Source organism: Sphingomonas paucimobilis NBRC 13935 (genome assembly GCF_000739895.2).
Classification (GTDB): Bacteria; Pseudomonadota; Alphaproteobacteria; order Sphingomonadales; family Sphingomonadaceae; genus Sphingomonas; species Sphingomonas paucimobilis.
Genome location: NZ_BBJS01000007.1, coordinates 1 through 112,500, shown reverse-complemented (window position 1 = coordinate 112,500; position 112,500 = coordinate 1). Strand labels below are relative to the sequence as shown.

The window sequence follows — 112,500 nt, the reverse complement described above, 5'->3', positions numbered from 1 at the left end:
GCGCGTCTTGGCATGGTGCAGATTGTGCACGCCCTCATACATGAAGGCCGGCGTCAACAACGGCACGCCGACCAACGCGTTCCAGCCGGTGCGAAAGCCCGGCAGCGCCGAATGCTTCATATGGCTGACTTCATGAATGAACAGCAGCGCGCGGTAGAGCGCCAGCACCGACACGACCGAGGCCGCGACGATCACGCCGGTCGATCCCGCCGTGACCGCGACGGCCAGCGCGGCATAACCGACCAGCGCACTGCTCACCATATCCGCCCAATAGAGGCGCGGACGCGGCGCGATCAGGTCGCGGGTCATCTCGGCGGCGGCACGCAGCATCGCCTTGTCGTCCGCGATCGGGACACGCGTCACGGGGGCCGCGGCGCCGGCGGACGTGCTGGTTCGGAAAGAAAGCGTCGATTCCATAAGGCTATCCTTTGCCCCTACATAGTGGCGACACGGTGGCATTCCCACGCCCGGGGATGACGGAATCCTCACTCGCTATGATCGACCAAGCCGGTTAGGACATGGCCCGATATTCCTGTCCGGACCCGATCGAGCCATGGCCATTTCCATCCGCCCCGTCGCCACCAAGCGCGACCGCAAGACCTTTGTCGACTTTCCCTTCGGCCTCTATGCGGACGATCCCCATTGGGTGCCGCCGCTAAAGGGCGAGGCGCTGGGGCTGATCACGCCGGAGAAGAATGGCTGGTACAGCCATGCCAAGGCGCAGCTTTTCCTCGCCGAAGAAAATGGCAAGGTGGTCGGGCGTATCTCCGCGCATCTCGACACGCTGGCGCTGGAGATGGACGCTTCCAAGGGTTTCGGGCCCGGCACCGGTTTCTGGGGCCTGATGGATGCCGTGAGCGAGGATGTGTTCCGCGCGTTACTCGCTAAGGCGGAGGGCTGGCTACGCGAACAGGGGATGACCCGCGCCGTCGGCCCGGTCTCGCAATCGATCTGGGAGGAACCGGGCCTGCTGGTCCAGGGGTTCGATCAGGACCCGACGATCATGATGGGCCATGCCCGCCCCGAATATCAGGGCTGGATCGAGGCCGTCGGCTATACGACGATCAAGCAGCTCTTCACCTATGAGCTCGACATCACCCAGGAATTCCCGCCGATCGTTCAGCGCATCATCAAGTCGGGCGAGAAGAACGAACGCATCCGCGTGCGCGAGGTGAACAAGGCCAAGTTCGAGGAAGAGGCCGCGATCATCCTGAGCATTCTCAACGATGCATGGTCCGATAACTGGGGCTTCATCCCGCTGACCCCACCGGAAATCAAAGACGTCGGCGTCAAGCTGAAGCCGATCGTGTTCAACGACCTGATCCGCATCGCCGAACTGGATGGCAAGCCCGTCGCCTTCATGATCACCCTCCCCGACCTGAACGAGGCGATGAAGCCTTTGAAGGGCAGCCTGCTCCCCTTTGGCTGGGCCAAGCTGCTGCTATGGCTGCGCGCGCCCAAGGTGCGGACGATGCGCGTGCCGCTGATGGGCGTGGTAAAGGAATTGCAGTCGTCGCGTATGGCCAGCCAGTTGGCCTTCATGATGATCGAATATATCCGCCGCGCCTCGATCACCAAATATGGCGCGTCGCGCGGCGAGATCGGCTGGATCCTCGACGATAATCAGGGGATGCGCTCGATCGCCGAGACGATCAACAGCCGGGTCAACAAGACCTACAACGTCTATGCGCGTGATCTGACCTGATCATCCTCGCACGGCCGGGGCCGCCATGGCGCGGCCCCGGCCCTGTCGGCCCTCACTTCTTCTTCTGATTGATATAGTCGAGCGGGTCGATATTGCGCCACAGCCACTGGGCGCGCGTGCGGCAGACCTTGCCCCGCAGGATGCGGTCCTCCTCGACATCGTTGAAGCAATAGCGGACCGGCTTGGCCTTGGCCGGTGCAGCCGCCGCGACCGCGTTCGTCGCGGCGAGCGTGGCCTCCTCGTCACGCGGCAAGGCAACCGGCTGGCTGATGGCGGCGAGCATGGCGAAGAACATCATGGCGTGTCTCCTCGGTCCTGGGGCTTAGCGGCGCTTGATCTTACCAGTCGGGACGGCGCCGTCGCGCGCGATCCACTCATCGGCGGTGTGGCAGACCTTGACCGGAATATTGGAGCCGGTCACCCGATCGACGACGCAGATCCGCGTGGTCGGTGGCAGGCTCGCGATGACACTCGCGGAGTCGGTGAGTTGATTGGCCTGGGGCTGTGGGGCAGCCGGCTTGCCAGCCGTAGGGTCCGGCGCCGTCATCGACAGAGTGGAGGCGATCAGCAGCGAAATCAGCATGGTGGTAACTCCCTTTTTGAGCCGGACCGCGTCCGGCAAGTGAGTTACTGCATTAGTCATGCCATACAGTTAAGCTGTTGAAAATCAATGGCTTTTTAATGTTGCCACTTGGCTTACATCGCCAAAATCTGGGTTATCGCGCCAATATTAGGAAAACGCGCCGCCCCTAAATCCTGACCTGCCACATCTTCTCAACAAGGATCGTTGCAAAATCCGCCATGCCATTCCGGCGAAGGCCGGGATCCAGTTGGGGGCCATGGGCAAGCTCCTCCAGCCATTTCGCAACTGGACCCCGGCCTTCGCCGGGGTGGAGTATAAGGAAAACGCAAGGTCCATTGCCGCAACGATCCCCTTACCGGGGGGATCGGACCTCAGTCGCGAAGCCGCACCCAGGTCGGGGCGTGGTCGCTGGCCTTTTCCCGGCCGCGATAGCTCTTGTCGACGCCGGCATCGACCAGCCGGTCCGCCGCCTGGGGGCTGAGCAGCAGATGATCAATCCGGAACCCGGCATCGCGCTGCCAGGACCCGGCCTGATAATCCCAGAAGGTCCACACCCCACCCTTGGGCGCTCGGGTGCGCACCGAGTCCGTCCAGCCCTGTGTCAGCAAGCGGCGATAGGCCTGCCGACTCTCGGGCTGCATCAGCGCGTCGCTGGCCATGGCGGGCACGGAAAATGTGTCGTCGTCATTGGGGATTACATTGTAATCGCCCGCCAGCACCGCCGGCACTTCTTCCGCCAGCAATTCGCGCGCGCGCGCGGCCAGCCGTTCCATCCACCGCAGCTTGTAATCGAACTTCGGGCCCGGCTGTGGATTGCCGTTGGGAAGGTAGAGCGAGGCCACGACCAGACCGTTCACCTCGCATTCGAGATAGCGGCTATGCTCGTCCTCATCCTCGCCGGCCAACCCACGCTGCCGCTCGACCGGCTGAGCCCCACGCGCCAGCACCGCGACGCCGTTCCAGCTCTTCTGGCCATGCCAGACCGCGCCGTAACCGGCCGCCTCGATATCGGCTACGGGGAAGGTCTCGTCACTCGCCTTCAATTCCTGGAGGCAGACGATATCGGCATCGGCCTCTGCCAGATATTCGAGCAAGCGCGGCAGACGGGCCTTGATCCCGTTGACGTTGTACGTGGTAATCTTCACGTCAGACCGCGAAGCTGGTGCCGCAACCGCAACCCGAGGCCGCGTTGGGATTGGTCACGCGGAACGCAGCGCCGCCCAGTGACTCGACATAATCGACCTGCGCGCCCCGGACCAAGTCCAGGCTGATGCTGTCAACGACTAGGCGGACGCCATCGGTCTCGGCGATCGCATCGTCATCGGCGGGCCCATCGGCCAATCCGAATTTATACTGGAAACCCGAACAGCCACCGCCCTCCACCGAGAGACGCAGGATAGCGGGCTTGTTCTGCCGCTCGGCGATCGCTGCGACGCGGGCCGCAGCGGCCGGGGTCAGCGCGATTTCGGAAATGCTCGTGGCCATGAGGCTCAGATAAGCGCGGTGGCCCCGGGCGGCAATCCCACGCGCCTGTCGTTCATCGCGCCGGACGATCAGTCCTGCGCGGCAGGACCGTCGGTGGACACCGGAATCTGGTGGATGCTGTGGTCCTGCGACGCCATCAGATAGTCGCCGGTGGTCAGGAACGGGACCGGGTTGACGGCATGGCCGTCCATACGGACTTCATAATGAAGGTGCGAGCCGGTCGAACGGCCGGTGGAGCCCATCAGCGCGATCAACTGGCCGCGCGTCACGCGCGCGCCGTCCGCGACCAGAACCTTGGACAGGTGGCCATAGCGGGTCGCAATGCCCTTGCCATGGTTGATCTCGACCAAGTTGCCATAGCCACCCTGCCAACCGGCATGATCGACGATACCATCGGCGGTGGCGTAAATGGGGGTGCCGACGGGGCCGGGAATATCGACGCCGGCATGCATCGCCGCAGTGCCGCGGAACGGATCGGAGCGAATGCCGAAATTGCTGGTGAACTGAAGCTTCTCGACCGGCTGGACCGAGGGAATGGCGATCACGCCCTTCTGCACCCCATCCATCTTCTTCCAGCTTTGGAACAGCGTGCGAAACTGCTGGTCGGCGCGCAGATCGGCCGAAGCCTCGGTGCTACTGGCCGGGATGAACTCACCGCCGACCGCCGGGCCGTGATGCGGCGCCTTGGGCGCAGGCGCTGGCGCTGGACCGGAGGCAGCGAGGGCACCCTGCCCGCTCAGGCCGATGATCGCGGCAGTGAGACAAAGGGTGCGGACGTGCGAGGCAATCGATTTACCCGAAATCACAAGCTGCTTCATCGAACCCCGACACCTTGTTGCCAAGCGACCCCACAGTCGGGATTGCCGGCTTTCGTCCATCCAATGCTGTTTCGCAGCCCCACCGCGTTACAGACGGTCAGCTTGTGCCTGTTCCGGTTCCATGTCGGCAAGAGGCGCATAGAAGTCTCGCGTCAAACCGGCTGTCGCGCGCGCCGAGTCGTTGAACGGTGGCTTAACGACCCCCCGAAAATGGCGCCGGACCAGCATTCGCCAGTGCGATGCGGGGTCGATATCCTGCCCCGCCGCCAGATAGCCGAACCATTTGGCGCCGAATCCGACATGGCGAATCTCGTCGGTATAGATGCGGTGGAGGATGCGGGCCGACGCCTCGTCACCCCCTGCGCGAAAGCGGGCCACCGTCTCCGGCGTTACGTCCAGCCCGCGTGCCTCCAGCACCATCGGCACCACGGCCAGCCGCGCCATGGCGTCATGCGCGGTCACCTCCGCCGCCTCCCACAGCCCGGCATGGGCGGGCAGCTCGCCATAGCCCGAGCCCAGCGTGCGCAACCGGCGATGGAGCACGGCGAAATGCATCGCCTCGTCCGCGCCGACTGAAATCCAGTCGTCGACATAGGACCTCGGAAACTGCGCCCCGAACCGGCCGGCGGCATCGAAGGCCAGGTCGATCGCCGCGAATTCGATATGCGCCAGCGCATGGAGCAGCGCGATCCGCCCCTTTTCCGATCCGCCGCGCCCGCGCTTGGGCATACGGTTGGGCGGCAGCAATTCGGGGCGGTCCGGTCGCCCCGGCGCGTCGGGCATCGCGGCGTCGAACTCGTGCGCCAACCCACCCCGCCGCCAGGCACGCGCGACCGCCCTCGCCCGCCGGACCTTCGCCAGCGGATCGCTTTCGCGCAGAACATCGGCGCAGGCTTGGGCGATCGTCGTCAAAGCGCGCGCGCCGCCTCCAGCACCGCCTGCGCATGGCCCGGCACCTTCACCTTGCGCCAGCTCGTCGCCAGCCGGCCCTCACCGTCGAACAGGAAGGTCGCGCGCTCGATGCCCATATAGGTCTTGCCATAGAGCTTCTTCTCGCTCCAGACGCCGAACGCCTCGCACGCCGTACCATCCTCGTCGCTCGCGAGCTCGACCGTCAGATCATATTTCGCCGCGAATTTCTGATGCTTGGCGGGGCTATCCTTGGAAATGCCGATGACGCGCACGCCCGCCGCACGGAAATCCGCCGCCAGTGCGGTGAAGTCCTGCGCCTCGCGCGTGCAGCCGCTGGTGTCGTCCTTGGGATAGAAATAGACTACCAATGGCCCCTTCAACTCCCCCAGCGCCAGCGCGCCGCCCTCGGGCGTCGTGACCGTCACGGCCGGGATCGCATCCCCCTGTTCCATCGCCTCAACCTCCTTGCCAGACCTGGGACACCTCCTGCCGCGTCGCCTCCAGCGTGGCAACCACCGCGTCCCAATCGGCCAGCCCCATGGCGCGTGCGATCAGCGGGCGGGTCGCGGCCGCCGGCTCCTGCCCGTCGGGGACCAGCAGACGAAAGGCGACCAGCGCGCGGGTCAGCACGTCATGCGCCGTGGCCATAGCGGCGGGCATCAGCCCCTGCTCCGCCAGCAATGCGATGGCCCGACCGAGATCGGGGTCGAAACCGGTGCGCCCAATCAACTGCGCCCGGTGCACGGCGAATTCCAGATCGACGAGCCCGCCGGGCAGCAGCTTGACGTCGAGCGGCCCCTGCGGCGGCTTGTGTCGCGCCATCTCGGCGCGCATTTCGCCTGCTTCGGTGGCGATGTCGCGGGGCGGCCGATTGCCGTTCAGCACATCGGTGATGATCGCGGCAACCGAGGCCCGGGCCGCCTCCGATCCGAAGACCGGGCGTGCGCGGGTGAGCGCCATATGCTCCCAGGTCCAGGCGTCCTCGCGCTGATAGCGCGCGAAACTCTCGACCGAGACGACCAGTGGCCCCTGCGTCCCCGACGGGCGCAACCGTGTATCAACCGGATAGAGCGGCCCCGCCTGGGTCGGTACCGACAAGGCCGCGCTCACTCGCTGCGCGAGGCGATTATAATAGAGCGTCGCGCCCAGCGGCTTGGGCCCATCGGACTCAGCGGCGAAATCACCGGTGAACAGATAGACGAGGTCGAGGTCGGAGGCGTGGGTCAGCGCCGCCCCGCCCATCCGGCCCAGCGCCAGGATAACCAGCTCGCTGTCCGGCACGCGGCCATGGGCGAGCATAAATTCCTCGACCGTCGCGCGTGCGAGCACACCGATCGCCGCCTCGGCCACCCGCGCATAGCCGCCCGCCACTTCCAGCGGATCGGCGCGTCCGGCAACGATCTGCGCTCCCAGTGCGAAGCGGAGCTCACCCACCACCCGGCGGACATGATCGAGGCGATCCTGATAATCCTGCCCCGCCTCCCCACCACGCATCGCCCGTTCGAGGAAGCGGACCGCCGGCAAAGGCTCGAAGGCCGAGGCATCGATCAACCCGTCGAGCAGGGCCGGGCGCCGCGCCAGTTCGGCGGCGAGCGGCGCGGCATGGCTGAGGATCGCGACCGTCAGATGCGCCAGCGCGGGCCGCGCCTCCAGCAGGCGGAAGATGTTGATCGCGCTCGTCATCCGCTCGAACAGCGAATCGAGCTTCAGCAGCGCGGCGTCGGGATCGGGCGCCTCGCCCAGCGCCTCGACCAGGGTCGGCAATACCGCATCGAGCGCCTCGCGCGCTGCCGGGCTACGCAGTGCCGGATAATCGCCGCCGCGCCACGCCGCGATTCGCCGCGCTGCAGCCTCGATATCCTGCAGCCCTGCCGCGGCGAGCCGTTCGTTCAGCAACACCGGGTCATGCGGCAAGCGCGGACGCTCATCGGCGTCGAGCGCGTCATAGAGCCGACCGACCTGCTCCGTTACCGGCGCCAGCATCGCCACGAGATTTGCGCCGTCGGACAGACCATGAAGCTGCGCGACCCGATCCAGTCCCTCACCCTTGGGCAGTTGATGGGTCTGGCGATCGTCGATCATCTGCACGCGGTGTTCGATGGTGCGCAGCGTCTCATAGGCCTGGGAAAGCGCCGTCGCGTTCTGGACATCGATCCGCCCCGCCTCGGCCAGCCGCGCCAGCGCATCGCGGGTCGCGGGCGCGCGAAGGGCGGGGTCGCGCCCGCCATGGATCAGTTGGTGGATTTGTGCGAAGAACTCGATCTCACGAATCCCGCCGCGCCCGCGTTTCAAGTCATAGCCGGGGCCGAGGGCCTGGCCTTGTGCATGGTGATCGCGGATGCGTCGCGTCAAGTCCCGGATCTCGCCCACTGCACCGAAATCCAGCGCGCGCCGCCAGACAAAGGGGCGGATCGCGTCGAGGAAACGCTGCCCCAGCGCCAGATCGCCTGCCGCCGCGCGCGCCCGGATAAAGGCCGCCCGTTCCCAGGTCAGCGCCTGGCTTTCATAATAGGCGATCGCCCCCTCGACCGGGATGGCGATCGGCGTCGCCTCGGGCGAAGGGCGTAGCCGCAGGTCGACGCGCAGCACATAGCCTTCGCCATCACGCGCCTGGAGCAGCTCGACCACCCGCTTGCCGATCCGCACGGCCGCCTCTTCGGGCTCCTCGCGCGGACGCCGGGGCAAAGTCTGGGGATCGAACAACAGGATCGGGTCGATATCCGACGAATAATTGAGTTCGCGACTGCCCTGTTTGCCGAGTGCGATCGCAGCGAAGCCCACCGGTTCGGCATCGGGCGTACGCTCCAGAATGGCCGCCCGAATCGCTCGCTCCAGCGCCGCATCGGCGAAATCGGTCAAACGCCGCGTCACCCCCGTCAGGTCATACAGCCCCGACAAATCCCCCAGCGCCACCGTCAGCGCGAGCGCCCGTCGCTCGCGCCGCAGTGCCACTCCGGTCGGCAAGTCAGGATCGAACATCGGCAGGTCGGCCAGCCGCCCGTCCAAGGCCGCCGCCTCAATATCCGGTTCGCGATCCAGCAGCATCGCCAGAAAGGGGGAATGAGCGCGGGCGCGGGCGACCGCGTCGATCAAATCGGGGGAATGGGTAGCGATCATCGCCTAGTCCTAACGGTCACCTGCGCAGGCGACAAAGGGTTTAGGAAAGGTTAATATTCCTGCTTCAGAAAATTAGAAACTTGTCAAGCCCTCATCAGTTATAACAACATGATGAGCAGCGATCCCTGGACCAGCGATATCCGCATCGTCCCCGCGCCCCGGCGTGTCGACGATATCGGGTGCACGCTGCGCTCGGCTTTTTCGGAGCCGATGCGGCTGCCGGATGCTTGGGTAAAGCTGCTATCGCGACTGGATGGGCGAACCAATCGTAAATGAGGCATGAAGGGCCTTACCGAGCTACGGCATCATAATAGTAATTGCCGCCCTCATCTTCATAACCACCAACCCTTTGAAGACCGGCCTCGATTAGAAGGTGGTCATACTCCTCCTCTCCCAGCGACAAGGATGATCGCCCTGTCAGACTGTCCGTCCACGCGCACCGCTGGGTCGGCGCTGTAAACAGAAATCGGCCGCCCGCTCGCAACGCATGACCGACGCGTCTGATCACCATACGCTGACGATCCCCTGCCAAGAGGAATAGCAGCCCGATCGCCACCACGCCGTCAAATCGCCTGTCGAAAAAGCGGCTGCTCTCGACCGGTTCGCACGCGGCCCGGGCATCGGGAATGTTTCGGCGGAAGGCTTCGAGAAGCGTCGGCGAGGCATCAATGCCGTAGAGCTCGAACCCCTGCTCCGTAAGAGTCCTGGCGATCGGCACCCCTGTCCCGCACCCTATATCCAGGATCGCTCCGCCGGCCGGCAAATGAACGGACCAGCGCCGCACAATGTCCGATCCGACGGAGGAGCGGATCGCCGCAAATTGTCCCGCGACGGCCTCCCAGCCGGCTGATGGATCATCCGTCATGCGACATCATCGTCCGCCACACGCATCATGCGCCAGCATAACAGCGCCCGCGCTTGGTCAGAAGACAGTCCATAATAAAACGACCGCCCCGGCCAGCGCCGAGACGGTCGCGAATTTCCAGGAAACGGCGTTTTACCGCCCGCCGCTCAATTGATCGACATCGCCCATGATGCTGTCGAGCGCGGTCTTGCTGCTGTCGGTCTCATGCTCCCGGCGCGAAGGCAGTGAGCCGTCGGTCAGGATCGCTTCCAATGCCACGCGGCCACGCGCGACGCGGCTCTTAATCGTGCCGACCGCGACGTTGCAGATTTCCGCCGCTTCCTCATAGGCAAAGCCGCCGGCGCCGACGAGAATCAACGCTTCCCTCTGTGGCTGCGGCAGATGCATCAGCGCGCGCTGCATATCCCCCAGTTCGACATGGCGATCCTGGCTGGCGGGCGCCGCCAGGATGCGATCGGCCACCAGATCGTCCCACTCGCCCTTGAAGCGCGCACGCCGCATCTGCGACAGATAGAGATTGCGCAGGATGATGAAGGTCCAGGCGCGCATATTCGTGCCGGCCTGGAAACGCTTGCGTGCGGCCCAAGCCTTGAGCAGCGTTTCCTGCACCAGATCGTCGGCCAGATCGCGGCTGCCCGACAGCGACCGGCCAAAGGCGCGAAGATGGGGGATCACACGCGCCAGCTCGGACTTGAATTCAGAATCAGGCAGGGCGACGTGCTCGACGGGTGCGTCGGCCTCTGTTTCGTCCCGCGTCAGTGGCTGCGTCATGAAAATCCGATCGTCGTAGCCGACCGTTCCAGCGGTCGACTCAAAATGTAAGACGGCTGCATGGCATTGGCCAGCCAAGTCCAAGAAATATTCGAGGCTTCTTGGCTCAGCGCAACACCAGAAATGCAAAGATCACGATCACCAGCACCAGCGATATGGGCAGGATGTAACGCGTCATATGCGGCGTCGATCCTGCCCGAGCGTCTTCCTTGCTAACATGGATGGGTTTCTGGGGATCAACCATGTCAGCCTAACGCCTCCAAACCGTTTTGGGTCCGTAACCGAAATTCTTTTCCCGACGCGGTTACTCCGCCGGAACCGTGCTCTGGTCAAAGAACAGCGCCTGACTGATCGCCGCCTTCACCGTCGAACGCTGGAAGGGCTTGGTGATCAGGAAGGTCGGCTCGGGCCGTTCGCCGGTCAGCAGCCGCTCGGGGAAGGCGGTGATGAAGATCACCGGCACCTCGAACTCGGCCAGGATGTCCTTGACCGCATCGATGCCCGAGCTGTCATCGGCCAGTTGGATATCGGCGAGGACCAGACCCGGCCGATCTTCCATCGCCAGCGCGACGGCTTCGTCACGGGTCACGGCGACGCCGGTCACTTCATGGCCCAGGTCGCGCACGATCGTCTCGATATCCATTGCGATGATCGGCTCGTCCTCGATGATCAGGACACGCGCCCGGGTCTGCTTCTCGATCTCGGCCAGCGCCTCGGACACGAGATTCTCAACCTCGCTCGGCTCGACATCGATCAGATAGGCCGCGTCCTCGGGCGTAAAGCCTTCCATCGCGGTCAGCAACAGTGCCTGGCGCGACAGCGGGGTCATCCGGGCAAGACGAGCGCGAGCCAGACCTTCATTGCCGTCGGCATCGACACCGTCATTGTCCAATTCATCATAATTGGCCGAAGACCAGATGCCCTGGAACATGCGGTACAGGCCCAGACGGGGATCGACGTCGCGCGGAAACTGATCGGGAGCCGCCACGATCGCCTCCAGCGTCGCGCGAACATATTTGTCGCCGTGCACCTGGCTGCCGGTCAGGGCCCGGCCATAGCGCCGCAAAAAGGGAAGATGGGGCGCAAGCTGCTGTCCAAGCGACATGGGTAATAATCACTCCCTGAGGTAATCGCGGGTACTCATGTGCTGGCCCCCGCGGCCGTTTTCAATGCCGTTTCCGGAAATCCCACAGGGCGCGCCGCGGACGAACGCCCCCGATGGAATTTTCGTATCGCAGCGGGAACCAACAAGATCGAATTTGGTTTCATCGCCACATCAACTATGGCTTTGGCGTTTCGCCGACTGGCGGCATCCAAGCCTGCCATTGCGTCGGTTGCCCCGCTAGTGGGTCATGCAGGGGGATATTTTGAGTTTGGGCAACAAGACGAAGAAGACGCCTTCCTCGACGCCGGTCAAGGGTGTGGAGAAAGATGCCGGCTCGGCTCTTCGCCAAGCCTATCAGAAGACCGTCGACGAAAAAATTCCAGACGAGATGCTTGACCTTCTCAGCAAGCTGGACTGACGTCCGGCTGCATGGCCAGCACTCCCCCCCAAGCCGCTGAACTCGAAGCGACCGAGCGCGTCCGCCCGCCTTCCCCGCGCCTGACCACCGGTGCGCGGCTGGTTTTGGTGCTGGGCAGCACGCTGCTGGTCCTTGCCGCCATCGCGGTGTTCGCCACGCTGCAGACGACCCGGCTGGCCGATAGCGAGGCCAGCGGCCGGTTGCGCATCGCCGCCAACGAGGATGCCCGCGCGATCGCCGTCGAGCTGATGGGCGACATGACCGCGCTGCGCGTCGCGGTGCGCGCACTGGGCCAGGACCCGCTCGACGCGCCGAGTTGCGCCCGTGCGCAAGGCGTCTTTGCCCAGCAATCGCTGACCGGCGCACGCTTTCTGATTACCGATCGTGCCGGGCGGACACTGTGCGGCGATCCCCTTCCCGCCGCGCTGCCCACTCCGTCCGATGGTTCGCCGATCGCGGCCGACCTGCTGCCCGGTCAGGGTCTGGTGCTTTCCGTCGCCAGCCATGATGGCCGCGCTCAGGCACGCGCTTTCTTCCCCCTCGCCTTTCTTCGCTCGCTGATCGATCAGAACAGCCATAGCACGCCGATCGAAAGCGTTCTGGAACTGGACGGGGAGTCGCTGGCGATCGAGCGGATCGCGAGCCAGGGCCCGTTGGAGCGCATGAAGACGATGCGCACCGAACTTGGCATTGCCGGGCTCGTCCTGCGCACCTCGGCACCCAGCGCGCCGATCACCTCCTCGCTGATCGTCGCCCTCGCACTGCCACTGCTCATGTGGCTGGCGGCGGTGCTGATCGGCTGGGTCGTGGTCGACCGGTTGCTGATCCGCCCGCTGCGCCAGTTGCGCGGCATCGTCGCCGCCTATCGCCCCGGAGAGACGCTGGACATCTCGCAGGTCGAAGCCGCACCGGCGCAGGAAATCCGCGATCTCGCCGAAACCTTCGAGGCGATCACCCAGACCGTGGCGACCCATGAGGCCGGGCTGGCCGAGGGCCTGGTCCGCCAGACCAAGCTAACGCGCGAAGTCCATCACCGGGTGAAGAACAATCTTCAGGTCATTTCCAGCCTGATCAACTTCCATGCGCGCGGCGCGACCGGGCCGGAGGCGATGGCGGCCTATGCCTCGATCCAGCGACGCGTCGATGCGCTGGCGGTCGTCCACCGCCATCATTTCGCCGAGCTTGAGGATAATCGCGGGCTGAACCTGCGCACGATGATCGGCGAGCTGGCCGCCAATATCCGCGCCACGGCCCCCGAGGGCGCGTCCGGCATCGGCATCTCGCTCGACGTCGCGCCGCTGCTCGTGAACCAGGATGTCGCGGTCGCGGTCGCCTTCCTGGTCACCGAGATGCTGGAACTGGCGATGAATTGCGATTCCGCCGCGCAGATCCGCGTCGCGATCAAGCCAACCGAGGATGAAGGCCGGGCGGTGGTTCGCGTCGTATCGCGGGCGCTGGTGGAGACCGACCGCCTGCGCGAACTGATCGGCAAACGCTATGGCCGGGTGATGGAGGGATTGGCGCGCCAGCTTCGCGCGCCGCTGCATCACGACCCGCTGACCGGCGCCTATGAGATCGCCATTCCGATCGTCGGCCGGGATTAACTTCTTCCCCGAAAAAGATTCGCAGGTCTGCAAATTTCGGGGAACCCATGGCCCGGCAGTGGGTTTTGATCTTCGGATAGCGAACTTATGCCCCCCCGCTCTCGCTGTCCAAGACATAGGCCTGGAAGCGTCCACCCTCCCCCCCCCCGGTGACGCTTCCAGGCCTTAATCATTTTTCCGCCCATCGCCGAACTTGTCCGTGACAGAGCCGGAACGAAAAGGTTTGCCGCGCATTGGGCCGGAACGGGTTTTGTCAAAAGGAGACACGGAATGCGCAAGCTCATGGGTCTGGCCATCGTCGCCGGCGCGCTGTTGGTCAGCGCTTGCAACACGGTTGAAGGCGTCGGCCGCGATGTCAGCTCGGCTGGCAATACGGTGGCCAAGACGGCTGACGACGCCAAGTAAGCCTCTCACCCGGCTGAACGCATGAAAGGGCTCCGGCGGTATCCGCCGGGGCCCTTTTCCTTTTGGGGATAGCGTTTCCCTTGGCCTTCGACTTACTCAAGCCCAACGGAAGTACGTCTAGAGTCTGGAGTCCGCCCCCCCCCCCCGACCTCCGTTCAGCCTGAGCGAAGTCGAGGGCCACGCCTCACCATAAAAAAAGGCCCCGACTTTCGCCGGGGCCCCTCATCCGCCATCTCGACCGCATCAGGCGACCGCGTCGGCATCCGTCTCTTCGGCATCGCTCTGCCTGGCCCGGCTGCGCTCGGTGAACCAGATGCCGATGATCGCCAGTTCGTAGAGGATGATCAGCGGCACTGCGAGCAGGATCTGCGACATCAGATCGGGCGGAGTCAGCACCGCCGCAATGGCCGTCGCCGCGACAATGGCATAGCGCCGCGCACCGATGAGCTGCTTGCGGGTCACGATCCCGGCCCGCTCCAGCAGCATCAGCAAGACCGGCAGCAAGAAGGCCAGGCCGAAAGCGAACAGGAACTGCATCACGAAAGACAGGTAATTGCCGATCGCCGGCAGCGCCTCGCGCTTCACGCCGCCGACCATGCCGTCAAAGCCCAGCAGGAAGTGCAGCGCCATCGGGATGGCGATGTAATAGGCCATTGCCGCGCCCATCAGGAACAGCACCGGCGTCGCCAGGAGGAAAGGTAGCAGCGCCTTCTTTTCCTTGCGGTACAGGCCCGGCGCGACGAACTGCCACAGCTGGTTGGCGATCACCGGAAAGGCAATCATCATCGCGGCGAAGAAGGCGACCTTCACCTGAACGAAAAACGCCTCGAAAATCTCGGTATAGATGACGGTGCCCTGCCCGGCCGCGAGCAGCGGCCTGGCGAGGAAGCCGAAGATTGCTTCCGAGAAATACATCGACACGCCAAAGGCGATGCCGATCGCGACGATGCAGTAGAGCAGACGGCGGCGTAGCTCGATCAGATGCTCGAGCAACGGCGCGCGGCTGGCGTCGATCTCGTCATGTTCACTCACGACGACGCCCCTTCATTGGCGCGCGGCGCATGGGGTTCGACAGGCGCGGGGCCGACGACGGGCTTTTCCACCATCACCGGGCGGTCGCTATGATCGCCATGGTCCGTGCCGGCTTCACCCGCCGCATGAGGATCAGGCAGCGCCGGGATGGCCGGATGTGCATGGTCGACGGACGTAGCGGGAACCGCGTCGCTCACCGCCGGGGGCGTATCGGCGGCATGCTCGCGCATGATCCGCTCATTCTCCGCCGCCCAGCGCTTTTCCATCTCCTCCAGCTCGGCCTCGCGCACCATGTTGTCGAAGCCCTGGCGGAACTGGCGGGACACGCCACGCGCCTTGCCCACCCAATAGCCGACGACCCGCATCGCCTTGGGCAGGTCCTTGGGACCAATGACGACCAGCGCCACGATGGCGACGAGCAGGAACTCGCTCGAGTCGATGTTGAACATGGAGATCCGGTATTATCTGGTGGACCGGATCAACGATCGTCGCGCACGCGCTCGCCGTCACGATCGAAGGCGGGCTCGGCCGACTTCTGCGCCTCGATCCGTGCCGAGGGCTTGGCCGGCTTTTCGTCTTCCTCCGCCATGCCCTTCTTGAAATTCTTCACACCCTTGGCGACGTCGCCCATCAGGTTCGAGAAACGACCGCCGCCGAGCAGAAGAATGGCAACGATGGCAAGGACAAGAAGGTGGATCGGGCTAAAGCTGCCCATGGCACGTCTCCTGGAAATCTATGGTCTATCTAGGTCTTGGCATCGCCAGCGGCAATGGTCGAGGGATGCGGGACAAGCCCCGATCAGGGATGCGGAGCCGTGCCTGCGCATTGTGACGTAGCGGTGACGCAAAAGAAAGCTCATTCGCCATCCGGCGGGGCCATCGCCTCGGCTTCGTCCTCCAACCTTTCGAGCGCGAGATCGACGGGATCGAGCAGCCCGGCGGCGCGCAGATCCTCGATCCCCGGCAGGTCGCGGCGGCTGGTCAGCCCGAAATGCTGCAGAAAGGCCGGCGTCGTCGCATAGATGAGCGGCCGCCCCGGCACCTCGCGCCGGCCGGCGGGGCGCACCCATCCCGCCTCCATCAATACGTCGAGCGTACCCTTGGAGATGGCGACGCCGCGGATCGCCTCGATCTCGGCGCGGCTGACGGGCTCGTGATAGGCGATGATCGCCAGCGTCTCGATGCCTGCGCGCGACAGGCGACGTGCCTCTTCGCGATCGCGGCGAAGCAGGTGGGCGAGATCGGGAGCGGTCTGGAAATGCCAGCGATCGCCGCGGCGAACCAGCGCGATACCCCGGCCGCGATATTGCGCCTCCAGCGTCTCCAGCGCGACGCGAATGGCCGCATTGTCGGTCCCGGCGACATAGGCGCGGATCGAATCGATGCCCATCGGTTCGGTCGAGGCGAACAACACCGCTTCCACGGCGCGCACCGTCGGGTCGAGGTCGCTCATGCCGGCTGACGGATCAACAGCGGCGCAAAGGGTTCGGCCTGGCGCAACTCCACCTTGCCCTGGCGTGCGAGTTCGAGGACCGCCAGGAAGCTCGAGGCCAGCGCCGATCGGCGCAGCCGCTCGCTGCCCTCGGGCAGGAAGGTTTCGATCGCCGACCAGTCGACACGAGCCCCCACCAGCATCGACACGCGCTCCAGCGCGGCCTCCAGCGTCATCACCTGCCGATCGGCGACGACATGCATCACCGGCCGGGTTCGGGCATTGATCCGGCCATAGGCGGAGATCAGGTCGTAGAGTTCGGCCTGCCATAGCGCTTTGCGCTGCACCGCCAACCCTTCCGGCGCGCCCCGCGCGAAGACATCGCGCCCCAATCGGTCGCGCGCCATCAGCCGTGCGCCCGCCTCGCGCATTGCCGCCAGTCGTTCGAGCCGGAGTTGCAACCGCAGCGCCAATTCTTCCGGATCGGGCTCCTCCTCGGGCTGGCGGGGGAGCAGCAGCGCGGATTTAAGATAGGCCAGCCACGCCGCCATGACGAGATAATCGGCCGCCAGCTCCAACTGCATCCGCCCCGCCCGGTCGACGAAGCGCAGATATTGCTCGACCAGCGCGAGGATCGAAATCTGGCGCAGATCAACCTTTTGCGAACGGGCCAGCGACAGCAACAGGTCGAGCGGACCTTCCCACCCGTCCAGATCGAGCGTCAGCTGTTCCCCCGTCATCGTGCGGTCACCTTATCCCGCCGCGCCCCGGTTGGCGAGGGCCCTATGATCGGGTCGCCATCAAAATAAAAATCGGTTATCATTCATAGATCAGACTCGGGAGAGGATGGATGTTCATTCGTTACGGAATGTTGCTGATCGCGGCGGCAAGTCTTCCAGCCCAAGCAAAGCCTTCCCGCACGGAGACATGGGGCAAGCCTCAAGTGTCGTTCGAACAATATCGACGCGATGCCGTCGAATGCGCGACGATCGGTTATTTCCGCGACGTCTCGCAGGACGAACCCGCCAAAAAATTCATTCGCGGTTTCCAGACTTATGACAATGGCCTCAACATGCCGGTGTGGAACGGTGCTGGAGGACCGCCCATGGCGATGACCAGCACGCGCGATTCCGTGCTGATGATGAATCCCGATCAGCGATTGAAGGAGGTTCAGGCCGTTCAAGTCGGCGATGTCGAACGCTGCCTGACCGAGCGGGGCTATGCCAAATTCACGCTGACCGACAGGCAGGATCGCGAACTCAAACGCTATCCCAAAGGTAGCGATGCACGGCGGCAATTCCTGTATCGGCTGGCGTCGGCGGCTCGCTGATCGACAGGGTGATCATTCCCCACCTGCAAGGAGATCGTCCCAAAATTTTTCACACCATCCCGGCGAAGGCCGGGATCTAGTTAGGGAAGCGTCGGTACGTCATTCCAATGGTGCTGTAACTGGACCCCGGCCTTCGCCGGGGTGGAACGTGAGGGAAGATGGGCTTTCGCCACGATCCCCCACACAGGCAAGCAGGCCGGGCTGCCCGACAGGTGGCCTCTTGGGCCTAACCGGCCAAGGACAATAGGGCATCCCGCCGCGCGATCAGCTCGGCAAAGTCCCCCTCGCCCGGCCCCACACTCGCCATGGCCCGATCGAGCCGAGTACGCGCCGCCTCAGTGATCGACGGCACCCGGCCGGCGATCTCGACCATCTCGTCCATCCGGGCCCAGCAATCGAGGACTAGGTCGCACCCCGCCGCCAGCGCCCCCGCCGCCTTTTCGCCGGCGGTGCCGCTCAGCGCCTTCATGTCGATATCGTCGGTCATCAACAGCCCGTCGAACCCGATACGCTGGCGGATGATCCGGTCGATGACGATCGGAGACAGCGTCGCGGGGCGATCGGCATCCCAGGCCTCGAACACGATATGGCTGGTCATGCCCATCGGTGCGGCAGCCAGCGTGCGGAAGGGTTCGAGGTCGACCGCCAGCTCCGCCTCGCTCGCGGTGACGGTGGGCAACAGGTGATGCGAGTCGACCAGCGCGCGCCCATGCCCCGGCATATGCTTGACCACGCCGACGATGCCGGCCGCCGCCAGCCCCTCCAGCATCGCCCGGCCGAGCGCCGCGACCTGCATCGGCTCGGCGCCATAGGCCCGGCTGGCGATCGCCTCGGTGGTGTCGGCTTGCGCGACGTCGAGCAGCGGTGCGCAGTCGACGGTGATGCCCACTTCGCGCAGCATCAGGCCCAGCGCCTGGCCATTGGCACGCATCGCCTGAATCGCCGACATCGGCGCGATGTCATAGAGTTTGGCGAAGGCCGGACCAGCGGGAAAGGCCAGCCATTCGGGCGGACCCATCCGCGCGACGCGGCCGCCCTCCTGGTCGATCAGGATCGCCAGATCGTCCCGCCCCGCCAACGCCCGCAGATCGTCGGTAAGCGCACGGACCTGCGCGCGATCGACGATATTACGCTTGAACAGAATATAGCCCGCCGGCTCGACCGAGGCGAACAACGCCCGCTCATCGGGGGTCAGCACCGGGCCCGACAGGCCGAAAATCACGGGGATCATGACAGGCTCCAGCCCCCGACCCTAAATGGGCCAGGGGCATGATCGATCAACTGGCGACGAAGCAGCTTTCGCCGGCGACGCGCAGGCGGCCACAGATATCGGCGGCCTGGTTGGCGCCGCCAGCGTTCACGCGCAGACGATACAGCGTCTTGCCGTTCGCGGCGACCGGCTGCACGACCTTGCCCAGCGCCGCGACATAGGAGAAGCGCTTCGAGAAGCGGTCCCAGGCGGCATTGGCCGAAGCCTCGCTGGGATAGGCGCCGAGCTGCACCATCGAGCCGCTGCCCGACGACGTGGTCGGAGCCGGCCGCGCGGCGGTGACCGGTGCCGGCGCGACGAGCTTGCCGCCCGATTCGGGTACCTGCGCCACGGCGTTGCGACCGCCATTGGGCTCGCTCGGCTTCTGCACGACGCGGGTGCCATTCATCGGCGCCTCAGGGACCGCGCGCAGGTCGATCGCCCCGGTGCCACCGGCCTTGCCCGCGCTGGTGGCGATCGCGGTATCGCCCTCGCCCTTGACCTTCAGGCCGCCGGGATCGGACGGACGAACCTTATAATCCCCCTCGGGCGCGGCGATCAGCGCACCGTCGCCGTCACTGGCGGCCCGATGCGCCTGCCATTTGTAGAAGCCGAAGCCGATCGCAGCCAGGATGGCGAGCCCGATGATGACCAGCGCCACGACCTTGCCGATGCCGACGCCCTCGGGCTCGTCGGGCTCGACCGTCTCCAACCAGGGGAGCCGATCCTCCTCCGGCCGGTCATATCCGCGCAGATCCATCTCTTCCGCCATCACTTCATCTCCGACACAGCCTCAACGCCCATTAGCGCCAGACCGTTACGAATGACTTGCCCGATCCCCTCGCTGAGGAAAAGACGCGCGCGCGTCACGGCGGCGTCCTCCGCGATCAGGAAGCGGCGATCGGGGCGATCATTGCCGACATTCCAGGCCGCGTGGAAGGCCGCCGCCAGATCATAGAGATAGAATGCGATACGATGCGGCTCCCGCGCGACCGCCGCCGTCTCGACGATGCGCGGGAATTGCGCGGCCAGCTTCACCAGCGCGATATCCTCGGCATCGAGCAGCGACAGATCGGCATCGCCCCCTTCGATGCCCGCCTCGGCCGCGCGGCGCTTGAGCGAGGCGATGCGGGCATGGGCGTATTGCACGTAGAAGACCGGATTGTCCTTCGATGCCTCGACCACCTTGGCGAAGTCGAAATCCATCTGCGCGTCCGACCGCCGGGTCAGCATGGTGAAGCGCACCACGTCCTTGCCGACTTCGCGTACCACATCGGCCAGCGTCACGAAATTGCCCGCGCGCTTGGACATCTTCACCGGCTCGCCGCCGCGCAGCAGGCGGACCATCTGGACGAGCTTCACGTCGAACTTGGTCTTGCCGCCGGTCAGCGCCTCAACCGCCGCGACGATCCGCTTGACGGTGCCCGCATGGTCGGCACCCCAGATGTCGATCAGCTGATCGGCGGTCTGCGCCTTCTGATAGTGATAGGCGAGGTCGGCGCCGAAATAGGTCCAGGCGCCATTCGACTTCTTGATCGGGCGATCCTGATCGTCGCCGAACTGGCTGGAGCGGAACAGCGGCAGCTCGACCGGCTCCCAATCCTCGGGCGTCTCGCCCTTGGGCGCTTCCAGCACGCCGTCATAGACCAGACCGCGCGAACGGAGTTCCGCCTCGGCCGCCTCGGGCTTGCCTGCCGCCTGCAACTCGGCTTCCGAGGAAAACAGGTCGTGATGAATGCCGAGCAGCGCGAGGTCTTCGCGGATCATCGCCATCATCGCCGCGACCGCACGGGTGCGGAACAGGACCAGCCATTCGCTCTCGGGCGCGTCGACATAAGCGTTACCGAACTCGGCAGCGAGCGCCTCGCCCACCGGCTTCAGATATTCGCCCGGATACAGGCCTTCCGGAATCTCGATCGTCTCGCCGAGCGCCTCGCGGTAGCGGAGGTGTGCCGAGCGGGCGAGGACATCCACCTGGCCGCCGGCATCATTGACATAATATTCGCGGATGACCTTGTGGCCCGCAAACTCCAAGAGCGTGGCGAGCGCGTCGCCCACCACGGCGCCCCGGCAATGGCCCATATGCATCGGCCCCGTCGGATTGGCCGAGACATATTCGATATTGACCGTCACGCCCTCCCCGCGCGCCGAACGGCCGTAATCACCGCCCGCCTGCGGGATCGCGGCCAGTTCGTCGCGCCATGCCGCCTTGGTCAGCCGCATGTTCAGGAAGCCCGGCCCCGCGACCGAGACGCTCTCCACCTCGTCCAGCTTGCCCAGCTCGACCGCGATCGCCTCCGCCAGTGCGCGCGGATTGGTGCCCGCAGGCTTGGCCAGCACCATCGCGGCGTTGGTGGCGAGGTCGCCGTGGCTCGCATCACGCGGCGGCTCGACCGTGACGTTGCGGCGATCCAGCCCGCCGGGCAACGTGCCGGCGGCAACCAGCGTGTCCAGCGCCGCATCGATATGCGCGGCAAAGCGGGTGTAAAGCGTCATCACATCGTCCGATCGGGGTAGCAAAGCGTTGCGCTCTAGCGAAATCGGACGCCCGCTTCAAATCATGGCGTACGCCCCGCCGGAACGATTGCAGCAAGTGCAATCACGCGGAATGCCTTTGAAGTTGCCGCCCATGCTGCGCTGCAATATTCGGTATACGAAAGTTAAAGCGCGGAAAACGCGCGAGAGGACCTGATCCGGCTCAACGCACATGCGGGAGTGTCGATCATGCGCAAGACCATTCTGATCCTGGCCGCGGCCGTTGCCGCCATTCCGACCATCGGCGCCGTGGCGGCCGAAGGCGAGCAGCGTTTCGTTCACGAAGGCCAGACCTATGTCTACACTCGCTCGGTCGAGAGCGGCCATCCGGTAATCGAGGGCCACCGCTATCCCGGCGGCGAGCCGTTCCGCTTCATCGTGCGCGGCCACCGTGTGACCGGCTATACCGGCACCACACCGGTATCGTTCAGCACCGACGAAGCCAAGGGCGCGCTGGGCGCGGGCATCGAGACCAGCGCTCGCTGATCCCCCCCTTGTTTGCAAAGGATTGGCCCATCCCAATTTGGGGTGGGCCAATCCGTAAGGGCTTTCGCCGAGCCGGTTCACCAGCGTGGTTTGACCGCACTCCATTCCAAGAAGGCCGGGTCAGGTGCTGACGATACATAGGCCATCAGGATTTCCCGCGCCTCTTCGAACGTGAATACGTCGTGCTTTAGCGCCCGTTGAATCGTTTCGGTGTCCTTATGCACGGCGTATAAGCGACCATGCTCAGGGGCTTCGGCTTTTCCGATAGCATAGTCGCCATCCCGAAAGACGATATAAAGATAGCCACTGGTCTTGGTCTCAACTTTGAGCGAGCTCCCGGGGGCAACGCCGATCAACAGATCGTGAAGCAGATCGGACGTCACGGCGCGGTTTAGCTTTTCATCGCCTACAGACAAGACGAGACCCGGCATGACCGTCACCGCACGTGATTTCGCTCGAAGCGATTGCCCCGATCCACCTACAGCATCGCTCAAATAGCGCACGAGCGGGTCCGCCTGACGGCGGTCACGATGGGCCATCCACCATAAAAAAGGCACACCGCCAAACACGATCGCAGCAAGCAGCAGCGGATCGCCAAAACCCGTATCTTCCTTGCGGATCGCCCCCAGCAGAGCGGAGATGCCCATAAACGCCCACAGTGTTATAAAGGCGATGCCATTAAGGTCGGAACCAGCCCGGCCGCGCAGCCGCGTTTGATCGCCTTCCTGCGAGATGATGCCGAACACCATCGGCCCAGATCGATTGACCATCGAGAACCAAAGGCAAAACAGAGGCCCCACCACCCAACCCCGCGCGCCGTTCCGGGGTTCGAATAACGGCTTCAGGCCGGCCCTGATACGCCCTTGAGTCTCCGCCATAGAATAGGGTGCCAATAGATCGACGCGATAGCCAAACGGCTCGAACGGCATAATTCATTGCCCTTATCCGTGGCTTGCCACGATTTGCCATATTCGGCCACCGGCGCTTCAGAAGACCCAACAGGTCAATAGGCTTTTTACAACTGCAGCCATCAAAACCCTTCGGGCAGATCGATCGCTCCTACTACGTCCTGGTAACACCGCACCGCATAGCGATCGGTCATCCCGGCGATGAAGTCCGCGATATGGCGGCTGCGCTCGGGCTCGGCCTCGGGCAGGCGTTCGCGCCATTCCTCGGGCAGTTGCGCAGGGTCGGCGCGGTATGCCGCGAACAGGCCCTTCACGATGCCATGCGCCGCATCCGCCGCCGCCAGCTGGCGCGGGTGGTGGTAGAGATTGGCGTACATGAAGCGCTTCAGATCGCGCTCCTCGACCCGCATGGCTTCCGAAAAGCCGACCAGCGCGCGGCCGGCGGCACGCACATCAGTGACGTCGCCCACCCCGCTTTCAGTGATCCGGGCGCGGGTCTCGGCGACGAGGTCGTTGACCATCACGCCGATCTGCGAGCGGATCAGCTCGCTCGCCAGCCTTTTGGGCGCGACATCGGGAAACTTGGCGCGCGCCGTGTCCCAGCCGCGCGCGACCAGCGGCACCGCAAGCAACTGGTCGAGCGTCAACAGCCCGGCGCGCAGGCCATCGTCGATATCGTGATTGTCATAGGCGATGTCGTCGGCCAGCGCGGCCACCTGCGCCTCCAACGAGGCATGGCTATCCAGATCGAGCGGAAAACCCGCATCGGCCTCACGTAGCGCCCAGCCGGGATGGCGGACCGGCCCGTTATGCTTGGCCAGCCCCTCCAGCGTCTCCCAGGTCAGGTTCAGCCCATCCCAGCGCGGATAAGGCCGCTCGATCTCGGTCAGCGTACGCAGTGTGTGGCCGTTATGGTCGAACCCGCCCTGCTCGTCGAGCGCAGCCTTCAGCGCATCCTCGCCCGCATGGCCGAAAGGCGGATGGCCGATGTCGTGCGCCAGGCACAGCGCCTCGGTCAGGTCCTCGTTCAGCCCCAGCGTCCGCGCGATCGTGCGGCCGATCTGCGCGACCTCCAGGCTATGGGTCAGGCGGACGCGGAAATGGTCGCCATCGGGGGCCATGAAGACCTGGGTCTTGTGGCGCAGCCGGCGAAAGCTGATCGAATGGATGATGCGGTCGCGATCGCGCTGAAACGCGTCGCGCGGGCCCCGCTCGAGGCCCTTGGTCTCGTCATGGCGGCGGCCCCGGCTTTCGTCGGGGAAGGATGCCCAGGGGGCAAAAAGGGTCATCTGCTTATTTCGCGTCGAGCCGCGTGACCGCCTGCCCCGCCTCGCTGTTGACCGGGAAGGCCGAAACACCCTTCTTGGCCAGCTTGTTGACAAAGGCGCGCGCTTCCTCATCGGTCTTGAAGGGACCGGTCAGCACGCGGTGGGTGGCGCGCAACGGCGTCTTGTACCCCTGATGACCGGCGAACAGCTCGGGCGCCTTGGCCTTGGCGGCGGTCCACGCCTTGGGCAGATCCGACTCGTTCGCGCCGCCCGCGACCTGGACCCAGATGCGCGCGGGATTGGCGCGGGCCTTGCGCTTCTCTTCGGCGGCTTCCTTGTCGGCCAAAGCCTTTTTCTCGGCCTCCGCCTTCTTCGCAGCAAGGGCCTTCTTGTCGGCGGCGGCCTTGGCGAGCTTCGCCTTGCGTTCGGCGGCGATTTCCTTGGGATCGCGCGCCGGCGGCTCGACCACTTCGGCGGCCTTTTCACGTGCCGCCTCGTCGCGCTCGGCCTTGGCCCGCGCCTCGGCCAGCACACGCTGCGAGGTAGTGCTCACCGGCGTGGCGGCGGCGACCACGGTCGGGCGCTCGGGCCCCTCGACGCCCAGTTCGGAGGCGGGGATCGACAGATTGGCGACGATCCGGGCCAGCACCGAATCCTCCCGCACCGCGCGCGCGGCCGCCAACGAAGGGCGACGCGCCGTCGAGACCGGCGGCTTGGGCGTCGGTGTTGGTTCTTCGGTTCGCGGGGGCAGCGGCTGGATCATTGCGGTCGCGACGGGAGCGGGTGTCGGCGTGACCGGCGCCACTTGAACGGGCGGGTTGGCCAGGGTCGGCGAAGCGGGCGCAGCCTGCGCAACCTGGGCCGGCGGCGTGGCGGACGGCAGCGGCTGAACTTGCGCCACCTGCGCTGGCGGGTTCGCGGCCGGAAGTGGCTGGATCATCGGCCGGGCAGGCTCGGCGGACGCGACGGCGGTCGCCGGCGCCGATGAGGTGGCCGTCGGCAGGGACGAGGTGAAGCCGGGCAGTGGCTGCACCATCTGCATCGGGGCGGCGGCCGGGGTAGCCCGTTGTTCGGTTGCCGGACGGACCGGATTGGCCGAGGCCATCTGCACCGGCGCGGGGGTTTCGGTGCGTACGGGTGCGGTACGGGCCGGGCCCGGAACGGCCGCAGCGAGGGCCGTGCCACGATTGTTGCGGTTCGCGTTGCGGCCGTTGCGCCGGGTGTCACCGCGTGACGCGACAGGCGCCGCCACCGGGGTGGACGACGCCAGCGCGACCGGCGCGGTCGGGGCCAGGGCCGGCAACACCGGTGCCAGTCGCGCATCCGCCAGACGCTCGGGCGTGGCACGCGTCTCACCGAAATGCACCGCAAAGGCGCGATCGACGGCGGGCAAGGTCGGCAGTCGCTGGAAGAAAGGTTGCAGCCCCTGCGCCAGTTGCGGCGGCATCATCGTGCTGGCGATCCGTGTCGCTTCGGGCAGATCGCCGCCCATCGCCAGAATGAAGGCGCGCGCGCGCCAGGCCGCCCGATCGGCCTTGCGCAGCAGGGGGTCTAGCTGTTCGAGCGCCTGTTCGCGCTGCCCCGAAATACCGAGCGACAGGGCATAGCGACGGATGAGCTCGTCGCTCGGATCCTTGGCCAAGGCCAGCCGGTAATCGCGCTGCGCCCGGGGCTGGTCGCCGACCAGATCATAGGCCAGGCCCCGATCCGCCGCGAACTGTGCCGCTGGCAGTCCCGCTGCCTCGGCCTGCGCGAAGTAACGCAGGGCCTCGCCGGGCCGTTCGGAGCGGACCAGGATCGACGCCATCCCCGCCTTGATCCGCGGATCGCGGACATCGACCTTTTCGGCGCGGGCGAGCAGCGAGGCCGCACCCGACAGATCGTCGAGATGGATCGACAGTTGCGCGGCTTCGATCAGGGCGTTCACGTCGCGCGGGTTCTGCGCCACGCGCCGCATCACATCCCCCAGGCGATCGGCATCGGTTGTGCCGGGAAGCGGCTGAACCACCTCCTGGGCCAGAAGCGGGGACGGAGCGGTCGCCAGCATCAGGGCGAGCGCCAGCGAAGCGCGGGAAAGGAAAGTCGGCGTCATGGGACTATGTCCCATAAAGCGCGTTTCGCGCCACCGGGCAATGGGCATCGCACACCGGCGCGCCCGGTCGCTCTGAACGGTCGACCAACAGGTGTGGCATCATGGCCGGCGCGGGATGGCAGCCCGTCGTCACAAACTGCCGGCCACTCGTCTTCAATAGCCTTCATTCTGGTCGGAATAGCGGGTCGGTTCGGTCCAGTGGCGCTTCTTGATCGCACGACGTTTGAAGACGAACCAGATCCACCCCGCTTCCAGCAGAAACCCGGCCAGCCCAGCGAGGTCCGCCAGCGTCGATGGCCGATCGACCAAAAACAGGAGCGTGACAAAGGGTAACAGAGCCCAAGCAGCCAAGGACCGCAAATCCGTCGACCAGAATCGATGATCGTCCACGCTGATCTGCGAGTCGACAAAATCGACAAATTCCCGCCAGAGCGAAGCCATCAGGCAGAGTAGCGGTCGATAGTGACGGCAGGCAAGCGGGACAGCCCAAGCTTTCCCAAGGTCGCTCGATATTCGTCGGATTGCCCTTGGAGGCTTATTCCCCGCAGGGACCACTCGAGGCGCGATGCCAGGGGAGGATCACTAAAAAAGCCGATTTTGACCAGCAGCGCCCCCCTTTCCGGAAGGAAAGGTTGAATCTCGATTTACCGCCAAAATCAAAAAGGCCCACCCGATCGCTCGGGCAGGCCCTTTTGTGACATTCCCGCCAGCGGCGCTGACGGACCAGGATTACTGGTTGTTCTGGCGGTGCAGGAAACGCGGGATGTCGAGCGACGAGTCGCTGGTACCCTGCGCATTATCGTCGCGCTGCGCACCGCGCGCCGCATTCGACATACGCTCGAACAACGTACCGCCCAGCTTCACGCGCGGGGCCGGCTGAGCCGGGACATCGCCGGCTTCACTGCCCGGGGCCAGCCAGCGGCGGCGCGCCTCTTCCGAACCGGGGGCCGGTTCGGCGGGAGCGGCAGGTGCCGAAGCCTGGGGCTGGGGCGGCGCGTTGGGGACGATCGTGTCGGCACCCAGAACCAGCTCATCCTCCTGGGCCGGCTGCGGCGCGGCGGGGGCCGCCACCGGGGCCGGCGGCGTCACGACCGAAGCGGCCGGGGTCACGCTCGGCGACGGCGCGGCCGGCTGCGGAGCCGATGCGGGGGCCGGCGTCGGAGCAGCGGCCTGCGTCGCGGGCGCCGCTGGTTCGCTCGGGCGATAGCTCGGCGTATCGTCGGTCTTGCGCGCCATGCCGCCCATGCTGAAGCTGCTGCGCTGCGCCTCGACCGGCGCGGCGGCACCCGGCTTCACATCGGCGTCGATGCCGGTGGCGACCACCGACACGCGGATGCGGCCTTCGAGTTCGGGATTGAACGCCGAACCCCAGATGATGTTGGCTTCGGGATCGACCAGCTCGCGAATGTGATTCGCCGCCTCGTCCACCTCGAGCAGGCGCATATCGTCGCCGCCCGTGATCGAGATGATGACGCCCTTGGCCCCCTGCATCGACACACCGTCGAGCAGCGGGTTAGCGATGGCCTTCTGCGCCGCCTCGATCGCGCGATTGTCGCCGGTGGCTTCACCGGTGCCCATCATCGCCTTGCCCATCTCCTGCATCACCGAACGGACGTCGGCGAAGTCGAGGTTGATGAGGCCCGGCATGACCATCAGGTCGGTGATGCCGCGCACGCCCTGCTGCAGCACCTCGTCCGCCATCGCGAACGCTTCCTTGAAGGTGGTGTTGGCGTTGGCGATCAGGAACAGATTCTGATTGGGGATGACGATCAGCGTATCGACGTACTTCTGCAGTTCCTCGATGCCGCCATCGGCCGACTTGGCGCGACGATTGCCCTCGAAGGCGAAGGGCTTGGTCACGACGCCGACCGTCAGGATGCCCATGTCACGCGCCGCCTTGGCGATGACGGGCGCCGCACCCGTGCCGGTACCGCCGCCCATGCCGGCGGCGATGAAGCACATATGGCTGCCCTCGAGCAGCTTCGACAGATCCTCGATCGTCTCCTCGGCCGCCGCACGGCCGATTTCCGGGCGGCTGCCCGCACCCAGACCCTGTGTGATCTTGGCACCCAGTTGGATACGCTGCGGCGCGATCGACTGCTTCAATGCCTGCGCGTCGGTATTGGCGACGAGGAAATCCACGCCCTGTACCTCGGCGCGCATCATGTTCGCGATCGCGTTGCCGCCGGCACCGCCGACACCGATCACCGCAATGCGCGGCGTCAGTTCGTCGACCTCGGGTGCGATGAATTCGATGCTCATCCCAATTTTACTCCGCCGTTCCCGATCGATACGCTAAGACCGGGCCCCTGAATAACTGTTAGTGCACCAGCGACCGGCCCGGTGCCAACCCAAAACTGCCTAGTCTCGGGCAGATTTGCTTAATAATTCGCCTTCGCCGCCTGAATCAGCCGCCGGAACAGCCCCATGCCGCTCGGCCGGTGGACCGTCTGGTTCGTCGGCGCGATGCTGCGCAGGTCGATCGGGTCGGTCGCGGCATAGAAAGCCAGACCGGCGAGCGTCGCGAAAGCCGGGCCGCCATGCGCATCGGGCAGACCGGTCAGCCCGCGCGGTCGCCCGATCCGGACCGAGCGACCCAGCGCCTGCTGCGCATAATCGGCGATGCCCTTCAATTCCGCGCCGCCGCCGGTCAGCACGACCTGACGCCCGACCGGCCCCTCGAACTTCAACTGCTGGAGCGCCTTGCGGATTTCGCCCATCTGATGCTCCAGCCGCTGACGGATCACGCCGATCAGCTGCGCCTTGGTGATCTGCATCGTGTCGCCACCATCCTCGGCGGAAATGGGCGTCACCTGGATCATGTCGTGATTGTCGCGCGGGCTCGCATTGGCCGAGCCGTGGAAGCACTTCATCCGCTCGGCCATCTGCCGCCGCGTGCCGAAGGCCGAGGCAACGTCATCGGTAATATCGGCCGCGCCCATCGGCAGCGAGCACAGCCCGACCAGCATTCCGCCCGCAAACAGCGAGACATTGGTGATCCCCGCCCCCATCTCGACCAGCGCGACGCCGAGCTCACGCTCTTCGTCGGATAGGCAGGCGAGACCCGTCGCCACCGGCGCGGCGATGATCGACTTCACCTCCAGATGCGCCGAACGGACACATAGGTCGAGATTGCGCACCGGCGATCCGTCAGCGGCGACGACATGGATATGCACGCCCAATCGGTCGGCATGGAGCCCTAGCGGCTTCTTCACCCCCGTCAGCCCGTCGAGCGTGTAAAGCGCGGGCTGCGCGTGCAGCACCATCCGTCCCTGCGGATCGATCGAGTTGCGCCCGGCCGCCAGCAGCGCGTCGATATCGCCCTGTTCCACCCGGTGCCCGCCCAGTTCGAATTCGACCTCGGCCACGTCGGACACCAGGCCACCGGCCGAAAAGCCGACCCAGACATTCTCGATATTGATGCCGGCGATCCGTTCGGCCTGTTCGACCGCCTCGCGCACCGCCGCCTCGGTCGCGCCCATATCGGCGATATAGCCGCGCTTGACGCCCCGGCTTTCGCGCTGGCCGGTGCCCAGCACGATCAGTTCGCCGCCATCGCCCTTGCGCGCGATCAGCGCGGAGACCTTGGACGAGCCGATGTCCAGCGCGGTGATCAGCCCCTCGGGTGCAATCTTTGCCATGACCTTGCTACCCCTGTGATGCCCCTTCGGCCGTCGTTTCGTCCGCACCATTACCCGGTGCGGTTTCGCCGGCCGTGCCCCCGGCCTTGGCCGGATCGGCCAGTGCGTGATTCTGATTCAAACCGGGCTTGCGCGCAACCAGCTTCGTCGGGTCGCGCATATCAAAGCGCAACCAGCCGCGCCCGAGCAACGGCCGCGAGCCGTCCATCGCCGCAAACTTCATCAACGCCGCCCCCGCCCCGTCCTCGGGCAAGGCCAGCGTCTCGCCGCTGTCGAAGGTCAGGTCCCAGCGGCGATTGCCGATCCACGTCGCCGCCTTTACCCGCGGCTTCAGCGCCGGCGCGGCGGACAGCAGCGCCTGATAGGCGGGTTCCTGCAAATTGGCACCAGGCCCGATGATCAGCGGCAGGTCGGGCATCGCCTCCGCCCGTACCGGTTCCAAGAGTACCCCGCCCGCATCGATCAGGGTCAGCTGGCCATTGTCCTGCCACACCGCCGCCGGGTTCCGCTCCTCGATATCGACGAGCAGAGTATCGGGCAGCCGCCTGGAGACATGCGCATCCTTGATCCAGCCGTAACGCAGCAGCTTGGCACGGACGTCCTCCAGATTGACCAGCGGCATCGCCCGGCTCTGCTGGTCGAGCGCGACGGCATAGACGGTCATCCGGTCCATGCGCTTCAGGCCGGTCACCTCGATCTGCTGAACCTTGAAACCGGCATGGCCCGCCTGCTCGGCGATCGCTGTGCCGATCATGCCGGGTACGCCGACATAGGTCGCGACCGCCAGCGCCGCCGCGCCAGCGCCGCCCAAGATGGTCCAGGTGACCGCTTTCTTGACCGTCTCTTCGCTGACCGGAACCTTGGCCAGCAGCCGCTCGGTCAGCGTGACGCGCTTGACCGGCTGGCGGCGGCGCGGCGCCGGGCGGCGCGGCGGGGGGCCGCGCTTGATCGTCCGGCTCATCCCGCCTGATCCTTGTACCAGGCGATCGCCTCATCGACGATCGCCTGGACCAGCGTGTCGTAATCCATGCCGACATGGCGGCCCTGTTCGGGAACCAGGCTGAGCGGGGTCATACCCGGCTGGGTGTTGACCTCCAGCAGGAACAGGCCGTCGACACCGCGCTCGTCATCCCAGCGGAAGTCGGAGCGCGAGGCACCGCGACAGCCCAGGATGCGGTGTGCCTCGAGCGCCAGCGACTTGCACGCCTCGGCGATCTCGTCGGGAATCTGCGCCGGGCAGACATGCTCGGTCAGGCCGTCGGTATATTTGGCGTCGAAATCATACCAGCCGTTCTTGGGCTTGAGTTCGGTCACGCCCAGCGCGCGGTTGCCGAGCACGGCGGTCGTCAGCTCGCGACCCCGGATATAGGGTTCGGCGAGCAGTTCCTCGAATTCGGCCCAAGGACCCGCGACATCCCGCGCGATCGGATTGCCGTGGTTGCTGGTGTCGGTGACGATCGCGACGCCGACCGACGACCCCTCATTGACCGGCTTCAGCACATAGGGGCGCGGCAGCGGATCACCGGCGAACAGCTCCTCCGACTTGACGATACGGCCACCCGGCATGGGGATACCGTGCGGCACGAGCGCCTGCTTGGTCAGCACCTTGTCGATCGCGATGACCGAGGTGGCGAGGCCCGAATGGGTGTATGCTATGCCCATCAGATCGAGCATGCCCTGCACCGTGCCGTCTTCGCCGGGAGAGCCGTGCAGCGCATTGAAGACGAGATCGGGCTGGGCTTCGACCAGCCTGGCCGCGACGTCGCGGCCCATGTCGATCCGGGTGACGCGGTGGCCGGCCCGCTCCAGCGCATCGGCGACGCCCGCGCCGGACATCAGCGACACTGGCCGCTCCGCCGACCAACCGCCCATCAGAACCGCGATATGGATAGGATTGGTCACTTCGCGATTCCCACTCGTTGTATTTCCCATTCGAGCGTGACGCCCGATTGGGCTTTCACCTTGGCCCGGACCTCCTCGCCCAGCGCCTCGATCTCCGCCGCCGTGGCGTTGCCGAGGTTGAGTAGGAAGTTGCAATGCTTCTCCGACACCTGCGCATCGCCCAGCGTCAGCCCCCGGCACCCCGCCGCATCGACCAGCGCCCAGGCCTTGTGGCCCTCTGGGTTCTTGAAGGTCGAGCCGCCGGTCTTGGAACGCAGCGGCTGCGATGCTTCGCGGGCGGCGGCGATTCGGTCCATCTCGGCCTGGATGATCTCGGGTTCAGCAGCCTGGCCTTGGAAGGTCGCCTCGACCACCACGGTACCATCGGTCAGGTTGGAGTGGCGATAGGTGTATTCGAGGTCCGCGACGCCCAGCGTCTCGACCGTGCCGTCGCGCCGCACCACCGTGGCGGAGACGAGCACATCGGCCACCTCACGGCCATAGGCCCCGCCGTTCATCCGCACGAAGCCGCCGACCGTGCCGGGGATCGAGCGCAGGAACTCCAGCCCGCCGATCCCCGCATCGCGCGCATTGGACGAAACGAGAATGCCCGAAGTCCCACCGCCGCAGGTGATAAGGTGCTCTTCCCCGGCTCGCGCATAGCTGAACGGCTTGCCCAGCCGCACCACCACGCCCGGCACCCCGCCGTCGCGCACGATCAGGTTGGAGCCGAGACCCAGCGCCATGACCGGTACCTCGCCCCCGAGCGCCTTCAGGAACGCCGACAGGTCATCGACGTCCTTGGGCTCGAGCAGATATTCGGCCGGTCCGCCCGCCTTGAACCACACGAGCGGCGCCAGCGGCGCTGCCGGGGTCAGTCGGCCAGCGGTGTCGGGTAGGTTCATCGGCGCGCCTCGATGGCGTCCGCCAGACCCGCCGCCCATTTGGTGATGTCGCCCGCGCCCAGGCAGACGATCATGTCATCCGCGCGGATCGAGCCCGACAAGTCCTCGGCCAGTGCATCAGCATCCGCCACCGTCGCAGTCGAACGATGCCCGCGCCGCTTCAGCCCCTCGACCAGCGCGGAGGCGTCCACGCCCTCGATCGGCTGCTCGCCCGCCGCATAAACCGGCGTCACCAGCACGCGGTCGGCATCGTTGAAGGCGGTCTGGAACTCCTCCATCAGATTGCCGAGCCGGGTGAAGCGGTGCGGCTGCACCACCGCGATCACACGACCGCGCGCGCCTTCGCGGGCGGCGGCCAGCACCGCGCGGATCTCGACCGGGTGATGGCCGTAATCGTCGATGACGGTCGCGACGCCGCCGTCCACCGCGATCTCGCCGACCTTGGTGAAGCGGCGCTTCACGCCGCCGAACTGGCCGAAGCCCTGCTGGATCGTCGCGTCGTCGATGCCCAGCTCCAGCGCCACGCCGATCGCGGCCAGCGCGTTCTGGACATTGTGACGGCCGGGCATGGGCAGCTCGATGCCCTCGATCGAACGGCTGGAGCCGTCACGGTGGCGGATGATCGCCTCGAACCGATTGCCGCCGGGAATCGGCGTGACGTTGACGCCGCGCACGTCCGCCTGCGCCGAGAAGCCATAGGTCACGACGCGGCGGTCCCGGACGCGCGGCAGGATGTTCTGCACCTCCGGGTGATCGAGGCAGAGCAGCGCCGCGCCGTAGAAGGGGACGTTCTCGACGAACTCGACGAACGCATCCTTCACCCGGTCGAACGAGCCATAATGGTCGAGATGCTCGGGGTCGATATTGGTGACGACCGCGATCGTGCCGTCCAGGCGCAGGAAGCTGCCGTCGCTCTCGTCCGCCTCGACCACCATCCAATCGGAGGCGCCCAGACGCGCGTTCGAGCCATAGCTATTGATAATGCCGCCATTGATGACGGTCGGGTCCACGCCCCCGGCATCGAGCAGCGCCGCGACCATCGAGGTCGTCGTGGTCTTGCCATGCGTGCCCGCCACCGCGACGGTGGACTTCAGCCGCATCAGCTCGGCCAGCATCTCGGCGCGGCGCACCACGGGGATGCGACGTTCGAGCGCGGCTTCGACTTCGGGGTTCGAGCGGGTGATCGCGGTCGAGGTCACGACGACGGCCGCATCGCCCAGATTGTCGGCACCGTGGCCGATCGCGACCGCGATGCCCTTCTCGCGCAGGCCCTGCACGACATAGCCCTCGGCCACGTCGGAACCCTGCACGCGGTAGCCGAGATTCTTCATCACCTCGGCAATGCCCGACATGCCAATGCCGCCGATGCCGACGAAGTGGATCGTGCCGATATCCGTGGCGACGCCCTTCATGCGCCTGCTCCCGCCAAATTCCGTGTTCCTTGTGATTTGCCCACCGGCAAGACCATGCGCGGTGCGTCGAGGCTTTCGACCAGATCGGCGAGGTCGCTCGCCGCTTCCGGCCGTCCGCAGGCGCGTGCGCGTCCCGCCGCATTCTCCAGCGCTGCCGGGTCGAGGCCCAGCTTCTGCATCTGCTTGGCCAGTTCGACCGGCGTGAAATCCCCCTGCGCTATGGTGCGCGCACCGCCCGCCTTGGTCATCTCACGTGCGTTGACTGTCTGGTGATCGTCGGTCGCACTCGGCAGCGGCACCAGGATCGCGGGGCGCCCCGCGACCGTCAGCTCGGCCAGCGTCGAGGCCCCGGCCCGCGCGATCACCAGATGCGCCCAGGCGAGTTGCTCGGGCAGGTCGGGCAGATAGGTGGCGAGCTCGGCCGGAATTTCATGCTCGGCGTATTTGGCGCGCACTGCATCGATATCCTCGATCCGCGCCTGATGCGTAACCTGCAACCGCCGGCGGAAGGTGACCGGCAGCATGGCGAGCCCATCGGGCACGACTTGGCTAAGGATGCTCGCCCCCTGGCTGCCCCCGGTTACGAGGACCCGGAAGATGCCGTCCTCCTCCAGCAGCGGATAGGGACGCGACCGCAGTGCCAGCACCTGATCGCGCACCGGGTTGCCGACCAGCCGCGTCTTGGCCGCATGCTTGGTGCTCAACCGCTGGGTGTCCTCATAGGACAAGGCGATCGCATCGACCTTGCCCGCGACCAGCCGGTTGACCCGACCCAGCACCGCATTCTGCTCGTGGATCGCGGTCGGAATGCCTTCCGCGAAGGCCGCCAGCAGCGCGGGCATCGCCGGATAGCCGCCAAAGCCGATCACCGCCGCCGGGCGGAAGGTGCTATACAACTCACGCGCCATCGCCCGGCCACGCCACATCTCGCGCAGCGCCTTGGCCCAGCCGACCGGCCCGCCCGCAAAGCGCCCGGCGGGCAGGACATGCGTCTGGATATCCTCGAACAGCCCCGGAAAGCGCACGCCGCGCGCGTCCGACACCAGCGCCACGCGATGACCGCGCCGAGTCAGCTCGGCCGCGAGAGCCGCAGCAGGAACCATGTGACCACCGGTTCCCCCGGCGGCGAGGACGAAGTGACGGCTCATTGCCCGCTCCACCTGACTACATAGGGGCTGCGCGTCAGGAACGGATTGCGCCGCGTGAACGCCAGCAACAACCCCATCCCGATCGACAGCGCGATCATCGACGAGCCGCCATAGCTGATGAACGGCAGGGTCATCCCCTTGGACGGGGCCAGCCCCGTATTCACCGCCATCGAGATCAGCGCCTGCGCGCCGAACTGCACCGCCAGCCCGGAGGCGGCGTAGAGCTTGAACTCATCCTGTTCGTCAAGCAGCTTCACGAAGACCCGTACCACGATCGCCAGGAAGACGAGCGCGATGATGGCGCAGGCGATCAGTCCGAACTCCTCGCCGATCACCGAATAGATATAATCGGTATGCGCCTCGGGCAGACCGAACTTGGCCGCACCGCCGCCGGGGCCCGTGCCGGTCCAGCCCCCGGCGGTCAGCGTGTTGTGCGCGGCGTTCACCTGGAAATGGTCGGCCGCGCCCTCGCCATCGACATCGGGGAACAGGAACGCGTTGATGCGATTGCGCGCCACGCCATAGAACATATAGGCCATGACCAGCCCGATCGGCGCCAGCGATCCGATTGCCAGCATCACGCGCATCGGCGTGCCCGAAATCATCAGCAGCGCGATCCAGACCAGGCAAAAAACGATCGTCTGTCCGAAATCGGGTTGCAGCATCAGCAGCCCGGCGACCAGTCCGGTCATGCCCATGGTGATCAGCGTCGCGGGCAGATCGCGCTCCTTGGCCTTCAGCGACAACAGCCAGGCGGTCGTCACGATGAACATCGGCTTGAGGAACTCGGACGGCTGGAACTGCGCGATGCCAAAGCCGATCCAGCGCCGCGCGCCGTTGATCTCGACGCCGATAAAGGGCGTGACCGCCAGGATCGCGATCAGGATGCCGGTGCCCAGCACCGCCATGCGCCTTGCAGTGACGACCGGCAGCATCGACACGCCGAACAGCACGGGCAGCGAGACGCCGACCCACATCACCTGTCGCCAGAAATAATAGAGCGGCGCGAACTTCCGATGCTCGCCCGAATAGCGCATCGCGGTCGCGGGGCTTGCGGCAGCGACCGCGATCAGGCCGATCGCGATCAGGAACAGGGTGAGCAGCAGCAGCACCCGGTCGATATCCCAGAACCAGGTGCCCAGCGGGGAACGGTCACCGCGCCCGCCGCGTCCCTTGATCGATCCGATCAGGCCGGGGCGCGCGGTCGTCTTTGGCGCGCGATCCTTCATGCCAGGGCCTCCACCGCCGCGCGAAAGGCATCACCCCGCGCTTCATAATCGCGAAACTGGTCGAAGCTGGCGCAAGCTGGGGACAGCAGCACCGTATCACCCGGCCGCGCCGCCGCCGCCGCATGGACGACCGCCGCCTCCAGCGTGCCCGATTGCTCGACCACCGGCACCTTGTCCTTCAACAGATCGAAGAACAGCGGCGCCGCCTCGCCGATCGTATAGGCCGCGACGACATGATCCAGATGCGCGGCGCAGGCGTCGAGGTCGTCGCCCTTGCGCTTGCCGCCGACGATCCAGTGGACTCGCGGAAAGGCGGCCAGCGCGGGGGCGGTGGATTCGGGATTGGTCGCCTTGGAATCATTGACGAACGCCACGCCGTTCCGGGTCGCGACATGCTGCATCCTGTGCGGCAGGCTGGCATAGCTGGCAAGGCCGGCCTCGATCGCGGCCTCGTCGATCCCTAGCGCCCGCGTCACCGCAATCGCGGCTTGCGCGTTCTGGGCGTTGTGCGGCCCATGCAGCGCTGGCCAGCGGCGCTGGTCGATTACCGTGTCCGGCGCGATCGTCACGAGGTCGTCGGTGCGTCCCGCCAGCCCTTGCGCGATATTCGCCGACGCTTCGTCGCCAGTGCCAACCACCGCGACATGGCCCGCCGTCTGCATCGCGAACAGCCGTGCCTTGGAGGCGGCATAGCCCGCAAAGCCGTCATAGCGATCGAGATGATCCGGCGTGATGTTGAGCAATACCGCCACGTCGCAATCGAGGCTCTGCGTCAGGTCGATCTGATAGCTGGACAGTTCCAGCACATAGACCCCGCCCTCGGGCAGCGGCGCCTGCCCCAGGATCGGCAGGCCGATATTGCCGCCCATCAGCGTCGGGACGCCCGCCGTCTTCAGAATGTGGTGGACGAGCGCGGTGGTGGTCGACTTGCCGTTGGTGCCGGTGATGCCGACGACCTTGTGCGGCGGCAGGTTTTTGCGCGCCTGAGCGAAGAGTTCGATGTCGCCGATCACCGGCACCCCCGCCGCGCGCGCGGCTGCGGCCAGCGGGTGGGTGTTGAGCGGCACGCCCGGCGACACGACCAGTGCGTCGAAGCCCGACATATCATCGAGCGGCGCGATGCTCAGCCCGTCATGCGCGGCGAAGGCCTCCCGCTTGGCCGGTTCCGAGTCCCAAGCCACCACCCTCCCCCCGCCCGCGAACAACGCCGAAACGGTCGCGGCGCCGGAGCGCGCCAGCCCCAGCACCGCGAAAGTCTTGCCCGCCCAGTCGCTTGCGACGATCATCGCAGCTTCAACGTCGACAGGCCCGCCAGCATCAGCACCAAGGCGATGATCCAGAAGCGGATCACCACCGTCGGCTCCGACCAGCCGAGCTGTTCGAAATGATGGTGGATCGGTGCCATGCGAAACACGCGCTTGCCGGTCCGCTTGTAGAAGAAGACCTGGATGATCACCGACAGCGCCTCGACCACGAACAGGCCGCCGATGATGCCCAGCACGATCTCGTGATGGGCGACGACCGCGATCGTGCCGAGCGCGCCGCCCAATGCCAGGCTGCCCGTATCGCCCATGAACACCGCCGCCGGGGGCGCGTTGAACCAAAGGAAGGCGAGCCCCGCGCCGATCACCGCGCCGCAGAAGATGGCGAGTTCACCGGCACGCGGGACATGCGGGATGCCCAGATAGTCGGCGAACTTCACGTTGCCGACCAGATAGACGATGACCAGGAACGCCACGCTGGCGATGATGACCGGCATGGTCGCGAGGCCGTCGAGGCCGTCGGTCAGGTTCACCGCATTGCCGAACGCCACGATCGTGAAGGCGGCGAAGACGGGGTAGAAGATGCCCAGATCGATATACATGCGCGTGGTGAAGGGCAGATAGAGCGGCGTGCCGTTCTGCCCCATGATGATCCACGCCGCGATCCCCGCGATCAGGAATTCCAGCAACAACCGCGTCCGGCCCGATACGCCGGCGGTCGAGGCTTTGCGGACCTTGTCATAATCGTCGAGGAACCCGATAGCGCCGAAGCCCAGCGTGACGAACAGACAGGCCCAGACGAAGGGATTGCTCAAGTCCATCCACAGCAGGATCGACAGCGCCATGCTGGTCAGGATCATCAGCCCGCCCATGGTCGGCGTGCCGCGCTTGGCGAGGTGCGTCTGTGGCCCGTCGGCGCGGATCGGCTGCCCCTTGCCCTGGCGGACGCGCAGCCAGCCGATGAAGCGCGGCCCGATGATCAGGCCGATGAGCAGCGCGGTCGCGATCGCCGCGCCCGAGCGGAAGGACAGATAGCGGATGAGGTTGAGTAGGCCCGGAAATCCGAGATGCTCCGCGATCCAGTACAACATTATCCTTGCGCCCCGCCCCGTCGAGATTCCTGGCCCAGACCGGCGACGACACGCGCCAGCCCGACCCCGTTGGACCCCTTGATCAGCACCACGTCATTGGGCGCGATGATCGAGGCCAGCGCGGCTTGCGCGGCCTTTGCGTCGGTCACATGAACGAAATCGACCCGCCCCTCAAGCGCGGCGGCCAGCGGCGCCATCGATTCGCCGACCAGCAGCACCTTTTCGACGTGGGCGGCAAGGATCGGTTCGGCGAGACCGGCGTGATAGTCGGCCGAGTCGTCGCCCAGTTCGCGCATCTCGCCCAGCACGGCGACATGCCGCCCCGGCTCCTCGGCCAGCACCGCCAGCGTGGCGCGCATCGAAGCGGGGTTGGCATTGTAGCTTTCGTCGATGATCAGTGCGCCATTGGCGGCCCGAAAGCGTGCGCCACGCCCGGCCAACCCGCCCAGTTCGGCGAGCGCCAGACCGGCCAGCCCTAGATCGCCACCCGCCGCATCGACCGCCGCCAACACGGCCAGCGCATTGGACACCCAATGCTGCCCCGGCTGCGACAAGGTGAAATTCAACTCGCGATCGCCCAGCCGCGCGGTCACGAAGCTGCCGCCATTGGGGCCGCGCATCGCCTCCATCGCATGGACATCGGCGGCGGGATCGAAGCCGAAGGTCACGATCCGCGCGGCATAGGGCTTGGCCGCCGCGATCAACCTATCGCGATGCGGGCTGTCATAGGGGATGATCGCGGTGCCGCCGGGCTCTAGCCCCTGGAAGATTTCGCCCTTGGCGTCGGCGATGGCGGATTCGTCGGGGAAGAATTCGGTATGGGCGGGCGCGATGGCGGTGACGATCGCGATGTGCGGGCGCACCATCGCGGTCAGTGCGGACAGTTCGCCCGCATGGTTCATCCCCATCTCGAACACGCCCGCGCGAACGTCACGCGGCATCCGCGCCAAGCTCAGGGGCACGCCGGTATGGTTGTTGTAGCTCTTGACCGAACGGTGCACGCGTCCGTGCCAGCCGCGTTCGAGCGCTGCGTAGAGCGCCTCCTTGGCGCTGGTCTTGCCGACCGATCCGGTGACGCCGATGATCGTCGCCTGCGTCCGCGCCCGCGACGCACGGCCCAAATCTTCCAGCGCGCGGAAGCTGTCGGCGACCTTTACATGAGGGTGCGGCGTATCGGCGCTGACCAAAGCGCCCGCAGCCCCTTGCGCAAAGGCCTGGTCGAGGAAGCGATGACCATCGGTCGCCTCGCCCAGCATCGCGACGAACAGGTCGCCGGGTCCGACTTCGCGACTGTCGAACGCGACGCCCGACACTGCGAATGCGCCTGACGCCTGTCCCCCGGTCGCGGTGGCGATCTCGTCGGCGGTCCACAGGGTCACGGCTTTTCTCCATGTGGCGCACCGTAATGCAGCGACAATTTGCGCCGGGGCCGCTCGGTCGGTTCGGTTGAGGCCGGTGGCGGTGCGGCCGCGCCGTCATTGCTCGCCGTGGGCGTGGGCTCGACGTCCTCGGGACGTGGCGCGTTGGCGGCGGTCATGCGGCGCACTCGCGCGCCACGGCGACATCGTCGAAGGGCAGGACGAGATCGCCGACGATCTGACCCTGCTCATGCCCCTTGCCCGCGATCAGGACGATATCCTGCCCCCCCGCCTCGGCAATGGCGGCAGCGATGGCCTCGCGGCGGTCGCCGATCTCGATCGCGCCGGTTGCGCCGCGCATCACCTGCGTACGGATCGCGGCGGGGTCCTCGGTACGTGGGTTGTCGTCAGTGACGATCACCCGGTCCGCCTGCATCGAAGCGACCTGCCCCATCGCCTCGCGCTTGCCGGGATCGCGGTCGCCCCCCGCCCCGAACACCACGATCAGCCGCCCGCCCGCATGGGGTTTGAGCGCTGCGATCGCGGCCTCCAGCGCATCCGGGGTATGGGCATAGTCGACATAGACGGGCGCACCGCTACGGGCGATGGCGGCCCGCTCCAGCCGGCCACGCACCGGCTGCAACCGGCTGAGATTGGCCAGCGTCGTCGTGACATCGCCGCCCGTCGCCAGCACCAGTCCGGCCGAGACGAGCGCGTTGGCCGCCTGATAGGCACCGATCAGCGGCAACTGGACCTTATGGATCGTGCCGTGCTCGTCCTCGATCACCAAGCCTTGACCGAGCAGGGTCGGATGCCGCTCGACCAGTTTCAGGGTCGATCCACGCGTGCCGACGGTCATCAGCCGGTTGCCGCGTGCGCGCGCCAGATCGATCACCCGGCCGCTCTGAACGTCATCGGCCCAGACCACCGCCGTGCCTGTCGGCGACAGCACTTCGGAGAACAGGCGCATCTTGGCGGCCAGATAGGCGCCCATGTCGCCATGATAGTCGAGATGATCGCGCGACAAATTGGTGAAGGCCGCCGCCGACACCTCCAGGCCCTCGGTCCGATACTGGGTCAGGCCGTGGCTCGATGCCTCGAACGCCAAATGGGTGACGCCCTCGCGCGCCAGTCCGGCGACGTTGGACAGGAAGGTCACGACATCGGGCGTGGTCAGCCCGGTATAGGTCCGCTCGTCCGCCGTGGTGACGCCCAGCGTGCCGATCGAGGCGGCGTGATGCCCGGCCATGCGCCACAGCTGCCGCGTCATCTCGACGGTCGAGGTCTTGCCGTTGGTGCCGGTCACCGCCACCGCCGTGGCCGGGAACGGCGCGAAGAAGGCGGCGGCTGATTGCGCAAAGGCGGCGCGGGGCTCGTCCGAGGCGATATGCACCGCGCCCTCGACCGTCACGCCGGGCCGCGTCACCACCGCGATCGCGCCGCTGCGCACCGCATCGGCGATGAAATCCTCGCCATTGACGCGCGCACCCTGAAACGCGCCGAAGATGGTGCCGGGGGCTACCTTGCGGTGGTCGATCGCGAAACCGGTGACGAGGGCGTCGCCGCCCTCGCCCGTGATGCTCTGGTCCAGTTGGTTCAGCTTCATGCCGCCACCCTTACCGGCCATCGACCGGCGGCGCGGTCGGGTCCTGCCACAGGGTCGGCAGAATATCGGAAACGTCGATATCCTTGTTGGCATCCGGCACGACGCCCAGCATCGCGCCCACCCGCGTGATCGTCCGGCCGACGACCGGCGCGGCGTTCCAGGCTGCGGTCTTCCACCCGAACGTCTCCTTCGTACCCTGTGGCGAGTCGAGCATCGCCAGCACCACATAGCGCGGCTGGTCCATCGGGAAAGCCGCGGCAAAGGTGGCGACGTTGCGCGACCGGTCATAGCCGCCCGCCACCGCCGCCTCGGCCGTGCCCGTCTTGCCACCGACGCGGTAGCCCGGCGCGTCGCCCTTGCGGCCCGTGCCGCGCATCACGATCAGACGCAACATCTGACGCATCTTGTAGCTGGTCGCCTCGCTGATCACGCGGCGGCCCTGCGGCGCATGGCCCGGCGCGACCTTCAGCAGCGTGGCGGGGCGCCAGATGCCGCCATTGACCAAGGTCGCATAGGCCGAGGCCAGATGCAGCGGCGTCACCGCGATGCCATGGCCATAGGCGGTCGTCATCGTCGTCGTCCGCGCCCAATAGGTGGGCAGCAGCGGCCGGCCCTTTTCGCGCAACTCGATATCGGGCTTGGTGTCGAAACCCAGCTTCTTGAACATCGCCTGCATCCGCTGTGGGCCGATCTCGTCGGCGATGCGGGCAGTGGCGATGTTGGACGAATAGATCAGCGTCTCGGCCATGTTCAGCCAGCGCTTGGGATCGCCGCGCTCGTCATGGATGGTATAGCCGCCGACCTTGAGCGGATGGGTCGCATCGAAGCGCCGCTGCATCGAGGTGACAACGCCATTCTCGATCGCGGTCGCCATGGTGATCGGCTTGAAGGTCGAACCCAGCTCGAACACGCTCTGCGTCGTGATGTTGCGCAGTTCCTCGGTGCCCGCCATGCCGACCCGGTTGGGGTTGAAGGTCGGCATCGAGACCATGGCGACGACCTCGCCGGTGTTCACGTCCAGCACGATGCCGCCACCCGCGCGGGCGTGGAAGGTGTTCATCGCGCGGCCGAGCTCGCTCTCCATCGCTGCCTGGACACGGGTGTCGATCGAGAGCGCAACGGGCTGGCCGGCCTGGGCAGGGTTCAGCAGGCGCTCGTCGAGCACGCGCTCCATGCCGCTCATGCCGTGGCCATCGGTCGACAGGAAGCCCAGCGCATGCGCGGCCAGCGTCGATTGCGGATAGAGGCGCTGCGTCTCGCGGTCGAAGACGATTCCCGGCTCACCGATCGCATTGACCTGCTCGACCAGCGTCGGGCTGGCGCGGCGTTGCAGATAGACGAAATTGGCCTTGCGGGTCAGTTGGTTATAGAACCAGGCCTGATCGCCGCGATCGGGCATCAGCGCGGCCAGGCGCGCGGCGATCTCCATCGGGTCGCCGATCAGCTTCTTGGGATGGACCGCGATCGTCCAGCTGTCGATGGTGCGCGCCAGCGGCGATCCGTTGCGATCGACGATGTCACCGCGCGCGGCCAGCGTCGCGGTACGCTCCGCCGCATCGGCGGGGCCGGCGAAGATGGCGAGCATGGTCAGCCGCCCGATCACGACCAGCACGGCCGCCCCGAACAGCATCATCAGCATCATCAGCCGCATATGCGTCGTCGCGACCAGCGCATGGCGCTGGCCGGCGGTACGCTGGCTGGTGGAAGGACGCGCGACGAGAACGCTCAACGCGACCGCCGCGATTCGGTCTTGGCCCCCTTCAGAATGTCACCCAGCGTGGTGTCCGACAGCAGCTGGCGATCGAGCATCGCCACCGCCTGCGGCCGGACCTTGGCGACGGCGGCGGCGGTGCGCACCGTGGCGATCGGCGCGGGCTTGCCGACCTTGGTGGTGACGACGCGCTCGGACACGGCCTTGACCACCTGCGGCTTGGGCAGGTCGACCTTGGCCAGCCGGACGACGGGCGCGGGGGCGATCGTCTGCACATTGGGCTGGGCGGCGGGGGTGGGCAGCGGTTCGACCGGCTGGGGCTGCGAGGGGACGAGCAGCGCGGCGGTCTGGATGGCGCCGGTCACCGGGCCACGCGTCACGTCCAGCGAGGCGAGCTGCGCCTCGTTGCCGACGAACTGGCCCGCGATCGGCGCGGTCAGGGCCAGCGTGTCGCCGTTCCACTTCTCCAGCTGCGCCAAGTTGGCGCGCGTGTCGAACTCGGTTTCCAGCGCGCGGATGTCGCGCTCGGCGGTTCGGATGCGCGTGTTGACGTCGTCGAGCTTCTTGCGCTCCGCCGCGACCTGGAGCGAGACCAGGTAAAAGCCCAGGACCACTGCCACGCAGCTCCCGAACCACCCTATCCCCTTCAACCGATACGCCGCCGTCATACGCCCAACTCCTGAGTCAACTCGCCCCCCGGCGCCCACCCCTGCCCCGCCGACCAGGCGGGGGATTCCGTTCGCGTCGCAAAACGCAGCGTGGCCGAGCGCGCGCGCGGATTGCGCGCCAGTTCGGCCGCGCCTGCCCGCACGGCCTTGCCGACCGCGGTGAAACTGGGCGCCTGCGCCGCCACCTGCTGCGGCAGATGGCGCGAGCCTCCCGGCAACTGACCGGCGCGCTCGCGAAAGAAGCGCTTCACCATCCGGTCTTCCAGGCTGTGAAAGGTCACAATCGCCAAGCGGCCACCCGGCTTCAACGCACGCTCGGCCGCCGCCAGCCCCTCGGCTAGTTCCTCCAGTTCGCGGTTCACATGAATGCGAATCGCCTGGAAGGTGCGGGTCGCCGGATCCTTCTTGTCATGCGGGCGATAGCCCAGCGCCCGGCGGACCACGGCGGCGAGCTCGCCAGTGCGCATCAATGGCCGCGCGGCGACGATCGCCTGCGCCACCCGGCGCGAGCGTGGTTCCTCGCCATAGTGATAGAGCACGTCGGCGATCGCGGCTTCGTCGGCCGTGTTGAGGAAATCGGCCGCCGACTCGCCCGCCTGCGCCATGCGCATGTCGAGCGGCCCGTCGCCCTGGAAGGAAAAGCCGCGCTCGGCCTGGTCGAGCTGCATCGACGACACGCCGATGTCGAGCACGACGCCGTCCACCTGCGCCTCCAGCGCCTGATCCAGCCCGGAAAATTCGCGGTGGACCAGCGCCAACCCCGGCTCGGCCTGGATCAGCGCCTGGCCATTGGCGATCGCATCGGGATCGCGGTCGAAGGCGATGACCTTCGCGCCCCGGCCCAGCATCGCGCGGGTATAGCCGCCCGCACCGAACGTGCCGTCGACATGGGTCTCGCCGGGCAGGATGGCGAGCGCGTCGAGGACTTCGTCGAGCAGGACGGGGATGTGCGGGGCGTCGTTGACGGCGGGGCTCACAGCGCGATCCCCTTTTCCTGGCAATGGAAACGCGCCGCCGAGATCATCTTGGCCGGCAGGCCCGGCGTCTCGACCAGCGTCTTGGGATCCCAGATTTCGATATAGTCGAACGTGCCCCAGAAAAAGGCGTGCGCGGTGATGCCGGCGTGGAAGCGGGGAAAGCCCGGCATGATGAAACGGCCCGAACCGTCAAAGGGCACGGCTTCACCATTCGCCAGATCGCGCTTGATATTGTAATCGATCCGGCCATCGGGGCCGCGCGACATTTCGGTTCGCGCGTCCAATTCCTTTTTCAGCACCGTGACATAACCCGGGTCATAGGCGATCAGACAACGTTCGGTTTCATGGACGGCGATGATGATGGTTCCGCCATCCTTTCCGTCGGGGCGCGGCGCGTTCTGGGCCAGGGTGGAGCGAAGGGCGTTAGGGATGGCAACGCGGCCCTTGTCGTCGACAAGGCCAATGCCACTTCCCTGATACAAACCCCTTTCGGACACGCCAACCTCGCACATGGCGCGCACGGCCTCACTGCCTCGAACCACGACCCTCGCCGCGATCCGACCATCTTACGACAACAGTGAGCCTGCCCCTCTGTTGGAATAAGATTTACCTATAGGGACAGCGGGAAGCAACGGGATTTTTGGGGATAAGCGGGGAAACCGCCCCTATCGCGGCATATATGCGACGAACGACGGGGCGGGAGACGGGAAATGTCGCAAAGGCCCAAGATCATAAAAGCCCGGAAATCCGGGCTTACGGTGCGCTTTCCCCGATTTTCCCCGACGAATTGACGCGGCAGATCAGCCCGCGTCGCGCGCGAAAAAATTTATGCGCAAGCATCCGCCGTCGCGCCAACGCCGTAATCGTTCCCGATTCGGTCCTGTATGAAGGGAGCACGCCGCCTTCGCCGGGCGGCGCGACGCCTATCGAGGCTCGACCGATTCCGCAGACGCCTGGGTGTTGACCGGCGCCGGCGCGACACCGAGTTCGGCGAGCGGCTCGTTGCTGGGGGCCGTGGTGTTGGTCGCGGCCATGTCGGCGACGACATTGGACTGGGCCGAACCCGCGACCGTCGCGGGTGGCTCGTCGCGGTTCAACGAGCCGAGGATCGTGCTGGCGAGGGCAATCAGCAATATCACGGCGGCCAGGCCGATCATGCCGACTTTCACGCGCTGCATGATATGATGGTGGTCGTGTGACTTCATGGAATTCTGTATCACTATCGTGCGCCTGCGCTTCTGTCGACCGCCGGACGCAAATAGGCCCGGCGCTTACAGTCCCTTCTCAGCCCGCCACGCCGGGTTATGGAGCGTGGAGAGGTAGCGAAACCCGGTATCGCACAAAATGGTTGCGATCCGCTTATCCGGCCCCAGCGAGCGAGCGAGCGCCACCGCGCCCGCCACATTGATGCCGGAGGACAGGCCCAGACACAGCCCTTCCTCGCTCAGCAACCGCTGAACCCAGTACCATCCGTCGGCGTCGGAGATGCGGAACTGCGCATCGACCGGCGCACCGTCCAGATTGGCGGTGATCCGCCCCTGCCCGATGCCCTCGGCGACCGACGACCCTTCGGATTTCAGCTCGCCATGCGCATAATAATTATAGAGCGCCGCGCCGTGCGGATCGCTGAGCGCGATCACCACCTTCTCGTCATGCGCCTTTAGCCCCATGCCGACGCCGGCAAAGGTCCCACCCGTCCCCGCCGCACAGGTAAAGCCGTCGATCCGGCCATGCATCTGGTTCCAGATCTCCTCGGCCGTCCCCACGATATGCGCGCGGCGATTGGCGATATTGTCGAACTGGTTGGCCCAGATCGCATTCTCCGTCTCCTCGGCGATCCGGCGCGAGGTATGGACGAAGTGACAGGGGCTCGAATAGGGCGCGGCCGGCACCAGCACCAGTTCAGCGCCCAGCGCGCGTAGCGTGTCCATCTTCTCGCGACTCTGCGTCTCGGGCATCACGATGATCGTGCGATAGCCCTTGGCATTGGCGACCAGCGCCAGACCGATGCCGGTATTGCCCGCCGTCCCCTCGACGATCGTGCCGCCGGGGCGCAGCGCACCGCGCGCCTCCGCATCCTCGACGATGAACAGCGCGGCACGGTCCTTCACGCTGGCACCCGGATTGGCGAATTCGCACTTGCCGAAGATATCGCATCCGGTGGCCTCGCTCGGCCCTTTCAAGCGGACGAGCGGGGTATTGCCGATCAGGGCCAGGGTATTGGGGGTCGCATCCATGATCGCTAGATGGCCCCTGCCCCGAGCCACGGCAAGCAAAGCCTTGCTTGGCCGCTACAAAGCCCGGTCATTGACCAACTTCATGACATTCCGGTGAGCGCTACCCCATCTATCGGCTTGACGCGTGGTTGCCGCATTTGCGAAGCACCGCCCCGCTATGAAGAGCCTCCTCCCCCTCATCGTCGCCGCACCGCTGCTCGCCCTGGCAGCGTGCAATTCCCAGCCCAGCCAGCCCGAGGTCGTCGACACCAATCCCGACCCCATGGCCAATATCCTCGCCAACCGTGCGCCGGTCGAACTGCCGCCGGCGATCAAGTCGGATAAGACCTTCCGTTGCAAGGACCAGAGCCTGGCCTTCGTCACCTTCTTCCAGGGCGACAAGCAGGTCAATGTCCGCCTGAAGCAGGGCGACACCCCGGTGAAGCTGACCGCGCCTGCGGCCGGCGAGCCGCTGACCGCCGAGGGCGGCTGGAAGATGACGGGTGACGAGAAGAACATCACCCTGACCACCCCGAAGAAGGCCGCTCAGACCTGCCACATCTGAGCGTCTGACGGCCCCGTCGTCCGAATATCGGGCGATAGGGACTTGATCGAAAACCGGCCGGCGGGGATATCTCCGCTGGCCTTTTTCTTGTGAGGTGAAGCCGGGAGGTCGAAGAACCACGTGGCCGCGATCGCGATCTACAGTCTGAAGGGGGGCGTGGGAAAGACCAGCATGGCGGTCAACCTCGCCTGGTGCGCGGCAAGTCTTTGTGCGCGCCGCACTTTATTATGGGATCTCGACCCCCAGGCCGCCTCGACCTGGTTGCTGGGCGGCTCGGCACGCGGGGATCAGGCGCAGGCGATCTTCTCCCGCGACATCGCGGTCGACCGGCTGGTGCGCACCACCAACATTCCCCGCCTGTCGCTGATCGGCGCGGATGATTCGCTGCGCGGTCTCGATTTCCTGTTCCATGCGCTCGACAAGAAGAAGCGGCTAGGCAAGCTGATCGACGGGCTCGACGATTATGACCGGATCATCCTCGACTGCCCGCCGGGGCTGACCGAGACGACCGAGCAGGTGCTGCGCGCCGCCGATTTGATCGTGGTGCCCGTCATCCCCTCCGCGCTGGCGACCCGCGCGCTGGAGGTCGTCGACGCCCATGTCCGCGGCCGGGTGCCGCTGCTGCCCGTCCATGTCATGGTCGACCGCCGCCGCAAACTCCATGCCGAGGCGGTCGCCGCGCATCCCGACTGGCCCGTCATCCCGATGGCAAGCGTGGTCGAGGCGATGGGCCAGCATCGCGCGCCCGTCGGCGCCTTTTCCCCGCGCAGCGCGGCGGCGCAGGCCTATGGCACCCTGTGGCGGACCGTCGAACGGCGGCTGGCCGACAGATGAGCACGGGTGCCATCGAACGCCTGACCCCGCATCTCGTCCTAGGGGCCTATGCGGTCGGCGTGTTTCCGATGGCCGATACGCGCGATACCGACCATGTCTATTGGGTCGAGCCGCGCAAGCGCGCCGTGCTGCCGCTCGAAGGGTTCCACCTCTCGCGTTCGCTGCGCAAGACGGTGGCGGCCGACCGGTTCCGCGTCACCGCCGACACCGCTTTCGAGTCCATCATCCGGCTTTGTGCGGAGAGCGTTCCCGACCGGCCCGAGACTTGGATCAACTATGCCATCGAGCGGGCGTTCATCGACCTGTTCGACATGGGCTTTGCCCATTCGATCGAATGCTGGGACGGCGACGAACTGGTCGGGGGCCTTTACGGCCTGAGCCTGGGCCGCGCCTTTTTCGGCGAATCCATGGTCAGCCGGCGGACCGACGCGTCCAAGGTCGCGCTGGTCTGGCTGGTCGCGCGGCTACGCGCCGGCGGCTACAGCCTGCTCGATTGCCAGTTCCAGACGCCGCACCTCGCCACGATGGGCGCAGTCGAGATCGGACGCGACGATTATGTCGCGCTGCTCTCCGACGCATTGGCCGGGGTCGTGGGACCCGGCGCATCGGTCTCCGGTGCCTCAGTGCCCGGCGACTTCGGCGCGCTCGACCGCTTGGGGGCAGCCCCCGGGGTCGCCGCCGGCACCGTGTCCGGCCCAGTTTCGGGCCAGGACATCGTGCAGCTCTTGGCCCAAACGTCATAGACCGGATGCTGGACGACGTTCAGCGCCGGCCGTTCCTTGAACACCCATCCCGAAAAGGCACGCCGCCACCGCTGATCGGTGCCGCGAACGTCGAGCTGGACAAAGGCGCCGGTCAGTTGCTCCGCCTCCCACGAGGCCGTCTTCTCACAGGCCCGCAAGCGCACGATCGCGTCGCCGACACGCACCGCCTGGCCGGGTTTCAGCGTCAGTTCGCGTGAAACGCCATTGCGCTTGTTGAGCAGGCCGACCACCGCGACTCGCTCCGCCATCGGCGTGCCGCCAGTGGGCAGGCCCGCCTGTCCCGCATCGACCGATTCGATTCCCGATCCGCCGCCGAGGCGATCGGGCAGGATCTGGCTGACCGCCGATTCGTCGCCACGCGCCGCGCGATCATCGGTCAGCGCCTGATAGCCGAACCAGCCCCCGACACCGAGCGCGGCCGCCAGCACAGCGCCGGCCAGCCAGCGAGTCTTGTTCACCCCTCGGGCGTCCAGGCTTCATAGTCGCCGGTCGCGGCGGCCCGCTGGCCTCCCTTTTCCAACGCGCCGGGCGGGCGATAGGCGAGCGCGGTGCCCGTCAAATTGGGCAGCGCCGGCTTCTGCCACGCACGACGCGGCGGCAGCGAGCGGTCAGGCACGTCCTCGACCTGATGATGCAGCCAGCTGAACCATTCCGACGGCACGCGGCTGGCATCGTTGGAGCCCTTGTAGATGACCCAGCGGCGCGGACGGCCGGCGGTATCGCGACCGCCCTCATAATAGACGTTGCCGTGCGCGTCCTCGCCCACCTGCGCCTTGCCGCGCAGACCGAACCAGGTGCCGATGGTGGCGCCGTTCCACCAGGTGAAGGGATTGAGGTTGATGCCCATGACGCGCCGTGTAGCCCGGCTCTCGCCAGCCTTCAACCGCGTTCCGCGTCGCGCGGCCAGGAGACGGTGTCGCCTTCCGAGATACCAAGCTCGGCGGAACGCCCACCGACCAGCTCCAGGACCGCCGCGATCGGCTCGCCCGAGGGGACCTGCGCCTCGCTGAACGGCACGGTATTCTCCGCGATCCGCGCGATCGTGCCGTCGGCACGGATGAAGAGGATGTCGAGCGAGGTCGGTGTGTTCTTCATCCAGAAGGAGGCCGGGCGCGGTCCCGTGCCATCTGGGGGATAGGGCGCGAACAACATGCCGCCATCGGGCTTCAGGTCGGTGCGGTACATCAACCCCTGCTCCTGCTCGGCCGCGGTCCTGGCCTGTTCGACCTGGAAGACATGCGATCCTTGCGCGGTGCGGACCGTGACGGGAATGGTCTTCGCCTTGCGCGTTTCCGCCCGCTCGGCATCCTTCGTCGCCGCGCCGGAACACCCCGACAGGGCGACGCCCGCCAGTACCAAAGCAGTAGCCGGCGCCATCCATGCACGCCGCCGCATCATGCCGCCCCGCGCGGGGTCACGGCGACCGCCAGCGGCCCCTTGGGCCCGTCGACGATGCGCGCCATCAAGGGCTGGCCAGGCTCGACCTCGACGATACCGCCCCGCCGCAACGTTTCCATATGGACGAAGATATCAGCCCCATCGCTGTCCCGCAGCAGGAAGCCATAGCCCTTCAGCCGGTTGAACCATTTGACCGCCACCCCCTCGGCCTCACCCGCCTGGCCGATCAGCGCGGCAGGATCGATTCGGTCGGACGAGCGCGGCCGCTTGGGCTGCTCGGGCACGGCATGGGTCAGATCGATCGAGACCACTTCGCGCGCCTGATAGCCGCGCCCGCGCTCGACCGCGATCATCTCCACCCGCGCGCCCTCGGGCAGGCTGCGCCGACCATGCGACTGGAGAACGGTGAAGTGCAGCAGCACATCCCCATAAGTCAGGTCGTCCGCGACGGCGAAGCCGAAGCCCCGCGTCACGTCGAACCATTTGACGACCCCCGCCAGCCTTACGGCGTTGTCCGCCGTCTCGCCATCGAAGCCGCCCCCTTCATTCGGCGTTTCTTCCAGCATTCAAAGCACCCTTGAACGCTATTGCTAGCATCATTGCTCGCACTCGCAACGTAACGCGGCGCATTTTTCATGGTCCGAACTGGGACCAATGCCCAAAATCCGCGTGTTTTCGCGTCAGAAGTCGCCATCGTCCAGCATTTCGCCGGGCGGCGCCGACACGATGCGGCGGGCCAACGCCATGTCATGGCCGGCGCGCATCATTGCCGCGAACTGTCTTTCGCGGACCCCATGGTCGGCCTCACCATCGCCGAACGGCCCGATTCGCCGCCGCCGGGCAAAAGCGAGCGCGGCATCGCGCGCGGCCTCGGCGACTTGCGGCGCCACCGCCTCGCTATCCTCCGCGCCGATCCGGGCCGCGTGCAGCGCCTGCCGCACGCGCCGCGCGCCCATGCCCCGCCGGGCCAGCGAGGCCGCCTTCGCCTCGGCATAGGCGCGATCGTCGATATAGCGGAGCGATACCATCTTCGCGGCCAGCCCCTCGGGATCGGGCATCCCCTCCCCCGCCCAGCCGCGTTCGCGCAACTTTCGGCGCAGATAGTCGATCAGCTTGCCCTCGGTCGTCGCAAACCGCTCGACATAGCGCAGCGCCAGGCGCTCCAGGAGGGCGGGATCAAGCGGCTTGGGCGGGCGACGTTCGGCAGACACGCCTTCTTTGTGCCACACTGACCTTGGATTTAGAACGCGGGAAGCCGCCAATTGTCGGCGCATATGGAATCAATCGCCTCCACCGACATGCGGTACGGGGCGCAAAAGCATAAGGAACGAAGGCAAGGCCATGACGATCGAGCACCATCAGGACGACGCGCGCGCCATCATCGCGACGCCGACCGAAGATGCGCTGCCGCGCCGCTTCGCCGACTTCGCGACGTTGGGCGAAGCGTTGGACTATGCCGCCTCGGGCTCGCGCGGACTGAACTTCCATGACGCGCGCGGCACCCTGACCCGCCCATATCCCTTCCGCGAACTGCGCGAGGACGCGCTGGCCTGCGCCCGCCGCCTGATCGCCAGCGGCGTGAAGCCCGAGGAGCGAATCGCACTTGTTGCCGAGACCGGGCCCGAATTCGCCGCCCTGTTCTTCGGCGTGGTCTATGCCGGTGCCTGGCCGGTTCCGCTGCCGCTGCCGACCTCGTTCGGCGGGCGCGATTCCTATATCGAACAGCTTCGCGTCCAGCTCGCTAGCTGCGATCCCAAGATGCTGATCTTCCCGCCCGAACTGGCGCAGATGGCCGGGACCGCCGCCGAGGCCGCAGGCGTCGAGGGCATCGACTGGGACAGCTTCGCCCAGCGTGCGGCGCCCGAGGCTCCGCTTCCCGAAGCTAAGTCGGACGCGATCGCCTATCTGCAATATTCCAGCGGTTCGACCCGTTTCCCGCATGGCGTGGCGATCACCCATCATGCGCTGCTTAACAATCTGGCCGCGCACAGCCATGGGATGAAGATCCAGGAGAGCGACCGCTGCATCTCGTGGCTGCCCTGGTATCACGACATGGGTCTGGTCGGCTGCTTCCTGTCGCCGATCGCCAACCAGGTCTCGACCGATTACCTCAAGACCGAGGATTTCGCGCGTCGTCCGCTCGCTTGGCTCGACATGATCAGCCGCAATCCGGGCACCTCCGTCAGCTATTCGCCGACCTTCGGCTATGACATCTGCGCGCGTCGCATCTCGTCGCAGACCAAGGCGTCGGACCGGTTCGACCTGTCGCGCTGGCGGATCGCGGGCAATGGCGCGGACATGATCCGCCCGGACGTGATGCAGAGCTTCGTCGACGCCTTTGCCGATGCGGGCTTCCCTGCCACCGCCTTCCTGCCCTCCTATGGCCTGGCCGAGGCGACGCTGGCGGTCTCGATCATGCCGCCGGGCGAGGGCATCCGCGTCGAACTGGTCGAGGAAACGCAACTGTCGGGTGGTGCGCAAGGCACCGACCGGCCGCAGCGCTTCCGCGCCATCGTCAATTGCGGCAAGCCGGTGCGCGACATGGTCGTCGAGATCCGCGAGGAAGACGGCACGCCGCTCCCCGACGGGGCGATCGGCAAGGTGTGGTGCAAGGGCCCGTCGGTCATGGTCGGCTATTTCCGCGACGATGCCGCGACCGAGGCCTGTATGGCCGATGGCTGGCTCGACACCGGCGACATGGGCTATATGTCGAAGGGCTATATCTACATCGTCGGCCGCGCCAAGGACATGATCATCGTCAACGGCCGCAACCACTGGCCGCAGGACATCGAATGGGCAGTCGAGCAGCTTCCTGGCTTCAAGGCGGGCGACATCGCCGCCTTCGCGATCACCACACCGGGCGGTGAGGAAACCCCCGCCGTGCTGGTCCAGTGCCGCAGCTCGGACGATGAGGAACGCGCCCGCTTGCGCGACGAGATTCGCGAGCGTGTACGCGCGGTGACGGGCATGAACTGCGTCATCGAACTGATCCCGCCGCGCACCCTGCCCCGCACCAGCTCGGGCAAGCTGAGCCGCGCCAAGGCCCGCAACCTGTATCTGGCGGGTGAGATCAAGCCGTACGACGTCGCGGCCTGATTTCGGACTGACGTTTTAGAAAGGGGCTCGGTCGAAAGGCCGGGCCCTTTTTGTGTCCAGCACGCCACCTCCCCATTCAGCCTGAGCGAAGTCGAAGGCCACGCCCCGGCTCTCTCCATAATCCCCACCCCGGCGAAGGCCGGGGTCCAGTTGGGGGTGAGCGATCGAGCGCGCCATAGGCCTGATGGCTACTGGCCCCCGACCTCCACCGGGGTGGCAAGGCATCTGATTCAGCCCTGCGTCCGTAGCCTTCGACTTCGCTCAGGCTGAACGGAGCGTGGGGGGAGTGGCCCTCCTCAATCCTTCAACGGGTCATGCCCCCAGTTCATCAGCGAGTAGCGCCATGGCGAATGCTCGACATCCTTGTCCGGCCCGCCCTGCTTCAGATGCCGGTGCACATAGCCGACCACCTTCTTCATATGCGCATAGTCGTCATCGGTCAGGTCGGCCTTCTTCTTGTGCTTGATCGCCACGATCTTTCGCCCTGAATCATGGCCGACACTCTCGTCGGAGCCGCTCTTCTTCTGTCCGACCTCCTTCGACTCGTCGGTGTCGAGGAACTTCTCCAGCTCGGCGGGGGCCATGTTCACGGCCTCCTTGAAATCGACGTAAATCTGCTCGTGATCCTCGGCCATCATGGGCTCCTTTCGGCGGGATCAACGCCGACAGGCGAAATTCGGGCTCAGCCGAGCATGCCCTGATAGCTTTGCGGCGGAATGGGCAGCATGGCGCGCGTGGCTATTCCGACGATCAGCACGACGACCAGCACCGCCACCGTCACCCCGACGATCCGCCGATCCCCCCGCCATGGCCGCGCCAGCACCAGGCCCAGCGCACAGGCGATGATCGCCCAGAGGTGATAGCGGAAATCCGACGCGACGCTGATCACCAGAAAGCTCGCCTCCTGCCCCAATGTCGAGGCGAACAACGCCCCCGCCATTCCTGCACCGCGCGTCACCGCCAGTCCTCCGGCCGCGAGCAGCAGCCACACCACCGGCCACATGATGGGCAGGTCGACCCAAGCGTCCGCCATCTTCTGCCACGCCAATGCCACCCGTCCGGGCGCGTCCAGGCCAATGTCGTTGGGCTCGGTCGACTGCGGCGGCGTGGCATTGGGCCAGCGCGGCGGCACGCCCAGCCGCCAGGTCGAATTGACGTGCGACAGGCGCTGCGCGGCATAGGCGATCGGATGACGCAGGATGGCGGGGGCAAGCCGCGCATATAACGGGCCCGGTGCCATGGTCTGGAACCGGGCGAGCAGCGTACCGCACCGCGCCGGTTCACCCAGCGGGTCCCAGAAGAACGGCTTTACGCAGGCCTTGGTACGAAGCCCGTCGACTTCCGCCGGCGTAAAGCCCAATCGTGGGTCATAGGGCACCCGCTCCGCGATACCCGCCAGATCATAGAGCGCCTGTATCCGCGCCACTCCGCTCGCCTGCGCGCCGAGCAGCCGATGGTTGATCACCGGGGCCAGAGCGAGCGTCACCAAGGTCAGCCCGATGGTGATCGCGATCCGGCGCCCCCAGCGCTCGGCGAGCAGGAAGGCGACGAGCGGCGCGATCGCGAAGATGGCGTTCGCGCGCACCAGCGCCGCATAGCCCAGGAGCAGCGCGATCGGCACCCAGGCCCAGCCTGGCACCGCCCGGTCCCGAAGTCGCCACCAACCGATCAGCCCCACTGCCGCCAGCAGCGCGCCGGTCATCTGCGCGTCCTTCAGGACGGCGACCTGCCACCCCAGCCAGGGCGGCACCAGCCCGATCGTCAGCACGGCAAGCGCCCCGCGCGGCCGTCGATCGACGATCGCCGCCGCAATGGCACCCAGTCCCAGCCACCAGCCAGCCAGTTGCAGCACCAGCATCGGCCCCGCGCCATGCCGCCCGAACAACGACCAGAGCCAGGCCATGATCGGCGGGTGCCAGTCGTCATACCGCGCGTTCAGCACCTGCTGATACTGGGTGACACTGTCATATTCGGCATAGCCCGGCGCGAAGACGAGCACGCTGCAACCGAGCAGGATCAGGGTGGCGATCACAATGCGCAGGCGATGAGAATAGGCTCGGGTCATGGCATGCCGATCAGCTATGGCGTTAGCTCCGATGCGGCCAAATCGCGTCGTTTCGCAAGCGGAATGCGGCGTGCCGCCCCCTATCCGGTCAAAAGAACGGTGGATCGAGCAGGATGGTACGCACCCAGCAAGACGTATCCCATCGTCCAGACAGGTCTAAAGCGGAGCACGGGCGACAAGAGGGAGGGCGTATGCAGGCCGATACGGCACTGGTCATCATCGACATGCAGATGGTGATGCAAGAGCGGATCGACGCCGGGCGGCCACACGTCAATCCGAATGCTCCTGCGGCCGTCGAGGCGTTGGCCAAGGCCTTCCGACAGGCCGGGCGCCCCGTGATCCATATCCGCCATGCTGAGGCCGATCCTGCCTCACCGCTGTATCCCGATGCCTCGGGCTATCCGCCCATGGCTTGCGCGCAGGCGTTGCCCGGCGAAGCGCTGTTCGTGAAGCGCAGTTCCTCGGCCTTTGCCACGACACCGCTGGCGGCGCATCTGCGCGACCAGGGTCTGTCGCACCTTTATGTCGTGGACGCCGTGGCCGGGTTCTGTGTCAACTCGACGGTGCGATCCGCCGCCGATCTCGGTTTTGTCGTGACGGTGGTGCGCGATGCGGTGATCGGCTTCGATCTGCCCTCGGCGGCCCTGGACGCGCAGACCGTCTTCGATGTCACGATGGGATTGCTGGAGGCCGATTTCGCGACGCTGCGCGATAGTGCCGCCTTGCTCCAGATACTGCCGGTCGCGGCGTCAGGGCTTGTTGACCCATAACGCCATGCCCATCGCATAGGGCCCGACCGGGGCAAAACCGAAGCCGGCATAGAGCTTGTGCGCCTCCCCATCGGCGATCAGGCTGACATAGGCCTCGGCCGGCATGGTCGCGGCGATATGGTCCATCAAGGCGCGCATCACCGCCTTGCCCAATCCGCGCCCCTGGTGATCGGGATCGACCGCGATATCGACGATCTGGAGCATCAGCGCACCATCGCCGACCACCCGGCCCATGCCGACCGCACGGCCATCATGGTGAATGACCACGCCGAACACCGTGTTCGGCAGTCCCGCTTCCGCCGCCGCCGCGCTGCGCGGGGTCAGGCCGCAAATGTCGCGAAGCCGCCGATAATCGGCCACGTCGGGGGTGCCGCGATGCAGGCTATAGCCGTCCGCCAATTCCATGCCATTCCCCTCGTTTCCAATAAAAAGGGGCCCGCCAAAGCGAGCCCCTTTCCTTCGTCCAATCGGGGAGCCCGATCAGATGTGTAGCGCACGCCCGTAGGCCGCGAGCACCGATTCGTGCATCGATTCTGAGATCGTCGGGTGCGCGAACACCGTTTCCATCAGCTCGGCCTCGGTCGTCTCGAGCTGACGGGCGACGACATAGCCCTGGATCATCTCGGTCACTTCCGCGCCGACCATGTGCGCGCCCAGCAGTTCGCCGGTCTTGGCGTCGAACACCGTCTTCACAAAGCCTTCGGCCTCGCCCAGCGCGATCGCCTTGCCGTTGCCGATGAAGGGGAACTTGCCGACCTTCACCTGATAGCCGGCTTCCTTGGCCTTGGCCTCGGTCAGGCCGACCGATGCCACCTGCGGGCGCGAATAGGTGCAGCCCGGGATGTTGCCCTTGTCCATCGCGTGCGGATGAACGTCCTTGTTGCCCAGCGCCTGTGCGATGGCTTCGGCGGCGATCACGCCCTCATGGCTCGCCTTGTGCGCCAGCCAGGGGGCACCCGTCACGTCGCCGATCGCCCAGATGCCGTCGACGTTCGTGCGGCCATAGCCGTCGGTCTTGATGTGACCGCGGTCGGTTTCGATGCCCAGCTTCTCCAGACCGATATTCTCGGTGTTGGGGACGATGCCGATGGCGACGATCGCGTGGCTGAACTCGGCGGTCTCGACCTTGCCGTCCGGGCCCTTCATCGCGGCCTTCACGCCCGACGCGGTGGCTTCCAGCTTTTCAAGCCCGGTCTTGGTCTTGATGGTCATGCCGAACTTGGTCAGCTGCTTGGTCATGAACTCGCTGACTTCGGCGTCCTCGACCGGCATGATCCGGTCGAGCATCTCGACGATGGTCACTTCCGCGCCCATGTCGTTGTAGAAGCTGGCGAACTCGACGCCGATCGCGCCCGATCCGATGACCAGCAGCTTGGTCGGCATGGCGGGCGGCACCATCGCGTGACGATAGGTCCAGATCCGCTCGCCGTCCGCCTTGGCGAAGGGCAGGTCGCGGGCTCGCGCGCCAGTGGCGACGATGATGTGCTTGGCGGTCAGCTCGGTGGTCTTGTCGCCTTGGACGACCGACAGCTTGCCCTTTGCGGTGATCGTGCCAACGCCCTCATGGACGGCGACCTTGTTCTTCTTCATCAGGCCCTTGACGCCCGCATTCAGCTGGCCCGCGACCTTGCGGCTGCGGTCGACCACCTTGTCGAGGCTGAACGAGGGCTTCTCGACCGACAGGCCGTACTGCGCGGCATGGGTCATGTAATGATAGACCTCGGCCGAGCGGAGCAGCGCTTTGGTCGGGATACAGCCCCAGTTGAGGCAGATGCCGCCCAGCCGCTCGCGCTCGACGATCGCGACCTTCAGGCCAAGCTGGCTCGCGCGGATCGCCGCGACATAGCCGCCCGGGCCGGAGCCGAGGACGATAAGGTCGTAAGTGTCAGCCACTTTGCTCTTCCTTCTGAACGCACGCCCGCGGGGCGGCGGTTGGGGTTCGTCCCCGAATGAATGTCAGTCTTGCGGGCGATCCGCCTGGGGGGCCATCGGCGGAACGGTACGCGGCTTGCGGTCCTTGTCGGTCGCGACGAACACGAAGCGCGCCTGGGTGACCTTGGTCGCGTCCTCCACGTGACGGGCCCGGCGCCAGGCCTCGACCTCGATCGTCATCGATGTGGTGCCGACGCGGACGAGCTGGGCATAGACCGAGACTTCGTCACCGACGAGGACGGGGGCGTGGAACTTCATCCCCTCGACCGCGATCGTGACCGCGCGGCCGCCCGAATGGCGCGAGGCCACCGAACCAGCCGCCAAGTCCATCTGCCCCATCAGCCAGCCGCCAAAGATATCGCCATAAGGATTGGCATCCCCCGGCATGGCGGTGACCCGGATGACGGGCACGAGATCGGGCAGCGTGCTCATTGCTCGGCGTGCCGGCGCGCCATGCGGTCGGCGATACGTGCGCGGTGGAGCGGGCCGATGCCCATCATCAGTGTCGCGACCATCGCCGCCGCCCCGCACCACCAGATTTCGGTCTTCGCCAGCGGATAGGCCCAGGCGGCAGCTAGCGTCATGACCACTGCCGCCACCAGCCCGAGGACGATGTAGAACAGCTCGATCAATACCCGCATGGCCCCGCCCCGGTCGATCAGGCCAGCATCGCCAGCGGACGCTCGACCAGCTCCTTGAACACCTTCATCAGCTCGGCGCCGTCGGCTCCGTCGATCGCGCGGTGGTCGAAGCTGCCGGTCGCCGACATGACGGTCGCGACGCCTAGCTGGTCGTCGACGATGTACGGACGCTTCTCGCCCGCGCCGATCGCCAGGATCATGCCCTGGGGCGGGTTGATGACCGCCTCGAACTGCTTGATGCCGAACATGCCCATGTTCGAGATCGACGCCGTGCCGCCCTGGAATTCATGCGGCTGCAGCTTGTTGTCACGCGCGCGGGTGGCGAGGTCCTTCATCGTGGTCGAGATGGACGACAGCGAGCGCGTGTCGGCCTCCGACACGATCGGGGTGATCAGGCCCGCCGGGGTCGACACCGCGACCGAGATGTCGGCGCGCTTGAAGCTGATGAGCTGATCCGGCGTGAACATGACGTTGCACTTCGGCACCGCCATCAGCGCGACGCCCAGCGCCTTGATGAGCATGTCGTTGACCGACAGCTTCACGCCGCGCGATTCGAGACCGGCGTTCAGTTCGCCGCGCAGCTTGAGCAGCGCGTCGAGGCGCACGTCCACCGTCAGATAGATGTGCGGCACCTGCTGCTTCGATTCGGTCAGGCGGCGCGCGATCGTCTTGCGCATGTTCGACAGCTTCGACGCTTCGTGCGGGATATCCGGCACCTGCGCGGGCTTCGGAGCCGCCACCGGAGCCGAGGCGGTTTCCGACGACGACGCGGTGGCAGCGGGAACCGCCTTGGCCTGGCCCGGCTGCGCATTCTCGACGTCGGCCTTCACGATGCGGCCGTTCGGACCCGAGCCGGTCAGCGCGGACAGGTCGAGGCCCTTCTGCGAGGCGACACGACGCGCCAGCGGGCTGGCGATCGCGCGGCCGTTACCGGCGCTGGAGCCGCCCTGCTTGCCCGAATCGACGGGCTTGCCGTGATCCTCGGCCTGGGTCAGCGTGCGCTCGGCGGGCTTGGCCTCGCTGCCAGTCTTATTGGGATCGGTGGGATCGGTCGGCATCGGCTTGGCCGGTGCCGGGGTTTCCGACTTGGTCGGGGCCTGGACCGACGAGGCATCCTCGCCCTCTTCGGCCAGAATCGCGATGACGGTGCCGACCTTCACATTGTCGGTGCCTTCAGAGACGAGGATCTTGGCGATGACGCCTTCATCCACCGCCTCGAATTCCATGGTGGCCTTGTCGGTTTCAATCTCGGCCATGATATCGCCGGACTTTACCGTGTCCCCTTCCTTCACCAGCCATTTGGCCAGCGTGCCTTCCTCCATGGTCGGCGACAGCGCGGGCATCTTAATCTCGATCGACATGGAGGTCCTCTCGGGGGAAAACGAATTCCGTAGCGGCCCGTCTCTTGCGCCCGAATTGCGCTCGGTCAAGTCATGGCCTTGCACGAAATATTATGACACGGCATCGGTTGGAGACAATGAGGGGGCCGCCATGCGTATCTATCTGGTCGTGATCGACGACAGTCCGGAATCCAGAATAGCCCTGCGCTTCGCCGCGAGACGCGCGGTGAAGACCGGCGGCGGCGTCGAAATCCTGACCCTCTTGCCGCCCCAGGAATTTATCGCGTTCGGCGGCGTGCAGGCAACGATCGAGGACGAAGCGCGCCAGCAGGCCGAGGCGCTGCTCGCCAGCGCGGCGGGTGCGATCCTCGACGAATCGGGTCTGCGCCCGGCGATCACGGTGCGCGAGGGCGACGGGCCGAAGGTGATCCGCGAACTGATCGCCGCCAATCCAGAGATCGCCGCCCTGGTGCTCGGCGCCGCCGCCAGCGGTGCGCCAGGCAAGCTGGTCAGCCATTTTTCGGGCACCGATGCGGGCGCTTTGCCCGTGCCGATCATGATCGTGCCGGGCTCGCTGACGCTGGAGGCGATCGATCGGCTGAGCTGAGGGGCCCGTGGCCTTCGACTTCGACGCGAAGCGCCGAAGTTTATCCTGAGCGGCTGGCTTGCCAGCCAGCCGAAGGACTCAGGCGGAACGGAGGTTAGAGACGGGGATGGAAGTCTCCCTTTCTAAAAATGGCCCTGACCGCCGTTCGCGCTGAGCGAAGTCGAAGCGCACGCCGACCGCCTCGCCCAACCAGTGTCCGCAAGACTCAACCACTTGCCTCGCCTTCCCCGCTCGGCCAGTCTTGGTCCCATGATCCTCCCCCTACTTCTCGCCGCTGCCGCGACGCCGATGGCCGCACCCTCCCCCGCCCGGTTGAAGGCCGATGTCGAGGCCCTGGTCGGGTTTGGCACCCGCCACACCCTGTCCACCACCACCGATCCCAAGCGCGGCATCGGCGCCGCGCGCGACTGGACCGCCAAGCAGTTCGAGGCGATCGCACAGAGCTGTAACGGCTGCATCAGCGTCGAGCGGATCAATCGCCGCTTCACCGGCCCGCGCGCGCCGAACGGCGCGATGGTCGAGGATGTGCTGGGCATCCAGCGCGGGCGCGATCCGAATCGGGTGGTCATCGTCGGCGCGCATATCGACAGCCGCGTCACCGACGTGATGGACGCCACCTCCGACGCGCCGGGCGCCAATGACGATGCCTCGGGCGTAGCACTGGTGCTGGAGGCCGCACGGCAATTGTCCCGCCACCAGTTCGAAGCGACCATCATCTATGCCGTCTTCTCAGGCGAAGAACAGGGTCTGTGGGGTGCGACCCTGCTCGCCGATACCGCCAAGGCGCGCGGCTGGCGGGTGTCGGCGATGCTCAACAACGATATCGTCGGCAACACGATCGGCCAGGGCGGCGTGCGCGAGGCGCGCTGGGTCCGCGTCTTTTCCGAAGGCATCCGCGCCTCGGAAGACCTGCCCCAGCAGATGCAGCGGCGCGGCAATGGCGGCGAGGATGACGGACCTAGCCGCGCGCTGGCCAAGGCGATCGACGGCGTCGCCGACAAGCTGGGCGGCCTGGACGTCTTCATCGACCGGCGGCCCGATCGCTTCGGCCGGGGCGGCGATCACGAACCGTTCCTGAAGCTCGGCTATCCCGCCATCCGCTTCTCGGTCGCCAATGAGGATTGGGACGCGCAGCATCAGGACCTGCGCAAGGAAGGCGCGATCGCTTACGGCGATACCATCGACAAGATGGATTTCCCCTATCTAGCGAAGGTCACGGCGATCAACGTCGCGACGCTCGCGCGCCTGGCCGCCGCCCCCGCCGCGCCCAACAAGGTGACGATCAGCGGCGCCTTGTCCCGCGACACCCAGGTGGAATGGGCCGCCGTGCCCGGCGCGGTGCGCTACCGCGTCCATTGGCGGCGCAACGACCAGCCCGCCTGGGCCCAGTCGCGCGACGTGACCGAGACCAAGGCGCTGCTGACTCAGGTACCGGTCGACGATCACTTCGTCGGCGTGTCCGCCCTCTCGGCGGACGGCGCGGAGAGCCTCGTCACCTTTGGCGGGCGCTGAGCGGGATCAGGAAAAGGATGCCGCTCCGAGGGAGTTGGACGGAGCGGCATCCCATATTTCGACCCGGCGTCTCTCGGGTCGAACTCCCCCCTGGGGAAGGCCTTAGCGACGGACCGACTTGCTCCGCACCCGCGCGCGACGCGGGCTTGTCCGCACGGTCTCGGTCGTGGTGGTCGTCGTTGTCGTGGTAACCGGCGGCCCCTGTACCACAATGGTGGTCACCGTGGGAGCCGGATAATAATAGCCCCCGTCATAATAGCCTGGATTTCCGGGCGCAAGCGTACCCACCGCCGTCGTGGTGGTGACGGTGGTGCCGTTCTGCGTCACCCAGCGGCCGCCTGTCGCGGGCGGGGGCGGCGGAGGAGGCGGATAATGGCCCGGATAGCCGTAATCGGGCCGGCCATAATCCGCCTCGCCATAATCATCATAGCCCGGCGCCATGCGGGCACGCCGGTCTTCGGCCCGATCGATGGCATAGCCCGCCGCCGCACCAACACCCGCGCCGATCAGCGTGCCACCCAGCCGGTCATCGCGTCCCGCAATCACATTGCCCGCCACGCCGCCGGCGACAGCGCCGATCACGGCACCACCCAGTCCGGTATCGCGTCGAACGGGCGGCGGTGGCGGATAGCCGCCCCCCGCATAGGCCGGCACGCCCAGGCCGTCCCAGTCCAGTCCGTACACGCTGTCATACACCGTGCCGCGCGGATCGATCAGCACCGCGTCGTCATAATAGCGCGACCAGCGATAGCCGGCCGGCGGCTGCGGCAGGTGGTAGGTCGCCCAGTCGTCGATCGCGAAGCGCGGGCTGTTCCAATAGCCGGGCATGACCACACCGCGCGCCGGCGGGCGATAGGCAGGCCAGCCGCCGGGGGCATTGGCCCCACCCCACCAGCGGCCACCGATCTTGCTGCCCCAGCGATCGCGGCGCACCGGACCTGTGCCGACGGTGCGCGTCGTCACCTCGGGCCGTACCATGGTCGGCGAGGTCGTATCGATGGCGGGCCGAGGATAGCTGGCCCCCGCGCGCGACGGCGCGCGATCATGAGACTGCGCCAGGGCCGGAGCGCCCAGCGCCATGGTCAGGGATAGGGTGATCAGGTACGGCAAGGTCCGCATGGCGTGGTGAATTTCCCTGTTTCAAGGCAAAGGCGTCTCCCCTCAACGCCCTTGCCGGAACAAGGTTTGATACCAGTGCGGCCCTTTTGTCGATAGCGGCGCGCGCCGTCCCGAATCGGGTCAGGCGGGTCAGCCCGCCGCGCCGGCCAGCCGGGGGGCGAGCAAGGTCATCAGCGCTTCGCACCCCGCCTGATCCTCGGCATCGAAACGGCCGGGCATCGGGCTGTCCAAGTCCAGCACGCCGAGGATCTGGCCGTCATGGACGATCGGCACGACCAGTTCGGACCGGCTGGCCGCGTCGCAAGCGATATGGCCCGGAAAGGCATGTACATCGTCCACCCGCTGCGTCTCGCCGGTGGCGACCGCGGCGCCGCACACGCCCTTGCCGACCGGGATGCGGATACACGCCGCCTTGCCCTGAAACGGGCCCAGCACCAGCTCGCCCTCGACCATGCGGTAGAAGCCGGACCAGTTGAGATCGGGAAGATATTGCCCGATCAGCGCGGCGGCATTGGCCATGTTGGCGATCGCATCCGCCTCCCCGGCCGTCAGCGCGTCGAGCGCGGCCTGGAGGTCGTGATAGAGTTCCGCCTTCGATCCGGCGGCGATATCGAACTGGTACATGACCCGAATGTAGCGGGCCGGGAACGCTCCGTCATCCCCGGCCGTCGCACCCCGGCGCAGCCAACCGCGATCAGCTTGCCAGCGCCAGCCGTGGACCGGGACGCCGGATTTCGGCGATGGCATGGCCTCCGCCGTGCCGGCCGGCATCATGCTCCAACCGGAACTGTGCGACTTCCTGCGCCAGCACCTCCGCTTCGGCGGCCAGATGGCGCGCGGCGGCCGTCGCCTGTTCTACCATCGCCGCATTCTGCTGCGTCGTGCCGTCCATATGGGCCACGGCCGTGTTCACCTGCTGCAACCCCGTCGCCTGTTGCTCGGCGGAGGCGGCGATGTCGGAGACGAGCGTGCTGATCTCGACGATGCGCAGGCAGATCGTCTCCAGCGAACGCCCGGTCTCGCTGACCAGATCGACGCCCATGCCGACCTGGGTGGTGGAGGCCTGAATCCGGTCCTTCACATCCTTGGCGGCGTCGGCCGAGCGTTGCGCCAGCGCGCGGACTTCGCTGGCGACGACGGCAAAGCCCTTGCCCGCATCACCGGCGCGCGCCGCTTCCACGCCCGCGTTCAGCGCCAGAAGATTGGTCTGGAAGGCGATGCCGTCGATGACGCCGATGATTTCCGAAATTTCGCTCGACGAGCGTTCGATCGCGCCCATCGCATCGACCGCGCGGCGCACCACCTCGCCCGATTGCTCGGTATCCTTGCGCGCCGCCGCCACAATGGCATTGGCGCGGTTGGCACCACCGGCGGTGGCGCGGACGCCGGTCGTGATCTCGTCCATCGCGGCGGCGGTTTCCTCCAGGCCGGCCGCCTGCTGCTCGGTCCGTTGCGACAGGTCGTCGGAGGCGGAGCGGACTTCGTTCGCGCCCGTCTTCACATTACCCGCCGACTGGGCGACCCGGGCCAGGGTCTGCGACAGCCGGTCCATGCTGGCGTTGAAGGAGCACGCCAGCCCCTGATATTCGACCGGCAGCGTATCACCGACCCGGTAGGCGATATTGCCATGCCCCAACTCGTCGAGCGCGCCCGCCAATTCGCGGACCACCAGTTCCTGCTTCTCGACATTGGCCACCTGGGCCTGGGCAGCACCGCGAAACACCTCGACGGCCGAGACCATGGTGCCGATCTCGTCCGCCCGCTCGCGCCCGTCGAGTTTCAACGTCAGGTCCCCATCGGCCATGCGACGCATCGCCTCCGCCGTATCGCCGATCGGCCCCAGCACGCGGCGAAGCAGATAGAATATGCCACCCGCCAGCATCGCGGCCAGGATCAGGCCGAGAAGGGCCAGGATCGCCAAGGTGCCGTGCAGCTTCGACAGGCTATATTCCGCCACCTGTTTCCGGGCGGTCGTGGCATCCGCGACCAGCGTATCGATCGCGCGGCGATGCGCGGCGTAGAGCGTCGTCAACCGGGCATAGCTGGCCTGCATCGCTGGCCGGTCGCCGCGCCGGATTGCCGGCAGCATGATCTGGTCCAGTTCCTGCCAGAAGGCATCCGCCGGACGCGCCGCCTGATCGATCAGCGCGCGCTTCAATCCGTCATCGATATCCGACACCTGCCACCGCGCGATGCTGGCCCGGAAATCCCTCTCCAGACGCGCCAGCACCGGACGGCGCTCGTCCAGCGACGCCGGGTCCTGCACCAGCAACGTCGCCTCCAGATAGGGCTCGATGATATAAGCGGGCGGCGGCAATATGTCGGCCTGGAGATCGTTGATCGCCTGATTGGCCTGGGCCACGGGGCCACCGATCCGGATCGTGTTGATCTCGAACCCCGTCACCACCCCACCGAGCAGCAGAATGGACAGCGCAGCGATACCGCCAGAGCGGCACTTACTCTTGATGCTCAACGGACAACTCCCTGTTGCCCGCGAGATGCACCGCCACCCGCTAAAGATAGGTTATTTACGCGTTGGAAATATTTTACCTATGTTTGCAGGACGTTGAGCAGTCGAACATCTTACAGCATCATGACAGTGCTGATTTTTATGACACTTATGTCATCTAACATTTAGGAAAACCGCCACATCGGCCCGGAAAGGCGCCTCATTCCGAATCGGGCCTACCTAACGCGATATCAGTCGAAGCGAACCTTGCCGCGCCCCGCCTTGACGGCGCTGCGGCCCTTCTTGGCATCGACGCGGCGGGTCTGGGAAGCCTTGGTCGGCTTGGTCGGGCGCCGCTTCTTGGGCACCAACGTCGCCTCCCGGATCAAGCCGATCAGCCGCTCGCGCACTTCGCGCCGGTTCATTTCCTGCGACCGGCTGGCATCGGCTCGCAAGGTGAGGACGCCGTCGCGGCTCAGCCGCGCGCCCGCCAGCACCGCCAACCGCATCTTCACCGCCTCGGGCAGGCTGGGCGAGCCCATCACGTCGAACCGCAACAGCACCGCGCTGTCGGTGGTGTTGACATGCTGCCCGCCCGGCCCGGACGCGCGGGTGAAGCTCTCGCCGATCTCGCGCTCGTCGATCGCGATGGCGCGGGTGACGGGGATCAGCGCCATCGTCGGCCGCCTAGAGCCGGAATAGGCCGAAGCGTTCGGGAACCGGGGCCTCGGCGGTGATCGGGTCCTTGGCGTCGCCGCGCGGCACGGTCAGGCTGGCGGCGTGAAGCAGCATGCCCCCCGCCTCGCCCGCACCATAGACGGGATCGCCGACCACCGCCGCTCCCAGGCCGGTCGCCGCATGGACGCGGATCTGGTGGGTACGGCCGGTCTCGGGACGGAATTCGACCAGCGTCCGCCCGCCCTCATGGCGCAGCGCGCGCCAGCCGGTCCGCGCCGCCTTGCCCGCCGGATCGGCGACCATCCGCCAGCCCGCCTCGCGCGTCGAGACCTTGGCCAGCGCCAGGTCGATCATCCCCTCGCCCTCGACCACGCCGTCGAGCACCGCCAGATAGCGCTTCTCGACCTGCCCGGCCTCGAACGCTTGCTGGAAACGGGCATGCGCTTTCGGATTGCGCGAGAGGAGCAGGCAGCCGCTGGTATCGCGATCGAGCCGGTGGACCGCCTGCGGCCAGCGCTTGAATCCGAATCTCAGCGATTCCAGATGGTTTTCCAGACTGAGCGAGCCGTCGCGGGGTGGGTCGACGGGCAGGCCGGCCGGCTTGTCGATCACCAGCGCTTCGCCGTCGATGAATAGAACGCGATCTCCGTGCATCGCGCTCCCTTGCCACCACGCGCGCCGACATGCCAGAGCCCCGCGCGCCATGCCGACCCTTGCCGCCGCATTCCTTCGCCTTCTGGCGCTGTTGTCGCTCGTCGTGATGCCTGTGGTGGCGTCGGCCCAATCCTGCGACGGCGCCCTGCCGCCGCCGGGCCCCGATGGCCGAGTCGCGGGACATTTCCCCTATGGCGACGCGCCGCCCGAAGACATCGTCCCCGCACCGGCCGGATTCGGGCTCAAGCCCTATTGCCGATTGCACCGGGCCATGATCCCCGATCTGCAACGGCTGCTCGACGCGGCGCGCCGCGATCCGTCGGTCGGGGGTGTGTTGCACGGTCTGTCCTGCCACCGCGAGGTCGCTCGCCAGCGCAATGTCTTCTGTCGGGACCGCAACGTATTGGCCGCCGAGCGCGCCTTTTCGGTGGCGCCGGCGGGGCATAGCGAGCATGCCACCGGCTATGCGATCGACTTCGCGGTCCGCCCCGCGCATGGCTGCCCGGACGCCGAGGCCTGTATGGCCGCGACGCCCGCCGCGCGCTGGCTGTTCGCCAACGCCCCGCGCTTCGGGTTCGAAATGAGCTTTCCCGCCGGCAACAAACAGCGCGTGAAATGGGAGCCCTGGCATTGGCGCTGGGTCGGCACCAGCCCCACCGCGCCGGGGGCGGCACAAGCGCGGGCTGTGTTCGCCAAGGCGCGGGCGCAATTCCCGGCCGATCCAGGCGTGCGCGATCCGTTGAAGGTCATGGTGACGAGCCAGCCGCCGGTTCCGGTGGTGGCGGTCGCACCTGTTACGGTGAAGAAGAAGGGGAAGCGGCGATAGCGTCGGCGCTGTGGCGTCGTGCTTCGTTGATGCGGAACGACGTCGAGCCGGTTGTTCAGTCGTCGCCTCTGGGCGAAGAAAAGCCGTGGCCTTCGACTGCGCTCAGGCTGAACGGAGGTTGAGGACTGGTCGGGCCATGAGGACATTGTCCGACGCTCCGTTCGCATGGAGCGAGGTCGAAGTGCATGCCCGTCCAATCGCAAAAAAACGGGGGCACCTCCCGGCACCCCCGCTTCCATTACCCGAACAGCTTGGCGGCCGTCTCGGCGATGCGCTTGCCCTGATAGCGCGCGCCGTCCAGATCGACCTGGCTCGGCTGGCGGCTGCCGTCGCCGTCCGCCAGCGTAGACGCGCCGTAAGGCGTGCCGCCATGAACTTCCTTCACGCCCATCTGCCCCTGGAAACCATAGTCCAGGCCGACGATGGTCATGCCGTGATGGATCAGGTTGGTCAGGACCGAGAACAGCGTGGTCTCCTGCCCGCCATGCTGGCTGGCGGTCGAGGTGAAGGCGCCGCCGACCTTGCCGACCAGGCCGCCGCGCATCCACACGCCACCGGTCGTATCCCAGAAGGCCGCCATCTGGCTCGCCATCCGGCCATAGCGGGTCGGCGTGCCGACGATGATCGCGTCATAATTGGTCAGCGCATCGGGACCTTCGATCTCGGGGTGCGCGGTGTCGGTCTTGAAGCCGGCGGCCTTCACCACGGCGTCCGGTGCGGTTTCGGCGACGCGGCGGATATCCACCTCGGCCCCGGCCGAACGCGCGCCCTCGGCGATGGCGTCGGCCATCTGCTCGATGTGACCATAGGACGAATAATAGAGAACCAGAACTTTGGCCATGTGATATACTCCCTTCCAGAATTGCTTATTCGGCGTCGACCAGAACGATCTCCGAATCCTCGACGGCGGTGATCGTCACGGTGCGACCACCGGACAGCGCCGCACCGTCGCGTGCCGCGAACGGCACGCCGTCGATTTCGATCCGTCCCGTCGCGGGGACGAGATAGGCATGACGCCCCTCGCCGACACTGTGCTCCAGGCTTTCCCCGGCACGCAGCGTCGCGCCCAGCACCCGGGCATCGGCACGGATGCGCAGGCTGTCGCCATCCTCCTCGAACCCGCTGGCCAGCGTCACGAATCGGCCCGAACGCTCGCCCTTGGGAAAGGGCTTGGCGCCCCAGCTCGGCTGGCCACCCCGGGTGCGCGGCTCGATCCAGATCTGGAACAGCGTGGTCGGCTCGGTCTCCAGATTATATTCGGCGTGGCGCACGCCCGAGCCTGCGCTCATCACCTGCACGTCGCCCGCCGCCGTGCGGCCGACATTGCCCATCGAGTCCTGATGGGTGATCGCGCCGGTGCGGACATAGGTGATGATCTCCATGTCGGCATGGGGATGCGGCGGGAAGCCGGCATTGGGGGCGATGACGTCGTCGTTCCAGACGCGGATCGCGCCCCAGCCCATGCGGGCGGGATCATAATAATTGGCGAACGAGAAATGGTGGCGGGCGTCGAGCCAGCCATGATGGGCTTGGCCCAGGCTTTCGAAGCTGCGCCGGTCGATTCCGTTTTCGATGACTTGCGTGCTCATGGGGTATCTCCCTTGGATGATGCCAAGATAGGGTCGATTATGATCGCGTAAACGGAAACGCTGGAAACCGATCGTTTCCATGTGCATTGTAGCGCGAAGCCGACCGCCAAGGGGTCGCGCGCGGGGACCTAAGGGGGTGTCGATGCGTCTGCCGGATCTGGAAGCCTGGGCCATCTTCGCCGCCGTGGTCGAACATCGATCGTTCAGCGCCGCCGCCGACGCGATCGGCCTGTCCAAGGCGACCGTGTCCAAGGCGATCACCCGGTTGGAGGCGCAACTCAACCAGTCGCTGTTCCACCGCACCTCGCGCCGCCTGGCGCTGACCGAAGCGGGCAAGCCGCTGGCCGACCATGCCGCGCGCATCCTGGCCGAGGCCCGCGCCGCCGAGGAAGCCGCGCGCGATGCCGCCAGCGCGCCATCAGGCCGCATCCGCCTGGCCGCGCCCATGTCGTTCGGGGTCAGCAATATCGCCCCGATCATTGCCGATTTCCTGGCCCAGCATCCCGGCATCGAGATCGAACTCAGCCTGTCCGATGCGCGGGTCGATATCGTCGCGGAGGGCTATGACATCGCGCTGCGCATCGCCGACCTGCCAGACAGCTCGCTGCGCGCGCGGCGGCTGTGCGGCATTTCGACGCATGTCGTCGCGTCGCCCGGCTATCTGGCCGAGCATGGCCATCCTCGCCATCCCAATGAACTGGGCGAACATCGCCTGCTCAGCTATTCCAACATCACCGGCCCTTGGCGGTTTCGCCACCCCAATGGCGCCGAAGTGTCAGTGCGGCCGCAGGGTCCGCTGACCGCCAATAGCGGTGATGCGCTGGTGCCGGCGGTGGTGGCCGGGCTCGGCATCGCGCGGCTGCCCGGCTTCATCATCGGGCCGCATCTGACGAGCGGGGCGGCCACCGAGATCCTGACCGAATGGACGCCCCCGCCGATCGGCCTGCACCTTCTCACCCCGCCCAGCCCCTTGCGACCGGCACGGGTCGAGGCGCTGATCGCCTGGCTGGCCGATCGGGTGCGGGATCCCTGCGCCACCCATGGCCCGGGAGCAGCGGCATGAACCGGCTCCGCCCCGACGAGAGCGATGCGCGCTTCGTCCGCCGGATCGTCCTGATCCTGCTGATCCTGGCCATCGCCGCCGCGCTGTTCCGGGCGGGCAATCTGATGATCCTGGCCTTTGGCTCGGTCCTGGGGGCGATCGTCATCCATGCCATTGCCGATCTCTATGCCGATCACCTGCCGCTCGGGCCCAAACGCTCGCTGACGCTGTCGATCGTGACCGTGCTGGCGGTGCTGGGCTTCCTCGCCTGGCTGTTCGGCGTCGCCTTTCGCCAGCAATTGAACACGCTGGTGACGCAACTGCCCATCCTGCTCGACCAGCTCGCGGGCTGGGCGTCGCAGTCGCCGGTCGGGGCGAAGATCGTCGATGCGGTGCGCGCCGCCTATGCCGGCAGCCGCGTGGCGCAGGATATCAGCGGCATCGTGTCGGGCGCGGGGGAGTTCGTCCTGAACTGCCTGTTGCTGCTGGTCGGCGCACTGTTCTTCGCCGCCGATCCCAAGGTCTATGAGCGCGGCTTCCTGCTGCTCATCCCCCACTCGATGCGTCCCGCGATCGAAGACGCGCTGTTCGACACCGAATCGACGCTTCGCCTGTGGCTGCGCGCGCAGCTCATCCAGATGACGACGATGGGCGTGCTGGTCGGTATCGGGCTGGGCATTGCCGGCGTGCCCTCCGCCGCCGCGCTGGGCCTGTTGACCGGGCTCAGCGAGTTCGTCCCCTATGTCGGGCCGATCGCCGCCATGCTGCCCGCCTTGGGCCTTGCGGCGCAGGGCGGCAATGGCGCGGTCATCGGCACACTCGTCACCTTCGCGGTCGTTCGCCTGATCCAGACCAACGCCATCACCCCTTTCGTCACGAGCCGAGTCGTCGCGATCCCGCCAGCGATCACCCTTTTCGCGATCATCGCCATCGGGACGATCTTCGGCCTGTTCGGATTGTTCTTTTCCGCCGCGATTCTGGTGGTCGTCTTCACCTTGATCCGGAGTCTTTATCTACGTGAAGTTTTAGGCGAAAATATTCCGCGCGCGGAGCATAAAAGTTTGCTCGGTCCCGGTGCTCGTCTGAAAAACGACACCAAGAGTCCCAGTTAGGAGCGAATTAACCTTTTGCGTTCATATCCGCATTGGTTAATGAATAGAATTTCAGATCGCCGGGGGCCTCACGGAGGGCGATCATCGCGAATGGGGACTGCCGATGCGCGTATTGCTGATCGAGGACGAACCGACGACCGCCAAGGCGATCGAGCTGATGCTCGGCAGCGAAGGCTTCAACGTCTATACTACCGACCTGGGCGAAGAGGGCCTGGATCTGGGCAAGCTGTATGATTACGACATCATCCTGCTCGATCTGAACCTGCCCGACATGCACGGCTATGACGTGCTGAAGCGGCTGCGCGTCGCGCGGGTTTCGACCCCCGTGCTGATCCTGTCGGGGATCAACGAGATGGATTCGAAGGTACGCAGCTTCGGCTTCGGCGCCGACGACTATGTCACGAAGCCGTTCCACCGCGAGGAGCTGATCGCGCGCATTCATGCGGTCGTGCGCCGGTCCAAGGGCCATTCGCAATCGATCATCCGCACCGGCAAGCTGGCGGTGAACCTGGACGCCAAGACCGTCGAGGTCGAGAATGCCCGCGTCCACCTGACCGGCAAGGAATATGCGATGCTGGAGCTGTTGTCGCTCCGCAAGGGCACCACGCTGACCAAGGAGATGTTCCTGAACCATCTCTATGGCGGCATGGACGAGCCTGAACTGAAGATCATCGACGTCTTCATCTGCAAGCTGCGCAAGAAGCTCAGCCTGGCCTGTGATGGCGAGAATTATATCGAGACGGTCTGGGGCCGTGGCTATGTGCTGCGCGAACCCGATGAGGTCGGACAGCCCGAACAAGCCGTCGCCTGATTGGCGGCCGGGGGGCAGAAAAAGGGCCGGTTCGCGGGGGCGGACCGGCCCTTTTTTCATGCGCGAGTCCCGTGGCCCTACCCCATCAGGCAGTGACGCGCCGCCGCCGCGCCAGAACCAGCAACGCCAATCCCCCCGCCATCAACGCCATCGTGGCAGGCTCGGGCACGGGCGTTGGCGAGCCGCCGCTGCTGCCGCCCGGTGTGACAGGCACTTGCGGCGAAGTCGGTGCATAGGCGCCGATATAAGTGCCTAGATGGAATTCCCCATTCTGGATCAGGCTGCCGAACACCGCCGAGCCCTCGATATAATTGGCCGTCGTGGCGGCTGCCTTGGGCGCGAGGACCGATCCCTTCCAGGCGGCGGTCAGCTCCAGACTGGTCGCGGTCGGGAAATTCCAGATGACATGCTCGCCCAGGCCGGTGGCATCGCCCAGGAAATTATCGTCCAGCCGAACCGCGCTGCCGGTCACGTTGACGATGACCGTATCCGCGCCATTGCGGTTGAACGCGATCTCGCCAAAGCGCGACAGGTCGGCCGCATTCAGGTTGAACACCGCCACGCCATTCGCATTGGCGACCGCGTTGAACGTCGCACGATTGCCCGCGATGCTGACGCTGCTGGTCGCGGTCAGCCCGGCATAGCTGTTCGACAGATCGGTCATGCTGCTGGCGAGCAGCGTCTTCTGCTGGTTCAACCCTGCGACGAAGCCGGGATCGCTCGCGCTCAAGCCGGACTGGACGATATTCTGGTTGATGTTGGTGTTGGACAGCGTGCCGCCCACCTTCACCGTCTGCACGCCGCCATTCAGGTTGAACCCGCCCTGGACACTGCCGCCGACCAGTGCGCCCGAGCCGTTGTTCAAATTCTTCGTACCGCCCAGCACGTCACCGACCACGGTAAGACCGGGCACGGCATAGCTCGACGGGGCCGGCGTACGGATTTGATAATTGGACGAATTGCCGCTCAGATTACCCCCGACAAACGTCCGTCCCTCCACCTCGGAACTGGACGTCAGATCGCCCAGCACGATCAGATTCCATTCCTTCAAGGCATCGATGCCCACGACGGGCGTGGCCATGGCGAGGGACGGCAGCGCGGCGGCGATTAGCCCGACGAACGACAGACGATATTTCATGGCCAGGGCTCTAACTGAAAAGGCTTGTCATTCCCTTAGCCGGCATCGTCCCGATCCGGGATCAGCGCCGCTCCCATACCTTCTGCCCGCCGATCCAGGTCTCCTCGACCTTGGTCGCGCGCAGTTCGGTCGGGTTGGCGTCCAGCGGATTGCGGTCGACGATGATGAAGTCCGCCTGCTGACCATGGCCCAGCCGGCCGAACAGATCCTCAGCGAAGCCGGCATAGGCGCCGTCCATGGTGAAGGCGCGCCACGCCTGTTCGCGGGTAACGATCTCCTGCGGCTGCCACCCGCCATAGGGCTGGCCGTCTGGCCCCTGTCGGGTGATCGCCGCGGCCCAGCCGGCAAAGGGATCGGGGGTTTCGACCGGATAGTCTGAGCCGAAGACCAGGGTCGCCCCATTCTTCAACATCGTGTTCCAGGCATAGGCGCCGGTCAGCCGTGCGGGGCCCAGTCGCGCCTCCGCCATCGTCCGGTCGCTGGTCTCGTGCACCGGCTGCATCGAGGCGATGATGCCATGTCTGCCGAAGCGCGACAGATCGGCCGGATCGACGATCTGGGCATGTTCGATCCGCCAGCGCCGATCGCCCTTATAGGTCTCCGCCAGTTCGTCGATCGCGTCGAGCACCTGCGCATTGGCGCGGTCGCCGATCGCGTGGACGGCGACCTGATATTTGTCCATCGCCGCGCGGCTCATCAGGTTGCGGATCACATCGTCCGACATGAACCCCAGCCCGGTCTGCCCTGGCGCATCGGCATAGGGTTGCTTCAACCACGCGCCGCGCGACCCCAGTGCGCCATCGCCATAAAGCTTCACGCCGACCAGCCGCAGCTTGTTGTTGTACAGCCACTGGGTCGGCCCGGTGCCGCCGATGCGCACGCTGTCCTCGACGCCGCCGCCATAGCTCATTATGCGGACGCGCAGATTTCCGGCATCGCCCATCCGGCGATAGGTCATCCATTCGTCCAGCGTCGTGCCCATATCGGCGGTCGCGGTGATACCGTGGCTGAGCAGTTCATTCTGCGCCTTGAGGAAGGCGGTATTGCGATCCTTGGCCAGCGGTTGCGGCACCGCCTTCTGGATCAGCGCCATCGCGGCGTCGACGAACACGCCCGAGGGCTGGCCGCCGATCTTCTCGATCCGGCCGCCGGCGGGCGAGACGGTCTTGGCCGTAATGCCCGCCGCCTTCATCGCCGCGCTGTTCGCCCAGAGCGCATGGCCGTCGGCGCGCTCCATCACCACCGGCCGGTCGGCGACGACCGCGTCCAGATCGGCGGCGGTGGGGAAGCGACCGAGCGCCCAGCTCTCCTGGTTCCAGCCGCCGCCCATCACCCATTTGCGCTCGGGGTTGGCCGAGGCATAGGCCGCGATCCGCGCCTTGGCCTCGTCGAGCGACTTGGTCGGTGCCAGATCGAGTTCGAGCAGGCGGAAGCCCAGCCCCATCACATGGCCATGCGAATCGACGAAGCCGGGGATCAGCACCCGCCCCTTCATATCGGCGCGCCAGTCGAGCTTTTCGGGACGCTTGTCCTTGGCGGAGAGCAGCCGCACGACCTTGCCGTCCGAGGTCAGCAGCAGGCCGGTGAAGCGGACGACCTTGCCATCCTTGTCCAACGTCATCCCCGCGACATTGTCGATCAGCGCGTCGGCGAAAGCAGCGACGGGGGTGAGTGCGGTCGCCAGCGTCGCGGCGAGCAGGATGCGAAGGGGGCGGAAGGAGGAAGCCGACTTGAGCATGGTTCGTTCCCTATCGGGTGATGAAGCGAGTGGGAAGCGCACAGAATCGTCCTCCCCTGCAAGGGGAGGAAAGCGTCACGACCGCCGCACCACCTCGCGAATCACGAAGTGCGAGGCCAGCCGCGTCACCCCCGGCAATCTCGCCAGCGTTTCGCGGTGGATGCGCTCGTAACTATCGTCGCGGCGCACCTCGACCTGGATCATATAGTCCGCCTCGCCGCTCATCAGGAAACATTCGACGATCTCGGGACAGCGCAGGATTTCGCGCTCGAATGCCGCCATCGTCTCCTGCCGCTGGTCCTTCAAGGTGACGTTGACCATCACGATCGAGGGCCGGCCGCGTGCCTCATGGCTCAGGATCGCGCGATAGCCGGCGATGACCCCCGCCTCACGCAACTGCGCCACACGGCGATGCGCCGCACTGGCCGACAGCCCCACCTTCTCGCCCAGCGCGGCGCTGGTCAGGTCGGAATCGCTGGCCAGTTGGGCCAATATGCGGCGGTCGATCGCGTCGGACATTTCATCCCGATACTAGCATCGATTACGCAAGAAAATCCCAAAATGGCCGCACTGGAAGGATTGTTTTGCAAACCTCTCCCGCCCGATCGGCGCTATTATCGGCCCATCATTCAGGAGAGTTCGCCATGCGCGTCGGTGTGCCCAAGGAAATCAAGAATCACGAATATCGCGTCGGCCTGACCCCGCCATCGGTGGCCGAGTTGGTCGCCGCCGGCCATGAGGTCATCGTCGAGACTAAGGCCGGCAGCGGCATCGATTTCGAGGATCAGGACTATGTCGACGCCGGCGCGCGCATCGTCGCGACCGCTGCCGAAGTGTTCGACCAGGCCGAGATGATCGTGAAGGTGAAGGAACCGCAGCCGCAGGAAGTGGCGATGCTGCGCCCGCATCACCTGCTCTTCACCTATCTCCACCTCGCCGCTGACAAGCCGCAGGCCGAAGGGCTTATGGCGTCGGGCGCGACCTGCATCGCCTATGAGACGGTGACCAGCCCACGTGGCGGCCTGCCGCTGCTCAAGCCGATGTCGGAAGTCGCCGGCCGCATGGCGGTGCAGGTCGGTGCGCATTATCTGGAAAAGGAACAGGGCGGTCGCGGCGTGCTGCTGGGCGGCGTGCCCGGCGTGGCGCCGGCCAAGGTGGCGATCCTGGGCGGCGGCGTCTCGGGCGTGAATGCGGCGCAGATGGCGGTGGGTCTGCGCGCCGACGTCACCATCTACGACATCAACAATGACCGTCTGGCCGAGCTGGACATGTTTTTCTCCAGCCAGATCAAGACCGCCTATGCCTCCAAGGCGGCGATCGCGGCGGCGGTGAAGAACGCCCACCTCGTCATCGGCGCGGTGCTGGTCCCCGGTGCGGCGGCGCCCAAGCTCGTTACCCGCGACATGCTGAAGACGATGAAGCGCGGCTCGGTGCTGGTCGACATCGCGATCGACCAGGGCGGCTGCTTCGAGACGAGCCATGCCACCACGCACGAAGACCCGGTGTTCGAGATCGATGGCGTGATCCATTATTGCGTCGCCAACATGCCGGGCGCGGTCGCGCGCACCTCGGCCTTCGCGCTCAACAACGCCACCCTGCCCTTCGCGCTGCGTCTGGCGAACATGGGGGCCGAGGCCGCGATGAAGGCCGATGCCCATCTGGCCAACGGCCTGAACGTGTCGGGCGGCAAGATCCGCCACGCCGCGGTGGCCGAAGCGCTCGACCTGCCGTTCGAGGCCTGGGCGGGCTAAGCCTGTCCTGGCCGCCGTTCGGTCTGGGTTTCGTCGAAGGTGCTTCGTGTGGCCTTCGACTTTGCCCAGGCCGAACGGTGGTTCCCGAGCTATACGCAATCAGGCCTGCTCATCCCCAACCTCCGTTCACGCTGAGCGAAGTCGAAGCGCACGTCCCGCCCTCCGCCACGAAGGTAAACCCGTGGCCTTCGACTGCGCTCAGGCTGAACGGAGGTTTGGGTTTCCCGATAAGCGCCGCGCTTCCACGCGAACCAAAATCTTCGCGTCATCGCGCCCTCGCGTGAACAGAAATAGAACGCCTGCGTTGGTCCCGGCGAAAGGATGCCGAGATGACCGACAACCCCAAATCCGAACCCTTCTCCAATGCCGAGAAGGACCCCGATGACTGGACCACCGGCGACGAAGCGATGACCGGCGCGCAGGCCAGCTATCTCAAGACCCTGTCCGAAGAGGCCGGCGAGCCGTTCGACGACAGCCTGACCAAGGCCGAAGCCTCCAAGCGGATTGACGCGCTTCAGGCAAAGACTGGCCGGGGCCAATAAGCCCCTATTGCTCCATCAACGCCATCGCCCGGTCGAGCAGCATCACCCGCTGCGCAATGGCCGGGCGATAAGGCGCATCGGCGGGTGTGCGTTGCAGCGCCAGCCGCCACAGGATCCGCGCCTTGGCGAAATCGCCCGCGCGCATCTGCGCCAGCCCTTCGAAGAAGAACGGCACCGGGTCATTGGGCCCCAAAGCTCGCGCCCGGCGAAAGGCGAATTGCGCGGCGGGCGACATCTGATAGCCGTCATGCGCGAACAGGACATTGCCCAACTCGGTCCAATAGGCGACGCTCCGCGGATTGGCGCCGACCGCGCCCAGCATGATCTGCACCGCCGTCCGCTTATTGCCCGACCGCGCCAGCGCATCGGCGGCGGTGAACATCGCGGCCTCGCCCCCGAACCGCCCCATCAACTGGCCGCGCAATTCGACCAAATCCTCGCTATCGAGCCGGGGATCGGGCCGTGTCGATGGCGGACTGGCGGGCAGGCTCGGCCGTCCCTGCCACGCATAGCCGACGCCACCCAGCGCGAGCGCGGCGCCCAGCATCGTCCACAGGGGCTTGGGGAAACCCCGCCATAGGGCCAGCCCCATCGCCGCCGCCGCCAGCAGGATCAGGATCAGCCAACCCATCAGCGCCGCTTCCGGAAACTGGAGCGCGCGATCCAGGCGCCGATCGTCAGCAGCAGGAGCGGCGTCGCCCAGAGCAGCGCGGTCGCACCCGATAGCCGCGGATCATAGCTGACATAATCGCCATAGCGCTCGATCAGCCAGTCGCGGATTTGCGACGGGCTCTCACCGCGCGCGATCCGCTGGCGAACCAGCGCGCGCATGTCGGCGGCCATATCGGCATCGCTGTCGGCGATCGATTGGCCCTGGCAGACGACGCAGCGCAGCTCGCCCATCAGCGCGCGGGCCTGCGCCTCGGCGCGGGGATCGGGCAATTGGGTGTTGCCGAGATCAGGCGGAGTCGATCCCGCCGCCAGTGCGAAGGCCAGGATCAGGCTCATCGCGCGGCGGCCACGTCGCGGACGATCTGTTCGACCTGATCGGGGCGGATATCGCCGATATATTGCCGCACGATCCGCCCGCGTCCGTCGATCAGGAACGTCTCGGGCACCCCCGACGAGCCGAGCGAGAGTTGCACCCGGCTGCGGCTGTCGTCCCCGATCGCGGCATAGGGATCGCCGTTGCGGCGCAGGAAGCCGGCGATCGCCGGGCCCTTGTCATGGATCGCGATGGCATCGATCGGGATGCCGCGCGCCTTCAGGCGCATCAACTGCGGCGCCTCGGCGATGCAGGGAATGCACCAGCTGGCAAAGACGTTGAGCAGACGCGGCGTCCCCCGTCCGAAATCGCTGCTGGCCAGACCCGGCTTGCCCGGCACCATCGGGGCGAGCTGGAAGGTCGGCAGCGGTTTGTCGACCAGGGTCGAATGCACGGTGGTGTCGGCCGGGCGCATCAGCCCCGCCGCCACCACCGCGAACAACGCCCCGAAGGCGGCCAGCGGCGCCCAGATCAGCACACGCTTCATCCCCAAAGGGCCTCCCGCCGCCGTTGCTGCCATGTCTTCCACCAGCGCCCGACCAGCGCCAGCGCGCCGCCAAGGGCCACGAGGATACCGCCGAACCAGATCAGCGTCACGAACGGCTTCCACCACAGCCGCAACTGCCAGCGGCCGGTCGCGGCATCCTGCTGCCCCAGCACGGTATAGAGTTGCCCGTCCCAGCGGGTGGCGATGGCGCTTTCGCTGGTCGTGGTCGGCGGATCGGTGAAGAAGCGCTGCTGCGGGCGCAAGGTGGTAGCCTCGCCATCGCGCGTCGCGGTCAGTCGGGCTTCCAGCGCCGACCAATTGGGGCCGACATTGGGATAGATGCGATTCAACTGGACCCGCCACGGGCCGACGATCGTCGCCTGCCCCGGATAGAGCGCAACCAGTCGCTCGGCGGTGAAAGCGCTGTCGCACGCCATGCCGATCAGGCTGACGCCGATGCCGGCATGCGCGACGACCATCCCCCAGATGGGCAGCGGCGTGCGACGCCAGTTGCGCTGCGTGATGGGCAGGACGCTCGCGACGATCAGCCCGACGCCGAAGGACAGGCCGAGCAGCGGCAACACGCCCATCCCGCCGGTCAGCGTCAGCAGCAACGCAAATGTCCCGGCCGCCGCGACCATCGGCCACAGCATGCGGATCAGCGCCGCCTCGGCCTGATCCTGCCGCCAGCGCAACATCGGGCCGACCGCCATGACGGCCACCAGCGCCAGCGCGACCGGCCCGGCGGCGGCGTGGAAGAAGGGCGGCCCGACCGACAGGCGCACGCCGAACCCGGCCGCGACCAGTGGATACAGCGTGCCGATCAGCACGATGCCGAGGATGACCGAGAGCAACAGATTGTTGACGACGAGCCCGCCCTCGCGGCTGACAAAGGCGAAGCTGCGTCCGGCACGCACCTGCCCGATCCGCGCGCCAAACAGCACGAGCGCCCCGCCGATATAGAGACCCAGTAGCGCGAGGATGAACGCCCCCCGCCGGGGATCGACGGCGAAGGCATGGACGCTGGTCAATATGCCTGAGCGGACCAGAAAGGTGCCGATCATCGACATGGAAAAGGCGACGACCGCCAGCATGACGGTCCACGCCCGCAACCCGTCACGCGCCGCCAGCACATTGACCGAATGGAGCAAAGCCGTCGCCGCCAGCCACGGCATCAGCGAGGCATTCTCGACCGGGTCCCAGAACCACCAGCCGCCCCAGCCCAGCTCATAATAGGCCCAATAGGACCCCGCCGTGATGCCGATGGTCAGCAACACCCAGGCCCCCAGCACCCAGGGCCGCATCGCGCGGGCAAAGGCCGGCCCCACCTGTCCCGTCACCAACGCGCCGACCGCGAAGGAAAAGGCGACCGACAGCCCGACATAGCCCGCGTAGAGCGTGGGCGGATGGAAGGCCAAACCAGGGTCCTGCAACAGCGGGTTCAGCCCCTGCCCCTCCGCCGGTGCCGGGTTCAGCCGCGCGAACGGATTGGAAGCAAAGAGCAGGAAAGCATAGAAACCCAGCGCGATCGCCCCCTGCGCCGCCAGGGTGGCGACATAGGTCGCCCGGTCGAGCGCGCGTTCCTTCCAAGCGACCAACGCGCCGCCCGCCCCCAGGATCGTCACCCAGAGCAGCATCGACCCTTCGTGATTGCCCCAGGCGCCGGCGAATTTGTAGATCCAGGGCTTGGCCGCATGGCTGTTCTCCGCGACCAGCTTGACCGACAGATCGGTGGCCAAGAACACCGCGATCAGCGCCGCCATGGCGATGGCGACCAGCGCGCCCTGTACGATCGCGACGGGCCCGATCGCCGCCATGGCCTGCTCGCCGGCCGCGTCTTTTCGGCGCAGCGCCAGGACACCTAGCAAAAGCTGCAACGCCGCCAGCATCGCGGCAAACCAGAGCGCGGCAAGCCCGGCTTCGGCGATCACGGCTTCAGGCTCCGGCTCTCGTGCATATTGCCCGCCATTTCGGGGGGCATATATTTCTCGTCATGCTTGGCGAGCAGATTGGTTGCGACGAAGTGACCATCGGGCTGGAACTGCCCCTCCGCCACCACGCCCGATTTCTCACGGAACAGGTCGGGGGTGATGCCGGCGAAGGTGACGGGTGTCGTCGCCTTGCCATCGGTCACGACGAAGCGCACCGTCACGCCGTCGGGCGCGCGCCGTACCGACCCCGCCTCGACCATCCCGCCCAGCCGGACGGCGCGGCCCAGCGGCAGGCCCTGCCTCTGCGCATCGGACGGCGTGTAGAAGAACGCCGCCTGATCCTTCATCGCCGACATGGCCAGCAGCGCCGCCGCGACGATCGCGGCCAGCGCCAGCAGCGCCAGCGTGAGGCGTTGGGATTTCGGCGTCATTTCTCGGCGCGCTTCATCGCCAGATAGCTGAGCACGAGGAGCAGCCCCGTGCCGCCCAGCATGACGCCGTAAGCGGCCGCCACGAACGTCCATTGGTTCATGCGCGCGCCATCCGCCGCATCCGCGCCTCGGCCTTGGCCTGGGCGAGTAGGGTGCGCATCCGCATCAACACGATGGCGGCGAACAACAGGGTGAAGCCCGACAGCGTGATCGGCAGCGGCCAGAGCAGTGCGCCGTCAATGCTCGATCCGGTCAGCCCGATCGACTGGCCCTGATGCAGCGTGTTCCACCACACCACCGAGTAACGGATGATCGGCAGCAACGCGGTGCCCGCCAACCCGTAAAGCGCCGGGATGCGACCATCCCCACCACGATCGGCGTCGGCACGGGCGAGCACGATATAGCCGAGATAGACGAACAGCAGCAGCAGCATCGAGGTCAGCCGCCCGTCCCATTGCCACCATGTTCCCCAGGTCGGCCGCCCCCAGATCGATCCGGTCGCCAGGCAAAGCCCGGCGAACACAGCCCCCGGCCAGGCGATGGCGCGCGCCGCCACCTGAGCCAGCGGATGCCGCCAGACGATCAGCGACAGGCTGGCCGCCGCGATCCCGCTCCACCCGCCCATGCCCAACCACGCGGCGGGAACATGGATATAGAGAATCCGCACTGTCTCGCCCTGCAGATAATCGGGCGGCGTCTGGGTCAGCCCCGCCCACGCCCCGATCGCGACCAACGCCAGCCCCAGGCCCAGGCATATCCCGGTCAACGGACGGGCGATCTTCAGAAAACGCGCAGGATTCGCAAGGGCGTGGAGGGTCGGCACAATGCAAGGACTGTAAGAGGCTTTTTCGCCCCCGTCATCCATCGTCGCGCAACAATTTCGTTCCCGCGCAACCCAGCGCGTGGCGGCTGGTTTATCCCGTCGATAAGGGCGTGGATGCCCAGCCGCCGTCCCGTCAAAAGCGGGAATCTCTTTCGAACCAGGCCAAAGAGCCATGAGAGGCCCCGGCCCTTGCCGGGGCGGCGGCCAGATCAGGGGGAATTTCGACCGTCATGACCGTTTCCGCTCGCCCATCAAGCCTCTTGGCCTGCCTGGCATTTGGCTTGGCCCCCTCCGTTGTCACGGCGCAAACGACCCCGGATGCGGGTGCGACCATCACCGTTACCGGTCGCGGCCTCGCCGACCAGCCGGGCGACCGGGCGTTCGACGTGGTGACAATCGACCGCGACCGGATCATCCAGAACGCCTCGCAAAGGCTGGAAAATGTACTGGCCGATGTTGCGGGGCTGCAGCAGTTCCGCCGATCGGATAGCCGTTCGGCCCATCCGACCTCGCAGGGGATTACCCTGCGCGGACTGGGCGGCAACGCGTCGAGCCGTGCATTGCTGGTGGTGGACGGCGTGCCGCAAGCCGATCCGTTCGGCGGATGGGTGGTGTTCCCGGCCTATGCGACCGGGCGATTGGGCCGCATTCGCGTGACTCGAGGCGGTGGATCGGGCTTTTGGGGTCCCGGCGCGCTGGCGGGCACGATCGAAATGGACAGCGCAACGCTCGATCAGCTTTCGCCGCTCGATGTGGCCGTCGCCTATGGCAGCCGGGATTCGGTCGATGCGCAAGGATCGGCCTCGTTGGTGCGGGGCGGCGGATTCCTGACGCTGTCGGGTGCCTATGCGCGCGGCGACGGCTTCACCCCCATCGTTGCGGAGCAGCGTGGCCCCGTCGATCGCCCCGCCCCTTATGAACAATATTCGGGCGCAGCGCGCGGGGTCGTCGGCATCGCGCCATCAACCGAATTGCAGATGACGCTGGCCGCCTTTCACGACGCGCGCGACCGGGGGACCGACTTTACCGACAATCGCTCGGACGGCGCGGATGCCAGCGTGCGGCTGGTCGGGCGCGGACGTTGGGGATGGTCGGCGCTGGGCTATGTCCAGACGCGGCAATTCGCCTCGCGCTATGCCAGCGTCAACGCGGCGCGGACCGCCGCCACGCTGACGCTCGACCAATATAATGTTCCCGCGACCGGCCTCGGCGCGCGGGTTGAGGTGTCGCCCCCGCTGGGCGACGCGATCACGCTGCGGCTCGGGGGCGACATTCGCGACACCAGCGGGCGGACGCAGGAACTCTACACCTATGTCGCCGGCCTCCCCACCCGGCGGCGCGAGGCGGGCGGTGCGACGCGGACCATGGGGCTGTTCGCCGATGGCAGCGTCGAGGCGGGCATGGTGACCGTGACCGCCGCCGCGCGGGTGGATGACTGGCGCATCCGGAACGGGCGGCTGGACGAGGGCGTGCTGGCGACCGGCGCGGTGCTGACCAACGCGAATTTCCCCGATCGCTCGGGCCAGGAATTTACCGGACGGCTGGGGGTGGCGGTTCGCCCGGTCGAGCCGCTGTCGCTGCGCGCCGCCGCCTATCGCGGATGGCGACTGCCGACGCTCAACGAGCTCTATCGCCCGTTCCGCGCCGGCGCCGATGCCACCGCTGCCAATGCCGCGCTCAACCCCGAGCGGGTCGAGGGCGTGGAGGGAGGCTTCGACCTGACCCCGACGCCGGGGCTGCGGCTATCGGCGACCTATTTCGTCAACCGGCTGACCGATGCCATCGCCAATGTGACCATCGCGCGGGGGCCAGGGACCTTTCCCGGCGTCGGCTTCGTCGCGGCGAACGGCGTGTATCGGATGCGGCAGAATCTCAATGCGATCCGCTCGGAAGGCTTCGAGTTGGAGGCGAACGCCGTCGCCGGACCGGTCAGCGCGCGGGCGTCCTGGTCGCATCTCAACGCGCGGGTGGAGGCTTCAGGAACCGCCATGCCGCTCGACGGCCTGCGCCCGGCGCAGACGCCGCGCGACCAGCTATCCGCCACGCTGGCGGTCGAGCATCGCGGCGCGACGCTCAGCGGGACGGTGCGGCATGTCGGACGCCAGTTTGAGGATGACCAAAATAGCCGTAGCCTCGCTCCCGCCACCACGCTGGATGCCTATGCGGCGGTGCCGGTGGTGCGCGGCTGGCTGATCGAGGCACGGGCCGAGAATCTCGCCGATGCGCGGGTGGAAGCGGCCTATAGCGGGGCCGGGCTCATCGAGCGGGCGACGCCACGGACTTTGTGGATCGGAGTACGGACCCGCTTGTGAGGGTTTCCCTTGGCCTTAGACTTCGCTCAGGCTGAACGGAACTGGGTACTGAACCCCGTTCGCACTGAGCGAAGTCGAAGTGCACGCCCCTACCCCCGCTTCTTCACCAGCGCCGTTCGTAGGCACCGGCACACCACCTCGTCCCGCTGGTTGAGCGCCTCATGCCGGAACGTCACCAGCCCCGCGCCGGGGCGTGACTTGCTCTCGCGCAACGCGGTCACCTCGCTCGTCGCGCGCAGGGTATCGCCGAGAAACACCGGCGCGGGCATGACCAGTTCGTCATAGCCCAGATTGGCGACCAGCGTCCCCAAGGTCGTCTCCCCCACCGACAGTCCAACCATCAGCGAGAAGGTGAAGGTCCCGTTGACGAGGATCTGCCCGAACTCACTCGCCCTCGCCGCCTCGGCATCGATGTGCAGCGGCTGCGGGTTATGGGTCATGGTCGAGAAAAGGAGATTGTCCGTCTCGGTCACGGTGCGGCGGATCGGATGCTCGATCCGGTCGCCGATCGTCCAGTCGTCGAAGAAGCGCCCGCTCATGCCGCATCCTCCGCGACGATGCGGACGAGCGCAATGCCCTCCGCCACCTGGCCGCCGGTGTCCGCGTTCAGGTCGGTGACGACACCGTCGAACGGCGCGGTCAGGACATGCTCCATCTTCATCGCCTCCAGCGTGACGAGCGGTTGCCCCGCGCTCACCGCCTGGCCCTCGGTCACGGCGACCGCGATGATCCGGCCGGGCATGGGCGACAGGATCGCGCCGTCCCCCGCCCCGCCCGCCGCCAGCCCATCGGCGCGCCAGCGGGTGAAGGACCAGCTTTGCCCGCCCTCGGAGATCAGCACCTCGTCGGTCGGCGACGGGGGCACTTCCCCCGCCTCGCTGAAATCGACCGTGATCGGCCGACCGTCGAGCAGGAAGCGGGCCGTCCGGCGCGGCGCGGCGTTCAGGCGGAAACCGGTGAGTTCGTCCTGCCCGATCAGCGCCGCCGCCGCTTCGGCCAAAGCCTCTTCGGACGGCTCGGTCGGCGGCATCAGCGCCTCGCCCTCGCGCGCGATCAGCCCGGTATCGACTTGGCCGCTGGCGAAATCGGGATGATCGAGCGCCTCGACCAGAAAGCCCGCATTGGTGCGCACCGGCCAGATCACCGCTTCGTCCAGCGCGTCGGCCAGCGCCTCGCGCGCCTCGTCGCGGGTGTCGCCATGGGCGATGACCTTGGCGATCATCGGGTCGTACCAGGGGGTGATCTCCGCGCCTTCCTCGACCCCGGTGTCGATGCGGATCGCCGGGTCGTCGCCAAGGTCGAACACGTCGAGCGTGCCGATCGCGGGAAGGAAGCCCTTGGCCGGATCCTCGGCATAGAGCCGCGCCTCGATCGCATGGCCGTGGATGGCGAGGTCGGTTTGCGCCATCGGCAAGGGCTCGCCCGCCGCCACACGAAGCTGCCACTCGACCAGATCGACGCCGGTGATCGCCTCGGTGACGGGATGCTCGACCTGGAGGCGGGTGTTCATCTCCATGAACCAGACCCGGTCGGCGCGCAGCCCTTCGGAGGCGTCGGCGATGAACTCGATCGTGCCCGCCCCGACATAGTCCACCGCCTGTGCGGCGCGGACGGCGGCGGCGCAGACGGCTTCGCGGGTAGCGGCGTCCATGCCCGGCGCGGGGGCTTCCTCGATCACCTTCTGGTGGCGGCGTTGCAGCGAACAGTCGCGCTCGAACAGGTGGACGACCTGGCCGTGACGGTCGCCGAAGACCTGCACTTCGATATGGCGGGGCGAGAGGATATATTTCTCGATCAGCACCCGGTCGTCGCCGAACGAGGACGCCGCCTCACGACGGCAGGACGCCAGCGCCTCGGCGAAATCGGCGGGGTCGTCGACGCGGCGCATCCCCTTGCCGCCACCGCCCGCCACAGCCTTGATGAGCACGGGATAGCCGACCGCGTCGGCCTCGGCGGCGAGGCGTTCGGGGGACTGGTCCTCGCCCAGATAGCCGGGGGTGACGGGGACGCCCGCCGCGATCATCCGGGCCTTGGCGGCGTCCTTCAGGCCCATGGCGCGAATGCTGGCCGGATCAGGGCCAACCCAGATGAGGCCAGCGGCGATCACCGCTTCGGCAAATTCGGCATTTTCGGACAGGAAGCCATAGCCGGGATGGATCGCCTCCGCACCGCTTTCGCGCGCAGCATCGAGGATGCGGTCGGCGTCGAGATAGCTTTCGCGCGCCGGGGCGGGGCCGATCGCAATCGCTTCGTCGGCGAGGCGCACATGCAGCGCCTGCGCATCGGCTTCGGAATAGACGGCGATCGTGCGCAGGCCCATCTCGCGTGCCGTGCGGATGATACGGCAGGCGATCTCGCCGCGATTGGCTATGAGGAGGCTGTTCATCATCGGATCAGGACTCCAGCGTCAGCGTGATGGCACCGCCCGGCCGTTCGGCGATGGCATCGAAGATCACGGTCAAAATGCGGTCGAAGCGTTCCCCCACGACCCGTCGCGCGGCGGCCGCTTTGGTCAGGCGCAAAGCGATCGGCGGCTCGACGACCGCCACCAGCAGGTCGAACAGCGCATCCAGACTACCGCCATACCATTCGACGCCCGAGACCTCACGGATACGCGCGTGGAAGTCGGCTTCATCGGCAACCGTGGCGCCGTCGATGGTCAGGTCCATCGCCATTACATGCGGAACACCCCGAAGCGGGGCGCCTCCGCGATGGGGGCGTTGAGGCAGGCATCGAGCGCCAGCCCGAGCACGTCGCGGGTCTGCGCCGGATCGACGATGCCGTCATCCCACATCCGCGCGGTCGCGTACCAGGGATTGCCTTCATCCTCGTAACGCTGGCGGATCGGGGCCTTGAACGCCTCGGCTTCCTCCGGCGTCCAGTTGTCGGCGTCGCGGTGGACGGTCGCCAGCACGCTCGCCGCCTGTTCGCCGCCCATCACGCTGATCCGCGCATTGGGCCAGGTGAACAGGAAGCGCGGAGAATAGGCGCGCCCGCACATGCCGTAATTGCCCGCACCAAAACTGCCGCCGATCAGCACGGTGATCTTGGGCACCTGCGCGGTCGCCACCGCCGTCACCAGCTTGGCGCCATGCTTGGCGATCCCCTCGGCCTCATAGCGGCCACCGACCATGAAGCCGGAGATATTCTGGAGGAACAGCAAGGGGATACGCCGCTGGCACGCCAGTTCGATGAAATGCGCGCCCTTCTGCGCGCTCTCCGAAAACAGCACGCCGTTATTGGCGAGGATCGCGACCGGCTTGCCATGGATATGCGCGAAGCCGCAGACCAGACTCGCGCCATACAGTGCTTTGAATTCGTGGAAGCGCGATCCGTCGACCAGCCGCGCGATGACCTCATGCACGTCATAGGGTGCACGCACGTCCTGCGGGATCAGGCCGTACAGCTCTTCCGCCGGGTAGAGCGGCGCATCGGCTTCCGCGAGATTGACATCAGGCAGGGTCTGCGGCGGCAGCGTCTCGACGATGTCGCGGACGATCGACAGCGCGTGGTCGTCATTCTCGGCGACGTGATCGACCACGCCCGACTTGCGGCCATGGGTGTCCGCCCCGCCCAGTTCCTCGGCCGAGATGACCTCGCCCGTCGCCGCCTTCACCAGCGGCGGCCCGGCGAGGAAGATCGTCCCCTGCCCGCGCACGATCACCGTCTCGTCCGACATGGCGGGGACGTAAGCACCACCCGCCGTGCAGCTTCCCATGACGCAGGCGATCTGGGGAATGCCCGCCGCCGACATCTGCGCCTGGTTGAAGAAGATGCGGCCGAAATGATCGCGGTCGGGAAACACCTCCGCCTGATGCGGCAGGTTCGCGCCGCCGCTATCGACGAGATAGATGCAGGGCAGCCGGTTCTCGAGCGCGATCTCCTGCGCGCGAAGGTGCTTCTTCACAGTCAGCGGGAAGTAGGTGCCGCCCTTCACCGTCGCGTCGTTGGCGACGATCATCACCTGTCGGCCATGAACACGGCCGATCCCGGCGATCATCCCCGCGGCCGGCACCGCATCGTCATACAGGCCGTTGGCGGCAAGCTGGCCGATTTCGAGGAAGGGCGAGCCCGCATCGAGCAACTGCTCCACCCGGTCGCGGGGGAGCAGCTTGCCACGCGCGACATGGCGCTCGCGCGAAGCGTCGCCGCCGCCCAGCCCGGCCTTCGCCACATCGGCACGCAACCGCTCGGCCAGAGCGCGATTGTGATCGGCGTTCGCGCGGAAGGCCGCATCGTCGCGCGCGATGCGCGAGGAGATCACCGCCCCCATCACTTCACCCCAAGGCTCATTGCGCCACCTTATCAAGCTTGCCGATCAACTCGCGGCCGATCAGCATCCGGCGGATTTCGTTGGTTCCCGCCCCGATGTCGAGCAGCTTGGCATCGCGCGCGAAACGTTCGACCGGCCAGTCCTTGGTATAGCCCGCCCCGCCCAGCGCCTGGATCGCCTCCAGCGAGACCTTCACCGCATTCTCGCTCGCCAGCAGGATCGCGCCCGCCGCGTCGAACCGAGTGGTCCGCCCCGCATCGCAACTCCGCGCCACGGCATAGACATAGGCGCGCGCCGAATTGAGCGCGACATACATGTCGGCGATCTTGGCCTGGATCAGCTGAAACTCGCCGATCGCCCGGCCGAACTGCCGCCGCTCGCGGACGTAAGGAACCACGACGTCGAGGCACGCCTGCATGATGCCGAGCTGGATGCCCGCCAGCACCGCACGTTCGTAATCCAAGCCGCTCATCAGCACGCCGACGCCGCCGTTGACCGGCCCCATCACCTGTTCGTCGGCGACGAAGCAGTCGTTGAAGACCAGCTCGGCGGTCGGGCTGCCGCGCATGCCCATCTTGTCGATCTTCTGGCCGATGGAAAAGCCGGCCATGTCCTTGTCGATCAGGAAGGCGGTGATCCCACGGCTGCCCTCGCCGGTCTTGGCATAGACGACCAGGGTATCGGCATAGGGTGCGTTGGTGATCCAGAATTTGGTGCCATTCAGCCGCCAACCGCCCTCGACCTGGGTGGCACGCAGCTTCATCGACACCACGTCCGAACCCGCCGACACCTCGGACATGGCCAAGCTACCGACATGCTCGCCCGAGATCAGGCCGGGGAGATATTTCGCCTTCTGCTCCGGCGAACCCCAGCGGCGGATCTGGTTGACGCACAAATTGCTGTGCGCGCCATAGGACAGGCCCAGCGAGGCCGAGGCCCTCGACACTTCCTCGATCGCGACGACATGCTCCAGATAGCCGAGACCCAAGCCGCCATCGGCTTCGTCCACGGTGATGCCATGCAGGCCCAGCGCGCCCATTTCGGGCCAGATATCGCGGGGAAACCAGTCCTCCGCGTCCATCCGTGCGGCAAGCGGGGCGATGCGGTCGGCCGCAAAGCGGCGGGTCGCGTCACGGATCATGTCCGCGCTTTCACCCAGCGCGAAATCGAAATCGTCGATCATGTCCTCTCCAACACGGCTCTTTGAGTCCGTTGCGTCGCCTTAACCGGATATTACCCAAATGCGCAATCATTGTTCCTGGACGGGACGTTCGCTCCCGTTTCTGGATTTATCACTTGATCTCTATCATTTGCATGTCCTGGGGAAACCCGGCATGTGAAGCCGGTGAGGAAAGTCCGACCCTGATGGCCACGCGCCTTGTCGAGACCGATCCGGGCGAGGATATTTCCGCCTGCGATCGGGAGCCCATCCATATACCTGGCGCGATCCAGCCGCATGGGCTGTTACTGGTGGCGGAGGGTCAGCCGCTGATCGCCATCGCCGGTGCTGGGGCGCTTGAGGAGCGACTAGCCGCCGATTGGCTGCGTATGCCGCTGGCCACATTGCTGGGCGACGACGCGGCGGAGACGCTGGCGACGATGCCCGCAGGGCAAGGTTCCGTTACGGTCACGCGGCCGATTCGGGGCATAGACGAGCTGTTCGCCGTGACCGCCCATCGGCTGGCAGGCGATCGGCTGCTCGTCGAGTTGGAGCCGGCGCTGACCGATGCACCCTGGGGTTCCGGCAGTCCACTGAGCTGGCTGGACGCCGCAGCGACCAGTTTCGAGCGGACCGGCGACCTGCAGAATCTGTACGAACGCGCCGCCGCCACCTTTCGCACCCTGACCGGGTTCGACCGGGTCATGCTCTACCGCTTTCTCGATGACGATTCGGGACGGGTCGTGGCGGAGGCCCGGGCGCCGGGCCTTCACTCCTTCCTCCATCACCATTTCCCCGCCTCCGACATCCCGAAACAGGCGCGGGCGCTCTATATCCGCAATCGGACGCGCAGCATTCCCGATGCCGCCTATGTCCCCGCCCCCCTGCGGCCCGAAGGCTTCGAATCGACCGATCTCAGCGATGTCGGCCTGCGCAGCGTGTCGCCGGTCCATGTCCGCTATCTTCAGAATATGGGCGTTGCCGCCTCGGCGTCGATCTCGATCGTCAAGGACGGGCTGCTCTGGGGGATGGTCGCCTGCCACCACCAGAGCCCGCGCCGATTGTCGCCCGATCTGCGCGCCGCCGCCGCCACGCTGGCCAGCGGCCTGGCACGCCAGGTGCGCGCCAAGGAAGAGGCCGAGCTCTATCGCGAACGCTTCCGCCTGCGCGCCGCAGAGGATGCGATCATCCCGCGGATCGCGGGGCAAGGCGAGATCGTACCCGCGATCCGTCACTTGCTTCCCGATCTGATGGCGATGATGAACGCCTCAGGCTTCGCGCTGGTCGATAGCGGCCGGGTTTATAGTCATGGTCTCTGCCCACCCCCGCTGGCGCTGCTCGAGATCGCGCAATGGGCACTGTTGCGCGGCGGGGGCGAACTCTACGCCACGCATGAGCTGGGCGCGGTCATGCCCGATACCAAGGGGCTCTCCGCGACCGCCAGCGGCGTGCTGGCCCTGCCGCTGATCGACGGAGGCCTGAGCTTGCTCTGGTTCCGCGCCGAGCAGGTCGAAGAGGTGGAATGGGCGGGCAATCCCCACAAGTCGGTCGCCTTGCGCACCGACGAGACGCTCAGCCCGCGTGCCTCGTTCGAGAGCTGGCGCGAAACGGTGCGCGGCCGTTCGCGACGCTGGACGCTGGAAGAAGTGGAAGCGGCGCACCGCCTGCGCCGGGCGCTGCATGACGGCTTCCAGAACAACCGCCTGCGCAGCCTGAACGCGGCGCTTCAGCGGACACTCGACGACAAGGACCTGCTTCTTCAGCAGAAGGACGTGCTGATGAAGGAGGTGGACCACCGCGTCCAGAACAGCCTTCAGCTCGTCTCCTCCTTCCTCGCGCTCCAGGCCAAGGCGGCGACCGATCCGGGCGTGCGCGAGCAGTTGACCGAGGCGCAGGCCCGGCTCTCGGCGGTCGCCCTCGTCCATCGCCGACTCTATCGCGACGATCAGATCCAAACGGTCGATCTGGCACGCTATTTGGAGGAACTGGTCGGCGACATGAAACAGTCGCTGGGGGCCGAGTGGAGCGCACAGATGCGGCTGGACCTAGCGCCCGTGCTGATGCCCACCGATCGCGCGATCAATCTGGGCTTGGTCACCACCGAGTTGATCATCAACGCCACCAAATATGCCTATGACGGCGCGGCCGGCGCGGTGACCATCACGCTGGAGCAATATGGCAACCGCCTGCGCCTGATCGTCGCCGACGAAGGCCGCGGCCGGATGAACGCGCCGATCGGCGACGGGCGCGGTTTCGGCAGCCGGATGATGGCGGCGATGATGCAAAGGCTGTCGGGATCGATCGAATATGACGACAACCAGCCCGGCCTGCGCGCCATCGTGATCGCGCCGATCGCGGATTGAGGGGGCGTAACACCGTCCCGTTCAGCCTAAGCGAAGTTGAAGGCCACGGGACGGACCCCAACACCCTCACCCTTCCGGCGCTCCGCGCCTCCCTCTCCCGCTGGGAGAGGAGTGTCGGGTGAACAGCGGGGCGCAGTTCACCCGACACTGGGCCCGCTCGCGATAGCGCGTGGGAAGGGTGAGGGCGACTAAGGCCTGCTCATGGCCTTCGACTTCGCTCAGGCTGAACGGGGGGTGGGTTTAAGCGGCTTGTTTATAAAGCGCGAAGACCCGTTCCGCCGCCGCCGCCGCGCGGTCGATCCACGCCTCGTCATCCGCCGCTGCGTCTAGCGCATGCCGGAAATCGCGCCATTCGCCGGGGCCGAAGCCCGATTCGAGATAGGCTCTGGGCAACCCCTTACCCACCTGCCGGACCAGCATCACGCCGCCTAGCCGCGACCCTTCGGTCACATAGAGCGCCCCCCAGCGCGCCGCTTCGTCGGTCGCGCAAGAGAAGGACAGCGGCTCGGGCATATCTCGCCCCAGCGCGGCAAGGTCCGCCGCCAGCGCTTCCCGCCGCGCCCGCCAGGGAAAGGCGATCGCCTGCCCGGCGAGCCAAGCTTCGACCGCCGGCAGGGCACGCGCATGGGCGATCAGGAACGCCGTGTAGCTTTCCCGATCATCCAGGCGATAGGCACCATAGGCAGCGTCCACCACCTCATGCGCCGCCGCCGTCCGCGCGCGCAGGATGGCCGATGCGCCGTCCTTCACTTCAGGCAGGCGACGATCCCCGCGATGACGGCCAGCGTCTCTTCCGGGTCGCGCACGCGTACCGTGTCGAGGCCCAGTTCCTTGGCCGGATAGTCGTTGCCGCCGGGGAAGATCGCGTCGCCGATGAACATCATCGCATCGAGTTCGATCCCGCTGGCATCGCGCAGCTTCTTCAGGCCATAGGCCTTGTCAACGCCCTCACGGGTGATGTCGATCGACGTCGCGCCACCCATATTGATCGACAGGCCCGGCAGGCGCTGCTTGAGGTCGGCCTGGATGACCTTGCGCTTCTCGAACTTGGGGTCCCAATGTTCCTTAGCGTCGATCGGCGCCTGCTGGCCGAGCGCGGAGAAGGTGATCTGGCTGCCGCGATCCTCGATCCGCTCGCCCCAGGTCTGTTCGGGCACGAAGCCGGTCGCTTCCAGCGAGGCGTCGAACGCCTCCAGGATCTTCGCCTTGGTCGCGTCGTCGAACAGCTCGGCATAGACCGGGGTCCAGCTTCCGTCCTTGTAGGTGTAGAGCTTGGTGCCGGTGGTCGGCATCAGCCACAGCTTGCTGCGGTCGGCGCGTTCGGGCAGGCGGCTGGCCACCTGCTTGTCGAACTGCGGCCAGTCACCGCCCGAGATCACCGCGACATGCGCGACGTCGAGCAGGTCGGCCAGCGCCTCCCCCATCGGCTCGCCCAGCGGCTGCTTGCTTTCGGCCAGCGTCCCGTCGAGGTCGAACGCAACCAGTTGCTTCATGAAGGCACTCCGATTCTGGGCATGATGAGATTGTCGATGGCATAGGCCACGCCGTCGTCCGCGTTGGAACGGGTGTGTACCAATATCTGTTCCCTAACAGCGTCGGGCGCATTCGCCATCACGATCGGCAGGCCGGCGCGTCTCAACATGGGAAGGTCGTTGGCCTGATCGCCCAGCACCGCCACCTGTTCCAGCGGCACACCGAAGGCCTTGGCCAGCGTCGCCACGCCGTCGCCCTTGTTCGCGGCGAGCGCGGTCACGTCGAGATAATAGGTCTGCGACTGGGCGATGGTCGCCGCCTCGCCATGCGCCTCATTCGTCCGCTCGTGCAGGCCGCGCAACAGGTCCGCATCGTCGCTGACCAGTGTGATCTTGTCGACCTTGTCGACCAGCGCCGCGAAGTCCTGCGTGACCACGGGCTCTTGCGCCGACGCCTTGCGTTCGTGCTCGACATGGGTGCCCTCGCCGCTGCTGGCATACCAGCGGTCATCGGCGAAGACCCAGATGGCGACGGGGCTCTCCGCCGCCATCGCCAACACGTCCTTCACAACCTCGACCGGTACCCGGAACTGCGCGTCGATCGACCCGTCGCGGCGGAACACGGTGCCGCCGTTGAACGCCCCGATCGGCGCGTCAATCGCCAGTTCGTCGGCAAGCCATCCCAGCCCCGATCGGGGCCTGGCGCTGATGATGGTAAAGCCGATCCCCGCCGCCTCCAGCCGCCGGACGGCAGCGATGGTGGCGGCACGCAGCGTCTTGTCGGGATCGACCAGCGTGCCGTCGACGTCCGACACGACCAGTCGAATGGGCAGGCTCATTGCGGGATTTCGGTATGGCCGCCAAAGCCGAAGCGCATCGCCGACAGCACCTTGTCGCCATAGGTATGCTCGATCCGGCTGCGATAGCGCGCGAAGAGCGAGGCGGTCAGGACATTGGCCGGGACCTTCTCCTCCATCGCCGCATCGATCGTCCACTGGCCCTCACCCGAGTCCGCGACATGGCCCGAGAACTGCTCCAGCATCTCGTCCTTGGCCAGCGCAATCGCGGTCAGGTCGAGCAGCCAGGACGAGATCACGCTGCCGCGCCGCCATACTTCGGCAATGTCGGTCAGGTTCAGGTCGAAGCGTTCGTCCTCGGGCAGCTTGTCGCTGTTCTTCGACTTCAGAATGTCGAAGCCCTCGGCATAGGCCTGCATCAGGCCATATTCGATGCCGTTGTGGATCATCTTGACGAAGTGGCCGGCTCCGGCGGGACCGGCATGGATATAGCCCTTCTCGGCACGCTCATCGACCTTGTCGGCAATGCGGCCCGGCGTGCGGACGATATCGCCCAGGCCCGGTGCCAGCGCCTCGAAGATCGGGTCGAGATGCGCGATCGTCTCGTTATCGCCGCCGATCATCATGCAATAGCCGCGCTCCAGGCCCCAGACGCCGCCCGAGGTGCCGACATCGACATAATGGATGCCCCGTTCGGCCAGTTGCTTGGAACGGCGGATATCGTCCTTGTAGAAGCTGTTGCCGCCATCGATGACCACGTCACCGTCCTTGGCGAGCTTGGCGATTTCCGCGATCGTGTCCTCGGTCGGACTGCCGGCGGGCAGCATCACCCACCAGATCGCCTTGTCGGCCAGCTTGGTCGCCATGTCCTCCAGCCCCGTGGCCGCCTCCGCGCCGTCCTTGGCGAGCGTCTGCACCGCCTCGTCGCTGCGATCCCAGGCCACCACCTGATGCCCAGCCTGCATCAGGCGGCGAGCGATATTGCCACCCATGCGGCCGAGGCCGACCAGACCGATCTTCATGCGGAACTCCATTATGTTTCTGGTGTCGTAGAAAGTGAAAGGCCCCCTTCCCGCCTTGGGAAGGGGGCCTGTCGGGTCAGGCCGTCGCGGGCTGCTTCTTCCCGATCGCACCGAGCAGATCGTCGAACGCCTTGACGAAGGAGGCGACCCCCTCCTGCACCAGCGTGTCGGTGACGTCGTTCAGATCCAGGCCCAGCCGATCGGCCTCGGCCAGCACATGGCGCGCCTCGTCGATATCGGCGGTCAGCGTGTCGGCCACCGTGCCATGGTCGCGGAACGCGTCCATCGTCTTGGGCGGCATGGTGTTGACCGTGTCCGGGCCGATCAGCGTGTCGACATAGAGCGTGTCCGGATATGACGGGTCCTTGGTACCGGTCGAGGCCCAGAGCAGCCGCTGGGGCTGCGCGCCCTTCGCCGCCAGCGCCTGCCAACGGTCGGACTTCAGAAACTCGAGATACCATTGATACGCCATCTTGGCGTTGGCGATCGCGACCTTGCCGCGAATAGCCTTGAGCGCATCGGCCTCGGCATCACCGGCGCCCACGCGCTCGTCGATCTTCTTGTCGATCGCCGAGTCGATACGGCTGATGAAGAAGCTGGCGACGCTGGCGATCCGGTCGATCGGCTGCCCGGCCTTCGCCCGCTCTTCCAGGCCGGCCACATAGGCCTCGGCCACCTTGATATAGGCGTCCTGCGAGAAGAGCAGCGTGACGTTGACGTTGATCCCCTTGGCGATGGTCGCCGAGATGGCGGGCGCGCCCGCATCGGTGCCGGGGATCTTGATCATCAGGTTGGGGCGATCGACCGCGTGCCACAGCTTTTCCGCCTCGGCGATGGTCGCGTCGGTGTCGTCGGCGATGTAGGGCGACACCTCCAGGCTGACATAGCCATCCTTGGCGTCGAGCCGGTCATAGACCGGCTTCAGCGTTTCCGCCGCCGCCTTGATGTCCTGGATCGCCAGATGCTCGTAGCGGTCGATGGTCGCCGCGCCGGGGTTTTCCTTGTCGAACGCCCCCAGCGTGCCGTCATAGGCGTCGCCATGCCCCATCGCCTTTTCGAAGATCGACGGGTTGGAGGTGACGCCGGTCAGCCCGTCCTCGGCGACGAGCTTTTCCAAGCCCTTCGCCTCGAGGAACTTGCGATCGACGAAATCGAGCCAGGGGGCACAGCCTTTGGCGCCCAGTTCCTGCAACTTGCTCATCACTTGGTCTCCACCAATTCGCGGGCCACCTTCACGACATTGTCGAGAGTGAAGCCGAACTTGTCCTGCAGCTTCGATATGGGGGCGGAGGCACCGAACGTCGACATGGTGATCGTGCGACCTTCGAAACCGACATAGCGATCCCAGCCGATCGATCCGGCCTGCTCGACGGCCAGACGCGCGGTGACGGCGCGCGGCAGCACGCTTTCCTTGTACGCGGCGTCCTGCATCTCGAAGCGGTACCAGCTCGGCAACGAGACGACGCGCGCCTTGATGCCGTCGGCGGTCAGCGTCTCATAGGCGTCGGTCACCAGCGACAGTTCCGACCCCGTGGCGATCAGGATCACGTCCGGCGTGCCCTCGCAATCGGCGAGGACATAGCCGCCCTTCTTGAGGCCCGAGGCCGCCGCATATTTGCTGCGATCCAGCGTCGGCAGCGCCTGACGCGAGAAGATCAGCGCGGTCGGATGATCGGCCGACTCGGCCGCACAGCGCCATGCCTCGGCGACTTCGTTCGCATCGCCCGGCCGGATGGTGTCGAGGCCAGGGATCGCGCGCAGCGTCGCCAGATGCTCGATCGGCTGGTGGGTCGGACCATCCTCGCCCACGCCGATCGAGTCGTGCGTGAAGACGAAGATCGCGCCCAGCTCCATGATCGCGGCGAGGCGGATCGGCGCGCGCATATAGTCGGAGAAGACCAGGAAGGTCGCGCCGTAGGAGCGCAGGTGCGACAGCGCCATGCCGTCGACGATCGCGCCCATCGAGTGCTCGCGCACGCCGAAGTGCAGGTTGCGGCCGTCATAGCTGCCCGCCTGGAACGACCCGCCATCCTTGATCAGCGTCTTGGTCGAGGGCGCGAGATCGGCCGAACCGCCGACCAGCCACGGCACCTTGGCGGCGATGGCGTTCTGCACCTTGCCGCCCGAGTCGCGGCTGGCCACCCCCTTGGCATCCGCCTCGAACACCGGGATTTCGCTGTCCCAGCCCTCGGGGAGGGTGTCGGAGAGCATTGCGTCGAGCTGTGCGGCGAGTTCGGGATATTCGGCGCGATAACGCTCGACCATCGCGACCCACTCGTCACGCAGCGGCTTGCCGCGCGTCTCGATCGCGCCCTGGAAGGCTTCGCGCACGCCATCGGGGACCAGGAACTTGGCGTCTTCGGGCCAGCCATAGGCCTTCTTGGTCGCGCGGATCGCGTCTTCGCCCAGCGGCTCGCCATGCGCCTTTTCGCTGCCCGCCTTGGGGCTGCCATAGCCGATGACCGACTTCACGACGATGAAGGTCGGCTTGTCCTGGGTCGCCTTGAAATCGTCGAGCGCGGCGGTCAGCGCCGCGACGTCATTCGCGTCGTCGACATGGATGACGTTCCAGCCATAGGCCTCGAAGCGCTTGCCCACATCCTCGTCGAACGCCAGATCGGTGCCGCCCTCGATCGAAATATGGTTGGAGTCGTAGATCCAGCAGAGGTTGGACAGCTTGAGGTGGCCGGCGGTCGAGGCCGCCTCCGACGCGACGCCCTCCATCATATCGCCGTCGCCGCACACGACATAAACGTCATGGTCGAAGATCGGGAAACCTTCACGGTTGAAATGCGCCGCCAGCCAGCGCTCGGCGATCGCCATGCCGACCGAGTTGCCGCAACCGGCACCCAGCGGGCCGGTCGTCGTCTCGACGCCCGTGGTGTGGCGATATTCGGGATGGCCCGGCGTCTTGGAGTTAAGCTGGCGGAAACCCTTAAGGTCCTCCAGGCTCAGCGCGGGCTTGCCCGACTTGTTGCCGTTCGCATCGATCTCCTCGATCCCCGCCAGATGGATCAGCGAGTAGAGCAGCATCGAGGCATGGCCGACCGACAGCACGAAGCGGTCGCGATTGGGCCAGTCGGCATGCGCGGGATCGTAGCGCAGGAATTTCGACCAGATGGTGTGACCGACCGGCGCCAGCGCCATGGGGGTGCCGGGATGGCCCGAATTGGCCTGCTGCACCGCGTCCATCGACAGGGTGCGGATGGTGTCGATGGTCAGGCGCTCGATCGACCCGTCCTCGTGCAGATGGGTATCGGCCACGGCGTGGGTGGTGGCATCGGTCATGAAACTGGCCTCATCCTTATATGTACGATCGAACGCCTGCGCGTCCGCTCTGGTTGCCATACGCGACCGGCCTTAGCGCGGGTTCCGCCCCCGTTCCAGCCGGGTAACGAACCCGTTGTCGGCAATATAGGCGGCGTCGATCTCGGTCAGAAACAATCCGTGCCCGACGACACCGGGAACCGCCATCAGCGCCGCCGCCAGCGTGTCGGGGGACGTGTCGTCCCAGCCATGGCCATCCACGACGATATTGCCGTTATCGGTCCGGTAATCGGGTCGGTCGATGCAATGGTCGAACCATCGCGACAGGCGCTCGATCACGAAGGCGCGTGCGAAAGGCAGAATCTCGATCGGCAGCTTGGTCGGCGCCAGTCGCTCCACCCGCTTCGATCCATCGGCGATGACGATCATCCGATCCGCGGCCTCGGCCACCGCCTTTTCCCGCAGCATCGCGCCACCCGCCCCTTTCACGGCGCGCAAACCGGCATCGATCGCATCCGCACCATCGATCGCCACATCGACCCGGCTGACCTGGGCGAAATCGCGCACCGTCAGACCCAAGGATCGGGCGAGCGCCGCACTCGCCTCTGATGTCGCGACCGTTTCGATACGCAATCGTCGTTCCGCCAGAGCGGCAATGGCATGGGCGGCGGTGGACCCCGTCCCAAGCCCCACAAGCATATCGTCGCAAATTTCTCGCACGGCGGCGCTGGCGGCTAGGCGCTTATCGGCATCCCGATCGATCATGTCCCTTGAAAATGCATCAGAACTCCAAAGGGTCCGTCCGCTCCGGCTTTTGCCGCAGCGCGACAAATTGCGACAATTAAGGCGGGGGATTTAGGCCATCATCACTTGCCTTTTCGCGCCCGCATCGTGCACTTTGACACAGGTCAGCAACGTTTGACGGGCTCATGCATTGACGCGCGGGTCGGTTCGCGCGGCTCGAATCTCAGGCAGGTGAACGAATTGAATTTTCCAGGCTTTCGCGGGTACCCGGCGCTCGCCGGTACGGCCATGGCCCTCGCCCTGGCGACTCTATCGGGCTGTGGCGGGGACAAGGGCGGCGCGGCCAAGGGGCGCAATGGCGGGCAGCAGCAGACGCCGACCGTCGGCTTCGTCACCGTGCAGCCGACCGATGCGCCGATCGTCACGGAACTGGCGGCACGCACCACGGCCTTTGAAAGCTCCGACGTGCGGCCGCAGGTGACGGGCGTCATCCGCCGCCGCTTCTTCACCGAGGGCACGCTCGTGAAGCGCGGCCAGCCACTCTACGAGATCGATCCGCGCCTCTATCGCGCGTCGGTCAACCAGGCGGCCGCCAACCTTCAGAGCGCGCAGGCCAATGCCGAGGCGACGCGCACGCTCGCCGAACGCTATCGCCCGCTCGCGCAGATCGAGGCGATCTCGAAACAGGATTATACCAACGCCCAGGCCTCGGCCCGCCAGGCGGCGGCGCAGGTCGCACAGACGCGGGCCGCGCTGGAAACCGCGCGGGTCAATCTGCAATTCACCACCGTGCCCGCCCCCATCACCGGGCGGATCGGCCGCTCGCTGTTCACCGTCGGGGCGCTGGTCAGTTCGGGGCAGACCGATCCGCTGGCACAGATCCAGCGGCTCGACCCGATTTTCGTCGACATCCAGCAATCGGCGACAGATCTGCTGTCGCTGCGCCGCAATCTCGCGGCGCGTGACGGGCTGATCCCGGCCAGCGCCAATGTCTCGCTGCGACTGGAGGACGGCACCGATTATGGGCAGACGGGCACGGTCCAGTTCGCCGAGGCGGTCGTCGATCCGCAAACCGGTACGGTGACGCTGCGCGCGCGCTTCCCCAATCCGCAAGGGCTGCTCCTGCCCGGCATGTTCGTTCGCGCCCGCTTCGCACAGGCGATCGACACCAGCGCCTATCTGGTCCCGCAACAGGCGGTATCGCGCGATCCGAAGGGCAATGCGACGCTGTTCATCGTGGGTCCGAACGACAAGGTGCAGCAGAAGAAGGTCAAGGCCGAGCGGACCCAGGGCGCCTATTGGGTGGTGACCGACGGGCTGAAGCCGGGCGACAAGATCGTGACCCAGGGCCTCGCCAATCTACGCCCCGGACAGAGCGTGCGCGCGGTGCCGGCCAATAGCCCGCAAAAGGTCCAGCCCCCCTCGCCCGAACAGTTGAAGAAGATGCAGGCCGCCAAGGGCAAGGCGGGCTGACCGGACCATGCTCAGCCGCGTCTTTATCGATCGTCCCATCTTCGCCTGGGTCCTTGCCATCATCGTCATGCTGGCGGGTATCGGCGCGATCATGGGCCTGCCCATCGCGCAATATCCGGACGTCGCCCCGCCCCAGGTGTCGATCCGCGCCACCTTCCCCGGTGCATCCGCGCAGACGCTGCAGAATTCGGTCACCCAGGTCATCGAGCAGCAGCTGACCGGCATCGACGGGCTGCTCTATTTCCAGTCCTCCTCGTCGAGCCGTGGCTCGGTGACGATCACCGCGACCTTCGCCAAGGGCACCGACCCCGACATCGCGCAGGTCCAGGTCCAGAACCAAGTCCAGCAATCGGTCGCCCGCCTGCCGCAACAGGTGCAGCAACAGGGCCTGGTCGTCCGCAAGTCGAACCCCGACTTCCTGTTGATCGCGGGCGTCTATGACGAGACGAACCGGATGACGAATCAGGACGTCGCCGATTACCTCGTCTCGAATTTGCAGGACCCGCTGGGCCGTATCCAGGGCGTCGGCGACACCAACGTCTTCGGCTCGCAATATGCGATGCGCATCTGGCTCAATCCGGAGAAGCTGGCCTCCTACCAGCTGATGCCGTCCGACGTGACGACCGCGATCCAGAACCAGAATACCGAGGTCGCGGCGGGCGAGGTCGGCGGTACGCCCTCGGCACAAACCCAGATGCTGAACGCGACCGTGACCTCGCAGTCGCGCCTCCAGACGCCCGAGCAGTTCCGCGAGATCATCGTCAAGACACTGAACAACGGCGCGACCGTAAAGCTGTCCGACGTGGCGCGGATCGAGCTGGGCGCGGAAAGCTATGCCGCGGTCAGCCGGATCAACCAGCATCCCGGTGCCGGTATCGCCGTTCTGATGGCGCCCGGCGCCGACGCGCTGAAGACCGCCGAACTGGTCAAGGCCGAGATCACCCGCGTCGCCAAGACCTTCCCGCCGGGCCTGAAGGTCGCCTATGCCAACGACACCACCGCCTTCATCAAGCTGTCGATCGACGAGGTGGTCAAGACGCTGATCGAGGCGATCATCCTCGTCGTCATCGTCATGTTCGTCTTCCTGCAAAGCTGGCGCGCGACGCTGATCCCGACGATCGCGGTGCCGGTGGTGTTGCTCGGCACCTTCGCCATCTTCTATCTGGCCGGCTTCTCGATCAACACGCTGACCCTGTTCGGGCTGGTACTGGCGATCGGCCTCTTGGTCGACGACGCGATCGTGGTCGTGGAGAATGTCGAGCGTCTGCTCGAGGAAAATCCCGACATGACCCCGCGCGAGGCGACGATCGAGTCGATGCGCGAGATCACCGTCGCGCTGATCGCCATCGCGCTGGTGCTGTCGGCGGTGTTCCTGCCGATGGCGTTCTTCGGCGGGTCCACCGGCGTCATCTATCGCCAATTCTCGATCACCATCGTCTCGGCGATGATCCTGTCGGTCGCGGTCGCGATCATCCTGAGCCCCGCACTGACCGCCACGCTGCTCAAGCGAAAGGCGAAGGAAGGCGAGGAGGGCGCCTGGCTCGACCGCAAATTCCCGCGGGTGGCGCATGGGCTGCAACGGGCGAAGGACGGGTTCAATTCGCGCTTCGAATGGACGGTCGAGAAATATACCTCGGCCGTGCGGACCGTCGTCGATCGCAAATGGCTGTTCCTGCTGATCTATGTCGGCGTCGTCGCATTGCTGGCGATCCTGTTCCTGCGCCTGCCCACCGGCTTCCTACCGACCGAGGATCAGGGATCGGCGATCGTCCAGTTCCGCCTGCCCGCCGGTGCGACGCAAGCGCGCACGATGGAAATCCAGCGCCGGGTCGAGCAGTATTTTGCCCAGCATGAGGGCAAGAACGTCAAGGTTCTGTTCTCGGTCTCGGGGGGCGGCGGTGGCGGCACCAGCGGCCAGAATACCGGCCAGGGCTTCATCAACTTCGTCGACTGGGCCGACCGCAAGGGCAAGGAAAACAGTGCCGACGCGATCACCGGACGAGCCTCCGCCGCCTTCCGGGGCCTTCGCGACGCACAGGTCTTCGCGCTGGTGCCGCCGGCCATTCGTGGCCTGGGCCAGTCGGACGGTTTCACCATGGAGTTGCAGAATATTTCGGGCATGCCGCTCGAAAAGTTCGAGGCGGTGCGCGACGAGTTGCTCGCCAAGGCCAATGCCGACCCCAAGCTCGCCTCGGTCCGCCTGACCGAACTGCCCGATATCGCCACGCTCCGCGTCGATCTCGATCAGCAGAAATTGTCGGCGCTGGGCCTCACGCAGCAGCAGGTGAACTCGACCCTGTCGACCGCCTGGGGCGGGCAATATGTCAACGACTTCATCGATCGCGGCCGCGTCAAGCGCGTCTTCGTCCAGGGCGACGCGCCCTATCGCTCCGAGCCCGAAGACCTGAAACAATGGTTCGTGCGCGGGTCGAGCGGCCAGATGGCGCCCTTCTCGTCCTTCTCGACGATCAACTGGGGCGTGGCGCCCACCACCCTGTCGCGGTTCAACGGCATCCCGTCTTACGAATTCCAGGGATCGGCGGCACCCGGCTACAGCTCGGGTGACGCCATGCAGCGGATGACCGAGCTCGCCGCAGAAATCCCCGGCACCTCGATCGCCTGGGCGGGCCTGTCCTATCAGGAACGGCTGTCGGGCGGACAGGCACCGATCCTCTATGCCCTGTCGATCCTGGTCGTCTTCCTTTGCCTCGCCGCGCTCTATGAAAGCTGGTCGATCCCGTTCGCGGTGTTGCTGGTCATTCCGCTCGGCCTGATCGGCGCGGTGGCCTTCGTCACGCTGCGCGGGTTGACCAACGACGTCTATCTCCAGATCGGTCTGCTGACGACCATGGGCTTGGCGGCGAAGAACGCCATCCTGATGATCGAGTTTGCTGAACAGGCGGAGAAACAGGGCAAGCGCGTCATCGACGCCGCGCTGGAGGCGGCCAAGATCCGTCTGCGGCCGATCCTGATGACCAGCTTCGCCTTCATCTTCGGCGTGCTGCCGCTCGCCATCTCGACCGGTGCGGGCGCCAACAGCCGTATCGCGATCGGCACCGCCGTGATCGGCGGCATGCTGACCGCCACGGTGCTGGCGATCTTCTACATTCCGCTGTTCTTCGTGCTGGTCCGCCGTTCGGTGCGCAACGGCCTCGCCCGGTTGCGAGGCAAGCCGATGAGCGAGCATGGCGCGGGACATCGTCCCCCCGAAGGCGAAGCGGCGGAGAAGGCCTGATGCGTATCCTGTCCCCCTTCCCCGCCCTGCTGCTGACCGCGACCGCGCTGTCGGCCTGTTCGATGGCCCCGAAATATGAGCGGCCCGCGACGCCGGTGCCGCCCTCCTGGCCGGTCGGCGACGCCTATCTGCGCCAGTCGGAAGCGGCGCTGCCGACCGTCCGTTACACCGACATCTTCCGCGACGCCCGGTTGCAGCGGCTGATCGAACAGGCGCTGGTCAACAATCGCGACCTGCGCGTGGCCGCCGCCAATATCGCCGCGACCCGCGCGCAATATCGCATCCAGCGCGCCAGCCTGTTGCCGAATGTCAGCGCCAATGGGCGCTACAGCTATACCGACCGGGGATCGGGCGGCGCGGCCTCCAACGCCATTGGCGGCGGTGGCACCGGTATCAGTAATGGCGGGACCGGTACGGGTAATGGCGGGACCGGAAACGGTGGCGTCGGCAATGGTGGCATAGATAACGGCGGCGCTGGCGGCGTCGTCACGGGTGCCAATGGCAGCGGCAGCGCCTGGTCGGTCAATCTGGGCGTCAACGCCTTCGAGCTCGACCTGTTCGGCCGCATCCGCTCGCTGACCGGTGCCGCGCTCGACCGCTATTTCGCGACCGAGGCGGCAGCGCGCGCCACCCGGTTGACGCTGGTCGGCGACATTGCCGAGGCGTGGCTCAACTATGGCGCGGACCAGAGCCTGCTCGCCATCGCCCGCGACACCGCCGCCAGCGCGCAGCGCAGCGTCACCCTGACCCGCGCCCGGCTGGAGGGCGGCATCGCACCCCGCACCGATCTGCGCCAGGCCGAACAGGTGCTGGCGACCGCGCAGGCCGATCTGGCGCAACAGACGACGGCGGTGGCGCAGGACGTCAACGCGCTGCAACTGCTGGTCGGCGCGCCGATCGATACCGCGCTGCTGCCAAAGTCGATCGACGAGGCCAGCCCGACCATCGCCACCCTACCCGCCGGGCTGGATTCAGGCATCCTGTTGCGGCGGCCCGATGTGGTGCAGGCCGAATATGAGCTGCGCGCCGCCAATGCCCAGATCGGCGCGGCACGCGCGGCGCTGTTCCCGCGCATCTCGCTAACCGGGCTGGTCGGCTTTGCCAGCACCGCGCTCTCGTCGCTCTTTTCGGGGGGCAGCTTCAACTATTCGGTCGCGCCCTCGGTCAGCTATCCGATCTTCCAAGCGGGCGCGGGCGTTGCCAATGTCCGCTATTCGGAGGCGCAGCGCGACGCGCTGCTCGCGACCTATGAAAAGGCGATCCAGACCGCCTTCCAGGAAACCGCCGACGCCCTGGCGCGGCAAGGCACGATCGCGGACCAGCTCGGCGCCAATCGCCGCTTCCTGATCGCCGCCGCCGATACCTATCGCCTGACCGAGGCCAGCTATCGTGGCGGGGTCACCCCGTTCCTGAATACGCTGGACGCGCAACGTTCGCTCTATTCGGCGCAACGCACGCTGATCGCGACGCAGTTGGTCGCGGCGAACAATCGCGTGACGCTCTACCGCGTACTGGGCGGTGATTCGCTGCTGGATGCAACCAGCAATGGGCCGATTCCGGCCGTAAGCGTGACGGCACCCCGCTAAGACCTATGGTCCCGCCCGGTCGCCGGAAGCGCCGGGCGGGCCATGGATTACTTCTGTCCGCGCGCCACCCCGACCGCGTCGCGTCCGAACTGGACGATCATCTCGCCGATCTCGCGCGCCTGCGCCATCGAGCGATTGCCCTGTTCGCGCAGGAAATCGGTCTGAATCCGCATCACGTCCGACAGGTCGCGGGCCGACGCCGCCTGACGCATCGCGGCAAAGGCCTCGCGCGCATTGGTTTCCGCCTGGTCGAGCATCTTCAGCGTCACCGCCGAGCCGCCCTCGGCGATTTTTTGCCCGGAGGCCTGCATGGCCTCGCCCGCGCCCTTCAAGCGTTCGGAAAACTGGCCGGCGCCCATATCGCCGCCGATCGCGCCCGCGCCGCCGCCATTACCCATATCCTCGGCCATCTCGTCCGTCTCCTCACCCAATTGCGTGTCTGGATTGAACCCTTGGCCGTCCCAGGAGTTGCACGGACCCGTCCGGCAATCAGACACCCGCGAAGTAGCGTTCCAAGAGCGTCTTGCCCGCCTGCCCCAGGCTCAGGCCCGCTTCGTCCCGGATCAGCCAGCCACGATCGACGAGCAGACGCACCCAGCGCAATCCGGCCTGGCCTTGCATAGGCAATCCAATCGCCTCCAATATCGCCGCTTCGCGCATCGGCGCGTCGGACTGGAACAGCGCCAGCAGGATTTCCCAGGCGGGATCACCCAGCATATCGGCATGGTCTCCGGCCAGCCGCCGCAGGTCGAGGCGTCGCCGCAGGATCACCCCGGCGCATTCCTGGGCACTGGGGACACGCGGCAGGCGCGGCACCGGCACGCCCCCGACCTCGCCGGAAATCGCTTCGATACGGCTCTTCACCTCGGTCATGGCCTCGGCAAAGCGTTCCAGGCTGGCGCGGTCCTCGACCGGCCAGTGCAGGAGACGAAAGTCGGAGGTCATCGAAAATCTCGCCAAGAAAAGGCCCAGTCAGGATCGCGCCCATGGCGAGCGACTCGTATCTGATGGCGCAGGACGCCGATCCCCAATATTCCGAGCATGGGATAGGCGATCTTGCCCTCGGCCATGCCATACATCCACGGCATGAGATTGGCATCGAGTCCACGCACACCGTGGATACCGATACCCAGAAGATGCAGCGCCGCCAGCCAAAGCGGCCAGAAGCGGTTCGCCAGCATGGCGATCGTGATCAGGCCGCCCATCAGCACGATGTCGATCGCCACTTCGCGCATATCCGTCGTACGGAAATGCGTCGATGGCTCAAAGGCGAGCATCAATGTCGCCCCCGTTGCAGCCAGCAACAGAATCGCTCCGCAGCGCTCGGGCCAGCCGCCCATCGTCAGCGCATAGAGGCAGATCAGCCCCTGAACGATGTTGAAGACATAGATGTGCGTCACGGCGTGCCCCGCAGCAAGAAAATCCAATGAGGCACGCCGTCCCTGCCCTGATCAGGCCGCCACGCGGAGCGGCATGGTGGTGATCGAGCCGGCTACTTCCGGCGGCTTGGGATGATTGTCGCCATATTCGTCGGCATCGAAGCCGATCGTCTTACCGACCTTTTCCAGGATACGGTGGCTCTGCACGGTATGGCCGCGTGCATTGCCGATGGCGAGCATTGCCTGGCCGATCTGCTCAAAGGCATGCTGGCCGACCACGGCCGACAGCTTGGCTTCGGCGCGGGCGCGCGGCAGCGCCATGGCCAGTTCGCCTACCGTCGAGAAAGCGGCATCGAGTTCGTTTTCCAACTTCCACAGCAGCTGGGTTACCTGAAGCGCTGCGTCCTGTTCCGTCATCATCGCCTGTTCCCCCGACTAAAGCCCTGATCCTGGGCCCCCGCGCCATGAGCGCGGGAAGATGGTGTCATCCGGCAAGATGCGTCAGCCGCCCGATCACGCGGGTCATCACGTCCAGCCCGGTGGCCAGCATGCCGAAGCCGATGGCGAGAGCGATAGCGATCGTGGGTATCCAGAACAGCCTTTCGGCGATGTTCATGTCGTTGCGGGTCTGACCTTGCCGCCGGAAAGGAAGAGACAAGCGGGGCGATACGTGGACATGGCCGCCCTGTACCGCCCCGCCGACCGTACTCCCATCCGGTGCCGATGGAACTGCCACGGCCGGCGTGTCGGAAACCAGCCCCGCAGAATCGGGTATGATTTTATCGGGGTCTTCTTCTTCTACAATTTCAATGACTTGGTCATTTTCATCAATGACTTTCTCGGTTTCATCGACTTCATATTCGGCCAGGGCAAGCGCCGCCTCACGACGATTTCGCGCACCCAGCAGGCGCACCGCTTCGGCCAGATAGCTGTCGACCGTAGATTTCCCGAGCCCGAGTTCGGCGGCGATTTCCTTCGATCCCTTCAACGCCTTCACGCCACGCAGGCATTCTCGATGACGTCGGGTGAGCAGGGCAAAACGTTCGGGAGTCATCTCTCTTTCCGACCGGGCCGGACCAAAACCGGCTACGATCTTTGCCCTAGCCGGGAGAGTGGCTCTACGCCAAGCAGTTCAGCGTCCGAACCGGTGCTGAAGCAATATTTTAAGAAAAATGGTTAACGCGGCCCATGGCTCAGCGGGATTTGCGCGGCACGTCGATCGCTTCGATCGAATCGAGCGCGAGCAACAGATCGTCGAACTGCGTGTCCTGGTGTACGGGAAAGGACCGGCGAAAGCCGGTGCCCAATACGTCCAGGTCGCGCTGGGTCAGCAGACCGACGGCCACGATCGGATCGGAACTGCGGCCCCGCCCGGGCGTCTCCCGGGTCATTGCCGCCACCCGACGCTAAGGACGGCCGGCTGGATGCACAGCACAACTGCCGCCACCCCGACATGGCGGATTTCGCCACGGGCCATGAGGCATTGTGAAACCGTCGCGCGATACATCATCCTGACTCCGTCCATCGCGTTTAAACCTGCCATTCGACCATGCTGTTCCACGCTTTTTCCATGGCTGCGACGAGTGGCCAGGGTGGCGGACGGATTGCGCGGCGTTTCGGGCGCGACACCCTTCCCACTGGGCTTCCCCATTGCTAAGGCCGCGCGTGTCAACCGGAGATTTCCCCGGCGCGCCTGCTCGCGGCTGCATGCTGCCGTGTCCCCCTGGCGTGCTCGGCTCGACCAAGAAGGGACGCCCATGACTGCGATAGGCCAGGACAGCCTGAAGACCCGCTCGACGCTCGACGTCGACGGCAAGACCTATGATTATTACAGCCTCGCCAAGGCCTCCGAGCAACTGGGCGATATCAGCCGCCTGCCCTTCTCGATGAAGGTGCTGCTGGAGAATCTGCTGCGCTTCGAGGACGGCAAGACCGTCACGCGCGAAGATATCCAGGCGATCGTCGACTGGCAGAAGACCCAGCGCTCGGACCGCGAAATCCAGTATCGCCCGGCCCGCGTGCTGATGCAGGACTTCACCGGCGTGCCTTGCGTGGTCGACCTCGCCGCGATGCGCGACGCGATCACCAAGCTGGGCGGCGATGCGGCCAAGATCAATCCGCAGGTTCCCGTCCACCTCGTCATCGATCACTCGGTCATGGTCGACGAGTTCGGCACGCCGCAGGCGTTCGAGGACAATGTCGACCTCGAATATCAGCGCAACATGGAGCGCTATGAGTTCCTGAAGTGGGGCTCCAAGGCGCTCGACAATTTCTCGGTGGTCCCGCCGGGCACCGGCATCTGCCACCAGGTGAATCTGGAATATATCGGCCAGGCCATCTGGTCCTCGACCGAGACCGGCGAGCACGCGCAGGGTTCGACCGCGATCGCCTATCCGGACACGCTGGTCGGCACCGACAGCCACACCACGATGATCAACGGCCTGGGCGTGCTCGGCTGGGGCGTTGGCGGGATCGAGGCGGAAGCCGCGATGCTCGGCCAGCCCGTGTCGATGCTGATCCCCGAAGTCGTCGGCTTCAAACTGACCGGCAAGCTCCAGGAAGGCATCACCGCCACCGATCTGGTGCTGACCATCACCCAGATGCTGCGCGCCAAGGGCGTGGTCGGCCGCTTCGTCGAGTTCTACGGCCCCGGCCTGTCGTCGATGACGCTCGCCGACCGTGCGACGATCGCCAACATGGCGCCCGAATATGGCGCGACCTGCGGCTTCTTCCCGATCGACGACAAGACGCTCGACTATATGCGCCTGACCGCGCGTTCGGACGAGAATGTCGCCCTGGTGGAGGCTTATGCCAAGGCCAACGGCTTCTGGCGTCACGACGATGCCGCCGACCCCGTCTTCACCGACACGCTGGAACTCGACATGTCGACGGTCGTGCCGTCGCTCGCCGGCCCGAAGCGTCCGCAGGACAAGGTCGTGCTTACCGAGGTGGACGACGTGTTCAACGCCGACCTCGCCAAGGTGTACAAGAAGGACGCGCCCGCCCGCGTCGCGGTCGACGACCGTGGCCATGACATTGGCGACGGCGACGTCGTGATCGCCGCGATCACGAGCTGCACCAACACCTCGAACCCGTCGGTGCTGGTCGCCGCCGGCCTGGTCGCCCGCAAGGCGAACGCGCTGGGCCTGAAGCCCAAGCCCTGGGTCAAGACCTCGCTCGCCCCCGGTAGCCAGGTCGTCACCGATTATCTCGACAAGGCGGGCCTGACCGCCGATCTCGACGCGATCGGCTTCAACCTGGTCGGCTATGGCTGCACCACCTGCATCGGCAATTCGGGTCCGCTCGCCGAGCCGATCTCGAAGGCGATCAACGGCAACGACATCGTCGCCGCCTCGGTCCTGTCGGGCAACCGCAACTTCGAAGGCCGCGTGTCGCCCGACGTGCGCGCCAACTTCCTCGCCTCGCCGCCGCTGGTCGTCGCCTATGCGCTGAAGGGCACCGTCACGCAGGACATGCGTGAGACGCCGATCGGCCAGGGCAAGGACGGCCAGGACGTCTATCTGAAGGACATCTGGCCTTCGAACGAGGAAGTCCGCACCCTGATGGATGCGAACATCGACGATGAGATGTTCCGTTCGCGCTACGGCAACGTCTATGCGGGCGACGCCAAGTGGTCGGCGATCCAGGTGACCGGTTCGGACACCTATGCCTGGCCGGCCGGCTCGACCTATGTCGCCAACCCGCCCTATTTCGAAGGCATGGAGATGACGCCGAAGCCCGTCACCGACATCATCGAAGCCAAGCCGCTCGCGATCCTGGGCGACTCGATCACCACCGACCACATCAGCCCGGCCGGTTCGATCAAGGCTGACAGCCCGGCCGGCATCTTCCTGCAGGAGCATCAGGTCGCCAAGAAGGACTTCAACTCCTATGGCGCGCGTCGCGGTCACCATGAGGTGATGATGCGCGGCACCTTCGCCAATATCCGCATCAAGAATGAGATGGTGCCGGGTATCGAAGGCGGCATGACCAAGTATGAAGGCGAAGTGATGCCGATCTATGACGCCGCGATGCGTCACAAGGCCGACGGCACGCCGCTCGTCATCGTCGCGGGCAAGGAATATGGCACGGGCTCGTCGCGCGACTGGGCGGCGAAGGGCACCAACCTGCTCGGCGTCCGCGCGGTCATCACCGAGAGCTTCGAGCGTATCCACCGCTCGAACTTGGTCGGCATGGGCGTGTTGCCGCTTCAGTTCGCCGAGGGCGTGACCCGCGAGACGCTGAAGCTGGACGGCAGCGAGACCTTCACCATCCAGGGCGTCGCTGGTCTGCGCCCGCGTCAGGATGTCGAAGTGATCCTGGCCCGCAAGGACGGCTCGACCGAGACCTTCCTGACCAAGTGCCGCATCGATACCGTCAACGAGCTGGAATATTTCCTGAACGGCGGCATCCTGCAGTACGTGCTGCGCAACCTGGCGGCGTAAAGGTCAACGGCGGAGGCGCCGAATCGTTCGGAGCCTCCGCCTCCACTTTCCTCCCCTGT

113 protein-coding genes and 1 pseudogene (1 of these 114 only partly in view) are annotated in these 112,500 nt (G+C 66.3%); 25 read left to right on the top strand and 89 right to left on the bottom strand.

All coding sequences use genetic code 11. From position 1 onward, the window contains the following. On the bottom strand, positions 1-417 hold the start of the coding sequence (locus tag SP6_RS02025; protein ID WP_007405453.1) for a fatty acid desaturase family protein. Its footprint begins 678 nt before the window's first position; only the first 417 of its 1,095 coding nucleotides appear in the window; its start codon is at positions 415-417; its stop codon lies beyond the left edge, outside the window. A 136-nt stretch (positions 418-553) separates the two neighbouring features. On the opposite strand from SP6_RS02025, the gene SP6_RS02020 reads away from it, so the two are divergent. Then, entirely contained in the window at positions 554-1,705 is a 1,152-nt protein-coding gene (locus tag SP6_RS02020; RefSeq protein WP_007405396.1) for a hypothetical protein, read from the top strand. A 52-nt stretch (positions 1,706-1,757) separates the two neighbouring features. Here the strand turns inward: SP6_RS02020 and SP6_RS02015 are convergent, their stop codons facing one another. From SP6_RS02015 to SP6_RS01960, 12 genes are all read right to left on the bottom strand, one after another. Continuing rightward, the gene (locus SP6_RS02015) at positions 1,758-2,003 is read right to left on the bottom strand and encodes a hypothetical protein (RefSeq protein WP_007405467.1); all 246 of its coding nucleotides are present in this window, start codon (positions 2,001-2,003) and stop codon (positions 1,758-1,760) included. 24 nt (positions 2,004-2,027) lie between these two features. Further along, positions 2,028-2,288: a hypothetical protein gene (locus SP6_RS02010; protein ID WP_007405450.1), complete on the bottom strand. Its 261-nt coding sequence runs from the start codon at positions 2,286-2,288 to the stop codon at positions 2,028-2,030. Positions 2,289-2,659: 371 nt separating this feature from the next. Further along, positions 2,660-3,433 carry an exodeoxyribonuclease III gene (gene xth, locus SP6_RS02005; RefSeq protein ID WP_007405496.1) on the bottom strand — a complete coding sequence of 258 codons (774 nt, stop codon included), beginning with the start codon at positions 3,431-3,433 and terminating at the stop codon, positions 2,660-2,662. Position 3,434: 1 nt separating this feature from the next. Then, positions 3,435-3,773 carry an iron-sulfur cluster insertion protein ErpA gene (gene erpA / locus SP6_RS02000; protein WP_007405488.1) on the bottom strand — a complete coding sequence of 113 codons (339 nt, stop codon included), beginning with the start codon at positions 3,771-3,773 and terminating at the stop codon, positions 3,435-3,437. A 68-nt stretch (positions 3,774-3,841) separates the two neighbouring features. Then, on the bottom strand, positions 3,842-4,591 hold the full coding sequence (locus SP6_RS01995) for a M23 family metallopeptidase (RefSeq protein WP_007405464.1): 750 nt from the start codon (positions 4,589-4,591) through the stop codon (positions 3,842-3,844). A gap of 87 nt (positions 4,592-4,678) precedes the next feature. Beyond that, positions 4,679-5,503, bottom strand: a complete 825-nt coding sequence (locus SP6_RS01990) for a ferritin-like domain-containing protein (protein WP_007405428.1) — start codon at positions 5,501-5,503, stop codon at positions 4,679-4,681. Further along, positions 5,500-5,955, bottom strand: a complete 456-nt coding sequence (locus SP6_RS01985) for a peroxiredoxin (RefSeq protein ID WP_007405357.1) — start codon at positions 5,953-5,955, stop codon at positions 5,500-5,502. The genes SP6_RS01990 and SP6_RS01985 overlap by 4 nt, the downstream gene beginning before the upstream one ends. 4 nt (positions 5,956-5,959) lie before the next feature. After that, entirely contained in the window at positions 5,960-8,620 is a 2,661-nt protein-coding gene (locus SP6_RS01980; protein WP_007405443.1) for a bifunctional [glutamine synthetase] adenylyltransferase/[glutamine synthetase]-adenylyl-L-tyrosine phosphorylase, read from the bottom strand. Positions 8,621-8,909: 289 nt separating this feature from the next. After that, positions 8,910-9,485 carry a class I SAM-dependent methyltransferase gene (locus tag SP6_RS01975; protein WP_037568902.1) on the bottom strand — a complete coding sequence of 192 codons (576 nt, stop codon included), beginning with the start codon at positions 9,483-9,485 and terminating at the stop codon, positions 8,910-8,912. A 132-nt stretch (positions 9,486-9,617) separates the two neighbouring features. Beyond that, positions 9,618-10,256 (bottom strand): sigma-70 family RNA polymerase sigma factor, encoded by a 639-nt coding sequence (locus SP6_RS01970; protein WP_007405463.1) that lies wholly within the window; start codon positions 10,254-10,256, stop codon positions 9,618-9,620. 106 nt (positions 10,257-10,362) lie between these two features. Then, positions 10,363-10,500 (bottom strand): hypothetical protein, encoded by a 138-nt coding sequence (locus tag SP6_RS21185; protein ID WP_007405371.1) that lies wholly within the window; start codon positions 10,498-10,500, stop codon positions 10,363-10,365. 60 nt (positions 10,501-10,560) lie between these two features. Next, complete coding sequence (locus SP6_RS01960) at positions 10,561-11,361, bottom strand: response regulator (RefSeq protein ID WP_007405405.1); 801 nt, start codon at positions 11,359-11,361, stop codon at positions 10,561-10,563. A gap of 247 nt (positions 11,362-11,608) precedes the next feature. Between SP6_RS01960 and SP6_RS21180 the strand changes: the two genes are divergently transcribed. The 3 genes from SP6_RS21180 (at position 11,609) to SP6_RS01950 (ending at position 13,788) form a co-directional block, all read left to right on the top strand. Beyond that, positions 11,609-11,779, top strand: a complete 171-nt coding sequence (locus SP6_RS21180; protein ID WP_158005320.1) for a NepR family anti-sigma factor — start codon at positions 11,609-11,611, stop codon at positions 11,777-11,779. An 11-nt stretch (positions 11,780-11,790) separates the two neighbouring features. Next, entirely contained in the window at positions 11,791-13,383 is a 1,593-nt protein-coding gene (locus SP6_RS01955) for a sensor histidine kinase (RefSeq protein ID WP_007405384.1), read from the top strand. 270 nt (positions 13,384-13,653) lie between these two features. After that, positions 13,654-13,788, top strand: coding sequence for an entericidin A/B family lipoprotein (locus tag SP6_RS01950; RefSeq protein WP_007405456.1), 135 nt, complete (start codon positions 13,654-13,656; stop codon positions 13,786-13,788). A gap of 243 nt (positions 13,789-14,031) precedes the next feature. On the opposite strand, the gene tatC is transcribed toward SP6_RS01950, so the two are convergent. From tatC to SP6_RS01925, 5 genes are all read right to left on the bottom strand, one after another. Further along, positions 14,032-14,820 (bottom strand): twin-arginine translocase subunit TatC, encoded by a 789-nt coding sequence (gene tatC / locus SP6_RS01945; protein WP_007405376.1) that lies wholly within the window; start codon positions 14,818-14,820, stop codon positions 14,032-14,034. After that, the gene (gene tatB / locus SP6_RS01940) at positions 14,817-15,269 is read right to left on the bottom strand and encodes a Sec-independent protein translocase protein TatB (protein ID WP_007405389.1); all 453 of its coding nucleotides are present in this window, start codon (positions 15,267-15,269) and stop codon (positions 14,817-14,819) included. The genes tatC and tatB overlap by 4 nt, the downstream gene beginning before the upstream one ends. A 29-nt stretch (positions 15,270-15,298) precedes the next feature. Further along, complete coding sequence (locus SP6_RS01935; protein WP_007405493.1) at positions 15,299-15,535, bottom strand: Sec-independent protein translocase subunit TatA; 237 nt, start codon at positions 15,533-15,535, stop codon at positions 15,299-15,301. A gap of 140 nt (positions 15,536-15,675) precedes the next feature. Beyond that, on the bottom strand, positions 15,676-16,272 hold the full coding sequence (scpB, locus tag SP6_RS01930) for an SMC-Scp complex subunit ScpB (protein ID WP_007405394.1): 597 nt from the start codon (positions 16,270-16,272) through the stop codon (positions 15,676-15,678). Further along, on the bottom strand, positions 16,269-16,991 hold the full coding sequence (locus SP6_RS01925; RefSeq protein ID WP_007405402.1) for a segregation and condensation protein A: 723 nt from the start codon (positions 16,989-16,991) through the stop codon (positions 16,269-16,271). The genes scpB and SP6_RS01925 overlap by 4 nt, the downstream gene beginning before the upstream one ends. 203 nt (positions 16,992-17,194) lie before the next feature. Here SP6_RS01925 and SP6_RS01920 point away from each other — a divergent pair, with 203 nt between their 5' ends. Continuing rightward, positions 17,195-17,581 (top strand): hypothetical protein, encoded by a 387-nt coding sequence (locus SP6_RS01920; protein WP_007405353.1) that lies wholly within the window; start codon positions 17,195-17,197, stop codon positions 17,579-17,581. Between the two features lie 226 nt (positions 17,582-17,807). On the opposite strand, the gene nagZ is transcribed toward SP6_RS01920, so the two are convergent. The 3 genes from nagZ to argS are packed head-to-tail and all read right to left on the bottom strand — an operon-like array spanning position 17,808 to position 21,326. Continuing rightward, complete coding sequence (nagZ, locus tag SP6_RS01915) at positions 17,808-18,812, bottom strand: beta-N-acetylhexosaminidase (protein WP_007405471.1); 1,005 nt, start codon at positions 18,810-18,812, stop codon at positions 17,808-17,810. A gap of 46 nt (positions 18,813-18,858) precedes the next feature. Continuing rightward, positions 18,859-19,602: an SPOR domain-containing protein gene (locus SP6_RS01910; RefSeq protein ID WP_037568899.1), complete on the bottom strand. Its 744-nt coding sequence runs from the start codon at positions 19,600-19,602 to the stop codon at positions 18,859-18,861. Further along, the gene (argS, locus tag SP6_RS01905) at positions 19,602-21,326 is read right to left on the bottom strand and encodes an arginine--tRNA ligase (RefSeq protein WP_042468366.1); all 1,725 of its coding nucleotides are present in this window, start codon (positions 21,324-21,326) and stop codon (positions 19,602-19,604) included. The genes SP6_RS01910 and argS overlap by 1 nt, the downstream gene beginning before the upstream one ends. Before the next feature lie 228 nt (positions 21,327-21,554). On the opposite strand from argS, the gene SP6_RS01900 reads away from it, so the two are divergent. After that, on the top strand, positions 21,555-21,851 hold the full coding sequence (locus SP6_RS01900) for a hypothetical protein (protein WP_037568897.1): 297 nt from the start codon (positions 21,555-21,557) through the stop codon (positions 21,849-21,851). 77 nt (positions 21,852-21,928) lie between these two features. Here the strand turns inward: SP6_RS01900 and SP6_RS01895 are convergent, their stop codons facing one another. From SP6_RS01895 to SP6_RS01790, 22 genes are all read right to left on the bottom strand, one after another. Continuing rightward, the gene (locus SP6_RS01895) at positions 21,929-22,780 is read right to left on the bottom strand and encodes a hypothetical protein (RefSeq protein ID WP_007405472.1); all 852 of its coding nucleotides are present in this window, start codon (positions 22,778-22,780) and stop codon (positions 21,929-21,931) included. Between the two features lie 101 nt (positions 22,781-22,881). Next, positions 22,882-24,048: a deoxyguanosinetriphosphate triphosphohydrolase gene (locus tag SP6_RS01890; protein WP_007405441.1), complete on the bottom strand. Its 1,167-nt coding sequence runs from the start codon at positions 24,046-24,048 to the stop codon at positions 22,882-22,884. 4 nt (positions 24,049-24,052) lie between these two features. Continuing rightward, positions 24,053-26,119 carry a tetratricopeptide repeat protein gene (locus tag SP6_RS01885; RefSeq protein ID WP_007405448.1) on the bottom strand — a complete coding sequence of 689 codons (2,067 nt, stop codon included), beginning with the start codon at positions 26,117-26,119 and terminating at the stop codon, positions 24,053-24,055. A 153-nt stretch (positions 26,120-26,272) separates the two neighbouring features. After that, positions 26,273-26,470, bottom strand: coding sequence for a hypothetical protein (locus SP6_RS01880; RefSeq protein ID WP_126053099.1), 198 nt, complete (start codon positions 26,468-26,470; stop codon positions 26,273-26,275). A 378-nt stretch (positions 26,471-26,848) separates the two neighbouring features. Next, complete coding sequence (ftsZ, locus tag SP6_RS01875; RefSeq protein ID WP_007405461.1) at positions 26,849-28,381, bottom strand: cell division protein FtsZ; 1,533 nt, start codon at positions 28,379-28,381, stop codon at positions 26,849-26,851. Positions 28,382-28,500: 119 nt separating this feature from the next. Next, positions 28,501-29,760 carry a cell division protein FtsA gene (gene ftsA, locus SP6_RS01870; RefSeq protein ID WP_007405388.1) on the bottom strand — a complete coding sequence of 420 codons (1,260 nt, stop codon included), beginning with the start codon at positions 29,758-29,760 and terminating at the stop codon, positions 28,501-28,503. Between the two features lie 7 nt (positions 29,761-29,767). After that, complete coding sequence (locus tag SP6_RS01865) at positions 29,768-30,721, bottom strand: cell division protein FtsQ/DivIB (protein WP_007405436.1); 954 nt, start codon at positions 30,719-30,721, stop codon at positions 29,768-29,770. Beyond that, on the bottom strand, positions 30,718-31,692 hold the full coding sequence (locus SP6_RS01860; RefSeq protein WP_170170983.1) for a D-alanine--D-alanine ligase: 975 nt from the start codon (positions 31,690-31,692) through the stop codon (positions 30,718-30,720). The genes SP6_RS01865 and SP6_RS01860 overlap by 4 nt, the downstream gene beginning before the upstream one ends. Then, positions 31,659-32,546, bottom strand: a complete 888-nt coding sequence (gene murB / locus SP6_RS01855; RefSeq protein ID WP_007405407.1) for a UDP-N-acetylmuramate dehydrogenase — start codon at positions 32,544-32,546, stop codon at positions 31,659-31,661. Before murB ends, SP6_RS01860 begins: the two co-directional genes overlap by 34 nt. Beyond that, entirely contained in the window at positions 32,543-33,958 is a 1,416-nt protein-coding gene (gene murC, locus SP6_RS01850) for a UDP-N-acetylmuramate--L-alanine ligase (protein ID WP_007405377.1), read from the bottom strand. The genes murB and murC overlap by 4 nt, the downstream gene beginning before the upstream one ends. After that, the gene (gene murG / locus SP6_RS01845; RefSeq protein WP_037568892.1) at positions 33,955-35,106 is read right to left on the bottom strand and encodes an undecaprenyldiphospho-muramoylpentapeptide beta-N-acetylglucosaminyltransferase; all 1,152 of its coding nucleotides are present in this window, start codon (positions 35,104-35,106) and stop codon (positions 33,955-33,957) included. Before murG ends, murC begins: the two co-directional genes overlap by 4 nt. Then, positions 35,103-36,335, bottom strand: coding sequence for a peptidoglycan glycosyltransferase FtsW (locus SP6_RS01840; protein WP_007405419.1), 1,233 nt, complete (start codon positions 36,333-36,335; stop codon positions 35,103-35,105). The genes murG and SP6_RS01840 overlap by 4 nt, the downstream gene beginning before the upstream one ends. Beyond that, positions 36,332-37,621, bottom strand: coding sequence for a UDP-N-acetylmuramoyl-L-alanine--D-glutamate ligase (murD, locus tag SP6_RS01835; RefSeq protein ID WP_007405458.1), 1,290 nt, complete (start codon positions 37,619-37,621; stop codon positions 36,332-36,334). Before murD ends, SP6_RS01840 begins: the two co-directional genes overlap by 4 nt. Further along, the gene (gene mraY / locus SP6_RS01830) at positions 37,618-38,688 is read right to left on the bottom strand and encodes a phospho-N-acetylmuramoyl-pentapeptide-transferase (protein ID WP_007405417.1); all 1,071 of its coding nucleotides are present in this window, start codon (positions 38,686-38,688) and stop codon (positions 37,618-37,620) included. Before mraY ends, murD begins: the two co-directional genes overlap by 4 nt. Further along, positions 38,688-40,067 carry a UDP-N-acetylmuramoyl-tripeptide--D-alanyl-D-alanine ligase gene (locus tag SP6_RS01825; RefSeq protein WP_007405423.1) on the bottom strand — a complete coding sequence of 460 codons (1,380 nt, stop codon included), beginning with the start codon at positions 40,065-40,067 and terminating at the stop codon, positions 38,688-38,690. The genes mraY and SP6_RS01825 overlap by 1 nt, the downstream gene beginning before the upstream one ends. A gap of 154 nt (positions 40,068-40,221) precedes the next feature. Further along, complete coding sequence (locus SP6_RS01820; RefSeq protein ID WP_042468363.1) at positions 40,222-41,652, bottom strand: UDP-N-acetylmuramoyl-L-alanyl-D-glutamate--2,6-diaminopimelate ligase; 1,431 nt, start codon at positions 41,650-41,652, stop codon at positions 40,222-40,224. A 10-nt stretch (positions 41,653-41,662) separates the two neighbouring features. Further along, positions 41,663-43,381: a peptidoglycan D,D-transpeptidase FtsI family protein gene (locus tag SP6_RS01815; protein WP_007405454.1), complete on the bottom strand. Its 1,719-nt coding sequence runs from the start codon at positions 43,379-43,381 to the stop codon at positions 41,663-41,665. Continuing rightward, the gene (locus SP6_RS01810) at positions 43,378-43,983 is read right to left on the bottom strand and encodes a hypothetical protein (RefSeq protein WP_227876669.1); all 606 of its coding nucleotides are present in this window, start codon (positions 43,981-43,983) and stop codon (positions 43,378-43,380) included. Before SP6_RS01810 ends, SP6_RS01815 begins: the two co-directional genes overlap by 4 nt. A gap of 44 nt (positions 43,984-44,027) precedes the next feature. Beyond that, complete coding sequence (rsmH, locus tag SP6_RS01805; RefSeq protein ID WP_007405422.1) at positions 44,028-45,008, bottom strand: 16S rRNA (cytosine(1402)-N(4))-methyltransferase RsmH; 981 nt, start codon at positions 45,006-45,008, stop codon at positions 44,028-44,030. Continuing rightward, positions 45,005-45,490, bottom strand: coding sequence for a division/cell wall cluster transcriptional repressor MraZ (locus SP6_RS01800; RefSeq protein WP_007405374.1), 486 nt, complete (start codon positions 45,488-45,490; stop codon positions 45,005-45,007). Before SP6_RS01800 ends, rsmH begins: the two co-directional genes overlap by 4 nt. A 441-nt stretch (positions 45,491-45,931) precedes the next feature. Further along, positions 45,932-46,213, bottom strand: a complete 282-nt coding sequence (locus tag SP6_RS01795) for a hypothetical protein (RefSeq protein ID WP_037568887.1) — start codon at positions 46,211-46,213, stop codon at positions 45,932-45,934. A gap of 66 nt (positions 46,214-46,279) precedes the next feature. Beyond that, positions 46,280-47,245: a cysteine synthase A gene (locus SP6_RS01790; RefSeq protein ID WP_007405452.1), complete on the bottom strand. Its 966-nt coding sequence runs from the start codon at positions 47,243-47,245 to the stop codon at positions 46,280-46,282. A 157-nt stretch (positions 47,246-47,402) separates the two neighbouring features. Between SP6_RS01790 and SP6_RS01785 the strand changes: the two genes are divergently transcribed. The 3 genes from SP6_RS01785 to aat all read left to right on the top strand — a co-directional run bounded on the left by SP6_RS01785 (position 47,403) and on the right by aat (position 49,366). Continuing rightward, a complete protein-coding gene (locus SP6_RS01785; RefSeq protein ID WP_007405356.1) occupies positions 47,403-47,789 on the top strand; it encodes a hypothetical protein in 387 nt (128 codons plus the stop codon). 120 nt (positions 47,790-47,909) lie between these two features. After that, complete coding sequence (locus SP6_RS01780) at positions 47,910-48,623, top strand: ParA family protein (RefSeq protein WP_007405483.1); 714 nt, start codon at positions 47,910-47,912, stop codon at positions 48,621-48,623. Next, entirely contained in the window at positions 48,620-49,366 is a 747-nt protein-coding gene (gene aat / locus SP6_RS21420; protein ID WP_007405429.1) for a leucyl/phenylalanyl-tRNA--protein transferase, read from the top strand. Before SP6_RS01780 ends, aat begins: the two co-directional genes overlap by 4 nt. Before the next feature lie 35 nt (positions 49,367-49,401). Here the strand turns inward: aat and SP6_RS21665 are convergent. The 5 genes and pseudogenes from SP6_RS21665 to SP6_RS01750 all read right to left on the bottom strand — a co-directional run. Continuing rightward, a pseudogene (locus tag SP6_RS21665) lies at positions 49,402-49,635 on the bottom strand (DUF2155 domain-containing protein); the annotation flags it as partial. Positions 49,636-49,841: 206 nt separating this feature from the next. Beyond that, positions 49,842-50,234 carry an NADH:ubiquinone oxidoreductase subunit NDUFA12 gene (locus SP6_RS01765; protein WP_007405420.1) on the bottom strand — a complete coding sequence of 131 codons (393 nt, stop codon included), beginning with the start codon at positions 50,232-50,234 and terminating at the stop codon, positions 49,842-49,844. A gap of 32 nt (positions 50,235-50,266) precedes the next feature. Then, on the bottom strand, positions 50,267-50,764 hold the full coding sequence (locus tag SP6_RS01760; RefSeq protein WP_007405432.1) for a DUF192 domain-containing protein: 498 nt from the start codon (positions 50,762-50,764) through the stop codon (positions 50,267-50,269). Positions 50,765-50,781: 17 nt separating this feature from the next. Next, a complete protein-coding gene (locus tag SP6_RS01755) occupies positions 50,782-51,351 on the bottom strand; it encodes a cold-shock protein (protein WP_007405410.1) in 570 nt (189 codons plus the stop codon). Between the two features lie 114 nt (positions 51,352-51,465). Then, positions 51,466-52,014, bottom strand: a complete 549-nt coding sequence (locus SP6_RS01750; RefSeq protein ID WP_007405457.1) for a regulatory protein RecX — start codon at positions 52,012-52,014, stop codon at positions 51,466-51,468. 112 nt (positions 52,015-52,126) lie between these two features. Here SP6_RS01750 and SP6_RS01745 point away from each other — a divergent pair, with 112 nt between their 5' ends. After that, on the top strand, positions 52,127-53,881 hold the full coding sequence (locus SP6_RS01745; RefSeq protein ID WP_007405444.1) for a fatty acyl-AMP ligase: 1,755 nt from the start codon (positions 52,127-52,129) through the stop codon (positions 53,879-53,881). Positions 53,882-54,177: 296 nt separating this feature from the next. Here SP6_RS01745 and SP6_RS01740 read toward each other — a convergent pair whose 3' ends face one another. Together SP6_RS01740 and SP6_RS01735 are read right to left on the bottom strand one after the other, a co-directional pair. Further along, positions 54,178-54,516 carry a DUF3140 domain-containing protein gene (locus tag SP6_RS01740; RefSeq protein ID WP_170170984.1) on the bottom strand — a complete coding sequence of 113 codons (339 nt, stop codon included), beginning with the start codon at positions 54,514-54,516 and terminating at the stop codon, positions 54,178-54,180. 47 nt (positions 54,517-54,563) lie between these two features. After that, positions 54,564-55,946: a hypothetical protein gene (locus SP6_RS01735; RefSeq protein ID WP_007405478.1), complete on the bottom strand. Its 1,383-nt coding sequence runs from the start codon at positions 55,944-55,946 to the stop codon at positions 54,564-54,566. Between the two features lie 191 nt (positions 55,947-56,137). Between SP6_RS01735 and SP6_RS01730 the strand changes: the two genes are divergently transcribed. Beyond that, positions 56,138-56,716: an isochorismatase family protein gene (locus SP6_RS01730; RefSeq protein ID WP_007405487.1), complete on the top strand. Its 579-nt coding sequence runs from the start codon at positions 56,138-56,140 to the stop codon at positions 56,714-56,716. Here the strand turns inward: SP6_RS01730 and SP6_RS01725 are convergent. The 5 genes from SP6_RS01725 to SP6_RS01705 form a co-directional block, all read right to left on the bottom strand. Continuing rightward, positions 56,696-57,121: a GNAT family N-acetyltransferase gene (locus SP6_RS01725; protein ID WP_007405379.1), complete on the bottom strand. Its 426-nt coding sequence runs from the start codon at positions 57,119-57,121 to the stop codon at positions 56,696-56,698. The genes SP6_RS01730 and SP6_RS01725 overlap by 21 nt on opposite strands. 75 nt (positions 57,122-57,196) lie before the next feature. Continuing rightward, positions 57,197-58,609: a dihydrolipoyl dehydrogenase gene (lpdA, locus tag SP6_RS01720; protein ID WP_007405435.1), complete on the bottom strand. Its 1,413-nt coding sequence runs from the start codon at positions 58,607-58,609 to the stop codon at positions 57,197-57,199. 63 nt (positions 58,610-58,672) lie between these two features. Then, complete coding sequence (locus SP6_RS01715) at positions 58,673-59,080, bottom strand: acyl-CoA thioesterase (protein WP_007405455.1); 408 nt, start codon at positions 59,078-59,080, stop codon at positions 58,673-58,675. Then, positions 59,077-59,289, bottom strand: coding sequence for a hypothetical protein (locus tag SP6_RS01710; protein WP_007405476.1), 213 nt, complete (start codon positions 59,287-59,289; stop codon positions 59,077-59,079). The genes SP6_RS01715 and SP6_RS01710 overlap by 4 nt, the downstream gene beginning before the upstream one ends. Before the next feature lie 17 nt (positions 59,290-59,306). Further along, positions 59,307-60,650, bottom strand: a complete 1,344-nt coding sequence (locus tag SP6_RS01705) for a pyruvate dehydrogenase complex dihydrolipoamide acetyltransferase (protein WP_007405473.1) — start codon at positions 60,648-60,650, stop codon at positions 59,307-59,309. A gap of 130 nt (positions 60,651-60,780) precedes the next feature. Between SP6_RS01705 and SP6_RS01700 the strand changes: the two genes are divergently transcribed. Together SP6_RS01700 and SP6_RS01695 are read left to right on the top strand one after the other, a co-directional pair. Next, the gene (locus tag SP6_RS01700; RefSeq protein ID WP_007405362.1) at positions 60,781-61,236 is read left to right on the top strand and encodes a universal stress protein; all 456 of its coding nucleotides are present in this window, start codon (positions 60,781-60,783) and stop codon (positions 61,234-61,236) included. Positions 61,237-61,485: 249 nt separating this feature from the next. Further along, entirely contained in the window at positions 61,486-62,748 is a 1,263-nt protein-coding gene (locus tag SP6_RS01695) for a M20/M25/M40 family metallo-hydrolase (RefSeq protein ID WP_007405489.1), read from the top strand. Between the two features lie 102 nt (positions 62,749-62,850). Here the strand turns inward: SP6_RS01695 and SP6_RS01690 are convergent, their stop codons facing one another. The 5 genes from SP6_RS01690 to SP6_RS01670 all read right to left on the bottom strand — a co-directional run bounded on the left by SP6_RS01690 (position 62,851) and on the right by SP6_RS01670 (position 67,648). Next, a complete protein-coding gene (locus SP6_RS01690; RefSeq protein WP_007405490.1) occupies positions 62,851-63,867 on the bottom strand; it encodes an RcnB family protein in 1,017 nt (338 codons plus the stop codon). A gap of 129 nt (positions 63,868-63,996) precedes the next feature. Next, entirely contained in the window at positions 63,997-64,491 is a 495-nt protein-coding gene (locus SP6_RS01685; protein ID WP_007405479.1) for a free L-methionine (R)-S-oxide reductase MsrC, read from the bottom strand. A gap of 70 nt (positions 64,492-64,561) precedes the next feature. Continuing rightward, positions 64,562-66,340, bottom strand: a complete 1,779-nt coding sequence (locus SP6_RS01680; RefSeq protein ID WP_007405481.1) for a methyl-accepting chemotaxis protein — start codon at positions 66,338-66,340, stop codon at positions 64,562-64,564. Positions 66,341-66,567: 227 nt separating this feature from the next. Further along, a complete protein-coding gene (gene arfB, locus SP6_RS01675; protein ID WP_007405368.1) occupies positions 66,568-66,993 on the bottom strand; it encodes an alternative ribosome rescue aminoacyl-tRNA hydrolase ArfB in 426 nt (141 codons plus the stop codon). Between the two features lie 10 nt (positions 66,994-67,003). After that, complete coding sequence (locus SP6_RS01670; RefSeq protein WP_007405462.1) at positions 67,004-67,648, bottom strand: RluA family pseudouridine synthase; 645 nt, start codon at positions 67,646-67,648, stop codon at positions 67,004-67,006. 49 nt (positions 67,649-67,697) lie between these two features. Between SP6_RS01670 and SP6_RS01665 the strand changes: the two genes are divergently transcribed. Beyond that, positions 67,698-68,474 carry a M15 family metallopeptidase gene (locus SP6_RS01665; protein ID WP_007405492.1) on the top strand — a complete coding sequence of 259 codons (777 nt, stop codon included), beginning with the start codon at positions 67,698-67,700 and terminating at the stop codon, positions 68,472-68,474. Positions 68,475-68,712: 238 nt separating this feature from the next. On the opposite strand, the gene wrbA is transcribed toward SP6_RS01665, so the two are convergent. Then, on the bottom strand, positions 68,713-69,315 hold the full coding sequence (gene wrbA / locus SP6_RS01660; RefSeq protein WP_007405430.1) for an NAD(P)H:quinone oxidoreductase: 603 nt from the start codon (positions 69,313-69,315) through the stop codon (positions 68,713-68,715). Positions 69,316-69,340: 25 nt separating this feature from the next. Then, a complete protein-coding gene (locus SP6_RS01655) occupies positions 69,341-70,063 on the bottom strand; it encodes a pirin family protein (protein WP_037568878.1) in 723 nt (240 codons plus the stop codon). A gap of 142 nt (positions 70,064-70,205) precedes the next feature. Between SP6_RS01655 and SP6_RS01650 the strand changes: the two genes are divergently transcribed. The 3 genes from SP6_RS01650 (at position 70,206) to ctrA (ending at position 73,028) form a co-directional block, all read left to right on the top strand. Continuing rightward, positions 70,206-71,126, top strand: a complete 921-nt coding sequence (locus tag SP6_RS01650) for a LysR family transcriptional regulator (protein WP_007405409.1) — start codon at positions 70,206-70,208, stop codon at positions 71,124-71,126. Then, positions 71,123-72,217 (top strand): AI-2E family transporter, encoded by a 1,095-nt coding sequence (locus tag SP6_RS01645; RefSeq protein WP_007405380.1) that lies wholly within the window; start codon positions 71,123-71,125, stop codon positions 72,215-72,217. The genes SP6_RS01650 and SP6_RS01645 overlap by 4 nt, the downstream gene beginning before the upstream one ends. 103 nt (positions 72,218-72,320) lie before the next feature. Beyond that, a complete protein-coding gene (gene ctrA, locus SP6_RS01640) occupies positions 72,321-73,028 on the top strand; it encodes a response regulator transcription factor CtrA (protein ID WP_007405412.1) in 708 nt (235 codons plus the stop codon). A gap of 85 nt (positions 73,029-73,113) precedes the next feature. Here ctrA and SP6_RS01635 read toward each other — a convergent pair whose 3' ends face one another. From SP6_RS01635 to SP6_RS01625, 3 genes are all read right to left on the bottom strand, one after another. Next, positions 73,114-74,166 carry a choice-of-anchor A family protein gene (locus SP6_RS01635; protein ID WP_007405486.1) on the bottom strand — a complete coding sequence of 351 codons (1,053 nt, stop codon included), beginning with the start codon at positions 74,164-74,166 and terminating at the stop codon, positions 73,114-73,116. 61 nt (positions 74,167-74,227) lie between these two features. Beyond that, positions 74,228-75,904: an amidohydrolase gene (locus SP6_RS01630; protein ID WP_007405416.1), complete on the bottom strand. Its 1,677-nt coding sequence runs from the start codon at positions 75,902-75,904 to the stop codon at positions 74,228-74,230. A 75-nt stretch (positions 75,905-75,979) separates the two neighbouring features. Then, positions 75,980-76,423: an Lrp/AsnC family transcriptional regulator gene (locus SP6_RS01625; RefSeq protein WP_007405366.1), complete on the bottom strand. Its 444-nt coding sequence runs from the start codon at positions 76,421-76,423 to the stop codon at positions 75,980-75,982. A gap of 125 nt (positions 76,424-76,548) precedes the next feature. On the opposite strand from SP6_RS01625, the gene ald reads away from it, so the two are divergent. Both ald and SP6_RS01615 read left to right on the top strand, forming a co-directional pair. Continuing rightward, complete coding sequence (gene ald / locus SP6_RS01620) at positions 76,549-77,655, top strand: alanine dehydrogenase (protein ID WP_007405466.1); 1,107 nt, start codon at positions 76,549-76,551, stop codon at positions 77,653-77,655. Between the two features lie 329 nt (positions 77,656-77,984). Continuing rightward, a complete protein-coding gene (locus SP6_RS01615; RefSeq protein ID WP_007405414.1) occupies positions 77,985-78,197 on the top strand; it encodes a DUF3072 domain-containing protein in 213 nt (70 codons plus the stop codon). Between the two features lie 4 nt (positions 78,198-78,201). Here SP6_RS01615 and SP6_RS01610 read toward each other — a convergent pair whose 3' ends face one another. The 6 genes from SP6_RS01610 to ccmC form a co-directional block, all read right to left on the bottom strand. Continuing rightward, positions 78,202-78,828: a tetratricopeptide repeat protein gene (locus SP6_RS01610; RefSeq protein ID WP_007405438.1), complete on the bottom strand. Its 627-nt coding sequence runs from the start codon at positions 78,826-78,828 to the stop codon at positions 78,202-78,204. Beyond that, complete coding sequence (locus tag SP6_RS01605; RefSeq protein ID WP_007405465.1) at positions 78,828-79,205, bottom strand: cytochrome c-type biogenesis protein; 378 nt, start codon at positions 79,203-79,205, stop codon at positions 78,828-78,830. The genes SP6_RS01610 and SP6_RS01605 overlap by 1 nt, the downstream gene beginning before the upstream one ends. Then, positions 79,202-79,729, bottom strand: a complete 528-nt coding sequence (locus SP6_RS01600) for a redoxin family protein (RefSeq protein ID WP_007405469.1) — start codon at positions 79,727-79,729, stop codon at positions 79,202-79,204. The genes SP6_RS01605 and SP6_RS01600 overlap by 4 nt, the downstream gene beginning before the upstream one ends. After that, positions 79,726-81,660, bottom strand: a complete 1,935-nt coding sequence (locus SP6_RS01595) for a heme lyase CcmF/NrfE family subunit (RefSeq protein ID WP_007405397.1) — start codon at positions 81,658-81,660, stop codon at positions 79,726-79,728. The genes SP6_RS01600 and SP6_RS01595 overlap by 4 nt, the downstream gene beginning before the upstream one ends. Next, positions 81,657-82,091 (bottom strand): cytochrome c maturation protein CcmE, encoded by a 435-nt coding sequence (gene ccmE, locus SP6_RS01590; protein ID WP_007405460.1) that lies wholly within the window; start codon positions 82,089-82,091, stop codon positions 81,657-81,659. Before ccmE ends, SP6_RS01595 begins: the two co-directional genes overlap by 4 nt. 97 nt (positions 82,092-82,188) lie before the next feature. Next, entirely contained in the window at positions 82,189-82,914 is a 726-nt protein-coding gene (ccmC, locus tag SP6_RS01585) for a heme ABC transporter permease CcmC (protein WP_007405365.1), read from the bottom strand. Positions 82,915-83,144: 230 nt separating this feature from the next. Between ccmC and SP6_RS01580 the strand changes: the two genes are divergently transcribed. Next, positions 83,145-85,226: a TonB-dependent receptor gene (locus SP6_RS01580; protein ID WP_082052392.1), complete on the top strand. Its 2,082-nt coding sequence runs from the start codon at positions 83,145-83,147 to the stop codon at positions 85,224-85,226. 89 nt (positions 85,227-85,315) lie between these two features. On the opposite strand, the gene SP6_RS01575 is transcribed toward SP6_RS01580, so the two are convergent. Genes SP6_RS01575 through SP6_RS01555 form a run of 5 tightly spaced genes read right to left on the bottom strand, consistent with a single transcriptional unit; the run spans position 85,316 to position 90,682 of the window. Then, a complete protein-coding gene (locus SP6_RS01575; protein ID WP_007405359.1) occupies positions 85,316-85,765 on the bottom strand; it encodes a MaoC family dehydratase in 450 nt (149 codons plus the stop codon). Next, on the bottom strand, positions 85,762-87,615 hold the full coding sequence (locus tag SP6_RS01570) for an acetyl/propionyl/methylcrotonyl-CoA carboxylase subunit alpha (protein ID WP_037568875.1): 1,854 nt from the start codon (positions 87,613-87,615) through the stop codon (positions 85,762-85,764). The genes SP6_RS01575 and SP6_RS01570 overlap by 4 nt, the downstream gene beginning before the upstream one ends. Before the next feature lie 4 nt (positions 87,616-87,619). Continuing rightward, on the bottom strand, positions 87,620-87,895 hold the full coding sequence (locus SP6_RS01565) for a barstar family protein (protein ID WP_007405494.1): 276 nt from the start codon (positions 87,893-87,895) through the stop codon (positions 87,620-87,622). Positions 87,896-87,900: 5 nt separating this feature from the next. After that, positions 87,901-89,499 (bottom strand): carboxyl transferase domain-containing protein, encoded by a 1,599-nt coding sequence (locus SP6_RS01560; RefSeq protein ID WP_037568871.1) that lies wholly within the window; start codon positions 89,497-89,499, stop codon positions 87,901-87,903. A 16-nt stretch (positions 89,500-89,515) separates the two neighbouring features. Further along, positions 89,516-90,682 (bottom strand): acyl-CoA dehydrogenase family protein, encoded by a 1,167-nt coding sequence (locus tag SP6_RS01555; RefSeq protein WP_007405391.1) that lies wholly within the window; start codon positions 90,680-90,682, stop codon positions 89,516-89,518. A 182-nt stretch (positions 90,683-90,864) separates the two neighbouring features. Between SP6_RS01555 and SP6_RS01550 the strand changes: the two genes are divergently transcribed. After that, a complete protein-coding gene (locus SP6_RS01550) occupies positions 90,865-93,021 on the top strand; it encodes a histidine kinase dimerization/phosphoacceptor domain -containing protein (protein ID WP_007405440.1) in 2,157 nt (718 codons plus the stop codon). Between the two features lie 240 nt (positions 93,022-93,261). Here the strand turns inward: SP6_RS01550 and SP6_RS01545 are convergent, their stop codons facing one another. The 7 genes from SP6_RS01545 to rpiA all read right to left on the bottom strand — a co-directional run bounded on the left by SP6_RS01545 (position 93,262) and on the right by rpiA (position 100,344). After that, positions 93,262-93,771: a biliverdin-producing heme oxygenase gene (locus tag SP6_RS01545; RefSeq protein ID WP_007405424.1), complete on the bottom strand. Its 510-nt coding sequence runs from the start codon at positions 93,769-93,771 to the stop codon at positions 93,262-93,264. Continuing rightward, positions 93,768-94,514 (bottom strand): HAD-IIB family hydrolase, encoded by a 747-nt coding sequence (locus SP6_RS01540; protein ID WP_007405375.1) that lies wholly within the window; start codon positions 94,512-94,514, stop codon positions 93,768-93,770. The genes SP6_RS01545 and SP6_RS01540 overlap by 4 nt, the downstream gene beginning before the upstream one ends. Next, positions 94,511-95,332 (bottom strand): Cof-type HAD-IIB family hydrolase, encoded by an 822-nt coding sequence (locus SP6_RS01535; RefSeq protein ID WP_007405474.1) that lies wholly within the window; start codon positions 95,330-95,332, stop codon positions 94,511-94,513. Before SP6_RS01535 ends, SP6_RS01540 begins: the two co-directional genes overlap by 4 nt. Further along, positions 95,329-96,312, bottom strand: a complete 984-nt coding sequence (gene gnd, locus SP6_RS01530) for a phosphogluconate dehydrogenase (NAD(+)-dependent, decarboxylating) (protein WP_007405401.1) — start codon at positions 96,310-96,312, stop codon at positions 95,329-95,331. Before gnd ends, SP6_RS01535 begins: the two co-directional genes overlap by 4 nt. Before the next feature lie 76 nt (positions 96,313-96,388). Beyond that, a complete protein-coding gene (tal, locus tag SP6_RS01525) occupies positions 96,389-97,513 on the bottom strand; it encodes a transaldolase (RefSeq protein ID WP_037568867.1) in 1,125 nt (374 codons plus the stop codon). Further along, on the bottom strand, positions 97,513-99,600 hold the full coding sequence (gene tkt / locus SP6_RS01520; RefSeq protein WP_037568866.1) for a transketolase: 2,088 nt from the start codon (positions 99,598-99,600) through the stop codon (positions 97,513-97,515). Before tkt ends, tal begins: the two co-directional genes overlap by 1 nt. Positions 99,601-99,672: 72 nt before the next feature. Beyond that, a complete protein-coding gene (gene rpiA / locus SP6_RS01515) occupies positions 99,673-100,344 on the bottom strand; it encodes a ribose-5-phosphate isomerase RpiA (RefSeq protein WP_007405398.1) in 672 nt (223 codons plus the stop codon). Between the two features lie 267 nt (positions 100,345-100,611). On the opposite strand from rpiA, the gene SP6_RS01510 reads away from it, so the two are divergent. From SP6_RS01510 to SP6_RS01500, 3 genes are read left to right on the top strand one after another with little or no spacing between them, the layout of a single operon-like run. Continuing rightward, positions 100,612-101,796 carry an efflux RND transporter periplasmic adaptor subunit gene (locus SP6_RS01510; protein ID WP_042468356.1) on the top strand — a complete coding sequence of 395 codons (1,185 nt, stop codon included), beginning with the start codon at positions 100,612-100,614 and terminating at the stop codon, positions 101,794-101,796. 7 nt (positions 101,797-101,803) lie between these two features. Next, positions 101,804-105,031 (top strand): multidrug efflux RND transporter permease subunit, encoded by a 3,228-nt coding sequence (locus tag SP6_RS01505; RefSeq protein ID WP_007405415.1) that lies wholly within the window; start codon positions 101,804-101,806, stop codon positions 105,029-105,031. After that, a complete protein-coding gene (locus SP6_RS01500; RefSeq protein WP_007405358.1) occupies positions 105,031-106,617 on the top strand; it encodes an efflux transporter outer membrane subunit in 1,587 nt (528 codons plus the stop codon). Before SP6_RS01505 ends, SP6_RS01500 begins: the two co-directional genes overlap by 1 nt. A gap of 47 nt (positions 106,618-106,664) precedes the next feature. On the opposite strand, the gene phaP is transcribed toward SP6_RS01500, so the two are convergent. From phaP to SP6_RS01470, 6 genes are all read right to left on the bottom strand, one after another. After that, positions 106,665-107,027 (bottom strand): phasin family protein, encoded by a 363-nt coding sequence (phaP, locus tag SP6_RS01495; RefSeq protein WP_082052400.1) that lies wholly within the window; start codon positions 107,025-107,027, stop codon positions 106,665-106,667. A gap of 79 nt (positions 107,028-107,106) precedes the next feature. Continuing rightward, the gene (locus tag SP6_RS01490; protein ID WP_007405468.1) at positions 107,107-107,562 is read right to left on the bottom strand and encodes a hypothetical protein; all 456 of its coding nucleotides are present in this window, start codon (positions 107,560-107,562) and stop codon (positions 107,107-107,109) included. Further along, entirely contained in the window at positions 107,559-108,017 is a 459-nt protein-coding gene (locus SP6_RS01485; protein WP_007405392.1) for a hypothetical protein, read from the bottom strand. Before SP6_RS01485 ends, SP6_RS01490 begins: the two co-directional genes overlap by 4 nt. Before the next feature lie 51 nt (positions 108,018-108,068). After that, positions 108,069-108,416 (bottom strand): hypothetical protein, encoded by a 348-nt coding sequence (locus SP6_RS01480; RefSeq protein WP_113667421.1) that lies wholly within the window; start codon positions 108,414-108,416, stop codon positions 108,069-108,071. 64 nt (positions 108,417-108,480) lie between these two features. Then, positions 108,481-109,050 (bottom strand): helix-turn-helix domain-containing protein, encoded by a 570-nt coding sequence (locus SP6_RS01475; RefSeq protein ID WP_082052391.1) that lies wholly within the window; start codon positions 109,048-109,050, stop codon positions 108,481-108,483. 139 nt (positions 109,051-109,189) lie between these two features. Next, on the bottom strand, positions 109,190-109,387 hold the full coding sequence (locus SP6_RS01470; protein WP_037568861.1) for a hypothetical protein: 198 nt from the start codon (positions 109,385-109,387) through the stop codon (positions 109,190-109,192). A 366-nt stretch (positions 109,388-109,753) separates the two neighbouring features. Here SP6_RS01470 and acnA point away from each other — a divergent pair, with 366 nt between their 5' ends. Then, the gene (gene acnA / locus SP6_RS01465; protein WP_007405451.1) at positions 109,754-112,441 is read left to right on the top strand and encodes an aconitate hydratase AcnA; all 2,688 of its coding nucleotides are present in this window, start codon (positions 109,754-109,756) and stop codon (positions 112,439-112,441) included. The last annotated feature ends 59 nt before the right edge of the window (positions 112,442-112,500 follow it).

Excerpts from the sequence above, each read along its gene's own strand:
- SP6_RS02020 (WP_007405396.1), top strand. The coding sequence starts at position 554 with ATGGCCATTTCCATCCGCCCCGTCGCCACCAAGCGCGACCGCAAGACC.
- SP6_RS02015 (WP_007405467.1), bottom strand. The coding sequence starts at position 2,003 with ATGATGTTCTTCGCCATGCTCGCCGCCATCAGCCAGCCGGTTGCCTTG.
- SP6_RS02010 (WP_007405450.1), bottom strand. The coding sequence starts at position 2,288 with ATGCTGATTTCGCTGCTGATCGCCTCCACTCTGTCGATGACGGCGCCG.
- erpA (WP_007405488.1), bottom strand. The coding sequence starts at position 3,773 with ATGGCCACGAGCATTTCCGAAATCGCGCTGACCCCGGCCGCTGCGGCC.
- SP6_RS01995 (WP_007405464.1), bottom strand. The coding sequence starts at position 4,591 with ATGAAGCAGCTTGTGATTTCGGGTAAATCGATTGCCTCGCACGTCCGC.
- SP6_RS01985 (WP_007405357.1), bottom strand. The coding sequence starts at position 5,955 with ATGGAACAGGGGGATGCGATCCCGGCCGTGACGGTCACGACGCCCGAG.
- SP6_RS01980 (WP_007405443.1), bottom strand. The coding sequence starts at position 8,620 with ATGATCGCTACCCATTCCCCCGATTTGATCGACGCGGTCGCCCGCGCC.
- SP6_RS01975 (WP_037568902.1), bottom strand. The coding sequence starts at position 9,485 with ATGACGGATGATCCATCAGCCGGCTGGGAGGCCGTCGCGGGACAATTT.
- SP6_RS01970 (WP_007405463.1), bottom strand. The coding sequence starts at position 10,256 with ATGACGCAGCCACTGACGCGGGACGAAACAGAGGCCGACGCACCCGTC.
- SP6_RS21185 (WP_007405371.1), bottom strand. The coding sequence starts at position 10,500 with ATGGTTGATCCCCAGAAACCCATCCATGTTAGCAAGGAAGACGCTCGG.
- SP6_RS01960 (WP_007405405.1), bottom strand. The coding sequence starts at position 11,361 with ATGTCGCTTGGACAGCAGCTTGCGCCCCATCTTCCCTTTTTGCGGCGC.
- SP6_RS21180 (WP_158005320.1), top strand. The coding sequence starts at position 11,609 with ATGCAGGGGGATATTTTGAGTTTGGGCAACAAGACGAAGAAGACGCCT.
- SP6_RS01955 (WP_007405384.1), top strand. The coding sequence starts at position 11,791 with ATGGCCAGCACTCCCCCCCAAGCCGCTGAACTCGAAGCGACCGAGCGC.
- SP6_RS01950 (WP_007405456.1), top strand. The coding sequence starts at position 13,654 with ATGCGCAAGCTCATGGGTCTGGCCATCGTCGCCGGCGCGCTGTTGGTC.
- tatB (WP_007405389.1), bottom strand. The coding sequence starts at position 15,269 with ATGTTCAACATCGACTCGAGCGAGTTCCTGCTCGTCGCCATCGTGGCG.
- SP6_RS01935 (WP_007405493.1), bottom strand. The coding sequence starts at position 15,535 with ATGGGCAGCTTTAGCCCGATCCACCTTCTTGTCCTTGCCATCGTTGCC.
- scpB (WP_007405394.1), bottom strand. The coding sequence starts at position 16,272 with ATGAGCGACCTCGACCCGACGGTGCGCGCCGTGGAAGCGGTGTTGTTC.
- SP6_RS01925 (WP_007405402.1), bottom strand. The coding sequence starts at position 16,991 with ATGACGGGGGAACAGCTGACGCTCGATCTGGACGGGTGGGAAGGTCCG.
- nagZ (WP_007405471.1), bottom strand. The coding sequence starts at position 18,812 with ATGATCCCCGTGATTTTCGGCCTGTCGGGCCCGGTGCTGACCCCCGAT.
- SP6_RS01910 (WP_037568899.1), bottom strand. The coding sequence starts at position 19,602 with ATGGCGGAAGAGATGGATCTGCGCGGATATGACCGGCCGGAGGAGGAT.
- argS (WP_042468366.1), bottom strand. The coding sequence starts at position 21,326 with ATGACGCTTTACACCCGCTTTGCCGCGCATATCGATGCGGCGCTGGAC.
- SP6_RS01900 (WP_037568897.1), top strand. The coding sequence starts at position 21,555 with ATGCGCAAGACCATTCTGATCCTGGCCGCGGCCGTTGCCGCCATTCCG.
- SP6_RS01895 (WP_007405472.1), bottom strand. The coding sequence starts at position 22,780 with ATGCCGTTCGAGCCGTTTGGCTATCGCGTCGATCTATTGGCACCCTAT.
- SP6_RS01890 (WP_007405441.1), bottom strand. The coding sequence starts at position 24,048 with ATGACCCTTTTTGCCCCCTGGGCATCCTTCCCCGACGAAAGCCGGGGC.
- SP6_RS01885 (WP_007405448.1), bottom strand. The coding sequence starts at position 26,119 with ATGACGCCGACTTTCCTTTCCCGCGCTTCGCTGGCGCTCGCCCTGATG.
- ftsZ (WP_007405461.1), bottom strand. The coding sequence starts at position 28,381 with ATGAGCATCGAATTCATCGCACCCGAGGTCGACGAACTGACGCCGCGC.
- ftsA (WP_007405388.1), bottom strand. The coding sequence starts at position 29,760 with ATGGCAAAGATTGCACCCGAGGGGCTGATCACCGCGCTGGACATCGGC.
- SP6_RS01865 (WP_007405436.1), bottom strand. The coding sequence starts at position 30,721 with ATGAGCCGGACGATCAAGCGCGGCCCCCCGCCGCGCCGCCCGGCGCCG.
- SP6_RS01860 (WP_170170983.1), bottom strand. The coding sequence starts at position 31,692 with ATGGGAAATACAACGAGTGGGAATCGCGAAGTGACCAATCCTATCCAT.
- murB (WP_007405407.1), bottom strand. The coding sequence starts at position 32,546 with ATGAACCTACCCGACACCGCTGGCCGACTGACCCCGGCAGCGCCGCTG.
- murC (WP_007405377.1), bottom strand. The coding sequence starts at position 33,958 with ATGAAGGGCGTCGCCACGGATATCGGCACGATCCACTTCGTCGGCATC.
- murG (WP_037568892.1), bottom strand. The coding sequence starts at position 35,106 with ATGAGCCGTCACTTCGTCCTCGCCGCCGGGGGAACCGGTGGTCACATG.
- SP6_RS01840 (WP_007405419.1), bottom strand. The coding sequence starts at position 36,335 with ATGAAGGATCGCGCGCCAAAGACGACCGCGCGCCCCGGCCTGATCGGA.
- murD (WP_007405458.1), bottom strand. The coding sequence starts at position 37,621 with ATGATCGTCGCAAGCGACTGGGCGGGCAAGACTTTCGCGGTGCTGGGG.
- mraY (WP_007405417.1), bottom strand. The coding sequence starts at position 38,688 with ATGTTGTACTGGATCGCGGAGCATCTCGGATTTCCGGGCCTACTCAAC.
- SP6_RS01820 (WP_042468363.1), bottom strand. The coding sequence starts at position 41,652 with ATGAAGCTGAACCAACTGGACCAGAGCATCACGGGCGAGGGCGGCGAC.
- SP6_RS01795 (WP_037568887.1), bottom strand. The coding sequence starts at position 46,213 with ATGAAGTCACACGACCACCATCATATCATGCAGCGCGTGAAAGTCGGC.
- SP6_RS01790 (WP_007405452.1), bottom strand. The coding sequence starts at position 47,245 with ATGGATGCGACCCCCAATACCCTGGCCCTGATCGGCAATACCCCGCTC.
- SP6_RS01785 (WP_007405356.1), top strand. The coding sequence starts at position 47,403 with ATGAAGAGCCTCCTCCCCCTCATCGTCGCCGCACCGCTGCTCGCCCTG.
- aat (WP_007405429.1), top strand. The coding sequence starts at position 48,620 with ATGAGCACGGGTGCCATCGAACGCCTGACCCCGCATCTCGTCCTAGGG.
- SP6_RS01765 (WP_007405420.1), bottom strand. The coding sequence starts at position 50,234 with ATGGGCATCAACCTCAATCCCTTCACCTGGTGGAACGGCGCCACCATC.
- SP6_RS01760 (WP_007405432.1), bottom strand. The coding sequence starts at position 50,764 with ATGGCGCCGGCTACTGCTTTGGTACTGGCGGGCGTCGCCCTGTCGGGG.
- SP6_RS01755 (WP_007405410.1), bottom strand. The coding sequence starts at position 51,351 with ATGCTGGAAGAAACGCCGAATGAAGGGGGCGGCTTCGATGGCGAGACG.
- SP6_RS01745 (WP_007405444.1), top strand. The coding sequence starts at position 52,127 with ATGACGATCGAGCACCATCAGGACGACGCGCGCGCCATCATCGCGACG.
- SP6_RS01740 (WP_170170984.1), bottom strand. The coding sequence starts at position 54,516 with ATGGCCGAGGATCACGAGCAGATTTACGTCGATTTCAAGGAGGCCGTG.
- SP6_RS01735 (WP_007405478.1), bottom strand. The coding sequence starts at position 55,946 with ATGACCCGAGCCTATTCTCATCGCCTGCGCATTGTGATCGCCACCCTG.
- SP6_RS01730 (WP_007405487.1), top strand. The coding sequence starts at position 56,138 with ATGCAGGCCGATACGGCACTGGTCATCATCGACATGCAGATGGTGATG.
- SP6_RS01725 (WP_007405379.1), bottom strand. The coding sequence starts at position 57,121 with ATGGAATTGGCGGACGGCTATAGCCTGCATCGCGGCACCCCCGACGTG.
- SP6_RS01715 (WP_007405455.1), bottom strand. The coding sequence starts at position 59,080 with ATGAGCACGCTGCCCGATCTCGTGCCCGTCATCCGGGTCACCGCCATG.
- SP6_RS01710 (WP_007405476.1), bottom strand. The coding sequence starts at position 59,289 with ATGCGGGTATTGATCGAGCTGTTCTACATCGTCCTCGGGCTGGTGGCG.
- SP6_RS01705 (WP_007405473.1), bottom strand. The coding sequence starts at position 60,650 with ATGTCGATCGAGATTAAGATGCCCGCGCTGTCGCCGACCATGGAGGAA.
- SP6_RS01700 (WP_007405362.1), top strand. The coding sequence starts at position 60,781 with ATGCGTATCTATCTGGTCGTGATCGACGACAGTCCGGAATCCAGAATA.
- SP6_RS01695 (WP_007405489.1), top strand. The coding sequence starts at position 61,486 with ATGATCCTCCCCCTACTTCTCGCCGCTGCCGCGACGCCGATGGCCGCA.
- SP6_RS01690 (WP_007405490.1), bottom strand. The coding sequence starts at position 63,867 with ATGCGGACCTTGCCGTACCTGATCACCCTATCCCTGACCATGGCGCTG.
- SP6_RS01685 (WP_007405479.1), bottom strand. The coding sequence starts at position 64,491 with ATGTACCAGTTCGATATCGCCGCCGGATCGAAGGCGGAACTCTATCAC.
- arfB (WP_007405368.1), bottom strand. The coding sequence starts at position 66,993 with ATGGCGCTGATCCCCGTCACCCGCGCCATCGCGATCGACGAGCGCGAG.
- SP6_RS01670 (WP_007405462.1), bottom strand. The coding sequence starts at position 67,648 with ATGCACGGAGATCGCGTTCTATTCATCGACGGCGAAGCGCTGGTGATC.
- SP6_RS01665 (WP_007405492.1), top strand. The coding sequence starts at position 67,698 with ATGCCGACCCTTGCCGCCGCATTCCTTCGCCTTCTGGCGCTGTTGTCG.
- wrbA (WP_007405430.1), bottom strand. The coding sequence starts at position 69,315 with ATGGCCAAAGTTCTGGTTCTCTATTATTCGTCCTATGGTCACATCGAG.
- SP6_RS01655 (WP_037568878.1), bottom strand. The coding sequence starts at position 70,063 with ATGAGCACGCAAGTCATCGAAAACGGAATCGACCGGCGCAGCTTCGAA.
- SP6_RS01650 (WP_007405409.1), top strand. The coding sequence starts at position 70,206 with ATGCGTCTGCCGGATCTGGAAGCCTGGGCCATCTTCGCCGCCGTGGTC.
- SP6_RS01645 (WP_007405380.1), top strand. The coding sequence starts at position 71,123 with ATGAACCGGCTCCGCCCCGACGAGAGCGATGCGCGCTTCGTCCGCCGG.
- ctrA (WP_007405412.1), top strand. The coding sequence starts at position 72,321 with ATGCGCGTATTGCTGATCGAGGACGAACCGACGACCGCCAAGGCGATC.
- SP6_RS01635 (WP_007405486.1), bottom strand. The coding sequence starts at position 74,166 with ATGAAATATCGTCTGTCGTTCGTCGGGCTAATCGCCGCCGCGCTGCCG.
- SP6_RS01630 (WP_007405416.1), bottom strand. The coding sequence starts at position 75,904 with ATGCTCAAGTCGGCTTCCTCCTTCCGCCCCCTTCGCATCCTGCTCGCC.
- SP6_RS01625 (WP_007405366.1), bottom strand. The coding sequence starts at position 76,423 with ATGTCCGACGCGATCGACCGCCGCATATTGGCCCAACTGGCCAGCGAT.
- ald (WP_007405466.1), top strand. The coding sequence starts at position 76,549 with ATGCGCGTCGGTGTGCCCAAGGAAATCAAGAATCACGAATATCGCGTC.
- SP6_RS01615 (WP_007405414.1), top strand. The coding sequence starts at position 77,985 with ATGACCGACAACCCCAAATCCGAACCCTTCTCCAATGCCGAGAAGGAC.
- SP6_RS01610 (WP_007405438.1), bottom strand. The coding sequence starts at position 78,828 with ATGGGTTGGCTGATCCTGATCCTGCTGGCGGCGGCGGCGATGGGGCTG.
- SP6_RS01605 (WP_007405465.1), bottom strand. The coding sequence starts at position 79,205 with ATGAGCCTGATCCTGGCCTTCGCACTGGCGGCGGGATCGACTCCGCCT.
- SP6_RS01600 (WP_007405469.1), bottom strand. The coding sequence starts at position 79,729 with ATGAAGCGTGTGCTGATCTGGGCGCCGCTGGCCGCCTTCGGGGCGTTG.
- ccmE (WP_007405460.1), bottom strand. The coding sequence starts at position 82,091 with ATGACGCCGAAATCCCAACGCCTCACGCTGGCGCTGCTGGCGCTGGCC.
- SP6_RS01580 (WP_082052392.1), top strand. The coding sequence starts at position 83,145 with ATGACCGTTTCCGCTCGCCCATCAAGCCTCTTGGCCTGCCTGGCATTT.
- SP6_RS01575 (WP_007405359.1), bottom strand. The coding sequence starts at position 85,765 with ATGAGCGGGCGCTTCTTCGACGACTGGACGATCGGCGACCGGATCGAG.
- SP6_RS01570 (WP_037568875.1), bottom strand. The coding sequence starts at position 87,615 with ATGATGAACAGCCTCCTCATAGCCAATCGCGGCGAGATCGCCTGCCGT.
- SP6_RS01565 (WP_007405494.1), bottom strand. The coding sequence starts at position 87,895 with ATGGACCTGACCATCGACGGCGCCACGGTTGCCGATGAAGCCGACTTC.
- SP6_RS01560 (WP_037568871.1), bottom strand. The coding sequence starts at position 89,499 with ATGGGGGCGGTGATCTCCTCGCGCATCGCGCGCGACGATGCGGCCTTC.
- SP6_RS01555 (WP_007405391.1), bottom strand. The coding sequence starts at position 90,682 with ATGATCGACGATTTCGATTTCGCGCTGGGTGAAAGCGCGGACATGATC.
- SP6_RS01550 (WP_007405440.1), top strand. The coding sequence starts at position 90,865 with ATGGCCACGCGCCTTGTCGAGACCGATCCGGGCGAGGATATTTCCGCC.
- SP6_RS01540 (WP_007405375.1), bottom strand. The coding sequence starts at position 94,514 with ATGAAGCAACTGGTTGCGTTCGACCTCGACGGGACGCTGGCCGAAAGC.
- SP6_RS01535 (WP_007405474.1), bottom strand. The coding sequence starts at position 95,332 with ATGAGCCTGCCCATTCGACTGGTCGTGTCGGACGTCGACGGCACGCTG.
- gnd (WP_007405401.1), bottom strand. The coding sequence starts at position 96,312 with ATGAAGATCGGTCTGGTCGGCCTCGGCCGCATGGGTGGCAATATCGCT.
- tal (WP_037568867.1), bottom strand. The coding sequence starts at position 97,513 with ATGAGCAAGTTGCAGGAACTGGGCGCCAAAGGCTGTGCCCCCTGGCTC.
- tkt (WP_037568866.1), bottom strand. The coding sequence starts at position 99,600 with ATGACCGATGCCACCACCCACGCCGTGGCCGATACCCATCTGCACGAG.
- rpiA (WP_007405398.1), bottom strand. The coding sequence starts at position 100,344 with ATGATCGATCGGGATGCCGATAAGCGCCTAGCCGCCAGCGCCGCCGTG.
- SP6_RS01510 (WP_042468356.1), top strand. The coding sequence starts at position 100,612 with ATGGCCCTCGCCCTGGCGACTCTATCGGGCTGTGGCGGGGACAAGGGC.
- SP6_RS01505 (WP_007405415.1), top strand. The coding sequence starts at position 101,804 with ATGCTCAGCCGCGTCTTTATCGATCGTCCCATCTTCGCCTGGGTCCTT.
- SP6_RS01500 (WP_007405358.1), top strand. The coding sequence starts at position 105,031 with ATGCGTATCCTGTCCCCCTTCCCCGCCCTGCTGCTGACCGCGACCGCG.
- phaP (WP_082052400.1), bottom strand. The coding sequence starts at position 107,027 with ATGGCCGAGGATATGGGTAATGGCGGCGGCGCGGGCGCGATCGGCGGC.
- SP6_RS01490 (WP_007405468.1), bottom strand. The coding sequence starts at position 107,562 with ATGACCTCCGACTTTCGTCTCCTGCACTGGCCGGTCGAGGACCGCGCC.
- SP6_RS01480 (WP_113667421.1), bottom strand. The coding sequence starts at position 108,416 with ATGATGACGGAACAGGACGCAGCGCTTCAGGTAACCCAGCTGCTGTGG.
- SP6_RS01475 (WP_082052391.1), bottom strand. The coding sequence starts at position 109,050 with ATGACTCCCGAACGTTTTGCCCTGCTCACCCGACGTCATCGAGAATGC.
- SP6_RS01470 (WP_037568861.1), bottom strand. The coding sequence starts at position 109,387 with ATGACCCGGGAGACGCCCGGGCGGGGCCGCAGTTCCGATCCGATCGTG.
- acnA (WP_007405451.1), top strand. The coding sequence starts at position 109,754 with ATGACTGCGATAGGCCAGGACAGCCTGAAGACCCGCTCGACGCTCGAC.